Raw genomic sequence first — 115,343 nt, 5'->3', positions numbered from 1 at the left:
GCTGGCGCGCGTGATTTCGCCGGGGCCGGAATAATCCTTGAGGGCAATCTCTGAGGCAAGCTGTTCGTCGACGGTTACAGTTTCGCCAGTTACAGCATCGGTGAGCACCGAGCCCTCGGCTGTAACGGTGTCGAAAATCACGCGCCCGTTCAAGCTTCTCAGGCGGATCCGGCGAACTTCATCTGCATTGAGAGTTTCAGGCGCGCCGAGCGTGCCATTTGCCACTTCTCTCAGCGGTTGTTTATTAATGACGTCTGCCCGTCTGTGTTCGCCAACCACTCTGTCATGCGGAAGGATTGCCATTCCAAGACCGCTTAACATCCAGAGGGCGAGCTGAATGCCGAGGATGAGCGCGATCCATTTGTGTGCCTGTCGGACGAATGTCATCATGGCGCGCTCCTCCGGCGGCGTTTGAAGCTGAAGAAGAGCAACCACATCCCCAAAAATGAGAGCATCAGACCCAGTCCTGCGGAAACCCGGAGGAGATTATTGTTCACGTCGGCGCGCTCTTCATAATCCATGATGTGCAGCATCCAGGCGAAATCGAAGATGCGCCAATAGGTGTGCCGCCTCGTGACCAGAGACCCGTCATCGGGCGAGACATAGAAGGCGGTTGATCCGGGATCATCGAAATCAATGCGCCACAAGGGGAGGGGGCGGGACTGGATTTCACTTGGCGCATCTGCCTTGTCGACCAGGAGCGTGGCGGCTGTGATGTCCGCCGTCCGCGTATAGTGATAGCGAGCAACGGCAATCGCATCCTCCTCCGATAGCGGGGAGATTTCCCCGCCGGTCTCAGCATTTACGAGGTGCGAGCCGCCGGGGGATTGCACCCGGTAAACGGGTTGTCCGATCCAGCTCGCCAGGACAATTTCGCTCGCGTCCGGGTAGTCGGCCAGCATATCCGCGAAGGTGACGCCCGGCTCATATTCTCCGGCCACCGTCTCCGTCATGTTCTGGACCAGATGGTCGCCGTGAATGAAATCGAGATTGATGACGACCATATAGACGCCGGTTGCCAGCCAAAGCATCACCTGCGCGCCGATAATCAGCGACAGCCACTTGTGCCATTGGCGCACTCTGAATGCGATCTTCCTGCTCATGAATCACCTGGTAGGTCGGGTTGCCGCTGAGGCGCTGGCACGGGGTTGTGCGGGAGGGATAAGGTGTCGCTCAGCTCGTGGGAATCGCGGGCAGGTTCAGCCCTTTCTCACGGGCGCATTCGAGGGCCTCTTCATAGCCGGCATCGGCATGACGCATGACCCCGGAGGCCGGATCGTTCCAGAGAACACGTTCAATGCGCCGGGCTGCATCCTCGGTACCGTCCGCGACGATGACCATGCCGGCATGCTGGGAGTATCCCATGCCGACTCCACCGCCATGATGAAGGCTAACCCACGTCGCTCCAGAGGCTGTGTTAAGCAGCGCGTTGAGAAGCGGCCAGTCGGAGACCGCGCTCGATCCATCCTTCATGGCTTCCGTCTCACGGTTGGGGCTGGCGACAGACCCGCTGTCGAGATGGTCGCGTCCGATCACGACAGGAGCGCTCAGCTCGCCATTGGCAACCATCTCGTTGAAGGCGAGCCCGAGGCGGTGGCGGTCTCCGAGGCCGACCCAGCAGATGCGGGCAGGAAGCCCCTGGAAGGAGATTCGCTCGCGTGCCATGTCGAGCCATCTGTGGAGAAGCTCATCATCGGGCAGCAGCTCCTTTACCTTCTGATCGGTCTTGTAGATGTCCTCAGGATCGCCGGAGAGCGCAACCCAGCGGAAAGGACCGACACCCTTGCAGAACAGTGGACGGATATAGGCGGGCACGAAGCCGGGGAAGTCAAAGGCGTTCTCAAGGCCTTCGTCGAACGCAACCTGCCGGATATTATTGCCGTAATCGAGGGTCGGGATTCCCGAATGCCAGAAGTCGAGCATGGCCTCGACCTGCACCTTCATGGATTTGCAGGCTGCCGCTTCCACGGCCTTGGGGTCTGAAGCCCGCTTTTCCTTCCACTCGGCAATCGTCCAGCCGGCAGGGAGGTAGCCATTAATCGGATCGTGTGCAGAGGTCTGGTCAGTGACCAGATCAGGCCGGATCCCCCGGCGGACCAGTTCCGGAAAGACCTCGGCAGCGTTGCCACAGAGGCCGACCGACTTGGCCTCGCCCGCTTTCGTCCAGCGTTCGATTAGCGCGAGTGCTTCATCCACGCTGTCGGTTTTTTCGTCGAGATACCTGGTGCGAAGCCGGAAATCGATGCGTTCGGGGTCACATTCCACTGCGAGGCAACATGCCCCTGCCATGACGGCGGCGAGAGGCTGAGCCCCTCCCATGCCGCCCAGACCGCCCGTCAGGATCCAGCGGCCCTTGAGGTCGCCATCATAGTGCTGGCGCCCGGCCTCGACGAATGTCTCGAATGTGCCCTGAACGATACCCTGCGTGCCGATATAGATCCAGGAGCCGGCCGTCATCTGGCCGTACATCATGAGCCCCTTCTTATCGAGCTCATTGAAATGGTCCCAGGTCGCCCAGTGCGGCACGATATTGGAGTTGGCAATCAGGACGCGGGGCGCGTCCCGGTGCGTGCGGAAAACGCCGACAGGTTTGCCGGACTGGACAAGCAGGGTCTCGTCTTCTGTGAGGGTTTTCAGTGAAGCGAGGATCTGGTCGAAGTCGCTCCAGGTCCGTGCGGCGCGGCCAATGCCACCATAGACGACCAGCTCATCCGGATTTTCAGCGACTTCCCTGTCGAGGTTGTTCTGGATCATCCGGAAGGGAGCCTCGGTGGTCCACGATAGACAATTGAGGTCAGAACCCGTTGGGCTTTTGATATCGCGTTTGTTCTTGAGCATCGTATCCAATCTCAGGTCTCCGTCATGAGGCGTGATTTTGCCGTATCGTTGACGGCAGTCAGGATGTCTTTGAGCAGGCTCCGGAGTTCCCCGGCGCGATTGACATCGTAATCAAAGGGCGGCGTTTCAGACGCGAGATAGCCGCGCTGGGCGAGTTCCATCTGGATGGCATGAACGCCAGTTTCGGGCCGGCCATAATGGCGGGTCGTCCACCCACCTTTAAAACGGCCATTGACGACATGAGAGTAGCGGGGTGTCTTTGCGCAAACCGCTGCCGCGGCAGCCGTAATCTCGGGTGCGCAGGTCGTGCCCCGATTGTCACCGATATTCAGGTCCGGCAGCCGGTTGTCGAACAGGTGCGGGATTTCAGACCGGATCGAATGGCAGTCATACAGTACCGCTACGCCGTGTATCTGCTTCACCCGGTCTATCTCGCTTTCCAGAGCGTGATGGTAGACTTGGTGAAAGCTTTCCAGCCGCTCCGCGATGTCGGATTCCGTTGGTTCTACGTGCCAGATAGGCTCTCCATCGAATGTGCTGGTTGGCACAAGTCCGGTCGTGTTTTGTCCGGGATACAGGCTTGTGCCGTCAGGCGCACGGTTCGCGTCAATGACATATCGGCTGAAATTTGCCCGTACGATCGTAGCGTCAGCGAGCAGCCCGTCATAAAGCTGCGGCACGTGCCAGTCCGTGTCGAGCAACTGGCGGCCCCTGTCGTTCAGCCGCTCAAGCATGGGAGCGGGGATGTACGTTCCGGAGTGGGGTTGGCCCAGAATAATCGGGCTTGAGCCCCTGATGACGGTCACTGGCTCCATTACGTCAGCCCGATCGGAGACACATCGCCGTCGAACTCGGTGAGCACTCCCGTTTCATGGACGAGGCTGGCCATGGTTTCGATATCCATGCTGACCATGCGGTCCTCATCAATGGCGGGGCTATGATCACGAATGGACCGGATGATGGCCGTGAGGTTGTCGCTGGTCTTTAGAGGCGCGCGCAATTCGATGCCCTGGGCGCCAGACATGGCCTCGATACCCAGTATGCCGGCAAGGTTCCGGTTCATCTCCAGCAGTCGACGAGCAGCATGGCACGCCATGGAGACATGGTCTTCCTGATTGGCCGAGGTAGGCGTCGAATCGACTGATCGCGGATTTGCCAGCGACTTGTTTTCGCTCATCAGGGCCGCCGACGTGACCTCGGCAATCATCAGCCCCGATCTTAGGCCGGGCTCTGGGGCCAGAAAAGCCGGCAGGCCAAAGCTGAGTGCCGGGTCCACCAGCATCGCGATGCGCCGCTGGGCAATACTTCCTATCTCGGAGATTGCCAGAGCTGTCTGATCGGCCGCGAGAGCCACCGGCTCGGCATGGAAGTTACCGCCGGACACGATCTCGCCATTCGAGAGGACAAGCGGATTGTCGGTGGCCGCATTGGCTTCAATCTGCAGCGTTGCTGCGACCTGTCGAAGCTGGTCCAGGCAGGCGCCCACAACCTGGGGCGCGCATCTCAGGCAGTAGGGGTCCTGGACGCGCTCGTCACCGGTAAGGTGGCTTTCCCGAATTTCCGAGCCTGCAAGAAGGTCCCGCAGCCGGCGGGCGCTGTCGATCTGGCCGCGATGGCCTCGCAACTGGTGAATCTCGTCACTGAAAGGCGCGCTTGAACCCATGGCCGCATCGATTGAGAGGGCAGCAGTGGTCAGCGAGGTGAGGGCCAGGCGCCAGGCGCTGAACAGGCCTGCCAGCGCGAGAGCCGTGGAGACCTGCGTCCCGTTGAGCAGGGCCAGGCCTTCCTTCGCCTGAAGCTCGATGGGATCAATACCTTCTGCCTGGAGCGCCTTCGCTGAGGACATCCGCTCGCCACCATAAAAGGCCTCGCCTTCGCCGATCAGGGTGGCGGCCATATGGGCAAGTGGTGCAAGATCTCCAGACGCGCCGACCGACCCCTGGGAGGGGATGACAGGCACAATGTCGGCCGCCGCAATCGCCTGGATTTTTTTGACGAGTTCCGGGCGTACGCCAGAGGCGCCTCGTCCCAGTGAAATGCATTTCAAGGCCATTATCAACCGAACGACCGGAGGCGACAGCGGGGCGCCAAAACCGGCCGAGTGCGACCGGACAAGATTCCTCTGAAGAATAGCAAGCTTGTCACCGTCGATGCGTACGGAGGCGAGTTTCCCGAAACCGGTGTTCACGCCATAGATCGTGTCGCCATCAGCAATTCTCTGCGAAAGCGATGCGGCCGATGCCGCAATCCTTTCATAAGCATGCTGATTTAGGGCGAAGTCCCTGCCATCCGCATAGATCAATGCCAAATCGTCGAGCGTTACCCTGCCTGGTTCGAGAATAACCGTCATTTGAGTGCCCCGGTGGCCAGACGTTGGTAAAGGGGTGTGCCACCCATCCAGTATGAGAGTTCGGCTGGATGCCCGACATCCCACACGGCAAGTTCTGCCCGGGCGCCAGCGACGATCTCACCGTACTGGCCGGAGAGCCCCAAAGCCTTGGCGGCGCAGCGGGTCGTACCGGACAGCGCTTCTTCCGGAGTAAGGCCAAACTCGATGCAGGACATCGTCATCGCGGTGAGGATTGACGAAAGTGGAGAGCTTCCCGGGTTGCAGTCGGTTGCGATGGCGATATCCACGCCATGCTGGCGCAGGGCTTCCATGGGCGGCAGCTTTGTTTCCTTCAACATGTAGAAGGCACCGGGCAACAGCACGGCAACCGTGCCGGCAGCTGCAAATTCGGGAACGTCTTCTTCGGCCAGGAATTCGAGATGGTCAGCGGACAGGGCTGAATACCGGGCCGCCAGAAGGCTGCCCTTCAGATCCGACAATTGCTCGGCATGAAGCTTGACCGGCAGGCTCAGGGACTGTGCGGCCTTGAACACGCGTTCGATCTGGGCGGGAGAAAAGCCGATGCTTTCGCAGAAGCCATCGACAGCGTCCACAAGTCCTTCTTCCGCAGCGCGGGAAAGGCCGGGAATAACAATCTCGTCGATATACGCGTCGGCGCGGTCTGCAAAATCAGGAGGCAGGGAATGCGCGGCCAGCCAGGTCGTCACAACCTTGACGGGGCGAAGCGTATCCAGATGGCGCGCGACACGGAGCATTCTCAGTTCGTCTTCAATTGTCAGTCCGTAGCCGGATTTAATCTCGACGACTGCCACACCGTCGCGGATCAGCGCGTCGAGGCGGGGAAGAGATTCTTCGACGAGCTGTTCAAAACTTGCTGAGCGCGTTGCGGTAACAGTACTGCTTATTCCGCCGCCGCTGCGCGCGATCTCCTCATAGCTTGCGCCTTTCAGCCGCTGTTCGAATTCGCGCGCCCGGTTGCCGGAAAAAACAAGATGAGTGTGACAATCGATCAGGGCGGGTGTTACGAGTCGGCCATCCAGCCGCTCTTCCGGCCAGTCTTTATACTCTGGAGGCCTGTCAGCTGAAGCGCCGACCCAGTCTATCCGTCCGTCTTTGGCAACGATCGTTGCGTCGGGTATCAGGCCATAATTCGCCTCACCATGTTGCATGGTGGCCACGGCACAGTTGGTGTAAATCGTCTGGGTCATGAAACTTGTATAAATGCCAACAACATTCTTATATGTACGCACATAATAAGAGGTGTGCAACACAGATGTCAGTCAAAATTTCTGCCAGGCAGGTCCTCACAGCAGCAGGCTGGCGGCACAATGCCAAAGTCACAATAGATGACTCCGGAACCATATCAGAAATTTCGGATGATGACGCTCAATCTGACCAGAGTGTGGGGGTGTTGCTGCCTGCGATGTCAAATGTGCACAGTCACAGCTTTCAAAGAGCGATGGCTGGTCTTGCGGAACGCCGCGGGCCTAACGCAATTGATGATTTCTGGACGTGGCGGAAAGTCATGTATCGTTTCCTGGATGTCCTCTCGCCTGATGATATTGAAGTGATTGCAGCCCAGGTCCAGATGGAAATGCTGGAAGCTGGTTATGCTGCTCAGGCCGAGTTTCACTATCTGCACCATGGGCCCGGCGGCGTATCCTATGACCAGATCGACGAGACGTCTCTCAGGCATTTCGAGGCAGCCCAGCTCACGGGTATCGGGTATACGCATCTTCCCGTCCTTTACATGAGGGGTGGAATGGACGGGCGCGCGCTCGAAGGCGGCCAGTTGCGCTTCGGGTGCGGTCTCGATTCGTATGAAGCATTACATTCCAGCCTTGGTGCTCGTCTCGAGCGCCTTCCTTCCGATTTCAGGCTCGGTGTTGCCCCGCACTCCTTGAGAGCGGTGCCGATCGAGGGGATGCATGTGGCCGTCAGGCTGGGTGAAGGTGGGCCCATCCACATCCATGCGGCGGAACAGGTCAAAGAAGTGCAGGAGGTCAAGAATGCGCTGGGCAGCCGGCCGGTCGCCTGGCTTCTCGAGAACATGGACGTAGATGAGCGCTGGTGCTTCATCCACGCCACACAGATGCAGCCGGAGGAAACCCTTGATCTGGCGCGGTCCGGTGCGGTCGCGGGTCTCTGCCCGATTACCGAGGCCAATCTCGGCGATGGAATATTTGATGGCGAGAGATATCTGGGGGCAGGTGGGCGATTTGGTATAGGATCTGATTCCAATGTCCGGATAGGATTGGCAGAGGAATTGCGGATGCTGGAAGTTTCGCAGAGGCTGCATGGCAAGCGGCGGGTCGTTTTGACGGACGAGGAAACTCCGTCAAACGGCCGCAAACTTTATGAAGGTGCAGCCCGCGGCTCCACTCAAGCGCTCGGGCGCAATGCTGGAGAGATTAAAGTCGGCGCGCTTGCTGACCTGGTTGCGCTCGACGACGACGCAATTGCGATTGCCGGGTTGTCGGAGGATGCAGTGCTCGACGCATGGATCTTTGCGGGCGGAGACGATATCGTCAGTGACGTCTGGTCTGCGGGTCGTCACATGGTCAGCGGCGGCAGGCATGTTCATCGCGACAGGATAGTACCGGCATTTTCAGAAACGATCGTGCGGCTTAGGGGAGCGGTATGAGTTCAGTTACCCATCAGACGATACGACAATCCATTCTCGAGCGAATTCAAAAGGGGGAATGGGCGCTTGGCGAACTGATACCCGGCGAGGCCGTTCTGGCCGATGAATATGGGTGCGCGCGTACAACAATCAATCGCGCCCTGCAGGGGTTGGCGAGTGAGGGCCTCATTGTCAGAAAGCGCAAGGGTGGCACCCGTGTCTCTGAAATGCCGGTTCGTCAGGCGAAATTCGATATCCCTATCGTTCGCGAGCAGGTCGAAGCGTTCGGGGCGCAGTACAGGCACCAGGTGCTTCGGAAGGCGGAAAAAGTTCCTCCGCTGGGTATTCGGACACGGCTCGGCCTGGAAAAGGGTGCCAAGGCGCTGCAGCTTGATACGATCCATCTGGCTGACGGTCGCCCGTTCGCGTTCGAGGCGCGTTGGGTAAATCTTCAAGTCGTGCCTGAAATGCGAAATGCGCCCCTTGATGAGATCAGTGCCAATGAGTGGCTTGTCCAGACGGTCCCGTTTTCGAGCGGTGACGTTGTGTTCACCGCTGTCAGCGCCAGCAAGGAAGTTGCAAGCGCGCTTGAGGCAAAAGAGGGGGCGGCAATCTTCGTGATTGACCGGACGACCTCTCTGGCAGGCGACTTCGTCACGACCATGAAGTTGTTCTATCGCGAGGGCTACCAGCTCTACTCGCAGCTCTAGTCATGTGATCAGGACCTGAGCCGGTGCTCATCTGTAGGATAGGGTGGCTTTGTTGAATCTGGCGCGGATTCTTCGGCGGCCGCTCCTAAGCCGGCTTGATGGAATGAGGATTCGCCGCAGTGTCGCATTCAGCCATCCCCTTTCCGACTTCAGCATCGTTATCCTGATCAAAGCGCGCTGGGCTGGCGCGTCGTAAGGCCATGACCGTATGGGCCTTTTCCTGGCCGCGGATGGCAATATTCTCGACATCGTCGCTTGTTGTGGTGATGGCTTGTGCATAGCAGATCAGAAAATGATCAGATTTTTTATGTGCATGCATAATACGAAGATTTTAATCAAAACGGTTGACGGTCTTTTTTTTGCCAATAACAATACAGACAGGTTGGTCGGATGAGAAAAGCCGACTTTGGCTGCGAGTGGCGCGGGCCGGCATCGTTCTGGATTACTCCCTGGGCGGATGAAATGGCGCATGCGGCGAGCGGATTGAAACAAGGGGTACCAAGTAGAGTACGGGGCTTTCATCCAAGAACGGCGACGCCGCATAGTGATGAGCAGAGCAGACAAAACATCCATGAGCCGCCTAAAATTTAGGCAAAAAACCGATCAACAGTCGGTTTTGTGTGCGGAGCTGTATACCTCTGCTGCGTGGCGCGAAAAAGGACGCTCTAAAGCACTGACTTTATTCTAACTTTCGCTCAATCCCAATTTTCCGGGAAGTGATGGGCGCAACCAGAGGAGTGGTTCAAATGAGTACACATATTGCGAGGAATAGGGGTGGGCTGACGTCCAGGTTGCTGGTGTCGACGGCCATCTCGCTGGGCGCGTCCCTGGCTCTGGCCGGCGGCGCATGGGCGCAGGATGAGGCGGTCACGCTTGATGGCGAGGCGGAGCAGGTGGATGAAGAAGTTTCCACTCAGGAAAAGGTTGTGGTGACCGGCAGCCGCATTCAGCGGACGGATCTCGCAAGTGTCGGCCCTCTTTCTGTCATTGATGACCAGGAAATATACGCGACCGGCATCACAAACGTCGAAGAGCTGCTGCAGACGCAATCGTTTTCTGCTGGTTTTGCGGGTAATTCCAACGCCGCGTACTGGGTTTCTGGTGGCTGGGGCACAGCGCAAGTCAATCTGCGCGGACTTGGCCCGAACCGCACGCTGGTCCTGCTGAATGGCCGGCGGGTGGTTGCTGGCGGTTCCGGGGCGAACAGCTCGGTCGACCTCAACATGATCCCTGTCTCTCTGCTTGAGCGGGTCGAGGTGCTTAAAGACGGGGCGTCTGCCGTATACGGCGCGGACGCTGTCTCGGGCGTGGTCAACCTCATTACCCTTGATGAGTTCGATGGGTTCAAGCTGGATACGAAGTACGGCATTTCCGGCGAAGGCGACGCGGAAGAGTATCTTGTCGATCTGACCTGGGGTGCCGTGGGCGACCGGGGCAGCATGATGTTCAATGCCAGCTACCAGAACAATCTTGAGGCGCCGCTGGACGTCCGGGCGCCTTGCGCGCTCGCCGATACGGATGGCGACGGTGATCTCGAGTGCACCGCCGGTAGTTCGAGCACGGCGGGCGGCCGGGCTGTGTTCCCGAATGGCGACCAGATCAATTTCATTGGCGGTGACGCATACGAACCCTTCAATATTGCCGATCACGGCTTCAATTCGAATCCGTTCTTCAATGCGTCCAATCCTGTTGAGCGGGTCAGCTTTGCGGCCCTTGGGAACTACGAGTTGAGCGACTCGGTCCGGTTCTTCAGTGAGGCGTTGTTCAACTGGCGGACGTCTAACCAGCCGGGCTCTCCGGCCACCCTGAGCAATATTGAGTTTGACGCTTCCCACCCGACAAATCCAACCGGCCAGGACATCGTTCTCCTGCGTCGTCGCACGGCTGAGTTCGGGGCGCGTGAATTCGAGCAGGATGTCTCTACCTGGCGCCTGGTTGCGGGTATCGAGGGCGATCTGTGGGACAGCTGGAATTATGATCTCTCCCTGAACTGGGGCCGGAACACCGCTGTCGATGCGCTCAAGAACAACATCAATACCCGGCGTCTGGGCGAAGCACTCGACCCATCAATTTGTGGAACAGACGGCATTCCGTGTGCGGACATACTTGGTGAGGGAGACCTGACGGCTGAAGTTGGTGACTACATCCTCACCAATCAGCGAGACACAGGCGGAAACGAGCAGATCAGCTTTACGGGCAATATTGCCGGTTCGTTGTTCGAATTGCCGGCCGGCCCGCTCGGCTTTGCGGCCGGGTTTGAGTATCGGGAAGACGAAGGCTGGCTGGAGCCGGATTCTCTCCTTGTAGCGGGTGATGCGCTCGGCAATGCGCAGGATCCTGTCAGAGGATCGATCGAAGCCCAGGAAGTGTATGCTGAGGTTAATGTCCCGCTCCTGCGGGAAGTGCCCCTCGCTCAGGTGCTCGATCTCGATCTGGCTCTGAGATATTCGGACTATGATCTGTTCGGGTCGGATACGAACTACAAGGTTGGCCTGAACTGGCAGGTCTATTCTGACCTCAAGCTCCGCGGCACCTACTCGACCGCTTTCCGGGTCCCCAGTGTCACGGAACTGTTCTCAGGGGTGAGCGAAGGCCAGATTCCAACCACTGACCCGTGCTCCAACTGGTCGTCTCTGGATCCCTCAAGCGTGGTCTATCAGAACTGTCAGGCTGCCGGTGTTCCGGTGGACTATGTCCAGTTCAATTCGGCCATTCTTACTGATCAGGGCGGTAACCCCAACCTGGAGCCGGAAAACGCAACGACTTTCACAATTGGCGCCGTGTATCAGCCAAGCTATGTGCCGGGGCTCTCGTTCACGGTCGACTACTTCGATATCGATATCGAGGATGCCATCCGGCAGACCTCCGGCTCCACCAAGCTGGCGTCCTGCTACACATCTGTTGGACTGTCGCACCCATTCTGTGGACCGTCTCACCATACCCGCAACCCGCTGACGGGTGACATCGACTTCCTGTCCGCTCAAAGCGCGAATACGGGCGACGAGATCATGCAGGGTGTCGATATTGCGGCCAATTACGACTTTGCGGCGGGTGGTATCGATCATTCCATCAAGCTCCAGGCCACCAATTTGATCAAGTATGAGGTCACCGCCTTCGATGGGGATACACCTTTCGTCTACGACGGTGGCGTGGGTTGCTGCGACGGCGGCTATCCTGAATGGCGAGGCAATGCGTTCTGGTCGGCGAGCACTGACCGCTGGACAGGCGTCTATAACGCTCAGCTCATTGGTGCCGCGACCGACTATTTCGGCACCCCGGGTGAGGTGGGCACCGATATCGACGCAGTCGTCTACCACAACATCCAGGGAAGCTATCAGTTTACTGATCAGTTGAAGTTGAGCGTTGGTGTCGACAACGTTCTCGATGAGGAAGCCCCTTATGTGAGCTCCTGGTCGGACGGCAACACTGACACCATGACCTATTCGCTTCTGGGCCGGTATTTCTACGCCCGCGCGACCTGGGTGCTGGGCTGATCCAGGAACAATGGCCATCGCGGGAACGACAATGGTCAATCCCGCGGTGGCCGCTCTTTCTTCAACCGGAAGCCATCGAACACCAGAGCTCAGTCTGCTGAGCGCATCAAATCCACACCAGACGACCCAGGAGGTCACCATGAATACGAAGATAATCGCTCCCGCGCTTTTTGCCTTTGCGCTCGCGGCCTGTTCCGCCCCTGCAGGGCAGGCGCAGTCCAGCGATGACGACCACGGACACTCTCACGCGCCGGACGGCTCGCACACCACACACGATGATGTGAAACCAGCCGAGGTCGTCGAGGCAACACCGACGTCGCCTGAATACATCCAGCTCGCCAACAATGTGGAGATCATCGAGAATGTCCAGGAAGCGATGGATGGAGACAGCGCCACGTTCACCCATGAGGGCTATTTCGGTCCGCTCCTGTTCGGGGAAGACCTGCGCAGCTACACGCTGAGGCTCGAGCCTGGCATGTTCCTGTCGGAGCACCCCCACCCCACTGAAAGCATCATCTACACGATGAGTGGCCGCTGGGTCCTCTGCAGCGAAGGCAAGCGGCAGGTCATGGAGGCCGGTTCCATTTTCCACTTCGGTTCCAACATGCCGACTGGCTGGGAAGCCCCCTTCGCCGAAGGAGCCGACATCCTGATCTTCAAGAAGAAGCGGGAAGGCGACAATTACGATTCCTTCGTCAAGGGCATTGGCGAAATGGCGGAGACGCTGGATGACCAGATGGAAGAGGGCGAGCCCTTCTACTATTACCAGCTCAGCTCTGATCACCCGGCCATCGAGTTCGCGAAGTCCAAGAATCCGAACTTCGACGAGGTCCTGGAAGCGTCCAAACCAGCGGAGGAATAAGTCCGGGACGCGCCCCGCGGGGCGCGTCCAATCCGCACCAGAATGACGAGGAGATCTCTATGAAGAGGACATTGTTTGCTGCATCGCTGCTGGCTCTGACGATTTGGGGAGGTGTGGCCACATCGGCCGCACAGCCTTCAGACCAGGCATCCGTGCCGGGTGTCGAATGGGCCTCGGTTCAATCGGTTGATGTCCAGGCGATCAACGCCGACCTTGAACCGGGCAAGCCGACAGTGGATGTCGGCTTGTACTATCCTTCCAACCTTCACGAAGGGGCAAAGGAAAAGCTGCCGCTGAGCGGCCTCATCGAGGAGTTCAGGAATGCCAAGAAGGTCTTTGAGCCGACCGGTGTTCAACTGAATCTCCTCTTTGTGAAGACGGGCGAAGTTGATCCGAAACACCTGGCAATCTTCGCGTCGAAATGGGAAACGGACATGCCTTCAGGTGGCTATGGCAACATGTATGTTCAGGGTGCGGTCCATCCCACGGAAATGTCGGAGGGAGCGATAGAGACCTTCCAGGCCATTGTCGAACCTTCGTCGGATAATGCCCGGACGGTTTATCTCGTCGCGCTTCAGAATGTTTATATGCCCTATTATGAGGATCTTGATGGTGGGCGGAACTGGGCTCCAAAGATCGTAAACACGTCCGGGCTCTCGTTTCCTTCCTACTCGTATGCAGATACGATCCCGGAGCGAATTCGCGGTGTCATTTCGCTTACGAAGCACGACGCAACGAACAAGCTCACAATCGCTCATGAGCTTGGTCACAAGCTGATGAATGTGAGCCATGAATACATGGAGGTTAGTCCCCAGCATGAGATCCGGTCGGATGACGGGCTCATGCTCTATGGTTCGGGCACACAGATTCCCTCCGGCGAAGATGGTCGCTGGCATCAGGAACGCCTCCTCTTGTCTCCCTATCTCTACCGTACCGACGAGGCCGGGGAGAAAGTATGGAACGAGAATTATCAAGAGGGCGGCATATATTACGATCCGATCTATGGAGAGTACGCAGTCCAGTTTGATTAGTTCTGGATTCTGAACTCCCGTTGGAGCAGCCGGGGGCAAGAGCGCGGGACCCTCATACCTCCGCCCGCAATTGGGCCTCCGGCTGTATCGACGGAACTTTTCCTGGCACGACGTTTGTCGTTCCGGATGTCATGAAGCGAATTGAATAAGATTATGCCACACGATCCGTTCCTTCCTGTTGAAAAACCGATTGCTGGTCGGCTTTTTGTAATCTATGATTGTGTGAATGACGAGCTGGAGGAATGCGTGGCCGGTCAACTGAAACTTGGAGACCTGGAAGTCGCGACCCTTGAGGCCATCTGGTCCTGGGGCAAGACTGATGCGCGTGACCTCTATAAGCATTTCAGCCGGTCTCGCGGTATTTCTCTTTCTACCGTCCAATCGACGCTTGAGCGCCTGCATCGCAAAAGGTTGCTTTTCCGCGACAAGGTTTCCCACGCTTACGTTTATTCTCCAGCGGAGAGCCGCGAGGCGGTAATGGCGCGCCTTGTCGATGAAGCACTCGGCCGGTTTCGGGCGAAAAGCGATGATGGCCTGCTGGCGGCCTTTGCGGGCATCACGGCGAGTGCCACTCCCGAGACCCTGGACGCCCTCGAAAAACTGGTCCGCGAGGCCCGGCTGGCAAAGGATGAGCCGGAGTGATCGCGCTTGCCGATATCTGGATTGCCGTACTGTGCGGCATCGCTGTCGCTATCGTCGCAAGCCTCGCGCTTGCGGTTGCCGCGCCGCTCATGCTGCGACCGCTGCGCCGGGTCGCGCCAGGGCTCCGGGTGGCCATTCTCATAGGCATGCTCAGTGCGCCGCTGCTATCGGGCGCCGTTGTCGCCATTCTCGTAGCATTCTCCACGCATGCGTGGCCGCTCGACCTTGTTACCCATCATTGCCATATCGATAGCGCCGCTTGTGCCTCACATGCGCGGGCTGATGATACGCTGCTCCTGACCGCGCTAGGAGCAGGCAGCCTCTGCGCCATTCTCCTCTGGTTCGGTCTCTCATTTTTCGGCCTCATCAGCCGGTCCAATCAAAGCCAGCGCCTGTTGCGGCTCGCTTCAGTTTCGCGGTTGGCTGATGCACATGTCGTTCAGACACCCAAGCCGGTGGCCCTGTCGGCGGGTCTGCTGCGGTCTGAGACCTTTGTGAGCGATGGCCTCGTACGGGCACTCGACTCGAAACAGCTTGCCGTGGTCATGGCCCATGAAGAAGCGCATGCGAGGCGCCGTGATGGTCTGTTTCGCCTGATGGGTCATTTGCTGAGCATCGGCCATCTGCCGTGGACACAGCGTTTGCTCATGCATGAGCTGGAGCTGGCGCAGGAACAAGCCTGCGATGCGTTGGCCGCGATAGCGCATGGCGCGATCCGCACGGCAGAAACACTTCTTGCTGTCGAGCGGCTGAAGCAGGCCTTTGGATACAAGGTGCCAGATGCCTGCATGGCATTCGGGGACGCTGACATCGAACTGCGCGCGCATGCCCTGCTCGCCCCGCGCTTCTTCGCAACGGGGTGGAGCGCTGCCGGTTTCGTCCTGACGATGCTTGCTTCGGCGCTTTCATTATTCATCGTTTCCGAGCCTATCCATCACGAGCTCGAATCCATTTTCCTCTCAAATCATCACTGACACCTCATGATTCATTCGTCATCCACAATGCCGATCAAAAAACCGATCTCAAATCGGTTTTTAATCGTTCCTGTTCTTCTTTTGCTGGCGATGCCTGCTGCCGCCCAGACACTGTCTGCCGATGACGCCGCCCGTCTCGCAACGGATCACCCGGAAGCGGTTCAGTTGCTTGAGGCGCCGATCGAGCGGGCGCAAGGCAATCTTCAGACAGCGCGCATGCTGCCAAATCCCGTAGCCAGCTTTGAGCGTGAAGGGGCTGAGGGATTTGGTGGTGACGGGTCTGAAACAATCCTCACCGTTGAACAGACTCTCGACTTCTCGGGCCGACGTTCCTTCAACCGGCGCGGGGCTGAAGCCGACATCAAGGCGGCACGCTTCAAGGCGCTGACAGAGGCGGCGACGCTCGGCGTCGAGGCGCGTCGTCGCTATTTCGATCTGGTGGCAGCACGGGAAGAACTTGCTGTCGCCAAGCGGTATGGGGAGGAGGTCAATGAGCTGCTCGCCCAAACGACACGACGTGAACAGGGTGGCGATGCGGCGCGCTATGATGTCGAGCGTGTTCGGCAAGAAGCGCTGGCCGCCAGTATAGCTCTGACTGAAGCCGAGACGAATGTGTATTCGGCCGAACGATCGCTTGCCGCTTTGATCGGGACCGATCCGCTTTCGGAGAATGTCGTTCTGACGGATGATCTTCTGCCAGCTGATCTGCCACCGGCGAGCACCACCAGATTGCCCGCGATCAGCACGCTGGAAGCGCAGGTTGAGGGCGCGAGATGGCGTCGGCAGTCAGCGTCCAAGTACATGCCGGATTTAACAATCGGGGCAGGCGTTCGCCAGACGGAAGGACTTTCAGAGTCGACCGGCTTGCTGTTCAGCCTGAGCGTGCCGCTGCCGCTGTTTGACAGGAACCAGGGCGAATACCGCGCTCGCTCCGCGGACGTGAATGAAGCGGAGGCACGTCTGCGTCTCACCGAAATGCGCCTGACCTCGGAAATTGCCTCGCTCCGCCATCGTCTGGAAACACTGATGGCAGCAGCTGAGCGCTATGAGGCCGGTGCGCTGTCTTCAGCAACTGAGCTGCGCCAGATCGCGCTGGCGTCCTTCAATGGCGGAGAAATTGCCGTCTTCGAAGTTATCGATGCCCTTCAGTCGACCCGTGAAGCCGATCTGCGAACCATTACCCTGAAGCATAATGCTCGCAAGGCCGCTCTGGCCCTTGCCGAACTTCTCCCGGAGACCGACCAATGAGCCGTTTGACCTATCTTGCTGCGGCACTGTTTGCGCTTGGCCTGACAGCCTGCGGTGGCACCGGCGACCATGGGCACGATCCTGCGGACGGCGGTCATGCACATGATGAGGATGGAGGTCATGTCGACGAAGGCGATGGTCATGGCCACGGCCATGATGGCGGTGTTGTCGTGACCGATTTCACCGACATGGCGGAGTTGTTCGTCGAATTTCCCCCCTTCGCTGTCGGCCGTGAATCGCCATTCGCCGCGCATTTTACGCGCCTCGATACACTTGAGCCTGTGAGCAGCGGAGAAGCAATTATTCGTCTCTCGGGCGGTGGTGCCGCAGAGGAGATCTTCCGCGCCGGGCCGTCGCCGACAGTTGGTATCTTCAGGCCAGTTGCCGTGCCGAGACATGCCACCCTGCGCCGCGTAACGGTCGAGCTGCGAAGCGGCGACCTGACGTCAGTCCATGACCTTGGTGAGTACCAGGTCTATCGCACCGCTAGCGAAGCCGACGCAACGCTTCCGCATGCGGAAGAGGGCGAGACGCTGGTTGCATTTCTGAAAGAGCAGCAGTGGAAGGTGGATTTCGCGACAGCGCCTGTCCTTGAACGCACGCTGGCGCGTTCGGTCATGGCGCCCGGTAGCCTGACTATTTCGCCGAACGCGGAAGCTCGTGTGGCAGCGCCCGCTGATGGCCTTGTGAGCGCCCCTCAGGGTGGGTTTCCTGAACTTGGGGAGATCATTTCCGAAGGTGACCTGCTTGTGCGTATCAAGCCCCGACTTGGCGGCGACCTGGATCGCGCTTCGCTCTATGCAGAACTTGAAAGTGCAGAAGCTGCGCTTGAGGCCGCTCGATCTGAAGCCCGTCGTGTCGAGGGCCTGCTCGAGGATGGCGCGGTTCCGCAGCGCCGTGTCGATGAAGCCCGTACAGCGGAACGCCAGGCCGAGGCTCGCCATAATGCAGCCCGCAGCCGCGCAAATGCAGCCGGCGGATCAGGCGGTGTTTCCGTGCTTGCGCCGATTGGTGGGCGGGTTATAGAGGTCAATGTCACGCCCGGTGCTTATGCCACATCCGGCCAGGCGCTGTTCCACATTGTTGAGGATGAGACGCTCCGCCTCGTGGCGCGGGTGGCGGAAGCCGACATGGCCTCCCTTGGCACCCCGCAAGGGGCCTGGTTCCGCATCGCGGGCTCTGATGCGGTTCGTGATCTGGAAGACCTTAACGGCCGCCTGGTATCGGCCCGCGCCAGCATTGACCCGGTCACACGTACCGCTCCCATTACCTTTGAATTCGACAATCCGGGCGGCGCCCTAAGAGCTGGTGCTTCGGTCACGGCTGGTGTTCGCACGAGCGACATCTTTGTTGGTCCGGTCATTCCGGCATCGGCGATCATCGACGATGCCGGCCAGGATGTCGTCTATGTCATGGCCGATGGTGAAAACTGGGAGCGGCGGGTGATCAGGATTGCCCTGCGAGATGGCGATCAGGTCGGGATTGCATCCGGTCTGGATGTCGGTGAACGCGTCGTGTCGCGCGGTGCCTATCTCGTTCATCTCGCCGCCTCGGGACCTGCCGAAGCCGGCCACGGCCACGCCCACTAGGACGAGATAATGATCACGCAAACCGTCAAGGCCTCACTCACCCATCGCCTGTTCGTCCTCATCGCCGCCGTCGGCCTGCTTGTATGGGGCGTGTACGAGGCAACACGCATGCCGGTCGACGTCTTCCCCGACCTGACGGCCCCCACGGTCGCTGTCGTCGCAGAGGCGCATGGCATGGCGCCGGAAGAGGTCGAAACACTGATCACTTTCCCGGTCGAGACAGCGCTCAACGGCGCGTCAGGCGTGCGCCGCGTGCGCTCATCGACCTCCGTTGGAAGCGCCATCATATGGGTGGACTTCGAATGGGGCACCGACATCTATCGTGCGCGCCAGATTGTCTCTGAAAAGCTGCAGCTGGTGCAGGACAGCCTGCCTCCGGATGTGCCGCCGCCCGTCCTCGCGCCCGTGTCCTCGATCATGGGCGAGATCATGTTCATCGCGCTGAAATCCGACCGGCATGATGCGATGGAGCTGAAGACAGCCGCCGACTGGACATTGCGCCGCCGCCTCCTGGCGGTGCCCGGTGTGGCGCAGGTCATCCCGATTGGCGGCGATACCAAGCAGTATCAGGTGACCGTCGATCCGGCGCGTCTGTCAGCCTATGGCCTGACGCTTGAGGAGGTCACGGAGGCGGTCAGTACCACGAACCAGAACTCGTCTGCCGGCTTTGTCGATCAGGGTGGCCAGGAGTACCTGATCACCGGGCTCGGGCGCGCGGAGCAGGTCGAGGATATCGCAGCGACGTCTGTCGCCGTGCGCGGCGGTGTGTCCGTCCTCGTCAGAGACGTTGCTACGGTTGAGATTGGACCCGCTCTGAAGCGTGGCACCGGCTCGCATAACGGCGAAGATGCCGTCGTGCTGGGTATCCAGAAACAGCCTGATACCAACACGCTGACACTGACCGGGGAAATCGACCGGGTCATCGCGGAAACCGAGGCGAGCCTGCCCGAAGGTATGCGGATCGAGACCAACACCTTCCGTCAGTCGAACTTCATCTCTGTCGCGGTCGAGAATGTTGCCCATGCGCTGCGGGACGGGGCGATCCTCGTCATCGTGATCGTCTTCGCCTTCCTGATGAGCTGGCGCGCAACGCTGATCTCGTTACTCGCTATCCCGCTTTCGCTCGTGGTGACGGTTCTCATTCTCCAGGCCATGGGGGCGAGCATCAATACGATGACGCTCGGCGGCATGGCAATCGCGCTTGGCGCGCTGGTTGATGACGCCATCATCGTGGTCGAGAACGTCACGAGGCGGCTGCGCGAAAACAGGGCGAAGGGCGAGCCGCGTGGCGTGTTGCCAGTCGTTGCAGACGCCACGCGGGAGATCCAGGGCTCCATCGTTTTCGCGACGTTGATCATCATGCTGGTCTTCCTGCCGCTCTTCTTCCTGTCGGGCGTTGAGGGGCGCCTTCTACAGCCGTTGGGGCTCGCCTATGTGATTGCGCTCGCTGCCTCACTGCTCGTCGCTGTCACCGTGACGCCAGCGCTGGCTGCGATCCTTATGCCAAAGGATGGCGGGGTGAAAGCTGCACACGACCCGTGGCTATCGCGCGCTGTGAAACAGGTCTACGCGCCTGTTCTGGATGGCACGGTGAAACGCTGGAAATTACTGAGTGCGCTTTCCATTGGCGGCCTTATCGCAGCGACGGCCTTCCTCGCTATGGCAGGCCGGTCCTTCCTGCCTGACTTCAACGAAGGCAGTCTGACAGTTAGTGCCGTAACGCTGCCTGGCACGTCGCTGCAGCAATCCGATGAGCTCGGCAAGCTGGTCGAACAGATCGTCCTTGAACAGCCGGAAGTCGTCTCGACGGTACGCCGCACCGGCCGGGCTGAACTGGATGAACACGCCCAGGCTGTCAGTGCCTCCGAGATCGAAGTGGCGCTACAGATGGGCGAGCGCTCGAAGGAGGCCTTCCTTGAGGATTTGCGGGCCTCGTTCACAAGCGTTCCCGGCATGAACATCACGATCGGTCAGCCCATCTCGCACCGGATCGATCATATGCTGTCGGGGACCCGCGCAAACATTGCGGTGAAGCTCTTTGGCGAAGACCTCTACGAATTGCGCCGTCAGGCGGAGGACATACGGGCTTCCATGGAAGGCATTACCGGTGTGGTCGATCTCTCTGTCGAACAGCAGGCGGACGTGCCGACGCTGACGGTTGATTTCCAGCGTCAGGTGATTGGTCAGTATGGCCTGACGACTGGCGAAGTCGCCGAAATGATCGAGGCAGCCTTTGCCGGGGCCGAGGTAAGCCGAGTGCTGGAAGGAAGCGCGGCTTTTGATCTCGTCGTACGTTATGACCAGAACGCCAAGGCGAGCCTTGATGCTGTGCGTGAAACTCGCTTCGTCACGCCGACAGGAGCGGAAGTCCCGCTCAAGGCGCTTGCCGAGATCCGTCGGGACCGCGGACCGAACACGATCAGCCGGGAGAATGGGGCGCGCAAGATCGTCATCATGGCCAATGTAGCCGGCCGCGACTTGTTAAGTACGGTCAATGATATCCGCGACAATATCGAGACCGGCGTCGACCTGCCGTCCGGCTATTATGTCGAATATGGCGGCCAGTTCGAAAGCGCCAACGCCGCGACCAACCGGCTGACCATACTTTCGATTGCCGTCGTGATCGGTGTGTTTGTCCTGCTCTATATGGCGTTCAACTCCGCCCGCGACGCGACACTCGTCATGGTGAACCTGCCACTCGCCCTGATCGGGGGCGTAGGCGGGGTCTACCTGTCAGGGGGTGTCCTGTCAGTCGCCTCGATCATTGGCTTCATAACGCTTTTCGGTATCGCGACCCGCAATGGCGTGATGATGGTTGCGCATATCCGCCATCTGGTCGATTCTGGTGAAACACCAGACTTCTTGTCCGCGGTGCGGCAGGGGGCAATGGAACGGCTTGTCCCGATCCTCATGACAGCGCTTGCCACGGCGCTTGCGCTCGTGCCGCTGGCACTGCGCGCCGGCGAGCCGGGCAGTGAAATCCAGTCGCCCATGGCGATGGTGATCCTGTGCGGTCTGACGACGTCCACCATCCTCAACATGATAGTTCTGCCAGCGCTCTATGCCCGTTTCGGCGAACGCCACGCGCGGCATGGGCCGGTTGACGAAGATGCCGCCGTTCCACAGCCCGCCGAGTAAAAAATGCAACCGCTCATAGCACACGTCTGGAGATACTCATGAAACGCACAATCCCTTCCCGCCATGCCCTTCTGGCCTCATTCGGCCTGTTCGCGCTTGTTGCGGCCGGTTGTTCGCAAGGTTCGGCGTCTGATGACGATCACGGCCATGCGCATGAGGGCGAGGATGCGCATGAGCATGGCGGCGAGGATCATGCCGATGACCATCCGCATGAAGGAGAGAGTGAGCACGCGCATGAGGGTGACGATCATGGTCATGAACACGGTGCCGGTGAGGGGGACCATCAGCATGCCGCTGGCACGGGAGAGCCGACCCTCGGTTTCTCGCTGACCGAGATGCCCACGGCTGGTGAACCTGTAACCGTGTCGTTGATCCTCAACGGCCCGGACGGAGAGGCTGTGACTGCTGACGATATCGCCTCCACACATGGCGAAAAATTGCATGTGATGGTTGTTGATGAAGGGCTTGAGGATTTCATCCGCCTGCATCCTGACGCTGGACCTGACGGATTTTTCGAGGTCACCTTCACGCCTAATTATCCACGCACCTACCGGGTCTGGACCCATTATGCGCTTGCTGGAGGGGAGGCTGCGCACAGCCATGAAGAGGATGAAGATCACCATCATGACGAGGCAACCGCTTCCGAAAGCGAGGTCATGCTGTCGGACGCTTTGATCGTGGGGGAAGAGAGTGCGCCACCTCTGCCTGCGGGTAACGTCCTCACAGCCAGCGTCGATGGTCTGCGGTACGAATTGGCTCTGGCGAAAGAGGTTACAGTTGGCGAGCCCGTGAACCTCACCGTCACGGTGTCTGGTGCCGACCGCGCGCCTTTCGAGGGGCTTGAGCCGCTGATGGGCGCTTATGGTCATCTGGTCGGCTTTAGCCAGGGTGCCACATCCATGGTGCAGGCTTACTCGACAGGTGATCACCCGCACGGGGACACATCCAGGGGCGGCCCCGAGCTTCGATTTGAAACGACATTCGAAGAAGCTGGCCCACACCGCCTGTTCCTGCAGACAAAGGCAGATGGAGAAGAGCGGAGCGCGGGCTTTGAAATCGACGTGGTTCAATGACGCTGGGCGACTGCGCATAGGGGCATTGTCATGTGGGGACGGCCCCGGTTCTGCAAGCGTCAAGTTTGCGTGATGCTAATCTGACGGGTTCCTATACGAGATATGCCGTCAGAGACGTGCACTTTCTTCGGCTGGAACTGGTGCGCTCTCAGTGACTTGCCGACTATCAGCGTGTGAAGCGCTAGCGGGGTTCGAACGTCAATTGAACGCTCCGCTATGTGGAAGCAACGGCCTCATTGTCTGGTGCACATCGCGGTTGACGCGTGTCGCTCTCTCAGCGTGAAGTCCAGAACCATGTCACGCCAGCCAAGCCTCGCAACGATGGACGCCGAAACGCTTGCCCCGCTTTGCAAGCTCGACAAGCATAATGAGCTCTCCCTTCAGGACCAGATCAGACGGGCGGTCATCGGAGCCATTAATTCCGGTATCCTGCCGGCGGGAACCAGGCTTCCGTCCTCGAGAAAGCTCGCCGATACGCTGGGCGTCTCGCGCAATACAACCCTGATCGCCTACCAGAAACTGATTGCGGATGGACACCTGGAGTCGCGTGAGCGCAGCGGCTTGTTCGTCGCGCAGGCAGGGCACCCGGTCGGTGACCTTGGCATGCAGGTCATTGCCCCCCGGCGCAGCAAGACAGCGGCCAGTGCCATCCAGCGGATCGATCCAGCGGCGCAGAGGGGGCGAAGCTTCAGTTTTCCGCCTGACTGGCAGTCCTTCCGGTACCCGTTTCTGGAGGGGTGCTACGATCGCTCGCTTTTTCCCGTCGTCGAGTGGCGTGAGGCGAGCCGGCTGGCGCTCGCGGCGCAAGAGGTAGCGACCTGGTCCATCGGGTCAGGTGAAGCCGATGATCCTTACCTGGTGGACGAAATCAGGAGCAAACTTCTGCCAAGGCGCGGCATCGCTGCGCGGCCCGATGAAATCCTGATCACGGCGGGCGAGCAGCAGGCGCTGCACCTTGCCATGGCGGTCCTTGCTTCGAGCGGGACGGTGGTTGGCATGGAAGAGCCGGGCCTGCCGGAAATGCGTACGCTAATCGATCAGCGAGGCAGCCAGAGGGTCAGCCTGCCTGTCGACGATGAGGGGTTGATCGTCGATGAAAATCTGTCCGGGTGCGATGTCGTTCACGTTTCTCCGAGCCGGCAGCGGCCCACGGCCGTTACACTGTCGCGCGCACGCCGGGAGGATTTGCTTGCACGGGCAGAGCGTGACGACTTCGTGATCATTGAGGACGATTTCGAATGCGAGTTGAATTACCTCGTCGATCCCCTGCCAGCCCTGAAGGGAATGGACGAGACAGACCGGGTTGTTTATGTCGCAAGCCTGTCCAAGGTGCTTGAGCCGGGGGTGGGGCTGGGCTTCATGGTGGCGCCACCTGAGTTCATCGCAGCGGCACGGCAGCTGCGAAGTATCGCCTCCGGTCGTCCGTCTCCGAATAATCAGCGTGCGGCGGCATTCTTTCTGTCACTCGGGCACTATGATGCTATGCTGCGCCGTCTGAGCACCGTTTTCGAAGAGCGGCTGATTGCCCTGCGCGACGCGCTGAACCATTACCGTCCTCTCTCGATCGCTGTTGCCCCGGTGCGAGGGGGCACGACCCTCTGGATCCGAGCTGATTCGGACCTTTCGACACGCCAGCTTCTAAGGCAAGCGCAGTCCCGGGGTGTGCTGATCGAGCCAGTGGAAGATTATTACACGTCGGGCACGGCGCCGACGAACGTGTTTCGGCTTGGTGTGACCAGCCTCCCTGCGAAACGCATCCGCGACGGTATCGCTGCCCTATCCGACGCGATGCTGGCAACAACTGGAGCAGAGGCCGAGCAGGAGCAGCGGTTGCAGATCCTGTCCGAGGCTGAAGTACAAGACCGGATTGGCGGACTGACGCTTTACTATCGAACGGTCTATGGAGAGCCTTGCACGATCCAGCTCAACGCGGATGGCACCATGCACGGCCGGGCTGGTTCGGCCGGTGAAGATGTCGATCAGGGTCATTGGTGGACCGAGGACGGAAAGTGGTTCCGCCATTGGGAGCGATGGGCTTTCGGCGAGACGCTGAGCTTCCATGTTGCCATTCAGGACCACCAGATTTTCTGGCTCGATGACGACCATATCATTCGCGATACTGCCGTCATCATTGAGCCATCTGACGAAAAGACTGATTCACAGCCAGACGCGTCCTGAACGGAATCTGGCTACAAGGATTGGCCTCATCTGGCTCTAAAGCATCTGTCATCATGCCGTCATGGTTTGTTCGACGCCGGGATATTGCCCCGGCCAGGAACCAGGTGAGGCTTCAAGAGACATGAGACGGCTAGGACTTGCAGCCCTGCAGATTGACGCTGAAGCTAGCGGGAATTTCGACCTTGTCGAAAAAGAAATTCGCTCCGTGGTCAAACGGTTTCCATGGCTGCGGCTCGTAGCGCTTGGCGAACTCATCGTGCATGGCCCTTCGACTGAAAAGGCAGAGCCGGCCGGCGGGCCGACAGAGAAGCGGTTTCAGGCCCTGGCGCGCGACCTCGATATCTGGCTCGTTCCGGGGTCCATGTACGAAGCGCGCGGCGGGCAGGTTTACAACATGGCCCCCGTCATCGCGCCAGACGGGATGATTGTCAGCCGTTACGACAAGATGTTTCCGTTCCGCCCATATGAGGCCTCGGTCGCCAGCGGTTCGGGATACTGCGTATTTGACATACCCGGTATCGGTCGGATCGGGCTCGTCATCTGCTATGACATCTGGTTTCCCGAAGTCATCCGGACACTAAGTGCCATGGGCGCCGAAGTGATCCTTGCTCCGACGCTTACCAACACAATCGATCGCGATGTCGAAATTACCATCGCCAGGGCCAACGCGGCCACTTCGCAAGTCTACATGGTGGCCGTGAACGGAACCGGGAAACTGGGCAATGGCCGTTCTGTCGTGTTCGGTCCCGGGGGCGAGTTGATCTACGAAGCCGGAACGGGCCGTGATGTCATCGCGCTGGAGCTGGACCTCGACCAGGTCGCCCATGTCCGCGAGCGGGGCTGGCACGGGCTGGGCCAGGTCATGAAGAGCTTCAGGGACAGCAGTGTGTCTTTCCCGCTCCATGCGTCCACCGCCCAGCGTCAGGAAGCGCTGTCCGGCCTTGGCGAGCTGGCCGTACCCGAGCGCGAGTCGCCAGCGTCTCAGTCGATTCCGCATTCATCAAAGCCCACAGACGATCGCCCGCAGGCCAATGGCCGCAGCGGCCGAGATTAAACACAAGACCACCATCAGTTCACGAAAGAGGGGATAAAGACATGAGCAGAATTTCCAGATATTCCAGCCGGGTTCACATCTTCTCGGCATTGCTGGCAGGCACGGCGCTGGCGACACCCGCCTTTTTTGTGGCTGCCGCGCAGGACACCGAGGATGAAGCGGCCGTTGAAGCTGTCAGCCGGCAGAAAACTGTCACGGTGACAGCGACGCGGCGAAGCGAGTCTCTGACAGATGTTCCCTATAACATCTCTGCGGTTTCAGGCGACGAGCTTGAAGCGTCAAACATCCTGGACGAGGCCGAACTCTTGCGCTCGGTTCCCGGTGTCGCGGTCGTGGACCGGGGCGCACGCAATGCTGGCACACTGAACGCCGCCCGGATTCGCGGGCTGGCCGTCGACGGCAATGCCCTCGGCGATTATGCAGTTTCGTCGGTCGCCTCTGTATCCACCTATGTCAACGATACGCCGATCTTTGCGGGTTTCATGCTGAAGGATATCGAGCGCGTCGAAGTGCTGCGAGGCCCGCAGGGCACACTTTACGGGTCCGGTTCGCTTGGCGGTACGGTGAAGTACATCACCCGCGACCCGGTGCTTGGCGAGTTTGGCGGCAATGTCAGCGCCTCGCTCTCGTCTGTCGATGGCAGTGAGGACATCGGATATGCCTATGACGGTGTCCTGAACATTCCGCTTGGCGACACGATGGCGGTTCGCCTTGTTGGCAGCGTGACCGACTATCCAGGTCTCGTCGACTATGTGAACGTCTATGAGCTCGACGCGAATGGAATTCCAGTCGCGCCGAATGGCGTGCTCGACCCGGCTGCTTCTTACCGCTCGGTGGAGGATGCCGATACGGTCGAGCAGTGGATGGGGCGGGGCACGCTGCTCTGGGAGCCGTCTTCTGCCGCGAGGATCAAGCTCGTCCACACGCGCCAGTCCGATGACGTTGGCGGTCGCCGTCAGGTCACAATCGGCCAGGATGGCTTTGGCGACACATATGGCGAATACGAGAATGGTTCCATTCAGCTTGAGCCGTCGTCGCGGGATGTCAATTCAACCTCGCTTGAAGCTGAATTCGATGTCGGGTTTGCAACGCTGACCTCATCGACATCGCATTACGATCACACCGGGGACAGCGTGTCGGAGAATACCGGCTTCTATGCCCAGGCCGGCTTTCTGAGCTTCTATTATAATTATCCGCGTCCAATGGCGTCGGCCGTGCGGACCTACGCCGATGAAGCGTTTGTCCAGGAAGTGCGTCTCGTCACGGACGGTAATGACACGTTCGACTATGTCGTCGGCGGTTTCTATCGCAAGCAGCAGCTTCAATCGACGCAGGAAAGCTATCTCCGCGGCTTCAAGAACTGGTGGGATGCTTTCCTGCCCGGAGCGGCAGCAGCCGTGACGGGCGACCAGGATTTCGCCTATCGCCGGACAGAGAATTTCGAAGAACTGGCAGCCTTCGGTGAACTGACCTGGCATGCCACCCCGGACTTCGATCTTACGGTTGGCGCGCGCTACTTCGACAATGAGTCCAAGAACGACACTTTCATTGATTTACCTCTATATGCATCAGTGGCGGAGCCGACCAACGCAAACTTTGAGTCTTCGGAAGACGACATCCTTTTCAAGGTGAACGCCTCCTGGGACTTCAATGAATCTGACATGCTCTACGCCACCATCTCCGAGGGCTACCGGCGAGGCGGCTCCAACGCCGTGCCATTGACCGGGACCTTCGCGGAAGATCCTCGCTGGCAGATCTACAATTCCGACTCCGTGACCAACTATGAGCTCGGCGTCAAAGGCCAGCGTGGTGATATCCGCTACGATGTGAGCGCTTTCCTGGTCGACTGGCAGGAGCCGCAGCTCAATACCTCGACCACGAACTGGGGCTTCTTTGTCGTCCAGAACGGGCAGGAGGCGCAGACCTATGGGCTTGAAGCGTCCCTCGACGGTTATCTCGATGACAACTGGCACTATTCGCTAGGTTACGCCTATGTGAATGCCGAGCTCACGAGCGACTTCTATGCACCGGACCGTCCGCCGCCAGCCGCGCCCATCGCACTGGATGGCGCCATGCTCCCGGGCACGCCAGAGCATGCTCTCAACTGGGCGCTCGACTATACGACAACCGTTGGTTCCGACTGGACCTGGTTCTCGCGGGTCGATGGGTATTATCAGTCCGAGACGCGCAACGCCGTGACGACGTCGCCGAGCTTCAATGTCCCACTTGACGGTTTCGCCATCTGGAATGCGACGACCACGCTGTCGAACGATACCTTCGACCTCTCGCTCTGGGTCAAGAACATCGCCAATGAAGAAGGCGTCACCGGCGTGTTCACCGAAGCTTACATGGGGACCGCCCCCGCGGTCGGATATTTCGGTAATGCCAACAAGCAGCTGATCGCACTTCCGCGCACATTCGGTGCTACGGTGCGCTACAAATTCTGATCCGGGCCGGCGCAGTGGGCTTTGTTCACTGCGCCGGAAATCTTCATGTCTTCACCCATTCTTACGGAACCAGCCAGGCGGACACTCGCCGCAATCGATAAGGCCCTCAAACACCGGGACCTTGCCCGTGCTGGCGATATGATCGATGGGCTGCTGGCGACATCGCCTGATCTGGCGGATGGCTGGATCGTGGCGGCGCGGCTGGCCCAGATGCGCGCAGACTTCGATGCGATGCTTCCACGGCTTGAGAAGGGCGCCCGCCTTGCCCCCGGTTCGCCGCTTGTCAGCCTGATGAAGGCCGAGGCGCTTATTCATCTCGGGCGAATTCGCGAGGCGAAAGCGGCCCTGGCGCAGATGGAAAAGGCGGCGCAGCAGGATGCCGCCTGGCTCGGCCGGCTGGGTGAGGCTTACTCCCAGTGCGGAGACTTTGCTGCTGCGGAACGGTGCGCGCGCCGTGCCGTTGACCTTCAACCGGATGCGACGGGCTTTCGGTTTGCCCTGTCCTCCGCTCTGACCGCCCTCGGCAGGCTCGAAGAAGCCGCACATGAACTCGACGCCATCATCGAACGTGATCCCAATGACTTCGATGCCTGGTACAACCGCGCAACGCTACGGAAGCCGACCGAGGATAATAATCAGGTTGAGGCATTGCAGGCATTCCTGCGTTCCGGCCGCGTGTCCGGGCTCGGCCGCGCCCAGCTCAACTATGCCCTGGCGCACGAGCTCGAAGACCTCGGCCGATACGAGGAAAGTTTTGCGGCCCTTAAGGCCGGTGCAGCAGAACGCCGTGCTGGCATGGCTTACGCGGTCGAGCGCGATGTCAAGCGGATGCAGGAGATCGAGAAGACTTTCGATCGCACCTTCCTGGAGGCGGAGCCCGCCGGAGACAGCTCGGAGGGGCCGGTCTTCATTCTGGGCCTGCCCCGCAGCGGCTCCACGCTGGTGGATCGCATCCTGAGCGCGCATGGCGAGGTGGAGAGCCTGGGAGAGCTGAATGACTTTCCCATGGCGCTGACAACACTCTGCCGTAGGGCCTTTCCGGGAGAAGAGCTTGTTTCGGCCTCAAAAAAGCTGGACCCGATAGCGCTAGGGCAGGACTATCTGAGGCGGCTGAGAGAGCGCGCCTCAGGGCGCCGGTACATGATCGACAAGGCGCCGCTCAATTATCTCTATATCGGCCTGATCGCGAAAGCGCTCCCGAACGCAAAGATCATCCATATGCGGCGCGATCCCATGGATAACGCTTTCGCGATGTACAAGACGCTGTTCCGGATGGGGTACCCCTTCTCGTATGATTTCCGGGATCTAGCGGCGTATATGAAAGCCAAGGACCGGCTTATGCGGCACTGGGAGTCAATGTTGCCTGGCCATATCCTGCACGTTGACTATGAAGCGGTCGTTTCCAGCCAGCGCGCCGAGACAGAACGGCTTCTTGCCTTCCTTGATCTCGACTGGGACCCGGCATGCCTCGCCTTTCATAAGAACCCTTCACCATCGGCCACCGCAAGTGCAGCGCAAGTGCGCCAGCCCCTTTACGCGTCTTCGGTGGGCAAATGGCGGCGCTACGAGAGCGAGCTTACGACCCTGCACGAGCTTCTTGAGGACACGAGCTGATGCGCCGCATCTTTTCCCGTCTCACCTTCGCCCTCGCTGTCGTTGCGTGTGTGCAGCCCGCATCGGCACAGACCCTTCTGGACGAAACATTCCAGTCGGGAGATATCGGGTCATGGCGTGGAGATCCAGGCAGGGGAGATATTCAGCTTACGGAATATGCAGGCAACTGGTCTCTTCGCCTGCGACGGGACGCCTGGGCTGGCCGGACGATACCGGGAGAGATCGCGGCTGGTGAGACACTTTTAATCGAGGCTGACTTAGCAGCCGACGGGCTGGAGAAATCGGATGCCTGCATTCTCGAAGTCTCGGCAGGGGGGCAGCCCTGGGAGGAAGTTGGCCGCATCGGTTACGGTCAGGATGATGGTGTCACACTGACGACTGTTTCTGGGGAGATCGCGGGCCCGCTTGCACAGTTGGCGATCCGCGTCCGGAGCGACGGGAATGCCGGCAACGATACCTGCTGGGCCGATAATATCCGGGCGGTCAGGATAGCGCCTTTGCCGACGGAACCGGATGATCGGGCTGCGCTTGAAAAGATTCTCGCTGGTGATGGGACGCCCTCCGGCCTGTTGCCGATGAACATATTTGCGTTATCCCCCGGGGCAGACGCGCCCGTCGAAGCGCTGCAAGGGCAGCTGACACTTATCCCCGATCCCCGTTCAATACAGGCGAGGGTCGTGACCGATCGCTTTGGTTATGCAAATGGATCGGCGCCTCATCGTGAGCTGCCTGAAATGACGATCGACCTCGTGTCGTCCGGCAGCCATGTCGTTCCGGACAAGCGCCGCCTTGTGATCTCAGAAAACCCGCACTGGGATACGATCGTCACCGCTGGCCGTGTTTGGAGCCTGCCTGGCGATCAGGCGAGTTGGCGCACCGTCTTGCCATTTGCGCTGGTCGAGAAGAATGCGAACTGCGTCCACAATGGCTTGGTCGTCTTCGACACACTGGCAGATGGATCGACTTCGCCTGCCTATTGGCAGATCGCATCCGAGACGTGTGCCTATTTCCAGTTTGACGCCTGGGGCCTGATGCGGGTCGACCTAGATGCAGGGCCGGTGCCTGACGCAGCGGCGCTGGCCGAAGGCTACAGACAGGAGGCTGGTGATCGGCTTCCCGTCTATCCTGTCGAGCGCATGGCCGTTGATTTCCCGGGGATCGAGACGGATGCATTCGGCGCCGCAAGCGATGTCGCTCCCAATGACATGACGCTTTACGGACTGACGGTCGATGGCCGCCACTATGCAAGTGAATGCGGCACGCGGGCCGGGCCTATGCCACTTTGCGAGGAGCTGGTCATTCCATCCTACTCATTCGCAAAATCCATGTTTGCGGGTCTTGGCATGATGCGGCTGGAGCAACTCTATCCGGGGGCCATGCAAGCGCTCATCGCCGACTATGTGCCAGCCTGCGCATCGGAAGGGTCCTGGGACGATGTTTCATTCGGCGATGCGCTGAACATGGCGACCGGGCACTACAAGTCGGCCACACCAGATGCCGATGAAGATGCCTCGGTCGATCAGGAATTCTTCGTCACGACCTCGCATGAGCGCAAGCTGGCGCTGGCCTGCCGACAATTTCCGCGGCGTACCGAGCCGGGAAAGACCTTCGTCTATCACACCTCTGATACCTATCTCCTTGGCACCGCCATGCAGGCCTTCCTGCAGGAAAAGCAAGGGCCGGGGGCCGATATCTATCGTGATCTTCTGGTCGAGCCGCTCTGGCAACCGCTCGGCCTCTCGCAGGTGCTCGATGAGACACGGCGCTCCGAGCCGTCGGGCGTTTCCCAGCCTTTCACCGGCTGGGGCCTGTTCATGCAGCGCGGCGATCTGGCGAAACTTCTCGAGTTTCTCGGCAGCGCCGATGGGCAGATCGATGGTGAACAAGTGCTCGCGAAAGGGCCGCTCAGACAGGCGCTTCAGGAGGAGGGGGATAACGAAAGTCTGCCCGCCGCAGAGGCGCCACTCTTCTACAGGAATGGTTTCTGGGCTTTCGACATCCAGTCCTATGGTGACTGTGAGGCCCCCACGCGCATCCCATTCATGTCGGGCTTCGGCGGCTTGGTCGCCGCCATCATCCCGAACGGTGTGAGCTACTATTATATCAGTGATGGCGGGGCCTATCGCTGGGCTGGTGCTGCGCTTGAAACCAGCAAGATTTCAGACTTCTGCAAGGAAGGCCGCCCATGAGCGACACCTCGATACCCCGTGCGCGGGCTTCGCTCCGCGTCCATCCGGATGGCTGGACTGCGGCTGTCATTCTTGCCTTCCTCGCGACAGCCGGCCTCTTCTACGTCAACATCATGGCGGCCATCGTCGATGGGCTGGTGGCGGGCCTCGGACTGTCAGAAGGCCAGGCCGGGCAGATCGGGTCCATCAACATTTACGGCGCAGCGGCCGGCGCGCTGATCGCTACGGTGACCGTGCGGCGGGTGCCGTGGCGCGCCCTCTGTGTCGGGTGCCTGCTGGCGCTCATCGCCATTGATCTCGGGTCGATCGCCATCGACAGCTTCCCGACGCTGTTTGCCGCCCGTGCCTTTCACGGCCTGATCGGGGGGCTACTGACCGGAACGGCATTTGCCCTTATCGCGCGTACGGCAAAGTCGGACCGGACATTTGGTATGTTGCTCTTCGTCCAGTTCGGATTGGGCGGACTTGGCGTGATGCTTCTGCCTCCATTGGCACCGCTATACGGGACAAGCGCGCTTTTCCTGTCGCTCGCCGCGTTCAGCCTTGCGACGCTCCTGATGCTGCCATTCTTGACGGCGCACCCGGCTCCGGAGAAGAATCCGGAACGCGACGAGGACGAACCGCCCATGCAGTGGCGGCCGCTGGTCATGACGCTGGTTGCCATATTCGTCTTCCAGGCTGCGAATATGGGGCTGCTCGCTTACATCATCCGTCTTGGTATCGGTTACGGGCTTGAGCGCGAATATGTGTCAACGGCGCTTGGGTTAGCGACATGGGTCGCGCTGCTGGGTCCTGCGCTGGTCATGATCTGCGGCCTGAAATTCGGCCGGTTCTGGCTGCTGTTTGCTTCAATGTGTCTTACACTCGTCGGGACGGCTGTGTTCCACTGGAGCGCAAATCCTGTGGCCTACATGGTCGCCAATTGTGGCACGGGAATCACCTGGGGCTTCGTGGTCGCTTATCTGCTGGGCATGACAGCAGAATTCGACAAAGCCGGACGCGCGTCGGCTTTTGGTGGGTTCATTTCGAAAATGGGGCTTGCCTCCGGGCCGCTGCTGGCCGGATGGATCCTTGGGGCCGACCTTGGCCTGTCGACCCTGATCAATGCCGCGCTGTCTGGGTTGGCTCTCAGCATGTTGATCATGTTGTTTCCCGCCCGGCATCTCGACGCCAGGCGTGACCCGGTTCTGGCGCAATAGACACTGTTCAACTGGTACTATTGGCATTGGGCCGACCGGCTAGTCTGGCCTCATCGGAATATGAGGGTCTACAGAATGGCTGGCATCGAACTCGACTGTCCAACACAAGCGTTCATCGCTGGCGAGTGGCGCGCTGCCGACAAAAAACAGGTTTTTGACGTAAGCGATCCGGCGACGGGCGAGGTGATCGCCAGCGTCGCCGATTGTACAGCGTCGGACGCGCAAGCGGCTGTGGATGCAGCCGACGGTGCCCAGCCGGCATGGGCGGCCATGCCTGCTGCGGCACGCTCAGCTGTGTTGCGACGGTGGCGCGATCTGATGGTCGAAGAGGCCGACCGGCTGGCAGACATCCTGACCCGTGAGAATGGCAAACCCCTGGCTGAGGCGCGCGGTGAGATTCTCTATGGCGCATCTTACTTTGAGTGGTTCGCTGAAGAGGCCAAGCGCATTTACGGTGAGACCATCCCGTCTCCGGCTTCGGACAAGCGGATTCTCGTGATCCGCCAGCCGGTTGGTGTGTGTGCAGCGATCACGCCCTGGAACTTCCCGAATGCGATGCTTGCGAGAAAAGTGGCCGCTGCGCTTGCGGCCGGCTGCACAATGGTCGCCAAACCGGCTGAGGATACGCCGCTCTCTGCCTTGGCGATGGCCGAGCTTGCTGAAAGGGCCGGGCTTCCGGCTGGTGTCTTCAATGTCCTGCCGACGACTGCGCCAGCCGAGGTCGGCGAGGTCCTGACGACAAGCGACAAGGTCCGGAAGGTGACGTTCACGGGCTCCACCAACACAGGCCGCATCCTGATGCGCCAGGCGACAGGCACGATCAAGAAGGTCTCGATGGAACTCGGCGGCAACGCACCGTTTATCGTCTTCGAGGATGCAGACCTCGAAAAGGCTGCCGAGGGCCTGATGGCGTCCAAGTTCCGCAATGCCGGCCAGACTTGTGTCTGCGCCAACCGTGTATTCGTTCAAGCAGACGTCATGGACCGGTTTGCCGAGATCGTCCGAAAAAAGGTCGCCGCTCTAAAGGTGGCGCCGGGCCTCGAAGGCGGGTCACAGATCGGACCGCTCATCAATGCACAGGCAGTTAGCAAGGTTGAAACATTGGTGCGGTCAGCGGCAGAAGCCGGAGCCTGCATTGTGGAGGGTGGGACCCGCCATGCGGCAGGCGAGCTTTTTTACCAGCCAACGGTCCTCTCCAATGTGAGCCACGAGATGGAGATCGCCCGCGAGGAAATTTTCGGGCCGGTCGTTCCCCTCATCGCCTTCGACACGGAAGAGGACGCGATCCTGCGCGCGAACGATACCGACTACGGCCTTGCGGCCTACGCCTTCACCAAAGATCTCGGCAGGGCCTTTCGCGTTTCCGAAGCGCTCGAATACGGCATGGTTGCCATCAATGATGGCGCGCTGTCGAACGCGGCGGCCCCGTTTGGCGGCGTCAAACAATCCGGCCTTGGCCGCGAAGGCTCAAGCCACGGTCTCGATGATTATCTTGAACTCAAATACATACTGCTAGGAGGGCTGGGCGCCTGAGCCCGTCGATATGCCATGAACAATGAAACACTCCTGAAATCGCGCGAAGCCGCAGTCCCACGCGGCATTGGAAGCATGCACCCCGTTTTTGCCAAAAAGGCGCTGAACGCGGAAATCTGGGATGAGGAAGGCAATCGCTACATCGATTTCGCGTCCGGGATTGCCGTCAACAATACAGGCCACAACCATCCCAAGGTGCAGGCTGCAGCGGCAGCGCAGCTTGATAACTTCTCCCATGTCTGCTTCCAGGTTACGCCTTATGCGCCATACATTGAACTGGCTGAGAAGCTCTCGGCGATGGCACCAGGATCAACGCCGAAGAAGACGATCTTCCTGACGACCGGTGCGGAAGCCGTTGAAAATGCCGTGAAGATTGCGCGGGCTGCAACAGGCCGGCCCGGTGTCATCGCCTTCGGTGGCGGCTTTCACGGCCGCACCATGATGACGATGGCGCTGACAGGCAAAGTCGCGCCGTACAAGATCGGGTTCGGTCCGTTTCCTGCCGACGTCTGGCATGTGCCGTTCCCGGTGCCTTATCATGGAGTATCCGAGGAAGATTCGCTCAGGGCGCTGGAGAATTTGTTCAAGGCGGATGTCGAACCTGGGCGTATCGCGGCTATGATTATCGAGCCGGTGCAGGGTGAGGGCGGCTTCTATGCCGCCAGTCCCGCCTTCATGCAGAAACTCCGCGCGATATGCGACGAGCACGGCATCCTGCTCATCTGCGATGAGATCCAGACCGGCTTCGCTCGCACGGGCCGCGTTTTCGCGACAGAATATGCTGATATCGAGCCTGACCTGATGACAGTTGCGAAAGCCATGGCAGGCGGATTCCCGATTTCGGGAGTGATCGGCAAGAAAGACATCATGGATGCACCGGCGCCAGGTGGGCTTGGTGGAACCTATGGCGGATCACCCCTCGGATGCGCTGCAGGTCTCGCCGTTCTGGATGTCATCAAAGAAGAAAATCTCTGCGAACGCGCGATTGAAATCGGCGAGCGCGTGACGCCCCACTGCAATGGCATGCGTCAGTCTGACCGGGGGATCGGCGACGTCCGCACGCTCGGCGCAATGGCGGCAATGGAAATGACCCACGATGGCGATGCGTCACGCCCCGACCCGGACAGGACAAAGCAGATCGTCGGCGCAGCCCGCGATCGCGGACTGCTTCTGTTGTCGTGCGGCGTTCGGGCGAATGTCATCCGCTTCCTGATGCCGCTCACGATACCGTTCGAGGTTCTTGACGAGGGACTGGATATCCTCAGCGACGCAGTTAAATCGACGGCCTGATGTACGGACAGCGACGCGACTGATGAGTTTCAGGAAAGAGGAATCGACGCCTGCCACTTTGTGAGGAGGGCCTAGCCATGTTCATTCAAGCTGCCCGCGGTCTTTGGCCCTGACTTCGCCCTCGAACTGCCCCGTCAGTGTGACACTCTTTGCTCCGTTCACCGCAATGAACTTGCCGCTGTCGCGTTCGTGGCGGTTCAGTTCAAGCGTTAGGGCGAAGGAGACTTTGTCGTTGATATTCTGGGGTCAGACATGCGCAGTCTCCGGTGCTGAGGGAGGTAACTGCGAGAAGCAATCTCATGACGGAAGCGCCCGTTCGCTTCGGACGAACTATCCAGGCTGGAATCCGACCGGCCATTGATCTTGATAAAAGCGGTGCAGGGTGGTGCGTTGATCTCAAGGTACGCGAAGCCCGGAAGGTCAATCAGCCATGCCTGAAATCACCTTGTCGAGCGTCGCGGGATAGTCGCGGAAGCGAATGCCGGTTGCGTTATACATCGCGTTGGTAATTGCGGCAGCAGCACCACAGATGCTGAGCTCACCAATGCCTTTTGACTGGATGGGCGAGGCCCAGGGATCGCGCTCTTTCAAGAGGTGAACCTCGATGTCCGGAACGTCGAGATTGACGGGCACATGGTATTCGGCGAGGTCGCGATTGGCGATGTGGCCGTCGCGATTGTCAAACATGAGTTCTTCTGTGAGGGCGATGCCGATGCCCCAGACCATGCCGCCATAACACTGGGATGTCGCGGTCTTCTCGTTGAGGATGCGGCCAGCGTCGAAGGTCCCCTGCATGCGCCTCACTCGCGTTTCGCCGGTCGTTGAGTTGACGGCGACTTCCACGAAAAAGGCGCCATAAGTGCCTTGGCTCACAGCCTCACCTGTCTTGCCGGGTACGACATGACCTTCGCCCGTCATCGGCTTGCCGTTCAGGAGGTCGGAGAGCTTGTGGGTCTGGTCTCCGGCATTTACCTCGCCATTCTCTAAATCGAGATCGGCCTCGTCGGCCTGGAGTTTCTCGGCGATCTGCTTGCGAATGTCCTCGCAGGCGAGGAATACAGCCGAGCCGCTCGAACTCGCCCCGAAAGAGCCGCCGGACCCTGAAGCAGGCGGGAAGTCGGTGTCGCCGAGCCTGGTCTCAACATTTTCCGGAGGCAGCCCCAGCATGTCGCCGGAAATCTGGGTGAGGATGGCATAGGTGCCGGTGCCGATATCGGTCATGTCGGTTTCAACAACCGCCTTGCCCTCCGCGGTCAGGGTCACACGAGCCTGAGATTCCTGAAGCATGTTGACGCGGGCGGCCGTCGCCATGCCTGTGCCGATGAGCCATTCGCCCTCGCGCACCTTGGCCGGCTCGGCGGAGCGCTTTTCCCATCCGAAACGTTTAGCCCCCTCGTCGAGCGCCTCGTGGAGTTTTCGAGTGGAATAGGGGATACCTTTTTCGGGGTGTTCTTCGGGAATGTTGCGCTTGCGGAATTCGACTGGATCAATACCCGCTCTCTCGGCCAGTTCATCCATCGCGTTTTCAAGCGCCTGCATGCCGACGGCTTCGCCGGGTCCGCGCACGGAGCCAGCACACATTCTGTTCACACGGGCAACGTCGATGCCCAGCCTGCGGGTTGCTCCGCCATAGAGAAAGTGTGTGGCCTGAACGACGGGTTCGGAAAACGTTTCGCCGGGCAGGTTCGAGACGAGCGCTTCGTGACCAATAGCCGTCAGCTTACCGGACTGATCGCAGGCAAGGCGCACTCGCTGGCGCGTTTCAGACCGCCGCATCACCATGTCGAATACCTGTTGGCGTGCCAGCGTTACGCAAACCGGGCGACCAAGATCCTTCGCTGCAATGGCGGCCGACACCGCCTCGGGCGCGATGCCGAGCTTCGAGCCGAACCCGCCACCGATATAGGGTGACAGGATACGCACGTTGGCGGGGTCGATCCCGAGCGAGTCCGCCAGCTCATTGCGGTTGAACTTCAGCATCTGGTAGCTGCCGCGAAGGGTAAGCTGGTCGCCATCCCACTCGGCGATGGAGCAGTGCGGCTCCATCGCCGCGCTGTTATGGCCGGGGGTGCGATAGGTTTCGTCCAGCGAAAACTCCGCCTGGGCCATGGCGGTTTCGATGTCGCCCTGGTCGAGCGCTTTTCGGCCACGGTCATCATCGGCGATATTGGCGGTTTCCGGGTCGAAGACACCATCGTCGAGCGTTGTGTAGCTGACTTCAAGCGCTTCGGCGCCGTGGCGGGCCTGCTCGAACGTTTCCGCGACGACGAGTGCAATGGGCTGACCAAGATAGAAAACTTCTTCTGTGCCCTGAACCGGAGCTTCGTCTGCCATGCCCTGCGCCGGGTTCCTGAGCAGGCGCTTGTCATCATAGACTCCCAAAATGCCTGGCATCTGCATGACGGCATCCCGGTTTATTCCGGTTACTCTCGCGCGGGGATGGCGCGAACGGACCAGAAAGCCGTAGACGCGGCCGGGTACGTCCCATTCATGCGCATAAGTGGCTTGTCCGCTGACCTTCATTTTGCCGTCTGGCCGATCCATAGGGGAGCCGACAAGGCCTTGCTTCATACGGTCGAGCTTCAGGTCGGCGACCGGATCGTTCATCTCGAACTTGTTCGTCATGCGCTGGCTCCTGAAGCTGTTGCCTGCCGCAACACAGCTGAGAGCGTGCGTCGGGCTAGGGGGATCTTGAAGTCGTTGCTGCCCTGACCGATCGCATCCTTCAGCAGGATCTCGCCCGCCTTATCGAAGAGCGCCTCGGACGGGGACTCGCCTGTAAGGACATCTTCCACCGCGGGATCATGCCACGGCTTATGGGCGATGCCTCCAAAGGCGAGGCGGATACCGGAAATCTTTCCGTTTTCCATTTTCGCGACCGCGGCCACCGAGACTAGCGCAAAGGCATAGGATGAACGGTCGCGCACCTTCCGGTAGACGTGCGTCCCGCCGGGGGGAGGGGGCAAGGTAACGGCGGTGATCAGGTCTCCGGTCTCAAGCACATTATCCTTTTCGGGTGTGTCGCCCGGCAAGCGATGGAAGTCCGTCACCGGGACGGACCGCATATTTCCGTTAGCGCTGCGGATCTCGACCGATGCATCGAGTGCGGAAAGGGCAACGGCCATGTCTCCGGGGTAGGTTGCGATACACGCATCGCTGGCACCGAGAATGGCGTGAAGCCGATTTACGCCGCCTATGGCGCCGCAGCCGCTGCCGGGCTCGCGCTTGTTGCAGGGCATGGCCGTGTCGTAGAAATAATAACATCGGGTGCGTTGGCAGAGATTGCCGCCCGTTGTCGCCTTGTTGCGCAGCTGTCCGCTGGCGCCGGCAAGGATGGCCTTGGAGAGAACAGGGTAGTCGTGGCGCACACGTTGGTCAGCGGCGCAGTCGCTATTGGTCACCAGGGCGCCGATGCGCAGGCCGCCGTCATCGGTCGTGGAAATGGATTTGAGGTCGAGAGGATTGATATCGACCAGTGCATCTGGCGTCATCACTTCGAGCTTCATCAAGTCGAGCAGATTGGTGCCACCGGCAATGAAGGTCGCGCCATCGGACCCTGCGTCGGCGGCTTCTTTCTCTGTCTCTGCTCGGGAATAATTGAAGGGTCTCATTGGTCTGCCTCTGCAGCTTCCAGAATGGCCTTCACAATGTTCGGATAGGCCGAGCAGCGACAGATATTGCCGCTCATCCTCTCGGCTATTTCCTCGCGCGACAGAGGCGGCGCAACCTCGACATCCTCGGTGACATTGCTGGGCCAGCCCTCGGCGACTTCCTGCAGCATGGCCGTGGCTGAACAGATCTGGCCCGGAGTGCAGTAGCCACATTGATAGCCGTCATGGCGCACGAAAGCGGCTTGGAGCGGTGAGAGATCGTCAGGAGTGCCAAGGCCTTCAATTGTGGTGATCTCGTCGCCGTCGTGCATGCAGGCCAGCGTCAGGCAGCTATTGATCCGGCGTCCGTTTCCAAGGACCGTGCAAGCCCCGCATTGGCCGTGATCGCAACCTTTCTTCGTGCCAGTGAGGTCAAGATGATGGCGTAGGGCATCCAGAAGTGTGGTTCGCGGGTCAGCCTCTATCGAGCGCTTCTTCCGGTTGATGGTGAGTTCCGTCTTTTGCACATCGGTCTCCGGCGATATTATCGGGGTCCAGCTTCTGCTGCGCAAAAGCGAGTATGGTGAGATTTTAATGATCGGGGAGCGGGTCTGTTCCCGCCCACCCGCGTTCTGGATCGAACAAGATGGGGGGCGGGCTTGTTCCCTGTTGAAACTTGGCGCGGCTTTGAAAGTGGCGCAGGTTTAATCTGTGTTAACCCTCGGTCAAAAAAACCGTCTTCAGCTGCGCTGTCCGCTTACAGCAACGTTAAGACGCGCGCTGACGGTTGCGCTTCAATTGAACTCTAAGTTCGAGAACCCGTTGTTGCTGCAAGCAGACAGTGAGGCAATGATGGCTGATCAGAAACGACAGACCTCGGGCGCTCCGACGACCGACATGCTCCGCAAGAGTATCGATTCCGCTGAAACCGGAGACAAGATAGATTATCCAGATCCGGCCGCTGCTCCACTGGGAACCGACGAAGAAGTGGCCGGCGTGGATAGCGGAGCTACGCAGCGTGCGACGGCCTATCGAAATGAGGTCTCACGACCCTCTGCGTCGGAGCCTAGACAATGGTGGATAATTCTCGGCGTTCCGACCGTGCTGGTGGCGCTCTTGGTGGCTCTGGTTGTCTTTGTCATGGCTTAGCGATCCTGGACATGCTCGCGCAGCGCGTGTTCATGCTACTGGGCTTGTGACGAGCACAGGGGGATACGTCTGGCAATGTTGGAGACTGGTTCGCATTAGACTGCCAGCACCTTGCATAGCATTTGCGCGGCCTGCTAGCCTTAAGATGTGAACTGAACAAGGGGCAGCGGGGGCGAAGATGAGTAATGCTGCCGGAGCGGTGTCCTCAGTACCTCTCGTCAGTGCCGCGGCGACAGGCGATATTGCCGCTTTTATTCGCAAGTGCGGACTGGATGCCGAGCCAGTCTTCCTTGAAGCGGGCCTCGATGTGAGGATCTCGACTGACCCCTATCAGATGATCGAACTCTCCAAGTTCACCCATCTGCTGAAGGCTGCTCAGGACGCAACCCACTGTGCGACGATCGGGCTGAATGTTGGCGGAAGGCAGGATCCTGCGCGCTGGGGCGCTTTTGGCTATCTTGTGCTCAATTCTCCAACACTGGGAGACGCGCTGAGAAACGTCGTGGCGCATGCAACTATCTGGCAGACTGGAACCCACTTTGCCTTCCGTCAGACAAAGGAAGAGATAGGGGTCGAATACGCGATCACTCATCCGTCTGTTGCCAACAGGGAGCAGGATGCCGAATTCTCAATCGCCTACGTGAAGAACATCGTCGACCGTCTGATCGAGCGATCGGCGACGCCGACCGATGTTTTCTTCGAGCACAGCGCCATCGCCGATATTGACGCCTATGAGAAGGTTTTTGGCGTGCGTCCGCTGTTCAATCAGCCGACAAACGCGATCTATTTCCCGCGCCTCTACGAGAACCGCCGCGTTGCTTTCGCCGACCTGCATCTTTTCCCCGTCATCAAGCGCCATCTCATGGACATGGCTGCATCCGTACCTGGCAGTGACAGCCTGGAGGGGAATATCGTGTATCATATCCGGCAGTTCCTGCCGCGGGGAATGGCCACTCTGGAGAATGTCGCCGCCGCCATGGGCCTTCAGTCACGCACCATGCAGCGCAGGCTTCGCCAGACAGGAATGAGCTTTACCGGCCTGCTGGATCGGGTCCGCTACGAGACCGCCACTCACCATCTGACAGAAACGACCATGTCGATAAGCGAGATCGCTTACCTGCTCGGCTACTGCGATACCAGCGCCTTCATAAAGTCGTTCAAGAAGCAGGCCGGGAAAACACCTTCCAGGTTTCGCGAGTGGCAACGCCTGGAGTCTGGCGGCAGGGCTGACGGCAGCGGTTAGTAGCGCACACCGAACTCCAGGCCGATCTGGCTTGGCGACCCCAGCATCAGCTGGTTTGCGCCGATGGTATCGGCCAGGTTGAACCCGTGCGAGTAATACTCTTCGCTGCCAAGGTTCCTGGCGAACACGGCTGCATGCCATCTGCCCGACTGACTTTCGACACCGACCTGCGCGTTCCAGAGCCAGTACGCATCCTGAGAGAGCGGCTCGCTATTGTCCGACGTGAAGTAGACCTTGTCCTGATAGCTAAAGTCGATCTGTACGGAGGATAGAAGATTGGCGGACACCGGGCGCTCGTATCGCAGCATGCCGTTGGCGCTCCATTCAGGTGCCTGAACAAGCGAGTTCCCTGAGAGATCCAGGCCGCTGTCAGAGCGGTAATCCTTCAGCTCGGTATCGAGATAGGCGAGGCCGAGTGAGACGTTGAGCCCGCGCGCCGGTAGAGCTGTCAGTTCCACTTCTGCCCCTTGAGTGACAGCGTTGGCAGCGTTGTCCAGAACTTGGAATGCGACCGGGCCGCCGCCAGACACGACCGTAAAGATCTGCATGTCGCTATAGTCATTATAGAAGACTGCTGCGTTCAGGCGCGCGATACCATCGGCAAGGTCAGTTTTCAGGCCCAGCTCATACGCTGTCACCGTCTCGGGGTCGTAAGGTTTCTGTTCGCTCGCATCGAAGAGAAAGCCGCCATTGTAACCCCCGCCTTTGAACCCGTTGGCGACGCTTGCGTAAATCAGGCCGTTTTCATAGGGCAGGTAATCGAGGCCAAGCTTCCAGGAAATCTCCTCATCGGTCTGCTGATCGGCGAACTCGAACAGGGGAAAGACCCCCAGCCCGGCTTCTACAAGGCTTGCTTCCTGCGTGAAATCCCTGTCTTCGGTCGTGTGGCGCAGACCGAGCGTGCCGCGCCACTTTTCGGCGAACTGATAGTCCAGCTGGCCAAATGCTGCGTAGATCGTCGTGTCCTGCTTGTTGACCGTGCGATAGTCGAGTGCAGGCACACCAATCGCTGCACCGTCCGGGTCGAAGCCACCCGGGTAGGCCTGCGGGTCAACCGATTCGATCAGCGGCCGGAACTCCTTGTAGAGGTCGAGACGCTGATCCTGGTCGAGGCTGGAGCTTGAGTAGAAGCCGCCCAATATCCAGTTCAGCCTGTCGCTGCCGCCAGCGATCTGTATTTCCTGGCTAATGTCCTCAGACTCGACGCCGTATTGGACGGTGAGGATGTTGGCAGGTGAGGAATCGCTATCTTCCAGAAAGGTCTTGTCCAGGCTCTGATAGCCCGTGATGGAGGTGATGCTGACCTCGCCGATGTTCCATATCAGCTTCGCCTGGGCAGCGAAGTTATCTGCCTCGAGGCTTGCCGGAGTGTTCTGGTCGACGGTGTAGAAGCCATCGGGATTGCGGAACCCGACGGCGTTCACGCACTCGTTCGCGAGGATAGCTTCCGTGCCGCAAGGCGTTGTTGCGTCTAACGGGCTCAGCACGCCCTGGCTGCGATAGCGCGGGCCGGGTTGATCGACCACCGATCCATAGAGGCCGAATTCGCCGGAGAAATCTGAGGCGAAGTCTACATCGGCCAATGCTCTGAACGACAGATTATCGGTGCCTGCAGCATCCGAGCCGTCAAAGGCATTGGTGATATACCCATCGGAATCGTTCTTCTGAAAGGCCACCCGCCCCCGGATAGCCTTGGAGAGCGGGCCGGACAAATAGCCTTCCAGCTTCGTTGTGCCAAACTCGGCGAACTGTGCTGTCAGGCCTGTTTCAAGTGTCTCCGTGGGGCGAGAGGTAATGAACTTTATCGCGCCGCCAGTCGTGTTCCGCCCATAAAGCGTTCCCTGGGGCCCCTTGAGCACTTCAACGCGCTCAAGGTCGAAGACCTGCATCACCTGGGCGCCCGGTGAGGAAATGAAGAGGTCATCGACATAGACCCCGATGGGGCCCAGATTGTTGGTAGCGAAGTCGTTCAGGCCGATGCCGCGCAGGAAGATCGCCGGCTGGTTGCCCGCCCCCGTCGGCAGGCCGATATTGAGACCCGGCACTAGCCGGGCGAGATCGTTGGAGTCCGACAGGTTGGCATCATCCAGCTGCTCGCCCGAATAGGCTGTGACCGAGATCCCGACATCCTGGAGCGATTGCTCACGCTTCTGTGCGGTGATGACCACGGTGCCCAGCCGGGCCGTATCCTCCTGTTGTTCGGCAGTATCTGCCGCCGGATCTTGCGCCATCGCGGCAGGTGCAAGCGCCAGGACCGCGGCACCAAGCAGAAAAACAGACCTGTTCATGTCAAATACCCCTCGTTGTGTTGCCGCGCCCCAGCCAACCCCAAAGGCGCCAAGACATGACGCTACGGGCTGTCGGAGCAGGGGATTAGGACAGACGCGACAACAAATAGGTGAATTGCGACACGCCCGAGCCTTCTGAAGATTCCCAGCAGATCTGTGGGCTTCACAGGGCCCGATTGGCGCGGAGGACCCTTGCTTCCGTCTGTGTGCTGAAGAAACTCGATGATGAGAGGTCTTGCGCCTCCGCCTCCTCGACGCTCTGTCTGACAAGCCCCATCAGCTCCTCGGCTTCGTCGAGCGTCATGATCAGGGGCGGCATAAACTGTGCGCACACCCGGTCATTATTCGAGAACACGCAAAATACGCCGTTTGTATTCAGACGCGCGACGGCTGAGATACAGGTCGCCACATCCACGAACTCGATGGCCTGAAACATTCCGACCTGCCGCAATCCGCTAACCTTGTTGGATCGTTCGGCCAGATCCTTGATGGCGGTTCTGAAATAGTCCGAGAGCGCGTTTACGTGCGCCAGGAAGTCCGGGTCGGTCGCATGCTCGATTACGACATCAGCGGCGGCACAGCCAATTTCGCTGCCGCCGAAGGTCGAGAAGTGAATCATCGGATTCTCCTCATAGACCCGCTCCATCTCATCACGATAAACGGTCGCGGCGATGGGATAGATGCCGCCCGAAAAGCCTTTTCCGGTCGCGAAAATATCTGGCATGATATCGTAGTGCTGGAATGCCCAGGTTCGGCCGGACCGTCCGCAACCTGTCTGTATTTCGTCCAGGATCAACAGGATGCCGTGCTCGCGTGTCACCTTCCGGATGTGCTGCATCGTGCTGCGGGGGATGACGTTCATTCCCAGTGTGGCAGGGATCGTTTCCAGCGAAACGGCGGCTGTATCCTCGTCAAAGAATTTCTCGATCTGGTCGAGATCTTCCAGAGAGACCTTGGCGAAGCCCTCCGGCTTGTAGTTCCAGGCTTCTGTGTACTTCTCATCGCCCGCTCCCATGGAGAGGCCCGTGTGGCCGTGATAGCCACCCTCAAGACACAGGATCTTCGACTTTCCAGTATAGCCTTTGGCCATCTTGAACGCGAAATCCATGGCTTCCCCGCCGCCAGAGGAGAAAACGACCCGCCCCATGCGTTCGCCGGAGGAGGTCTCGCCGGCGGACTCTACCAGTTTCCTTGCGAGGGCTGAGCGTTCGGTCGAGACCAGGTGGTGGTTGCCAAGGTCCAGATGACCAAGCGCATCGCTGACCGCCTTTATGACTTTGGGGTTCCGGTGCCCCAGATTGTAAACGCCGCCGCAGACATGGCAGTCGAAATAGCGTTTGCCGTCGAGGTCCCAGAAGAAGACGCCCTCCCGCCTCCCTTCAACGACCTCCCAGCCGAACTGCCGGAAAAGCGGAAGCTTGTGCTTGGAGAGATAGGTTTCGTGCAGCTGAATGGTCTCATCGCGGGATGTCATTGTGCAAGGTCCTTGGGTTCAATCTTGAAGGGGAGGGGAATCAAAGCCCTGCAGGCTGTCCTGCAGATACAGGCATGGCACTGCCTGTGACGAAGGAGGCTGCGTCGGAGGCCAGAAAGGCCACGACACTGGCAACTTCTTCGGGTTGCGCGCCGCGCTTGAGTGCATTCTGCTGCGCCAGGCTGTCCCTCGCCTCCTCAAAGGAACATCCTTCAAGGCTGGCGATGAGTTCGTATTCCTTGTCGCCCATCTCCGTCAGCACCATGCCCGGGCAGACGGCATTGACCCGGATGCCGGCTTCTCCAAGCTCAAGCGCCATTGTCTTCGTCAATCCGACGATGGCGTGTTTGCTCATGACATAGGCGGAGACGAAGGGAGCTGCACCGAGACCGTAGATCGATGCGTTGTTGATGATGCTGCCACCGCCCCTCTCGATCATTGATGGAATGACGGCCTGGCTGGCATGGATCATCCCGAGGACGTTGGTGTTGAACGCGTCCTGAAATGCCTCGCCTGTGGTCTCGGTGAAGGCGCCTGCGAAGGCTGTCCCGGCATTGTTGAAGAGAATGTCTATGCCCCCGAACTGGTCTGATGCCCTGGCGACGGCAGCCTTGATCTGTGCGGGGTCGGCAACATCCACTGGCAAGGCCAGGCAGCGGACATCACAGGCGAGAACCTGTGGCACCAGATCGAGAAAGTCCGTGAAACGCTTGTCTCCGTCCACCTCGAGGGTCTCGCTGATGTCTCCGGTGGTGCGCGCCGTCATAATGATGTCAGCGCCGGCCTCAGCCAGTTTCAGCGCTGTGGAAAAACCCATACCTCGAGCAGATCGTGCGCCAGTGATCAGAGCCACTTTGCCTTCTAAAGGCCGGCTTGCGGTTCTGACCCTCGCAGACGCCGTGGAAATATCAGCGGGCGAAGGCCCGGAAGCGGCCGGGGCGTTGGCGAGGTAGTCCTCGGCCAAAGCACAGACGCCGTCGACGAGAGCCGGTCCGAGTTCCTTGGCGGCTTCTGTCTCCGCCCGGCTTTGCGCCCAGGCCATGTAGCTGAAGCCCCGGGCGAGGATCATGCCGGGCAATAAGCTCAGATGTGCATCAGGCAGGGCACGTTCGGACCGATAGCCTTCCACCATGCCTTCGAGAGCTGTATCGAAACCCGGTTCGCCGGCGAGGAAGAACAGCGACGTTGCAATGTCCATAAGGTGCCAGCCAAAGCCGCAGTCGTCGAAATCGATGATCCGGATCGTGTCTTTTTCCCTGAGCAGGTTCTCCGGCAAAAAGTCCCCTTGTGTGAGACCATAGCGATCAGGGCTCTTGCCGAAGGCGGCGAGTTTGCTTCGCAGTTTCTCGCGCGCCTTCAGAAGAAGCGCTCGCTGACCCTCGTCCAGCAGTTCCTGCTTCCAGAAGCAGCCGAAATGCCCATTGTCGCCGAACAGGCCTTCTTCGTCCCAGTGCCGGCGGGTGAATCCCGCAGGGGGTGTCCAGCTTTCGGTAAAGTTATGGATCTTTGCGGCCAGTCTTCCAGCCATGACGCGGCTTTCACGCAGGGTATTTCCGGACGATCCTGCATCCGTCTCGATCGCGCCGATCGGTTCTCCGTCGACCCAGCCGAGCAGGTCGATCTGGCGCGGCTCAGGCACGCCGGATTGCTGGCGCGTAACATGGAGGTGCCCGGTCGTGGTCGGTACCGGAGGCGGTGTCTCGATACCGTTCTCGCGCAGGGCGTCCATCAGGATCAGTTCGGAGGAGAGCTCCTCATCGGTATGGTAATTGGCTCTGTGGATACGCATCGCGTAGCGGTCACCTGCTGGCGTTTCGATGCGGAAGACGGCGTTTTCGCGATACTTCAGAAGTGACACATCGGCCCCGCCGAGACCCCAGTCGCCGAGCGCGATCTGGCAGAGCTTCTCAAGACGGCGTACCTGTTCTTCGGGTTTCAGTGCGTAGAAGGTACTAAGGTCTTCCCACACCTCGTCCGTCTCGTGCCTGTTTCTGTTTTTCATCCAGCCCAACACGTAGCCCTCCCTTGAACAATACCGGCTGCCGACGGGTTTCGTAGCCATCGGCTTGTGTGCGGAGAGGGTAGGAGGGTTGTGCTTCTGGTGATTGTGAATTGGCGACAATGATTGCGCCAAAGATGACACTTCTTACTTCCGGCGCTTGCTCAAACATCAGGCTACGCAAAGCGTCAACGGAGGAGCTTCTCTAAGAGCAACGCTTTCAGATTTATGGGAGGAGGCGTCAGCGCGCGAAGGGATTTGGATACAGCTGAACCCGTCACTTCGTACCAGGATGAGAGAACCCGCTCGGTATCCTTCCGCCGCATCAGCCGGCCCCCATGCAGTGGTGGATGCCGTGGCCGAAGGATTAGGAGAATCCGCAAGCCCGCTTTGGCATGGAGGTGAAGGTGACCTCTGTTACCTCTAGCGGCGATGGCCGCGCGCAACGCGACAGCCGAGATTAGTTCTCAACGAGGACGCCGTATATCCTTGAAAGCCATAACCGGACAGGCCTCTGTTCGATTGAAGCCTGCGCCCAACTCCCCATTCAGCCAATAACCCTCAACGAGGTTTCTCGACCCGGTACAATGCTCACTATCGTGAGTGTTTTCACATGACATGAATGGTAATGAGGCTTCGACGAGGCGTTCCTAAAAATCAAAGGCCTGGCGCATCACCATTCGTCTTGGACTTTCTGCAAAGTTCGTGAAATCCGCTCGCCATGAAAGATGCCATGCGCTCTTTTACTGCTTCAAAGTCGTCGGACTTGCACAGCCCGTTCGAAAGGCGGTCGATACGTCCAGTGCGGCCCAGCGTCAGCATCAGGGCGCCGGTTACGAAATGGTACCCCCAGAAGAGGTCTTCACGTGAACAATCGGGAAGGGCTTTTTCGAGCAGGCTGATGAGACGCAGGACCACCGGATCGAAGTGAAAGTCGAAGAGCTGCGCCCCATAGGGCGTATTTGATGACTGGGCGCCCAGGATGCCATAATTCTTCCAGCCTTCGCCGCCCTGACTGTAGAGGTCGAGGTCGGTATCGAGGAAAGCGCGAAGCGCACCCTCGACGGTGGGCTTGCCCCCGCTTGCCTGCTCGTAATCGTCGAGGGCCTTCATGCGCAGCGAACTCGTCACGCCGGCGCGCCGGGCAATCACCGCGTCGAAGACGCTCTTCTTGTCGTCGTAGTAGTAGTTAAGCAGCGTATGGTGCACGCCCACGCGCTTGGCGATATCCTTGAGTGTAACGCCATTGAAGCCGAATTGGGCGAACAGGTGCTCGGCCTCATCGAGGATCTGTTCCGTCGTTTCGGCGCGTTGCTCCGCCTTTGTCATGCGGCGGCGCTTGGGTTCGGTTTTTGTCATTCGTTCAGTCAGCCATTCTTTTTGATCTGTTCCGGTGAATGGTCAATCGCGCCCCATGTCAACGGCTCGCAAGGTCGCAGTTAGCCTCTCAGCACAGCGTTGGAGCAGCGATTCGCCATGGTCTCAGCCGTCGCATTTACCGCCATTCACCCCACCCAAATACAATCTTGAGGTATCCAGCCATCGCTAACAAGACACAAGCGCAATAATGTTCATTATCGCAAGAGTGAATTTTATTGACATGGCGTTTTTTCTGTTCTCCTATCGTCGCCACAAGCGGGAACACCCGTGATTCCAAGGGAGGAAAACATGACTTCACGGTATATGGCGTCCGTTTCACTGGCGTCGCTCATCGCACTGGCGGCGCCAGCCATCGCCCAGGAGGCCGAACCAGCCGAAGCCGGCGAAAACGCAAATGAGGAAGCGGCGAACGAAGATGTCGCGATGCAGGAACGCATCATGGTCACGGCGACCCGCCGCGAGCAGAACCTGCAGGATGTTCCGCTTGCCGTAACGGCCTGGCAGCAGGACACGCTGAGCGAGAAGGGGATTGTCAGCTATGACGGGCTGGCTCGCGAAACGCCGGGCATCGTGCTCAACCAGCCGACGGCGAACTTCAACACGATCACCACGCGCGGTATCGCCACCAATGGCTATGGCGCGAACCTGCAGGCCGCGACGGCGATCTACATCAACGAGCTGCCAATCTCGAGCAATGGTAACTCCACAATTCTTGACCCAACGCTCTATGACGTCGAACGCGTCGAGGTGCTGCGCGGGCCGCAGGGCACATTGTTCGGCGCGAACTCCCTCTCGGGTGCTGTGCGTATCCTTACCAAGGCGCCGAACCCGAACGAGTTCGAGGCCTCGGCGCTCGTCGATTTTGGCCTTGTTGACGGTGATGCGCTTCGGCAGCGCTACAATGGCATGATCAATATTCCGCTGATCGAAGACCAGCTAGCGCTTCGTGTGGTCGGATTCTATCGCGACGAGGAAGGCTGGGTCGACAACCTCGGCACTGGTATTGAGGGCGCAAACTCCCTCGAAGCGACCGGTGGCCGCGCGCACCTGCTATGGGAGCCCACGAATAACTTCGATATCGGCCTTCTTGTGGTTCACGAGGACAACAATCCTGCAGACTCTGCTCTCACCAATCCGGACCGCGGCGAGTATGTCCGTTTCACGGAGAGGCCAGACCTCTTCCAGTCCGATTTCACCAGCTACAACCTGACGGCGAACTACGAGATGGACTGGGCGACGCTAACCAGCTCATCGACCTATTCCAACATCGATGGTCTCTTCATTGTCGATCTCGCCGGCACGTTCAATCAGGCCATTCCCTTCGCGCTCGACGCCGTAGGCTCTGACGAGAATTTCGTTCAGGAAGTCCGGCTGGTGTCTGCCGATGGCGGTGACTGGGACTGGACCGTTGGCGGCTTCTATTTCAACAAGCGCCGCGATATTGATTACGAATACCGCTCTTCTATCGAATTCTTGCAGGCGCGAAACCTGACGGGCTTGCCGGATGAGTATTATCAGGTCCGCGCTGGCTACTTTGATGCGATCGAATCGGCTGCCTTCGGTGAGCTGACCTACCGGTTCTCCGACCAGTTCTGGGTCACCGGCGGCCTGCGCTATACCGAAACCGAGATACAGAACTTTACGCTGCCGGGCGGCTATAACTCTAACTACCTTGCCGTCGCTTTGGGCGGGTTCACGGACGTCGCACTCAACGTCTTTCCCATCGTGGGTGAGGAGGGGCAAAAAGTCGAAGCTGACAATATCTCCTACAAGGTCAGCGCGTCGTGGAAGCCGGTGGAAAACCTGACTACCTACGCCACTGTCTCAACAGGCTTCCGCTCGCCGGTCGCGAATGCGCGGGCAGGGGCGGTCAGCCTCGTCGACCCGAACGATCTCGTCATCCCGGATGGCGCCGACTCAGATGAGTTGACCAATTACGAAGTCGGCCTCAAGGGGAGGTTCTTCAATGGCAAGGTGACGTCTAACCTGTCAGCCTATTACATCCTTTGGGAAGACATCCAGGTGCAGGCCAACCGCCTGTCGGATCAGGTCCAGTTCGCCACGAATATCGGCGAGGCGGTGAGCCAGGGGATCGAGTTTGAGCTCGGCTACTATCCCGGCAACGGATTCAGCCTGTTTCTCAACGGTTCGCTCAACGATACCGAAATTACCGAACTCACGGCTGAGGAAGCCGCGATCTCCGGGGCCGAGCAGGGACTGCAGCTCGCTATGCCGAACTTCCAGGGCGCTGCGACCGCACGGTATGATTTCGGCATCGGCGACATGGATGCGTTCATAGCCGGTACGGCTTCCTATGTCGGCGACTTCCCGGGATTGCTTCCGAACGTGCCTGGCCAGCCGAACGTGCCGGCGCCAACCTTCGATTACACGGATGCCTATACGGTGGTGAACCTGCAGGCCGGCGTCTCCCGGGACAACTGGAAAGTGACCGGGTATGTCGAGAACCTGTTTGATGACAATTCGATCACCTACGTCCACCCGGAATCTTTCGTCGATGCCCGCTATGCGCGCCAGCGTCCGCTGACGGTTGGCGTCCGACTGGGCCTCGAATACTGATCGGGGGCAGGGACGTGATTGACTTTGGCGGAAGGCCGGTGGGACGCAGAATGCCCCCCGGCTTCGGCGGCCCTCTTGCCGCTTCGCTGCTTGCAGCCGTCCTGCTCTGGCAGGCCGGGTGCGCGGCAAACGATGCGGCGCAGGCGCCGGATACAGACGCACAGCTCGTGGCGGTGACGAATGCACCCGTCGGGGCGATGCAGGGCGAGATGGAAGAGGGCGTCACGGTTTACAGGGGCGTCCCTTTCGCGCTTGCCCCGGTCGGCGAGCGACGTTGGGCTCCACCGGAGCCAGTTCCCGACTGGGACGGTGTGCGGCAGGCCACGGCCTTTGGTCCGGCCTGTCCGCAGCCGCCCTCGCGGCCGGGCAGCATCTACCACTGGGAATTGCCCTCGGTGAACGAGGACTGTCTGAGCCTCAATGTCTGGGTGCCGGACGGCGCTGAAGATGCCCCTGTCTTCGTCTGGGTTCATGGCGGCTCGCTAGTGACAGGCACTGGCAGCCAGGAGATGTATGACGGCGCGAAGCTTGCCCGAGAAACCGGCCTCATCGTCGTCACGATCAATTACCGCCTCGGTGTTCTGGGGTATCTGGCTCACCCTGAGCTCAGTGACGAGTCCCCTCAGGGTATTTCCGGAAATTATGGGCTGAAGGATCAGGTGGCCGCGCTGAAATGGGTTGAGCGCAATATCGAAGCTTTCGGCGGCAATCCGGACAATGTCACGGTAGCCGGGGAGTCGGCCGGCGCACTCAGCGTTGTCTTGTTGATGGTCTCGCCTGAAGCGCGCGGTCTGTTCGATAAAGCAATCGCTCAGAGCGCCTACATGGTCTCAATGGCGCCCCTGAGGGGCACCGCGAACGGCCATCCTTCGGCGGAGCAGGCAGGCGTGGCGTTTCAGGAAAAGGCGAAGGCCGCATCCTTCGCCGAGCTTCGCGAGATGGACGCCGATGACCTTGTTTCCATCGCCGGGCGCAATGGCTTTGTTCCTTTCGGGGTGATCGACGATGTCTGGCTGACCGACCAGATGCCGGCCACGTTCGACAAGGGGGAACAGGCGAAAGTGCCTGTCCTCGCAGGCTTCAATGAGGGGGAAATCCGCTCCCTGCGCTTCCTCTTGCCACCCGTGCCGGGAAGCGAGACCTATGAGAAGGCCATCCGCTCCAGTCATGGCGAGCTGTCGGACCGGTTCCTGGAGATCTATCCGTCCGACAATCCGGAAGCGAGCATGCTCGCGACGACGCGCGATGCCATGTATGGCTGGACGGCGGAGCGTCTGGCTGCCTCGCAGACGGCCGCGGGACTGCCATCCTATTTCTACTTCTTCGACCATACCTATCCCGCCGCCGAAAAGCTCGGCCTTCGCGCCTTCCACGCGATGGAAATCCCCTATGTCTTCGGCACGCTGTTCGACATTTCCGACCCCTGGCCGCAAGCGCCCCGTAGCAAGGGTGAAAGGGCCCTCATGGACGCGATCATGCACTACTGGGCGAGCTTTGCCCGAGACGGCATGCCATCGGCCGAAGGGGCCCCCGACTGGCCAACCTATGGCGAGGACGCGACCGGCATGGTGTTCGCTGCAGAACCAAAAGCCTGGCCGTGGCTCTCGCGTGAGCGTTTCGCCATGCATGAGTCCATCATCTGCCGACGTCGGGCCGCCGGGGATGTCCAGTGGAACTGGAATGTCGGCATCATATCGCCGCCGCTGCCGCCGGAGACCGCCTCATGCGAATGACCGATGGCGCGACACAGGACTATGCCCTGACGCTGGACCGGGTGCTCGATCATGCTGCGAAGTGGCATCCTGAAAAGGATGTCGCCACACGCCAGATCGACGGCAGCCTTACGCGCATCGGCTATGCCGACCTTCGCGAACGCGCACGGAAGGTAAGTGCGGTGCTCGCCGGGCTCGGTGTTCTCAAGGGGCACCGGGTCGCTACGCTTGCCTGGAATACGCAGGCGCACATGGAATGCTGGTACGGCATTATGGGCATGGGCGCAGTGTGCCACACGCTTAACCCGCGCCTGACTGCCGAGCAGCTGGCCTGGATGATTGGTCAGTCCGAAGCTCGAATTCTGATCGTGAGCGAAGACCTGCAACCGCTGGCTGCCGACATCGCCATGAAGGCCGGAACGCTTGATCATGTCCTGATCATCGACCCTGAAGGGCCGGCCTGTGGCGCGCACCCGGACCTCCTGAAGGCAAAGTATTTCGAAGCGCTGCTTTCGCAGGTTAATCCAGACGGCTTAGTATGGGGTGATTTCCCTGAGACCACACCCTGCGGGCTTTGTTTCACCTCAGGCACCACGGGCCTTCCCAAGGGCGTGACCTATACCCATCGCGGAAGCTATCTCCACACGCTGCGGCAGCTCCAGGCTGATGTCAGCGGACTGAATTCCCACGATGTTGTCCTGCCTGTGGTGCCCATGTTCCATGCCAATGCCTGGGGGCTACCCTATTCGGCACCTGCGACTGGGGCGCGGCTGGTTTTTTGTGGGCGACAGTCCGACGGTGAAACACTGGCCGAGCTTATTATCGGCGAGGGTGTGACCATAGCCGTCGGAGTCCCGACAATCTGGCTCGCTCTTTTCGACCATCTTGATGCGAAGGGCCTGGAAGTGCCGAGCCTCAAACGGATCATGGTTGGCGGCGCGCCTATGAATGCCGCGCTGATGCGACGGATAGAGTCGCGCGGGATTGCCGTCCAGACGACCTGGGGGATGACCGAGTTGTCACCGCTAGGGACGGCCGCGCCGCCAGGTGATGCCCGTTCACCGGACACGGCAGGGCGGCCAGCACTCGGAATAGACCTCATGCTGACGGATCACGAAGGCACGCCGCTGTCCACGCAGCGCGGGCATGAGGGGCATCTCTGGGTTCGCGGACCATCGGTTGTGGAGCGCTATTACGGGCAGGCTGAGGCCGCCACGAGAAATGGCTGGTTCCCGACAGGCGACCTCGCGCAAATCAGCGAGGATGGTCAGCTCTTTATCACGGGGCGGGCGAAGGATTTGATCAAGTCGGGTGGTGAATGGATCAACCCGACCGAGATCGAGGCGCTGGTTTCGGGCCTGCCAGAAGTGGCTTTTTCTGCCGTTGTTGGCCGTGCTCACGAGAAGTGGGGCGAGCGTCCCGTACTGCTCGTCCAGTTCCGCGATGGCGAGAGCCTGGAGGATGACGACCTTCTGGAGGCGCTGAAGGATCGTGTGCCGTCATGGTGGTTGCCGGATGCCGTAATCAGCGTGCCAAGTATGCCACTCGCCGGGACAGGTAAGATCGACAAAGTTCGCCTGCGCAGCCTTTATGGCGCAGCTTAACAGGGTGAGGAGCCGACATGAAAAGATTGAACTCCACATTGCTCGCGGCCGGTCTGGCGACGTTCGCCCTGACAGCCTGTTCCAACGAGACCACGACAGCAGCGTCTGCAGTGCCATCGTCGGATGCGAGATCGGACGAACCGGTAACCAGCATCGATCAGGGGGCTCTGAAAGGTGTCAGAGAAGGTGAGGTCAATGTTTATCGCGGTATTCCGTTTGCCGCACCACCGGCGGGTGAGCTGCGCTGGAAGCCGCCCATGAAACCCGCCGACTGGGACGGTGTTCGCGATGCCAGCGCGTTCGGGCCAAGCTGCATGCAGCCGCCGGTGCCGCCGACAAGCGTCTATTACGATCCGCCAGAAGACTCTTCGGAAGACTGCCTTTCGCTGAACATCTGGGCACCGGCTGATGTGGAGGATGCCCCCGTGGTCGTCTGGATCCATGGCGGTTCGCTGCGCATCGGCGGGGCGGCGCAACCTGTCTATGATGGCACCGCCTATGCCGAGCGTGGCGTGGTCTTCGTCTCGATCAATTACCGGCTCGGCGTGCTTGGCTGGCTTGCCCATCCAGACCTGATGGCAGAGAGCCCGGACGGGCTGTCCGGTAATTACGGCTTGATGGACCAGATTGCGGCACTGGAATGGGTTGAGGACAATATCGACGCCTTTGGCGGCGATCCGTCGAATGTTACCGTCATGGGTGAATCTGCCGGCGCGCTCAGCGTGACCTACCTCCTGACAAGTCCGCCCGCTGAAGGCCTGTTCGACAAGGCGATCATCCAGTCGACAAACACGCGCAATTTCGCCGAGCTTGGGCAGGCAAGCTATGATCTGCCTGCAGCCGAGACGATCGGTGCGGAACTACTCGACACGCTGAATCTCGATACGCTCGAAGCTGCCCGCGCGGCTGATGCGCAGAATCTCACGACGCGCGCCACGCTAGCCGGATACGCACCATCGGGTACGGTGGACGGCAAATACGTTCCGCGCCAGCTCAACGAAGCGTTCGACGATGGCGACTTTGCCAAGGTGCCCGTACTCGCGGGCTTCAACAGCGGCGAGGCGCGGACCTACCGCATGCTGCTGCCGAAGAAGCCTGAGACAGCAGAAGCCTATGAAGCCGCGATACGTGCGCGCTATGGCGAACGAGCCGACGATTTCCTCGCGCTCTATCCTGCCGAGGACATGGTCGAATCCATGCTGGCAGTGAACCGGGACAATGTCTTCGGGTGGTCGACGGAACGCATCGTGCGCAGGGTCAGCGAAAGCGGCTTGTCAGCCTATCTTTATCTCTTCGATTATTGCTATCCAGAGATGGCGGAACGGAACCTGTGTGCCTTTCACGCCAGCGAAGTACCGTTCGTGTTCAGCACGGCCGAAAAATTAGAAACCTATCCTCCGGAATGGCCAAAGCCGCCTGTCGAGGAGGCTGACGTGCTGGCTGATGTGTTGGTGGACTACTGGGCCTCGTTTGCGGCAACCGGACAGCCGGTGAGCGAGAATGGCCCGGAATGGCGCCCCTACAGCGATGGCGAAGCCTATCTGCATATTGATGAGAGCCCGGAGCTTCGCCAAGACGTTTATCCCGGCATGTTTGAGTTTCACGAACAACTGTTTCAGGAGCACCGCGCGGCGGATGAGGGGTGGTTTCTGGGCGTCGGGCTCGGTGCGGAGCCGCTCGAATAGGCGCACTCAGTCGCTGGCCTTGTTGGGTGCCGTGAAGGTCATGGTGCTCTCATAATTGTCGCGCCAGTTTTCCGGCGGCAGGGGCAAGGCGCGGCTCTCGCTGGCCCGGGCGGGCGTGAAGGCTGGGAGTGGCTGCGCGGAGCGCACCTGTTCCAGCCAGATCACGCCATCATACTCCCCGCTGTTGCCCCGCGTGGTGACAAGGTCCATGTCCCCATCGCGATCCATATCGATTGGAATGAAGGCGTCATACATGCCGCGGACGCGCCGCGAGATGTCGTGCCGTGTCCATGTGGCCGTCGGATCTCCATGATTTTCGAACCAGGCGATCCGTCCAACGGTGGAGGATGCTGTTACGCCCGGCTCGTCGAAATCCCGCGATGCGCCGGAATAGCCGCCCTTCAGGACGTTCAGGCCCGAATAGCCCCCGGTGACGGCATCGAGATCACCATCGCCGTCGATATCCGCAACCGCAATACCGATGACTACGTCCGGAAGAACGTTGCCAATGCGATGGAATGTCCAGGGCGCGTCCAGGCTCTCGGGCTGTTTCAACCAGCCAAGCGAGCCCATAAGCGGCGAGCCCTCAAGAGCGGCTGGCGTCTCATAAACCGCGACGGCCATGTCCTTGCGCCCGTCTCCGTCAATGTCGGCGAAGTCTGTTTGGAAGCCACTTGATGAGCCTTGCCAGTCTTTCGGCGCTTCGAAGCCCGGTACGATGGCGATAGGATGGGGCGTTACCTCGATGCCGCCGTCGCGTGAGCCGGTGTTTTCCAGCACAGTCATAGTCTGGTGCAGGCGCGCGGCGGCGAGCACATCAAGATCGCCGTCACCATCAATGTCCACCGGCATGGCCGTGTTCGGGACGACCTCTCGTGAAAGTACCTGCTCGCGCCAGCTGGAAGCCTCCAGCGGGTCGCCATCAATCAGGAAGAGGGAGGTCGGTCTCGCGGCAGACGGCAGCGAAGGGTCGATGATATCAGCAGCGCCCTTGTTGGCGCCCAGCACGTCCAGGCGACCGTCGGCGTCAAGATCGGCTATGAACACGCGCAGCCAGGAGCCGCGCCCTTGCGTGATGGGAGGAATGAGACTCGACCAGGTAGCGGTTCGGGCCGCTTTGCCGGGGTTCTGGAAGTAGATGAGATGAGCCTCTTCGCAGGCTGCGACCAGATCGGGCCAGCCATCGCCATTGAGGTCGCCGACCGCAACATCCTCGATCGCTGCTACCTCGGCGCCTTCGCCGATCGTGATATTGATCCAGATGTCCGGATCATCCGTGCCGAAGGCGATGCGCAGATGATTTGAGTCCTCATGCACCGAGACGATATCGAGGAAGCCGTCCCGGTCGAGGTCGGCCATCTGCAGGCCATCAGCCCCGCGGATAGGCACGCTGTTGTTGATGCCTTCATCATCGATCCGGTGTTCTCGCCAGGAGATGAACTGCCCTGCCGGCGTCTGCGCCTGTGTAGGCGTATCGGCTACGCTCAGCTCAGTGGGCGCGTGCAGACAGCTGGCAATGGCCAGCGCTGCCGCAGATACACCTGCGCGCCGCATCAGGCTTGCCGCCGTGCGATGTCATCGCGGACCTTGTTCGCGGCCAGGATATAGTGAAGGACCGACCAGACCGCCGCGATAGTACCACAGATCATCATCGCCGTGCCGAGCGGAGCGTCGAGGCCGTTCCGGGTAAACGTATCGCTCATGAAGCCTACGATGACAGGACCGAGCCCGAGGCCAATCAGGTTCAGAACGAAGAACAGCACCGCAGAGGTCAGCGCGCGCATCCGCCCGCTGACGAGATTGTGCGAGACCGCGAGAACGGCGCCGAGATAGGCCGCCGACAGGAAGTGGAAGGGCGCCGTCAGGATCAGGGCGAAATAGACATCACCAGCAAGCAAGATCGCCAGCTGGACCGGAACAAGGAGAGCCGTCAGGATGGCCGGCACCCAGAGATACCAGCGCACATCCTTTGCGCCGAACTTGTCGGCCATCCAGCCGCCGCAGAAAGAGCCCAGCCCCCCGCCGAGCCCGGTGGTCAGAGCCATCCATGCGCCGATTGTGCCGAGGTCCAGCTCATAGGTGCGTAGAAAGTATGAGGGAAGCCAGTTGCCTATACCGTAGATTATGAAGGCCTGCAGGCTGGCAGCAAGGGCAATGTGGCGGAAGGAAATGCGTGTCCAGAGCAGGCGTGCAACGTCCTTGATCGGAGGGGCAGGTTCGGACGCCTTCTTGTCGCCTTCGGACCAGCCGCGAATTGGTTCGCGTACTGTGAACGTCAACAGCAAAGCCAAAGCGATACCGGGGACGCCAACAACAAAAAAAGCGAGGCGCCAGCTGAAGGCGTCGGCAAGAAAGCCCCCTAAAGCGAACCCGATCAAGATCCCGATATAGATCCCAATGGAATAGACGGATAGCGCCACCGCCCGGTTCTTCGGTTTGAAGATGTCGGAAATCATGGAGTGCGCCGGCGGGCTGCCTCCGGCTTCGCCGACGCCAACACCGATGCGCGCGAGAAGAAGATGAGCGTAGTTTCCCGCAAGCCCGCACATCGCGGTCATCACACTCCAAACTGTCAAGGAGATCGCGATTATGCTGCGCCGGTTTCCTCTGTCCGCCCACCGAGCGATCGGAATGCCGCAAATCACGTAGAACAGTGCGAAAGCGAAACCGGTCAGGAGTCCAAGCTGGGTGTCTGACAGGTCAAGCTCAGCCTTAATCGGCTCCTGCAGGATGACCAGGAGCTGGCGATCCACAAAGTTGAATACATAGACGACGGTCAGGACCATCAGGACGTAATAGCGATAGAGCGGTTTGGAATAGGGGGTACTGGCAGCGCCGCTTCCCTCTTCGGACGACGTCTTTCTGGCGGCGGGGACGCCGCCGGTCATGTCGGTGCTCATTTTTCCTCCCGTGGGCTTCAATGTCCCATTGGTTGCGTCACTTCGAAGAAGGGGCCGCGACCCGCTTCACTCCCGTGGCACGATATTCACTCAATGGAGAGTGAAGTCAACATATGCCGAGTGAACAGGGAGGTATTGTGAGTGCAACTGCGCCCTGGCCGACCTTTGGGCGGACAGTCACTGCCAAACGGTGGTGGCGCACGTAATCATGTACGGAGACCTCATCCAGCAGGTGCCTCAGGGAAGGCGCCCGGCGCCGCTTTCGTTCTCAAAAGCAGGATGACAGAGTCCCGTTAAAGACCGCACTGCTCCGAGGGAACTCCGGTACGGTTCCATTGCAGCCCTTTGGTCGGGAGGGTCCACGGCGTGTACGCCACAGTCATTCGCTCACCCTGCCGAATAATATTCAGCTTGATGCTGCTACCTGGGCGGTCATCTTCGGCGGCCTCCAGCGTTTCCGGGTTCTCTATGATGTCATATCGTTGCAGGTCAGCCTGGGCGGCCGGTGAGCCGGGGGTGACGGGACCGATACGGGTGCGACCCTCCTCGTCCGGATATGGTCTGAAGCCACGGGCAAAATTGCGCAGCTCTCTCTCTTCGCCCGAGAAGCAGGGGCCAAAGAGATCCATCGGCAGATCCAGCGGCTTGCCGGACATGATGGCGTCGAACTCTTCGCCACCGCTTTCGCCCAATGCGTCACTGACGATCTCCCGCCAGAAAGCGACTGCGTCATCGGCCGCATCACGTTCTTCAATGAAGCGGAAAATCAGGTCGTCGACACGTTTGGCGCCATTCGTGGCCTGCCGCATGCGATAGTCGAGCAGCGCGAAGTAGAGCGGGCCGCGATTATAGGGCACGAGTTGCGCGTTGGAGTCAGAGAAGAAGAGGCGGGTGACCTCCTCATTAGACAGGCCGCTCTGTGGGTTCGTGTAATAATTCAGGGCGTGCGCGTTGAAGTCCTCGATAAAGCTCTCAAGGGTCGTGAGACTCGCCCGATAGGGCAGCACGATGGTGTAGTAGGACGTCGCGCCTTCTGAATACCATTGCTGGCCACCGGCGCCGCCGCCTTCGCCATACCCGCCGACGAAGTGGTGGATGGCTTCATGCGCGAGCAGTGAGCGGACTTCTTTCGGATCGCGGTCTTCGCCTTCCACGGTTCCGAAGATGAAGGAGTTGTAGCCGCCGCCACCACCGCCCTGAAACCGCTCGGTCGTGCGCATGAAAACGCGGAATGCATCGACGTCCTGCCCGAAGAAGTCGACGAAATAGTCATAGGCCTCCTGGGTCCACTCGGCAGCCCCCTGAAGGTCGAACGCGGCGGGGGTCATCCAGTAGACGACGAACGCGCCTTCGCCATCCTCCGGCTGGCTCTTCAGCGGGCCAGCCATGAAGAAGGTGTTGTTGAGGTCCTGCTGGTCCACACGCGCGCGGGCCGGGCCGGGCCCAAGGCTCGATGCAGCGCGGGCGTTTTCCGGCATTTCGGAGAGGTCCCACTCAAGCTGAACATCGCGCGGCCAGTCATTCACGGGCAGGGCAAGCATCGTATTGCCGGACCCATAGACGCCCCACAGTTCCGTGCGCGTATCGATGAGAGGCCCGGGACGCGTACTCGCCGTGATCACGCGAGGCTCAATGGTGTAGTGAATTTCGACATCCCCCGCAGTGTCACGCTGAACGATCCAGCGCCGGTCCTGACGGAAGTTCGAGGGGTCTTCCGGGTCTTCCTCGATGGTCAGCGCAATGGGGCCGAGATCATCGCTCGCCGTCAGCGTCTGAGGGTCGGTGAGGGCGCTTGGCGCCATGACGCGGACAATCGCCATGGAGAGAAACGTATCGCCTGCTTTCAGCGCGGGGGCGGGCACCTCTATTCTCATGTCGAGTGATGACACCCGGTCGCTGTTTTCCAGCCTCGGCGCGATCTCGATACGCATCACTTCGCCTGCACTATCGATATGCTTTGCCTTCTCCGGTGCTGCGCAGGCGGTGAAAAAGAGCACTGCTGCCAAGGCGATGACGCCAATTGATGACCACTGGCCTGAGGGGAGCGGGTTATTCATTCTGTGCCTCGTGTTTCTTCATCTCAGGCTAAGCAGCGCTGGAGGATTATCTAGGCGCTTTGACTGTCTGTGCCGTCATTGCGGAAAGATCTATGCGCGCCTTCATCCTGTCAGGAATGGACCTTCCGGTAGCCCGAAGCCTTGGAAGGCTTATGCCGAAGCGCGCTATCTGGAAGGCAATCCATGCGCGCGGATAAAGAAACGGCTGGAGCTTCGAATAGCTCTTTCAGGTTCATAATGAGAGAAACTTCACAGCCGAAACCGGGGAGCGTTCACATGAGACGAGGGAAAGGTCAGAAAGTGGAAGCGAGGGGCTCAAACCTGCACATTCTCTTCAAGGTGGCAGTGCTGGCCTTACCCGGCCTACTCTACGTTTCCTGTCAGATGGCACCCACACCTGCATCGGAAACAACAACCCTGGCTCTTGTTGAAGCATCGACAGACCACCCCGAAGACTTTGGTTACACTGTGACCCTGAAACCGACCCTCGATGATGAGGGCGTCGTTGATGCGATCGAGGTGGGCTCGACGCTGACAGGCGGGCTGGCGGAAGGCGAAGACCGGCTGAAGCTGATGGCGCCGGTCGTCTATGTGAACGTCATGGGCATTGCCGACCGCATCACCGACCTGACGGTGAACGATGCGGAAGGCGCGATCCCCTTCACGACCGCCGAGGACGATCCCGTGCCAGGCGGCTATCCATACTTCCGACACTGGACCGCCACCCGTGATGTCCAGTTCCCTGTGGAGATCAGCTATCGCGCCCTGACCCAGCCGGAAGGCGGGCCGCGCGGCCCGGCCTTTGGCATCCGGCCATCCGCGGGCGGCATCAGTGGCGCTGGAGCGGGCTTCATGCTCGTGCCGTCCAATGCGGCGTCTGAGGCTTCTGTGATCGAGTGGGACCTTGCTGCCTTCGAAGGGCCATCGGTTGGCGTGACGACCTTTGGCGATGGTCGCGTGGTGGTCGATGGTGCACCGCCTGCCATCATGCAGGGCTGGTACCTGGCCGGGCCGGCCGAGCATTTCCCCGAAGACCTGTCAGAGGGTGCTTTCCATGCCTACTGGCTTGGCGATTTCCCCTTCGACGAGCGCGAGGGCATGGCCTTCACCGCCGAGATGTATGACTATTTCGAGGACTATTTCGACCATCTGGATCCGGCGCCCGAGTACCGGGTCTTCATGCGCCTGCTCGATACGCCTCCCTTCGGCGGCGGAACGGCGCTGGCGAATTCCTTCATGTTGTCACGCGGGCCGCAAACGCCCGAGGAAGATAACGATTATGCCGATATCCGCATGGTCTTCGTCCATGAGCTGTTGCACCAGTGGGTCGGTTCGGTCGAGGGCGGGTCGATTGACGAGAACTGGTTCTCAGAAGGCCTGACGACTTACTACCAGTATACGCTGCCGTTCAAAGCCGGAGAGATCTCTTTCGAACGCTATGTCGATGGCCTGAACCGGCTCAGCCGCAATTTCTATACGAATCCGGGCCGCGACTGGTCGATCAGCGAGATCAAGCAGGTCGGCTTCAATGACAACGATATCCGCCACGTTCCCTATCAGCGCGGAGCGCTCTATTTTGCCGATCTCGATGCGCGTATCCGTGAGGCGAGCGATGGCGAGCGGGACTTCCACGATTTCATGAGCGAGGTGTTCGTTGCCCGCGAAGCTGGCGAGATCGTGCTCACGCCGGACACGTGGCGGGATCTTGTAAGCGAAGAGACCGGCACGGACGAAACGGCGTTTCACAAGGCCCTTCATGTCGATGGCGACGTCTTCTTCCCGGCGTCAGACAGCTTCGGGCGTTGTGTGGAAGGTGTGCGCACAGAGATCGAGGAAGACGGCGAAATCTATCCGGCGATGCGTTGGGTCCCGGTCGAAAGCGTCGACCCGGACGCTTGCTTCACGACAGGAGCCAACGAGTAGGGCGATGCGGGGAAAGGGCTTCCGGCGCGCGCGCCGATTCAGAACATCTATGCGCGCAGGCAGGGTCGGCTTGAGGCCTTTGCATAAAAAATCTCGCAGCGGGACCTATTGTCCTCCTCGGCGAGATGTCCGGCGCGAGCCGGGCGTGTAGAAATGGGGTCAGGTCAAGTGGATGCACCGAGTTTCAAAACGGATGGGGAAAGCTGGATCAGCTATGCCCACTGGGTACGCGACGCGCTCGGCCTGATACGAAGTGGTACGCCCGGCAAGATCGGTCTGTTCGAAAGTTCGGTACCCGAGCCGACAGCCATGCTGGCGGAAACCGTCTCGCAAGCTTTTCGCAACGGCGTGCCGTCGAGCTATCAGAGCGTCTTCATGCGCAGCAATAGCGATCTCGTTTCGCGGCTTTCCGAGCGCTACAGCGTGCCGGTCCGCCATATCCATTGCACGACCGGCGCAACATCTGCGATTCAGCTGATCTATCCAGCCTTGCTCGAACGGGGAGATGATGTCCTCGTAGAGCGGCCGGGCTTCGACATATTCGCCAACTATGCAGGCGATGCCGGCATGAATGTCGGCTTCTTCGAACGCAAGGCGCCAGACTTCGGGCTGACGATGGAAGCCGTGCTGCAGCAGCTTGGCCCGGGCACGCGCATGGTTGTTATCTCCAACCTGCACAATCCGAGCGGAGCGCAGGTCAGCGAGGTAGAACTTGCCCGCCTCGCTGAAGCATTGAATGCGCGGGACATCTATCTGCTGGTGGATGAAGTCTATCGCGATTACCAGGAGGATGCGCCTGCGGGGCTCGATCTCGACCGCCATCCTAATGTCATCCGTATCGGCAGTCTGACAAAAATTTTCGGCATGAGCACGCTGCGCTGTGGCTGGATCTTTGCGGCGGGCGACACGATGAGCCGGCTCAAGGCGCATTGCGATCGGGTGGATTTTTCTGTCTCCAAGTTTTCCCATGCGGTGGCCGCCGAAGTACTGGCAAGGTCGGCGGACTATGACACCTGGCGGCAAGGCTACATGACCGCGGCGCGCCCGGTCGCGGAAGCGGCTCTCAGGGACATGGCCAGCCGCGACCTGATTGACATCTCCCTGCCCCTGGAAGGATGTATCTGCTTTCCGAAGATACGAGGGGTCGAGGATACGGTGGCTTTGTCACGCTGGTTGATTGCACGTCACGGCGTGGTCGTTGTGCCGGGTGAATGTTTCGGCATGGCCGGCCACGTCCGCATTGGCTATTCGCTGGAAGAAGCCGAACTCCGCAAGGCGTTCGAGCGGCTCGCTACCGGGCTTGGCGAGTATCAGGAAAAGCTCTCGGACAAACAGCGGATCGCCTGATGGCCAGGCAGCCTGAGACCGCGAGCGAGCTGAAACGCAGCGTCGGCGTCATGGGCGTCGTGTCGCTCGGTCTCGGAACCGCGATCGGTGTCTCGGTCTTTTCCATCCTCGCGCCAGCCACGGCCCTGGCCGGACCGGCGATGCTGGTTTCCATGCTGGTTGCGATGGTGCCGATGATCGTGTTCGGTTTTGTCTATGCCTTCATGGGCTCTGCGGCGCCGGTGACGGGGGCGTCGTTCGAATGGCCGCGCCGCTTCGTGCATCCCTTTCTCGGCTTCTTCATCAGCTGGCTCAGGATTGCGGGCAGCACCGCTGCGGTGATCGTGCTCACAATGGTCCTTGTGTCCTATCTCGGAACCGCCATAGACGTGCCGCTCAAGCCCACCATGCTGGGCATTCTCTTCTTCGTCCTGATTGTGAACCTGATCGGCGTTTCCGCGGCCACGGTCAGCCAGACGGTGATGCTGTTCATCCTGCTGGCAACCTGCGCGATCTTCACCTTTGGCAGCGTGCCAGCGATCTCCACGGAGAGCTTTACGCCTTTCGTTAGCCACGGCGTCATCGGAATCCTCGCGGCCGTGCCGCTGATGATCTCGCTCTTCCTCGGAATAGAGAGTGCGACCGAGGTGGGCGGAGAGGTAACGCGCCCCTCCCGGACGATCCCGCTCGGCATAAGTATTTCCGTGCTGCTGACCGCCGCAGTGTACTTCGGGGTGGCCTATGCGGCGATCGGCGTGCTCGGCGCCGACGGTCTTGCCGCCTCCGATGCGCCACTCCTTGATGCTGCGATTGTGTCGCTTGGCGAACCCGGACGGTGGCTTATCCTGATCTCCGCGACGGTTGCCATCGGCAGTTCGATCAATGCGACCTTCATCATCATGTCGCGCTTTCTCTATGCCATGGCGCGTGCTGGGATGCTGCCCGGATCGCTCGCGCATGTACATGAGAATAGCGGCGTGCCACGCCGGGCCGTGCTGGTTGCCTTCGTGCTCTGTTGTTTCGGCCTTTTCATGCCGAACAATCTGGTTTTCCTGTTTCTGGCCGTGAACATTCCCACCATTCTCAAATACGCCGCGACCTGCCTGTCATCGATCATGCTGTTGCGGCGGGAGCCTGAGCTCTACGAGACATCCGCTTTCAGGCCTTCCCGAAGCGTACTCATGGGTTTTGCCGGAGCGGGTATCGTGCTTGGCGCGGCGATCATTGTTCTTGGATGGTCGGCGGACTGGCGTCCCTATGCGCTGCTGGCAGGCTGGGCCCTCGTCGGCTGCATTTACTATGCGGTCCTCACTAGGTCTGGCGGCGCGCGTCCGACCCTGCACGGGGCGGCTGGCTCCGGGACCGGGCGTACGGAATAAATATTCCCGAAGCAGGGCGTGGGGAATAGTTGTTGCCGAAGCCACCGGACTGTTCCCGCAAATAGTATAAAAAATCCGTTATGCGCTTCCTAGCGTTCTGATGGTCAGGGAAGATCGCGGGTCCTTCAAGAAAAGAATCCGCCACGTCAAATCTTGGAAGGGGTATGAAATGAAGGGTGAGGCAATTCTTAAGGGCTTGCTTGGCGGATGTGCCATGACTGCGCTCGTGCCGAACATCGTGGGTCTGGCGGCAACCGCCCAGGGACAGGGTGAGGAACCGGTCACACTCAACGAGGACAATGGTGAAGACGAGACAGCAACGATGGAATCAGTCGTTGTTACCGGCTCGCGTATCCGCCGCGAGGTCGCCTCGACCCCGGCGCCCGTGACCACCTATGGCGCGCAGAACTTCGAGGACCGTGGTCTCATCAGTGCCGCGGATGCGCTGAATGATATCACCTCCCTGCGCCCGCAGTTCAATCAGGCGGCAGGCGATGGCACTTCCAGTGGCTCGGGCCAGCAATTCCCGGAGCTCTTCGGTCTTGGTACCGGTCGTACGCTGACGCTGGTCAATGGCCGGCGTTTCGTAACGACGTCAAGCGGTCTCGGCGATGCCCAGGTGGACGCCAACATCATTCCGACCGGCCTGATCGAGCGGATTGAAGTTGTTCAGGCAGGCGGCGCGGCCGTATACGGTTCCGACGCGATTGCCGGTGTTGTCAACTATGTCCTGAAGGATGACTTCGAGGGACTGGAACTCGATGCACAGGTTGGCAATGCAGAGAACGGGAATTACCCGACCCATGCGCTTCGTCTGACGGCAGGCAAGAATTTTGACAATGATCGCGGCAATGTTTCGGTGAACCTGGAAACGTCCAGTACACCGCTGGCGCGCTTCTCAGAGTTCGAGACGTCCAACCGGTCGCGCATTACCCAAAGCAACCCGGCTGATACAGGTCCCGACGATGGTATCCCGTCAGTCCAGGAAGTGATGCCAGCCTATTTCTGGAACTTTAACGGCAATGGGGTGGTTTTCAGCGCGCCGGCTCCGCCGCCGCCTTTCCTCACAGGGCTTCAGTTCGCGCCGGACGGCTCAGTTGTGCCTTACAATCCCGGAAACATCCTCGGCATTCCGTTCGCAGAGGGTGGCCAAGGGACGCGTTACAGCGATCTGGCGGGGCTGCGCACAGGCGTGGACCGCTACACCGGCAATGTGCTGGCGCACTATGACATAAGCCCAAATCTGCGCCTCAACGCCGAATTGCTCTATGCCAAGACGGAAGCGGAAAGTGTCCCGCAGGGGACTGCCCGCACCGTTCTGAACCAGACCGACCCAGCGCTTGGCGCGATCATGTTCACGGCCAACAACCCTTATCTGAGCCAGGATGCGATCGACGCGTTGAGCGCGGCCAATCCTGGCTTCGCCTTTGGGGCGCCGCTCTGGCTGTCACGTCATTTCTATGATGATCTCTTCCCCAGCAACGTGCAGACCAACGATACCAAGACGATGCGGGCGATGCTCGGCCTTGAAGGGGATTTCAATGCCAGCGGACGCAACTTCTACTGGACGGTCTCTGGTAGCTACGGCCAGGTCGATGGCGAAGAAAGACGCTGGGGCGCGAACACGACACTTTTCAATCAGGCGCTGAACGCCGTTCGGGACGGTGACGGTAACATCGTTTGTGCCATCAATGCCGACGCCGATCCGTCGAATGACGACCCATCCTGCGCGCCGCTTAATCCCTTCGGGGCGGGCAATATCAGTCAGGCAGCGACCGACTACGTTTCGGTTCCCATTGGCAGCAGCTATGAGAACGAGCAGATCGATTTTCTGGCGACGATCGGGACCGAACTTTTCGAGCTTCCGGCAGGTGCGGTGGACGCGGTCTTTGCCTATGAGCATCGCCGCGAGGAAGCGAGCTTCACACCGCTTCGGGCAAACCAGCTTGGCCTGACCGGCACGGGTACGCAGGAAGTGGCGACGTCGGGCGATTACAACACGAACGAACTCTCGGTCGAACTTCTCGTGCCTGTGGTCGGCGGCGACTTCACTCTCCCGCTGGTGCAGAAGCTCGAGTTCGATGGCACCTATCGTTATGTCGACAACTCCATCGCGGGTGAAGAGTCGGTCTGGAGCCTCGGCACGCGCTGGGAGCCCATGGACGGGGTAACGGTTCGCGCCACCCGCAGCCGCAACTTCCGCGCACCGACGCTGACCCAGCTCTTCGCACCGACCACGGTCGTTGTGACAAATGCCGGTCTCGATCCGTGCGATGCCGACCGTATCAATGCAGGGCCTAACCCGGATGTCCGGCGCAGCAATTGTGAAGCTGAATGGGCGGCCAATCCACAATATGGCGATCTCGCAACTTTCCAGGATCCGGCGGAAAACTTCTCCATCACCGAGGTCACGACCGGCGGTAATCCGGAGCTCGAAAACGAGATCTCGAACACAACGACCTATGGCATCGTGGTCGACCGTCTCTTCGTCCCGGGTCTGACCTTCTCGGCAGACCGGATCGAGATTGACCTGGAAGATGGCCTGTCCGCCTTCACCAACGGCGACTTCATGGCCGCCTGCTATGACAGCTCGCCCCAGTCAGCCGATGTGTGTTCGGCTTTCACCCGCCTTCAGGCTGCCGACGGCTCCAATCCGCCCGGCACGGTGGTGACCGGACGCCAGACGACGTTCAATGCCGGTGAGATCATCTACCGGGGTGAGGTCTACTATCTGAACTATGCGTTCGACACGTCGGTCGGCGACATCTCCCTTGGACTGGAAGCCACGCACACGTCGGAACTCTCGACCTCTGTGACCGGCACCACCTTCAACCGGACCGACAACACGGTTGACCAGCCTGACTGGGCTGGCCGGTTCGATGCGGTCTACTCGACGGGGCCGCTGCGCCTGACCTATCAGCTGGATTACCTCGACAGCGTGAAAGCTGAGGAGGGCGCGACGATCGAGAACACGCCGCTTCCGGTCATCGACTCCAACATCACCCACTCGATTTCAGCGCTCTATTCCTTTGAGAATGGCGTAACCCTTCGGGCAGGTGTCACCAACCTGACTGATGAAGAGCCCTCCTATCCGACGCTCGCCCATGGCGATATTCTGGGGCGGCGTTACTTTGCCGGCATGAACATCCGCTTCTGATGCGGACAAGGCTGGTATTGAAGTTGAGAAATGGGCCCAGTCGGGCCGGGCTGCGGAGGACCAATATGGCGACCAGAACGATTGCCTGTCTGGCCACCGCAGCCATTCTCTCATCTTGCGCAAGTCTGGACGCGACCCCGGAGCCTTCGTCTCCGGAGGTGGCTATGGAGGAAGCGCTGGAGCGCTCTGTCCAGCGCGAGGGCATCTTTGGCGGTGAGCCCATCTCTTACACGGCGGCTGTGGAGGAGCTCGACCTGCCGGCCCGGGATGAACGCCCTGCGGCGAACCTGGTGTCGTTTTCCTATGTCGCGGACAGCCCGACAGCGGGGGCTGAGCGGCCGGTTCTCTTCGTCTTCAATGGTGGGCCGATTTCCGCATCGCTCTGGCTGCACATCGGCGCGGTCGGCCCGAAGCGGGTATCGGCGCCTTATGATCTTTCGGCACCGGTTGATGAATTCGAACTCGTCGATAATCCGCACGCGCCTCTCGATGTTGCAGACCTTGTCTTCTTCGACCCGGCCTCGACGGGGTTCAGCACGGTGGCTGAGGGAGGCGACCCGACGGCCTTCTTTTCGATAGAAGCGGATGCGGCGCAGTTCGTCGATTTCATCGAGGCTTGGCTTGAACGTCATGATCGCGAGGGCGCGCCCATCTACATCCTCGGCGAAAGCTACGGGACGATGCGGGCGGCGGAAGCAGCTGGACAGCTTGCCGAGCCGGGTGGCCCGCCGCCAGCCGATGGGGTCTTCCTCATGGGGCAGGCCGTCAACATCATCGAATACGCCCAGCGGCGACAGAACATCATCAGCTATGTCGTCTCCCTGCCGACGCTTGCCGCAATGGGGTGGGAGCAGGACCGGGTCGTGCGCAAAGGCCGGAGCTTCGAGACGTTCATCGCCGATGCCACCGCATTCGGGGAGACGGATTATCTGACAGCGCTCTTCCAGGGTAACCGGCTGGAGGGTGATGAGCTTCGGCGCATCGCGGACAAGCTGGAAGAATATACCGGTATTCCTGCTGCGTATTACGTCGAGAACCGCCTGCGCATCAGCAAGGAACAGTATCGCCGCGAATTGCTGAAGGCGGAGAGCAAGGTGCTCGGCCGCAGCGACGGCCGCTATGTCGGCGGTGATCCGCAGAGCGACGCTTCGGGCGTCGTGACGCAGGCCTACCTCACCTCCTTCACGCGCTATGTTTCCGAGGTTTTCGATCTGGAAATCGATGAGAGCTACCGGACGCTTGCGGAGGTCGGCGGGCTGAATGCCTGGGGATGGGGCGAGGCCTCGCCTTTCGGCCATTTCGATTACAGCGTCCGGCTCGAGAAAGCGTTCGAGGCCAACCCGGATTTCCGCCTGCTGGTCGGCAACGGGTATCACGACACGATGACGACGGTGGGGGCTGCGGACTATCTCGTCGCGCAGGCCGACTGGCCGATGGATCGCGTCCGCCTGTCCTACTATCAGGGTGGCCATATGGCCTATTCGAGCGACGAGTCGGCGGAAGCGTTCGGACAGGACATCCGTGACTGGATCGCCGGCGGTGAAGACTGGGCCAACGGGGGCGAGTAGCGAGACCCGGGATGATCTTCATCGACGCCGCCCGTGTTCACGAGTTGCTCTCCTATGGTGAGTGCATCCCGGTCATGCGGGACGCCATGGCAAGGCTCTCGGCTGGAGAGACCGAACAGATGCTTCGCCAGATCCTGCCGCTGGATCAGGGCCGCATGTTTGGCGTCATGGCCGGTACGATGGGGCCGGGCGGGGCATGGGGATCAAAGCTCGTCAGTGTCACGCCCGAACGCAGCGATCCCTCCATTCCGTCCCATCAGGGCGTCGTCATCCTCTTCGACCCGGAGACGGGCGCACCGGCCTGTCAGGTCGAGGCCGGGGCCGTGACAGCGATCCGCACCGCAAGCGCGAGCGCCATGGCAACCGATGTACTGGCCCGCGGAGATGCCCGCGAACTCGCGATCCTCGGGACGGGCGAGCAGGCCCACCACCATGCGCTTGCCATGCTCGAGGTGCGGACGATCAGCGAGATCCGCATCTGGGGGCGCACGGCGGCAAAAGTCGAAGCGCTCTGCCAGGCCCTCTCGCAGGAGACCGGCACTCCGGTGAACGCCTGCTCATCGGTCGAAGACGCCGTGTCTGGAGCCGATATCATCTGTACGGTCACCGCCGCGAGGGACCCGATCCTCCCGGTGTCATGCGTGAAGCCGGGCGCCCACATCAATCTTGTCGGATCAAGCTTTGACGGCCCACGCGAGATCAATGACGATCTCGTTGAGGCCAGCCGCTTCTTCGCCGATTCCAGCGCTTCAGTCAGGGCGCAAGGAGCAGAGTTCCGCCACGCGCTGAAAGCTGGCGCTGTCGATGAGACCCATCTTATCGGGGAAATTGGCGAGGTCATTCTCGGCAAGATTGCCGGCCGTCTCCGCGCAGACGACGTTACCATCTACAATTCGCTCGGGCATATCATCCAGGATATCGCCGCTGCGGCATTCATATTCGAAAAGGCGAGGGCAGGGACATGAGGACATTGAAGCGGCTGCAAAGTGGCGGCGCGTTTGCGCTGGGCCTGGCGTTGTTAACGGGGTGTGCCAGTGCGCAGGAATATGACCTCGCGACTTCCTCGCCGCTCGAGCAGACGTCTGAGGCCAGCGCCGATACGATGATGCCCGCGCCAGATGTTGACCCGGCCTACAGGGCGGTCACGCGCCATGAGATGGTCGCGAATGGCGAGCGCATCACCTATGATGCGATTGCCGGTGAGACGCTGCTCACCGACCTCAATGGCGATCCGACCGCGCGGATATTCTCCTTCACCTACAAGCGGACCGACGTGGACGATCCGAACCGGCCTGTCCTCTTCATTTTCAATGGTGGCCCCGGCTCTGCATCGCTCTGGATTCACATGGGCGCGATCGGGCCCCGGCGCGTCGTTCTCGATGCGGAAGTGAACCCTTCCAACGTTCCGCCCTTCGGGCTCGAGTCCAATCCCGACAGCGTTCTCGACGTCGCCGATCTCGTCTTTATCGACCCGGTCGGAACCGGATTTAGCCGCCCGGCGGATGGTGTCGATCCAAAGCGTTTCTGGGGCGTCGATGAGGATGCAGAGTCGGTGGCACAGTTCATTGAGCTTTGGCTCAGCGAGCATGGGCGGTGGAACTCGCCGAAATACGTGCTCGGTGAAAGCTACGGCACGATGCGCGCTGCCGTCCTGCCGCGCGCCCTCATGGGCAGCCCGATCTATAACGGTGTCATGCGCGGCATTACGCTGGACGGCATTATCCTGCTTGGAACGACGCTTGGGGGCCGCGGCGGTGAAGGCGAGCCTTCTGCAGAAGAGACAGCGGCCCAGCAGGCACGCACGCTTCCCGGGCTTGCGGTGACAGCGGCCTTTCACGGCAAAGCCTCCACGGCATCGACGGCCCCGGACACCATTTATGGCGAGGCGGAAGCCTATGCGCGCGGCCCTTACAAGGCGGCCTTGTTCAAACTCCAGAACGGGACGCTGGGCGAGGCCGAGCGTCAGGCGGTGATGGCTGAGCTGACGCGTTTTACAGGGCTTGATGCCAGCGAGATCGGCGAGGACCTCCACATCGGTGAGCGGGAGTTCGCCAAACTCGTATTGAAGGATCAGGGCCTTGAAGCAGGCATGTATGACAGCCGCTATACCCTGCCGCTGGCCAATACTGGTAATGACCCTGTGGCCGATGACCCGGCCATGGGGCGCTATGTGCCAGGTTTTGTCACCGCCTTTAACCAGATGCTGCGCGACGACCTCGACGTGGAAATTGCCCGGCCTTATCGCGCGATCTACTGGAAGGATCTGCTGCAGAACTGGAACTGGCAGCGCCGCGGTGTGGCGCCGGGCCAGAGCTTTGCGGTCGATCTCGCCTGGTCGATGCGGCGCAACCCGGACCTCCGGCTCTTCGTGGCGTCCGGTCTCTATGACCTGGTGACAACCCCGGCGGAAGCCTATGCACAGATTGCGGACTCGGGCGTCCCGCAGGATCGGGTGCGCTTCGAGGATTATCCATCCGGCCACATGCTCTATCTTGGCGGAACGGCCGAAGCGTTTGCCGATGATCTGCGGGAGTTCCTGACCGCTGGTTAGGCAGTACCGACGGCTTCGAGGAAGGCGTCGATATCGTCGGTCGTGTTGAACACGGAAACGGTCGGGCGGAAGCGATTGCGCGAGAGAGTTGTGACGATGCCGCGTTCCTTCATGGCGGGCGCGAGCCGTTTGTAGGCGTCTTCATAGAGCGCGGTGACGATCGGCGTGCGGGCATCCTCCGGCGTCATCAAGGTGAAGCCCTGAGAGCGAAGCCCCTGCTTCAAACGCGCCGTCAGCGTTTGCGCATGCGCCTGTATGGTCTCGACCCCGAGGTCAAGAATGTAGTCGAGCGAGGCATTGAGCTGGGCGATGACGGTGTGCGAATGCGTGCCCAGCGCGAACCAGCCTGATGCAGTGTCGGCAAATTCGTACTCCACCAGGTCCTCGCCCGGGGCATCGAAGGGATACATGTGCGTCGAGAACTGGCTGATGCCGTAATAGCCGTAATTGGTGCGGGTGAGATGCTCCATCGCGCCCTTGCGGACATAAAGGAAGCCGAGCCCGAAATCCCCCATCAGCCATTTGTAGCTGGCGCAGGCAGCGAAATCGACGCCGCTGGCGTGAAGGTCGACAGGAACGCAGCCGGCTGCGTGAATGATGTCGGCATAGACGAGGGCGCCGCGTGAGTGGGCAAGGTCGCAGACCGCTTTCAGATCGTGTTCGAAACCGTTGATCGTCGAGACGAGAGACAGCGAGACGAGCTTCGTGCCTGGCGTTATCGCGCGGTCCATGTCCTCCACTGAGATACGGCCATCGCGCGCCTCGACCCAGGCGACCTCGCAGCCCTGACGCTCAAGCTCTCCATAAAGCGGGAAGGATCCGAAAAAGTGCAACGTGTCGGTCACGACCTTTGCGCCTCTTTCGGGCAGGCCGAGGGAGCGCACGATCATCTGTTCGCCAGCGGTGGTGCTCTGGACCCAGGTGATTTCTTCCGGGTCGGCGTTGACGAGCCGCGCGAACTTTTCGATCGCAGCATCGCTGTTCAGCTCATATCCGTCATCCGGGGCATGCGTTTCGCGGTGGCGCAAATACGCATCCACTGATGCGCGCGCCTGCTTGCTGAAAGGGTGCTGTGATCCGGCATTCAGGTAGACCGTTTCGCCGAGCGAAAAGCTTGCCCGGTCGGGCAGGGCCGCCGGGACAGCTGCCGGCTGGCTCTCGACGGTCTGGGCAACGGCCTCACCCGTTGACCGACAGGCAGCCGGGCCCGCAAAGGCGGCGGCAGTCAGCGTGAGGGCTTCGCGGCGGGTCAGCGTCATGGTCGGCTCCTGAAGATCAGCGTCCATTCAACCCTAGTGACCTGCGGCGGCCAATCGTTTTCGAAGTTTGCCAATTCACCCGGCGCGGCGAATGAATAATTCTGCCTGCCGCAAGGAATCGCATGAATTTGCCCGCTCCTTTGCGCGGGTCTGCACAATCGGCATAGGAATCCGTCAGGGATCATCAGACACTGCCTGCTATGAGAGAACCTTCCCTGTCCGCGTTGGCACGGCTGTTTGCCGCCGGAGCCATGAGCGTCACCATCGCCGGGTGCATGACAGCACCGTCCGCCGCCGAGACTGAAGCGTCCACCGCCTTGCAGCATGTCACCAATGGCGAGGTGTTTTCAGTCGACGATGCGTTCAATGAAGGGCCGGTGCGCTATACCGCTCACTGGGACAGGCTGGTGCTCGATACCGACGACACAGGGGCCGAGACGACCATTTCCGGAACGGCCTATCTGCGCGACTGCGACTGCCCGGGTTCAGAGCGTCCGGTCATGTTCCTCTTCAATGGCGGGCCCGGCGCTTCGTCTTCTCCCCTTCACTTTGCGCTCGGTCCGAAAGGCCGGGACCGCGAGGAGGGGGAGACCGCATTCCCTGACAATCCTGTTACCGTCCTGCGCGATACCGACCTTGTCTTCATCGATCCGGTGGAGACGGGCTTCAGCCGGTCTGCCTCACCGGATGGCGAGAGCCGTTATCTTGGCATCGATGGCGATGTCGAAGCTGTAGGCGCTTTCATCCATTCGTGGCTGGAAGCGCATGAGCGTAGCGAGGCACCGATCTTCGTGACCGGCCAGAGCTATGGCGGCTTTCGCCTGGCGAACCTCGCAGCAGATCTTGATGACTTGAATGTCGAGGGCCTCGTCATGGTCTCGCCAGCGCTCGACATGGGGGGAGGGTCCAGCGATCTCGGCCACGTCTTTGCCTTACCGACAATGGCGGCAACGGCATGGCGGTTCGGGAAGTCGTCGATTGATGCGGCAGGCGAGGAGGAGGCTTGGGAGCAGGCGCGCCAGTTTGCCGAAACCGACTATCTCGTCGCGCTGCAGCGCGGTGACCTGCTTGGCGACGATGAGCGCGAAAGGATCGCCACTCGCGTCGCATCGATGACGGGGCTGTCCAGCGCGCTCATCATGGACGCTGACCTGCGGGTCGGAAAACAGGTCTTTCTCGAGAATGTGCTGGCGGACGAGAACAAGCTGGTCAGCCGTCTCAACACGGCGGTTACGCAGGAAAAGAAGCCGCCGGCCAATCCAGACCGCCCTGCGGGCGCGAACGACCCGTCGCTTGGCCTTGGCCGGTCCAACAAGATCATCGCGGAAGACATTGCGGATTACCTGAAGGCGCTGACGGGACTGGATCGGGAAGACGGCTACCGGTCGCTCAATCTCGATGCGAATTTCGCCTGGGACTGGCGACGTGCCGGTAAGTCTCCGGTCTTCAGTTTCAATGCAACGCCGCTGGTGGCCCGGTTCCTCGACAAGAATGAAGACGCCGGGCTGCTTGTCTTTGGCGGCTATCGCGATCTCGCTGTGACGGCGCTGCAGACGCAATACGCGCTTACCCATGCCGGGCTGCCACAGGAACGCGTGGAATACGTGGTGATGGCCTCGGGGCACTCACCGTTCGATGAAGAGGAACTGCGGGAACCGTTCGCCGGCCACATCCGGGCTTTCATAGCGGATGCGCTGGCCGACCAGGGGAAAGCAGGGGAGACACCGGAATGAAACTCACAGCACGCCTTTTGGGGCTGGGCCTCGTGCTCGCCGGCATCGGACCGGGCTTTGCGTCTGCGCAGCAATACAATTACGTGCTGATGCAGAACGACGAGAATGTCGGTTACCTGAAGGTCGACAAGGACGGCGCGACGGAGACGGTCGACTATTTTGTCGACAGCAATGGACGCGGTCCGAAGCACACCGAGGTCATCGAACTGAACGCTGACAATGTGCCTGTCGGCTGGACCGTTGAGGGCACCTCCCTGATGGGCGCGGACGTGAGTGAGACGTTCGCGCTCGATGAAGGCGCCGCGACGTGGCACAGCCAGGCCGACAGTGGCCGGGAGAGCGTATCCGGGCCGGCCCTCTACGCGATAAATGATGGCAGCCCTTGGGCCGACTTTGTCTATGCGCGGGCCCTTCTTGAGGATGACGACCGGTCGATGCCGGTCCTCCCGTCCGGCACGCTTTCGCTTGAAAAAGTCGATAAGGTCACGCTCGATCATGAGGGGGAGGCGCTGGAACTCATGATTTACCGCCTGTCCGGGATTGATCTCAGCCCGTCGCTCATCGCGCTCGATGATGAAGGCATGTTCTTCACCAATTTCTCGATGATCCGCGAAGGCTATGGCGACCTGTTGCCCGCCCTGCACGACATCTCGCGCGAGCAAGGCGACGAGCGGTTGACGCAATTGGCGAAGGACCTTCGCCACACGTCAGAAGTGCCTTACGCCATTGCGAATGTGCGCATTCTCGATCCGGTCAATGGGTCACTCGGTGAGCCATCGACGGTTTATGTGGACGCCAGCCGCATACAGCGGATAGCGCCGTGGAGCGGGCCGCAAGCGCTGGACCCGGGCATGACGGTTTATGACGGGGCTGGCGGAACGCTGATGCCCGGCCTCTGGGACATGCACTCACACGCCTCGTCCAGTTCCGGCCTCTACTATATCGCGGCCGGTGTCACTTCGACCCGCGACATGGGCAATGACAACGATTTCCTGACGCGGTTGATGGAGAAACAGGAGCAGGGCGCCCTGATCGGTCCGCGCATTACCCCGGCCGGCTTTATCGAAGGGCGCAGCCCTTATTCGGCCCGCCACGGTATCATTGCGGCCAGCGAGCAGGAAGCTGTCGATGCGGTCGACTGGTATGCCGAGCGCGGGTACCCCTTCATCAAGATCTACAATTCGACGAAGCCCGACTGGGTGCCCGCCATGGCGGCGCGCGCCGAGGCACACGGCATGGGCGTCATTGGCCATGTGCCGGCCTTCACCAACGCCGATACCATGATCAAGGCAGGCTATGACGAAATCACCCACATCAACCAGCTCATGCTGGGCTGGCTGCTTGAGCCTGGCGAGGATACCCGCACGCCGCTGCGGCTGACGGGGATGGCCCGCGGGGCAGGGCTCGACCTCGGGGCCGACAAGGTCAGGGCGACGATCGCCCTTATGCAGGAGAACGATGTCGGTGTGGACCCGACGGCCGTCATTCTCGAGCGCCTGATGCTGAGCCGTGCCGGCACCATCCAGGAAGGCGATGCGGCCTATCTCGACCATATGCCGGTTGGCTATCAGCGCTATCGTAAGCGGACTTTCGTGACGCTTGAAAATGATGCCGCAGACGCCGCTTATGTCGAGGGCTTCAACCGAGTTCTGGAGACCCTGAAGCTGTTGCATGATTCCGGGATCCGCCTCCTGCCGGGAACCGATGACAGGACCGGCTTCACGGTCCACCGCGAACTGGAGCTTTATGAAAAGGCTGGCATTCCGACAGTAGATGTCCTGCGCCTCGGTCTCTGGGGCCCGGCCGAGTATCTGGGTTATGGCGACGACCTTGGTACCATCGAGGAAGGCAAGCTCGCCGATTTCGTTCTGGTCGCAGGCAATCCACTTCGGGACCTATCTGCGATTCGCGCGCCACGAATGGTCGTAAAGGATGGCGACGTCTATTTCCCCGCCGAGATCTATCAGGCGCTCAGCATTGAGCCCTTTTCAGCACCACCTGATCTGATGGACGTGTCAGCCGGCAACGTCACCAAAGCCGAGCCGGCGCGCTATGAAGGCGATGACGCGTTCGTCGAGCACTTCCCGATGCAGGCGGACGGATTGCCAGTCGATCCTGCGACGCTGCCCTTCTCGGCGGCCGTGCGTGTTGGCGATATCATCTACCTGTCAGGCCAGATCGGGCGTGGCGGCGAAACCTTCGAGGAGGATGCCAGACAGGTGATGGATACGATCAAGGCGCTTGCCGAGCGTACGGGCACTGACATGTCAAACATCTTCAAGTGCACGGTGATGATCGACGACATGGACAAGTGGCCGTCGTTCAATGAGGTCTACAAGACCTATTTCGAGCCGGGCAAGATGCCGGCGCGCAGTGCCTTTGGCGCAGACGGCCTGGCGCTTGGCGCGCCGATCGAGGTCGAGTGCTTGGCGCATGTTCCGGGCGCGGGTGCCGTTCCTGTGGTCGCCGGCAAGGACGGGCCCGACTGGCTGGTGTGGACCCTGGGCGGGCTTTGCATCCTGTTGGCAGGCGGGCTTGGCTTTTCTCTCGGACGCCGCCGCGCCTAGAGCGCCATGCTGCCGCGTACAGGGATAGCCGTGGTCGACTTGATTTCGCCGAGCGTGGCAGTCGAGTTGACGTTCTCCACGCCGGGCAGGTTCAGCAGGAAGTCCATCAGGAATTCCTGATACCATTTCATCGACTTCGCCTGGATCTTCATCAGAAGGTCCATCTCACCGAAGATGGAATAGCATTCGATGATCTCCGGCGTGTTCTGGATTTTTCGGCTGAACGTCTCGCGTTCTTTCTCCGAGAGCTTGGCCACCTTCACATAGGCAAAGATATGCAGGCCATAGCCAAGCTTTTCGCGGTCCAGAATGGCGACCTGGGACTTGATGTAGCCCTCGTCTTTCAGCCGTTGCAGGCGGCGCCAGCAGGGCGACTGTGACAGGCCGACGATCTCGGCGAGTTCGACGGTGGAGACAGAGCAGTCTTTCTGAAGCTGCTCCAGAATCTTGATATCAAATATCGACAGTTCTTCACTCATTTGCCTAGAATATTCAAAAAACAAAAAATATGAAACTAGTTTTTTGGCCTTTGTCGCCAAAGGGATGAAAAACTATCCTCGTGGGGCGTGCCGTTGCCAGGCCACCCTCACATACTTTTTTGAGATTTCCCGATTTTTACGAACGTCGCCCGTCCGCCCGTTTTCTATGCAACAAATGAAGGCATGTTGGCGGCTGATCGACTGGTGTGCAACCAAGTGACGCCCTGATCATTCCTTCTTTCAAGCCCATGTTGCGGCGCACAACTCTGCGCCTAAGCTCGGGTGGCAGGTGTCGAGGTGATCTATGGCGCGCATACGATTTTCCCGAAAGGGATTACCAGTCATCCTTGCCGTGACCCTTCATATTACGAGTTGCGGGTCTGAGAATAAGGCGCCGCAAGCATCAGACCAGGAAAGTCAGTCATTGGCCGTGGCGGCGACGCGGCCGATGTGACACCACCATCCGCCTATCTGAAAGCCCAGTCTCTTCATGCGTCCTTCCGCGCTCTGAAGCCGGACCGGTTGGCCTCTCTTCTCCTTGATCGAGACCGCCTCAGGAATCGTGATGCATTGGTGGACCCATACTGGCCGCTGGCGCGGAGTGAGGTTCATTTGCCCTTGGCGACAGCTCGCGCCCGGGCGGAGCGTGCTTCCTCAGTCTACGAACTTGTGTCCATGCTCAGCGCCTCCGAGGCAATGGCGCTGTTGAACTCGCCCCGAGATCTGCAGGCCATCAGTTTCAAGTTTTCCTCAGTCCGGAACCCGAAACCGAGACCGGGCAGCCAGGCAACCACTCAACCGGTATCTTCTGGCACCAAGTGGATGTCTCGAAAGTAGGCTCAGTCCTCTTTGCCTGATGAACCTGTCAGGGCAGAGATCACAGTCCGTGCTGCGATCTCGCCGACCTTGACGATCTCTACTTGAGGGGCATCGTCGGCAAGTTCCACTGTCAGCGCCGCGACATCGAGCGTTTGCAGGGCCCAGTTTTTTGATGTGCCCGAGTCGGCGTTATGCCCGGAAATCCATTCGGGGTCGGGATCGATCCCTGCATCGAATGCCTGCTTCAGCGCACGCGGGAAGTTCATATCGGCAAGATCTTCCTCAAGAGGCGGCGTATAGACAAGGGTCTCCTGGGTCGAATGAAAGTCCATGAAGGCGACGGTTGTCCGGCCTTCTGCCTCGTTTCTGATGAAAGCTGTCGCTGCCTTGATGGCGGGCTGGCTCTGATCGAGCCAATCACGGTTGGTGTCCACACCGCCATTATTGTGGCGCCAGTTGCCACGGGCGAGGCCGTCCGGATTGACAAGCGGCAGCAGGACGATCCGTGTATTTGCGCGCGTATCCTCCGGCAGCGTCCGCATCAGCGTTTCGGCAAAGACCTTGAAGGTCTCCACACCGGACTGTTCCGGCGGGTGCTGGCCCGTAATCGCGAAAACAATGTGGCGCGCCGTTTCCGGGCCTGCCGTAAGGGCCTCCAGCGGCCGACCATCAAGGCTTTCTCCGTAGTTGATGAGGTCCAGCTTGTACTCACTGGCAAGGGTGCGGCTCCATTCTGCCATGTCTTTCGGGGTCATAACCGGCTGCGCGGCCACAAGAAGGTGTCCTGGCCCAGCGGGCAGGGTCAGAGTCGCGATATGGTCGTCTTCGCCGACCGACACGGCCTCACTCGGAAGCTGCTGCCACCTCTCGCCACCGTCGCGGCTGACCCAGGGATGGTAGCGATGCCAGTAGCCCGCATAGTCGAGCTGGAGCCTGATCTGTTTGCTCGAGCGGATGTCAGCCTCGAAGGCATACCATGGACTCGGATTGATCGGACCGGCAATCGAGGCCTCCGGCCATACTGTGAGCACTGGCCCAAGGGTAGAGATCGCACAGCCATGATGCCCCGCGCCCACAAAACCTGTGGTGATCCTGACCTCTTCTGTTTCGCAGAGAGTCGTCGTCTTCGGAGCAGGGGCTACCAGGTGGGCGCACCCTGTCAGCGTTAGTGCGGAAACAGCGAGGCCGAAGCCCCGCTGTCTCGCTGATGGCATCCGTGGCATTAGAAGCTCTTTCTTGCGCTCACATAGACGAAGCGGCCACGAGAGGAATGCAGCCCGCCCATATAGCCGAAGGACTCATCGGCCAGCGGCGGCTCCTCGTCGAACAGGTTACGAGCCCCGACACGCAGCTGGAGCGGCTTCTCCGTGGCATACCCGAACGTGTACTGCACATACGCATTGTGGCGAATGGCGGAGTCCACGACCCAGAAATCACCGGTATCGTCATTGGTAGCGCTGGTATCGAGTACATCGTCTATATAGCTCGTGTACCAGCCCGCGCCCCAGGCATCCATGCGCCATGTGGCTGACGCGCTCCACCGCCATTCGGGACGCCCATCCTGTCGGATCAGGTCACCCGCGCCTTCGAGAGCCGCGACTTCGCTGATTTCGCCAGCCTCCTGTGCGGCGAGGATTTCAGCCTCGCGCGGAGCAATATCCTGGTAGAACTTGCGCAGCTGGGCGACGTTCACCCGAAGGCCAAAATCCCCAAACGCCGTGTCATCGAGATCGTAATAGACCCCGATATCGAGACCTTCGACGTCGCGTGGCAGGAGGTTGAGGTAATTATCCTCGACATAGAGAACCTCGCCGGCCGGATCGAGCCCCGTGCCCGCATAGGCAGCGATGTCTTCGGCTGTCGGGTCTGCACGGACAACCGCCGGGTTGGAGCTACCGCGGGTCCGCAGGAGGTAATCGAGGATGAGGTGGTTCTCGTCACCGAAAATGCCGACAACGTCTTCCTGTTCGATTGACCAGTAGTCCAGCGTGACCTGAAGTGCGCCTGCTTCTTCAGGCAGGAAGGTCGCGTCATAGACGAGGCCGGCCGAAAAGCTCTCGGATTCTTCAGGGCCGAGATCGGTAGAGCCTTCGCGCTGACTGACAATGGCAGCCGCTTGCTCGCAATCGGAGAAGCTCGCAATACGGCCGGCTCGAAGGTCCGCCTCACACTGCACATAATCGGTCCGGGTGTTTACCCGTTCCAGGCTACGGTCGAATTGCTGCTGCAGGTTTGGGGCCTTGAACCCTTGCGACCAGGCTGACCGGAAGAGCAGGAAGTCAGCCGGCCGCCATGCCAGCGCCACTTTCGGTTTCGTGACGCTGCCGAACAGATCATAGTCCTCGTATCGAACGGCCAGCTGCATATTCACCGACTGGGCCAGCGGTATGTTCATCTCCGGCGACACGAGTGGAACTTGCATTTCAGCAAACGCCGAGAAAACGTCCCGCTCACCTTCGGAGTCGAGCGTCGGGCTGGACCCCATGACGTCGCTTGTCGCCTCGCCTGTGATCGGAGAGACAAACTCGATCGTGCCATCGAGGCGCGGGTCACGGTCATCCTCATAAGTCTCGTGACGGGCTTCGACACCGAAGGCAGCCCCGACAGGGCCAGCCCAGAGTTCAAACAGATCCGGACGTGAAAGCTTGAAATCCCACATGGTCAGGCTTGTCGACGACTTGCGGTAGACCGGGACGATGAAGCTGTCGATCGTGCCCGCATCGCTCGGCGTTGCGTCTCCGCTGTCGGAGATGGGGAAACCACCGCCATTAAACGGATTGTAGGCGTCCGGTGTATCGAGGCTCAGCGCTTCCAGGAAAAGCGTGTTCGAGGTCCGGGATGTCGTATCATTGGTCTCGGCCTCGGAATAGGTCAGGGCGCTTTCCCAGTCGAAGCCGGCCCATTCGCCTTCAAGACCGCCCAGGACACGCCAATTGGTGTTTTCAACTTCGATCTCACGAGCGCCGGCATCGACAAGACGGTAGCGGCGTAGCTCGACAGCGAGACCTTCGTCGGGCGTCCCGATTCCCTCGACGCGATTAGGAGATCCGACCGGGCCGAACGGGTTGTAGTAATTCTCCGCTGGAATCAGCATGCGGGCTGCACTCAGCTGGGCTGAACCAGCCCGCTGCGCCTTTGATGTGGCCTGATAAAGGCCAGCCTCACCGAAGAAGCGCAGGCTGTTGCTGAAGTCATGGTGCAGCGTGCCGAAAAGGTTCAGCCGCTCGACACCATTATTGATCGTGCGATCAGCATTCGTATTGTAGCGCTGAGCGACATTTCCGGACGAGTTGCCGTCATCGAGGCACAGACCGTCACCGAGCGGTGCAACACATCCATCAAACGTATCCGGCTGGACGTGAACACCACCGCCGCTGGTGGAAATACCGTCCAGGGAATACGTATCGCCGGTCGCCGGGTCGCGCAAAGTGAATGCGCCCCAAGGGGTATTGTTGGAATTGTTACGGAAGTTGAGGTCACCAGCCCAGCCGTCCGGTAGCCGGTCACGCAGGTCAGCATTTGCGGCGAAGTCACGCTCTGAGGCAAAGACAGGGTCCCGGTCCGTATAGGCTGCGAACAGCGCCATATTGGTGCGGCTATTGTTGAAGTTCTTGCCGGCTTCGAGTGTAAAGTTGTACTCGTCTGCTTCGACATCCGGTTCGGTGCCGTAGCGGGCGGAGACAGTCAGTCCCTCAAAGTCGTCCTTGAGCACGGTATTGACCACACCGGCCACTGCATCGGAGCCGTAGAGAGCTGAGGCTCCGTCCAGAAGGACTTCGACGCGGCTGATACCCGTTACCGGAATGGCATTCGCGTTGACGGTCGTCACCGGAACGAGGTTTTCGGACTGCGTGCCTGGGTGGTTCACCATCCGCCGCCCGTTAAGCAGAACCAGCGTATTGCCAGTGCCAAGCGCGCGAAGATTGATCGAGGCCACATCCCCGCGTGCGGAATTTACGCCGCCGGAAACGTTCTCAGTGCTGTTGAAACCGACATCACCGAATTGCGGGATCGAGCGAAAGAGATCATCACCGTCCGTTGCGCCGATCGCAGCGAGCTGTTCGTCACCGACGACTGTAACAGGAAGCTCGCCATCGACCCGGGCGCCGCGGATCTGGCTGCCGACCACAATAATGCTCTCGAGGCGGGCTTCCTCATCTGTGTCGGGGCGGGAAACAGGCGCCGCCGGCGGCGCGGGCTGCTCGACCTGCTGTGGCGCAGGGGCGCGTGGGGCGGGGGCCTGTTCGGCCTGAGCATAAACAAGTATTGCGCCAGACTCGTCGGTGCGCATCTGCAGGCTCGATCCATCAAGTAGGCGGTCAAGCGCCTCGCGATCGGATAGCCGTCCCTCGACGCCGGAAACTGATATGTTGCGGACCTGATCGGTGCGATAGATGAGATCGCGGCCGGACTGCGCAATGAAGGCATCGAGCGCCTCGCTGAGCGGCCCGCTTGGCAGGTCGAACGATTGAGCCGAAGGGCTCTGCACTTGCGCGAGCGTCGGCGATGCCGAGAGCGCAACGAAGGCTGCGCTGGTGAAAAGTCCTGCAGACCATTTTGCCATGATTGTCTCCCCAAACATGTGGGCCGGTGGCGGAATCCACCCCCCTTCAAAGGGCTAGGACGAGCCGGAAGAGAAAATCCCTCAAACTTTTTGACGCAATTCTGCAGGAAATGCGTCAGATGGTGCGCAGGCGGCCTGCGATTTACTTGCTGGACAGCTCAATCTGGCGCGAGCTGTAACGTACCTCGAGCCCAAGACCGTCTTCGGCAAGACGGGCAAACGCTTCGACATTATCGACTGGAAAAGTTCCGCCGATCTCAATTGCCCCTGTGGCTTCATCGGCAATGACAAGCCGGGTGGAATTGTAGCGATTAAACTCAGCGGCTGCTTCGGTAAGAGGTGTATTATCGAAACGCAGCCGCCCATCCCGCCAGAGCAGGCGGCTGGTAACCGTCTCCAGACCGGAGCTTTCAACAATCAGGCCGTCCGGGCTGGCATAGCCAATCATGCCGGGCTTCAGAACGCTGGCGGACTGCTTGGCTGCGCCAGTATTGCTGAGCCACACTGTGCCTACGCTGACAGCTACCTCAACGCCGGCCTCCCTTCGCTCGACGCCAAACGATGTTCCCAGCACTTCGACCTGACCATCACCGGCATCGATCCGGAACGGCCGGTCCGAATCAGGCGCGACATCGAAGAAGACTTCGCCCTTGAAGAGATCGACCTGGCGCTCCTGTTCACTGAACGCGACCGTGATGCTCGTATCGGTGTTGAGTGTCAGGACCGACCCGTCCTTGAGATTGATCGTCCGGATATCGCCATGCGCGGTCTGGTAGCGAAGCGGTGCGGGAGCCTCTGGCCTGCTTCCAAAAACCTCGAGTGAGGTGAACCCGACCACTGCCATCGCCACGCAGGCAGCTGCTGCAAGCGCCTGCACAACAGGCCGGCGAATAAAGGTTCGGCGCGGTGTGGTTTCGCCTCCTCGCAGCACTGTTAGTCGCTCTGCGCGCCTCCATGTGGAGAACATCCTGAGGAATGCTACGCGGTGTGCGGTATTCTTGTTGAGCCAGTTCGCAAATTCGCGATCCTCCTCGGCAAGCCGGTCGAGATCGCTGTCGGCGGCCAACAAGCCGTGCCGGTCCAGTTGGGCAAGCCAGTTGGCTGCTGCCTGTTCAACGGGCTCGGCGGAAGCAAGGCGGCTCTCAGCGTTCATGGCTGCGCCCCTTCCTCTTCGATTTGAGACGCTGCTGGCCGCGATCAACCCCAAGTCTGCCCAGCGCATCGGCAAGCAGACGTACCCCCTGGCTCACATGACGTTCCACCGTCGGCTCGGATACACCGAGCGCGCGCGCTGTCTCGCGTTGGGAAAGCCCCTGTATGCGGCGCATATGAACGATGTCGCGAGTGCGCCGGGGCAAGGTTTCAAGGGCTGTTCGAAGCATGGTCAGTTCCTGGCGGGCCGACACCGTATCGAACGGGCCGGCCTCGTCTGAGGAGACGTCCCAGCTTTCAAAATCCATCACGGTTTCAATTGAAACGACGCGCTTGCGCCTTATCAGGTCGATAATGAGATGGCGGGCGGTCGAATACATCAGCGCGCGCGTATTGCGTGGTAGCCCGTTGCTTGCCGCCTTGTAGAGGCGGCTGAACACTTCCTGCCGCAGGTCGCGGACTTCAAACCCGTCGGACCAGTGCCGTTGGAGAAAGCGCTCAAGCTCTCCCTCCAGTGGCAGCACTTCCTGCATGAACCAGTCATCGACGGCGTTCGACATCAGCCTGCGTTAGAATGCTTCCGGAGGATTGGAAAGCCACGGCGGCAGGTTTGTGAGCGATTGTGTCGGATGCCGCAGCCACATCCTTCAGTGCGTTTCGAAACCTTTTCGGGTCATTACACCCCACTCGGTGGACCTGGTCAGAAACTGAAAGACTCCCCGAAGCCGCCAGATATTGGGCCTGAAAACTGCCCCTATACGGAGGCCGTGATTGGACCATTTGCATCCAACGATCTTGCCCACTCTTTCAGTCTATCTGACCGTATCTGCGAATTCTGAAATTGCGCCGGTGAGTGTTGCGAGATCCTTTTGCTCGATCACATAGGCGGGCGTGAGATAGACAACGCGGCCGAGCGGGCGAATGAATGTCCCGCGCTCGATAAACCAGCTTCGGGCTGCACTCACGTCGAATTCATCTGCAAATTCAACGGCTGCCACGGCTCCGCAGACACGAACATCAGCGACTTGGGGAAGCTTTGAAAGCGGCATAAGCCTTTCGGTTAATTGAGCTTCTATCGTATTCACCTGCTCGAGGCGCGGCTTCGTTTCGAACAGGTCGAGCCCGGCATTGGCAACCGCGCAGCCGATGGCATGACCTGTGAAGGTTGGGCCATGCATCAGGGCATGATCAACGGAATCTGTGTGGAAGGCCTCATAGACCTTGCGACTGGCAATGGTTGCCGCCAGAGGCGTGATGCCGCCGGTTAGCGCCTTGCCGAGGCACATGATGTCTGGGATCACCCCGGCACGGTCGGCTGCAAACATCGCTCCGGTCCGGCCGAAACCGGTGAAGATCTCGTCGAAGATCAGCAGCACGCCGTGCCGGTCACAGGCCTCCCGCAGGGCTTTCAGGGTCTCAGGCGAATGCATGCGCATTCCACCGGCGCCCTGGATCAGGGGCTCGACGAGAACGGCGGCAATATCGTTATGGCTGGATAGCAGTTTTTCGATGACTGCCGTGCGATCGTCTGTATCCGGAAGGTCCACGACATATTGGTCCGGTACGACGCCGCTGAAGAGACTGTGCATGCCTTCCTCAGGGTCGCAAACCGACATCGTGGCGAAGGTGTCGCCATGGTAACCGCCCTTGAATGAGACAAACCGGGTGCGCCGTTCCCCGGCCAGGTTCATGGCGTACTGTACAGCGACCTTCATCGCGACCTCGACGGCGACAGAGCCGGACTCCGTGAAGAAGGTCTTGTAGAGATCCCCCGGCGCAATCTCCGCAAGGCGTGCAGCGAGCCGATAGGCCTGCTCGTGCGCAAGGCCGCCGAGCATGACATGCGGCATCGTCTCCAGCTGCTCATGCGCGGCCTTGAGCAGGGTGGGGTGATTATAACCATGCACGCTCGTCCACCAGCTGCCGACGCCGTCGATCAGCGTGCTGCCGTCTGCCATTTCAAGGCGTGCGCCGGACGTCGACACGATGGGCGCGGGGCCCGGTTGGGTCTTCATCTGGGCATAGGGCAGCCAGATATGCTCCAGCCCGGTCCTGAACCAGTCATTACAGTCGGCCATGTTTAGTGCTCCTGATGAGGCGGGTGACTTGCGGGGCGTAAGCAGGTCAGTAGGACATGCGCGAGACGAATTCGAGGATACGCCACTTCATGAGTTCTTTAGGGCGACTGACACGCCATGCCGAGGCGCGGCTGGAGCGGCTTCGGGCCGCAGGGCAGCACCGGGTCTTGAGGCCGACGCATCGCGCGACCGACGCTCGTGCAAGCCGGGCGGGCCGTGACCTCATTTCCTTTTGCGACAATGATTATCTCTCACTGTCCTGCGATCCACGGCTCATTCATGCGGCCTGCGAGGCGGCCCGGCATTACGGTGTCGGGGCAGGGGCTTCACGGTTGATCACCGGGGACTGTCCGCTCAATAGCGTCCTGGAACAGCGCCTGGCTGCGATGAAGGGCATGGAGGCCTGCCTTGTCTTCGGGTCTGGCTATCTCGCCAATATCGGTACGATTCCGGCGCTGGTCGGCAGGAACGATACCATCCTGCTGGATGAGTTTTCGCATTCCTGCATGCATGCTGGCGCACGCCTGTCAGGGGCGGAAATCCGTGTTTTCCGGCACAATGATGTGAGCCATGCTGCCGAACTTATGCAGGAAGCCACCGGCCAAATTCTCTTGCTCACCGAGACCGTCTTCTCGATGGACGGTGATCTCGCCCCTCTCGAAGAGCTGGCCGCACTTTGCGAGCGTCATGATGCCTGGCTGATGAGCGATGACGCACATGGTCTCGGAATAATGGAAAAGCCCAATCCGGCGCTGATCCAGATGGGAACCTTGTCGAAAGCTGCGGGGGCTTATGGCGGTTACGTCTGTGCGCCAGCGCCGGTCATTGATATGCTGGTCAGCCGAGCTAGAAGTCTCGTCTATACGACAGGGCTGCCAGCGCCGATCCTCGCTGCCGCCATAACTGCGCTCGACATCATGCATGCCGAGCCCCAACGCGCCGCACAGGCCAAGGCGAATGCCGCGCTGTTCTGCCAGTTGCTGGATCTGCCACCTCCGGATAGCGTCATTGTGCCCGTTATCGTTGGCGAGGAAGCGCGCGCGATGACAATTTCAGCCGCGCTGGAAGCGGAGGGCTATCTCGTTACAGCTATCCGACCGCCTACCGTGCCAGAAGGCACATCACGTTTGCGGGTCACCTTCGCATCAGGCCATTCCGAAGAAGATGTCCGCAGGCTGAGCAAAGCCTTGAGCGCGGTGATGGCGGCATGAAAGCCTACTTTGTTACAGCCATCGGCACCGAGATCGGCAAGACCTATGTAAGCGGCACCCTCCTGCGAGGATGGCGTCAGGCGGGCCACGCCGTTCATGCCTTGAAGCCCGTGATGAGCGGTTTTGGGGAAAAAGAGCTCAAGGTGTCTGATGCCGGCCAGTTACTTGCCGCCTGCGGAACAGCAGTGGACCCCGAAACGGTTTCCCGTATTTGCCTGCACCGCTTCGAAGCGCCGCTGGCACCAAATGTCGCCATGCGGCAGGCGGGCGTGAAGCAGGACTACCAAGCCATCCTCCGCTTCACGCGTGAGCGTCTTGCCAGCGCAACTACGGATTACTGCCTTGTAGAGGGCGCGGGCGGGGTGATGTCACCTCTTACCGATTCAGCGCTACAGATTGATTTCATGGCAGATCTTGGTCTGCCGGTCATTCTGGTTGCCGCGCCCTATCTGGGGGCTGTCTCCCACACCCTTACGGCCATAGATGCATTATCGGCGCGAGGGCTGACGCTTGACCGGCTCATTATTTCGCAGCCTGATCCGGCTAGCCCGGCCCCTTCCTCACTTGGCGAAGAAGTGGCCCTGTTCCGCCAGGTTCGCTACTCTGTGGTGGAGCATGGCGCCGATGATCTTTCCCTCCAGACGCCATATTAGTGGCGCTTGGAAATTTCCGGTCCTTCAAGGAATGTCACAGTGCCAGCAGGTCTCATACGGGCCCATGCCGATCGGGCCGCCGGGCGGAAGCGGCTTTGCTTCTGCGGCCGGTACGTCAAAGGCTTGCGGATCGTCCAGAAACGCATCGATCCGACCGCTGAGCCAGGTCGAATGGTCTCTGCCAAGCCCCATCAATGCTGACGAATAGGCTTTCAGTGCGGCTTGCGTCGCGGACTTGACGCCTGTCGTCGTATCGGCCTTGGCGAGGCCCATGAGTGAGAAAGCATAACGGGCGCGAACGGCTTCGGCGAGCACGCGGCCGCGTGATGAGTCCGGATTGCTCAGGACATGGGTCTGGATGTTTGAGAACATGGCCTGCGCACCCGGATTGCGGGCATCACGACGGTTGAACTCGATTAGCCGCGCGACACGTTCCGGCGCGAGCAGGATGCCAAATGTCATCGCCGCAGCTGTATCGGCCGCAGACGTCACATCGAAAGCTGGAGAGGCGGTGCCCGCAAACAGTTCCCGGTCATTGTCGGCGAGCGTGTAGTTCGCCACGGACGGCGTCAGCAGGTCGAGTACTTCATCGCTGAGATCCAGTGCTGCCGGATCGATTGTCTGCAGAACTGCGTCGAGGGCCGCGCGCTGGCGGGCTGGCCGGACGATCTCGGCGCCCGGCTGGCCGTCACCTCGTAGGCTGTAATTGAAGCTCATCCCGCCGATCAGCTTCGCGGCGGCGGCCGTCTGATAGCGGTGATAGAGATAGATCGGCACGATCACCTTGTTGAGGTCGGCAACCGGCTCGCCTTCGCGCACGCGGTCGCGTCCAAAATTGTCGAGGCCGATACGGCGAACCCGCATCGTTTCGTTCAGCGCCGCGACAGGATCGGGCCCATTATCCCAGATATTCCCTAAAGGATGGCCGGTGGCCGGGCTGCGCGCGTCCTCGTCGGCGACATAGATCAGGCCGTCAGAACGGGCATCCAGCACAAGCTGGTCACGTTCCGCCCTGGTCAGGTCGCCATAGAGCCAGGTGGCGGTAAACTTGTCCCACTCACCAATACCGACACCATAGACCTGACTGAAGTCGAGATCGCCATTGGACACGCGCACATCGGGGGCGGGGTAATCCATCACCGAGCCTTTGCCGTATGTGCTGGCCGCGAAATTGTGCGCGAAGCCGAGAGCATGGCCGATCTCGTGAGCTGATAGCTGGCGGATACGTGCGAGTGCCAGTTCAACAGGGTCTTCCGGCTGCCCCGTCCCCGTTTTCGATGTCCCGGCCAGGCCCTCGAAAATCATTCGGTCCTGACGTACGCGCAGCGAGCCCAGGATAACGTGACCTTTGAGCATTTCGCCTGTGCGCGGATCGGAGATGCCGCCGCCATAGGACCAGCCGCGCGTCTGGCGGTGCACCCACTGGACGACATTGTAACGGATATCCAGCGGATGCGCGTCCTCTGGCAGAATCTCTACGCGATAGCCATCAGGGTATCCGGCGGTCGCGAAGGCATCCCCCCACCAGCGGGCTCCGTCGAGCAGGGCATCCTGGATCGGCTTGGGCGCGCCCGGATCAATGTAGAAAACGATCGGATCAACTGTCTCGCCAGCCGCATTTTTCTCCAGCCGGTAACGACGGGCAAGGCGTGTCTCGACAGGCTCGGACAGGCTGGCGCTGTAATCATAATGAACCTCATCGATCACCCCGGCGCGTGGGTCAGAAGGGAGCGGCGTATAGCCCTCCTCAGGAAGACGCACGAAAGAGTGGTGCTGAACGAGTGTGGCATCACGGCCATTTGCTGCCGTTGTGGAGACTTCGCGCCCAGGATCGTCGCTGCTCAGGGTCAGGAAAACATCAATCTCGACATTGTCCGGGAAGGCGAACACCTTTGACGTATCGACCAGTGTGCGTTCCTCTGCGATCGAGAATTCACCCTGCTCGCTGTCCTTCAGGTGCTGCACAAGGTTGAGGCTGTCACTGGTGAGATAGTCGGTAAGGTCGAAGGTAATGCCGTCGTCTTCGGAGGTGATCTCAGCGCTGCCGACGAAGGAATTGGCGAAACTCTCGCTGACCGCTCGGGCTTCGAGCGGGTTTTGCGGATCGGCACGGTAGGTCTGGTTCTCGACTTCGAGGATGACCCGGTCACCCATCTTGCGGAAGATCATGATCTCCCCGCTGCTGCCCCAGCCTCGATCAAGGCCGACCGGGTTGGAGCCAAGACCGGCGCTCAGCCGGACGCTATGGATCATGCGCAGGAGGATGCCGTCCTCATTCGGCGCAGGCAATGTAGCGAGAATCTTGTTCTCGGATGTGTTGACCTTGAGGTCGATGAAGCCATCAAGACTGGTGATTTCCGGAGCCGGCGTGTCGGAGGACGTGGCCTGTGCCGCAGCGGGAGGGGCGTCGCTCGTGACCTGACAGGCTGCGAGCAGGACCACAGCAAGACTAAAACCAGCAAAACGCATCCACATCTCCATCAGCAATTTCTGACAGCTTAAAGGGGGGCGGTTCCTGTTGTCGACACGGGGTGCGTTGAAAGGTTTCAATTATTGCAAAAGGTGCAACCAGAACAGTTTGCGCCTGGCTGCACCCAGAATGAAAAGGGGATCTTATTCCCCGTCGCGAACCTTGAGCGCGGTTGCGGGATAGTCGGTCCAGACGCCATCCACGCCAGCGCCGAAAAGCGCCTTCAGTTCCGCATCGGCGCTGTCAAAGCCCGGTGCCGGTGCGTCGTCGCGCACGGTGTAGACATGAACCAGAAGGCCCTGCTCGTGGGCTCGGTCCACATAGTCCGTCACTGATCCGTCCTCGGACAGAATTAGCGTCTTGTTTGCGCCAACGCCGGTTGTGTGAATGTCCTCGAGCTTGAGATCCATGCCCAGTAGGGCCGCATAGGGCGGGCCGACGAGATTCTGGATCAGCGGCAGGTCACTCTTCTCTGCCATCTGCTCAAGGAATTGAGGTTCAAAACACTGGATATAGACCGGGATACCGGCCCCCCTGATGCCCTTGCGGTCGAGGGCCTCAAGGATAGGATCGACCATGTCGAGACCAACCGAGGAGAAATAGCTCGGCCACTTTGCTTCGATGTGGAGACCAACAGTCCGGCCAACGGCATCTTGCGCGATGACTAGGTCCAGCACTTCGTTGAAGGTCAGAATGTCGTACAGGTCATTGTATTCCTGGCTGCGGCCGGCGACGCGCTGGCGTGCCTTCAGGGTCTTGATCTCGGCCAGGGTAAAATCATCCGTCCACCAGTCCTCACGCTCGCCGAGCGGTGTCTTGCGTGTGACCTTCCGGTCAGCGAATTCCGGATGGTCAGCCACGTTGGTCGTGTCCGAGAGGTAGGCATCATGGCTTGCGATCAGGATGCCATCCTTGGTCATGGCGAGATCGGGCTCGATGAAATCGGCGCCCTGTTCCATTGCCGCCAGATACGCCTTGGCGGTGTGTTCAGGATAGAGACCACTGGCGCCGCGATGCGCAATGATAATGGGCGGTTCGCCCGTTAGCGTGCTGAAGCCCATCGTTTTGGTTTCGGTAGAGGATGGCCCAGCGATCTGGGAGTCGGTGGGTGTCGGGGCTGCGCACGCCATCATGGCGAGAGAGGCGATCACAATCAGTTTTTTCATGAAAGTCATCCGTGTGGAGATGAATTGAAAGCCCCCGGGGCGGCGAACCCGCCCCGGGGGTGTTGCCCGGGCTAGAACCTTACATAGGCGCCGGCTTTGAACATTTGCGGCTTGCCGCGAATGATAGTGTGAAGGCCGAAGGCGCCGCCGGTATTGCCGACGTCGATCAGGTATTCCTCATCAAAGAGGTTCTCTCCAACTGCGTAGACGCCCCAGCGCCCGTCCGCGGCATCGAAACCACCGCGCAGATTGGCGATCCCATAGGCCTCCTGATACTCTTGGACAACGGTGCCATCAGGATACATTTCGGGCACACGGTCGAATCCGCCATTGCCGTCGGCGACATAGTCGTATCCATTGTCGTCTTCGAAGAAGTGATCATCCTTCCAGACGTAGATGGGCACAATGGAGACATCGCCGTACTGGCCGACAGGGATGGTGATTTCCGAAGCGAGCGAGAAGCTGTGCTCCGGGCTCAGGCGGAAGCTATTGCCGGCGAACTGGAGCGGATTGCCGTCGTCGTCCTCGTCGTCATACTCTGAGTGTGTGAAGGCGTAGGTGGCCAGCAGGCGGACATTGTCACTGAGCAGGGCCTGCCCATCGAACTCGAAGCCATACTGGGTGGCATTGCCCGAATTCTCCGTGATGAAAATGCCCTGGATCGGGTCAAATCGCGTCGTTTGGAAATCCTTGTACTGACCATAGTAGATCGAGCTGGTCAGCTGTAGGCGCTCATCGAAGAAGCGGCCGAAAAGACCCGCCTCGATATTGTCCAGCGTTTCCGCATCGATCACAGCATAGTTTGCCCCTGAGGCAGAAAGCACTTCCGGGCGCCGGCCCCGGCCATAGGCAAGCCAGGTATTGATATTGTCCGACAGGCGGTACGAGGCATTGAGACGCCAGGTGAAGGCGCCATCGGTCTCTTCCGAAGCCGAAACGCGTGTGTTGAGTGTATCGCCGCTGAGCAGGAGGCTTGGCGAAAGGGTCACGCCGTTTAGACCGCCGAGGAAGGGGTTTGATTTCAGAACAGTGCCGCCCGTACTGGCTGCAAGGTCTTCCTTCGTGTAGCGCAGGCCCGCTGTCAGCTCGAGCCGGTCGGTGACGGCATAGGTGACGTCTCCGAAGAGGTCATACGTGTCGCGGTCATCCGTCGATATCTGCTGTTCCAGATGCTCACCATAGAGCGGTACGAGCTGGTTCAGGACAAGCGCGGCAAGCGCTGAGTATTGCAGCGGATTGTCGAAGCTTCCGAAGTTCTCGCCACCCGGTACGCCGGCCTGGGCAAGCAGGAAGGCCGCCTGTTCGACGGTCAAACCAGCGCCTGCAGCAAGGTCAGGTGCAAACAGTGACTGGGCATAGGCCTCATCGGTCGAGAAGAGCAGCCGGTCCCTGCCGCTGATGGTGAAGTAATTGCCGCCGAAGAAGGCCGAAAGCTTCCCGCCGGCATCATAGTTCAGGCGGAGTTCCTGGCTGAACGTGTTGGCCTTACGCGCCTGGTAGAATTGCAGCAGATTGAAGGCAGCCCCGTCGGAGTCCCATGCTTCCTTGGAGATGAGATTGCGATAGTCGGTCAGCGAGGTGAGCGACCACGCGTCGTTCAGGTCGTACTCGACATTGGCCGTGACGTAGAAGAGATCGCGGTCATTGCCGAGCTTCTCGCGTGGCTGGTCGGCATTGATATTCATCGCCGTCGGCCCAAACGGGTCGACGCGGCCATTCACAGGGAAGAAGCCAGAGGTGAACTGCGTACCGGTTGAGTCGTCTTCCTGGACATTCACCCACAGGTCAGCGGTGAGCCTGGAGGTCGGTGCCCAGCGCATGGCTGCGCGGGCGGCCGTTGTATCCTGCCCCATCAGGTCAGGAGAGTTAGCTGTGTTGGGCACATACCCATCCATCCGTTTGACCTGTGCGGCAAGGCGGAAGGCGAGCGTGTCATTGACGGCATAATTGTAGTGACCCTCGCCACGGAAGAAGCTGTAGTCACCGCCTTCAAGCGTCAGTTCACCCTCATTGCCAGCAAGCGAGGCATGGTTCTGGATGAAGTTGATACCACCCACGAGAGCGCCCTGGCCGAACAGTGTGGCTTGCGGGCCCTTGACCACTTCGACGCGTTCCATGTCGTAAATGGCGAGATTGCTGCCGTAACCCGGATTGCCGATGGCGACGCCGTTCTGGAAGAGGGCGACGCGCGGCGTGCCGCTGTCGGAAACAACGCCCCGCAGCGAATAGCTCGGTGCGTTCAAACTTTGCGCCTGGACGTTAAGGCCTGGAACAAAGTTGCTCAGATCCTCAATGTCATCGGCGCCGAGTTTGTCGATAAGCGCCTGATCGGCGACCGAGACGTTGATCGGAACATCAATCAGCGTTTGTTGCTGCTTCTGGGTGGTGACGAGCACCTGTTCAAGCTTGTATTCCTTTTCAATTTTGTTCGTAGGCTGATCTTGTGCCAGTGCTAGGAGGTTGCTGGACATGCCAATTGCTGCGACCGCAGTCGCATAGACATATTTATTTTTCATAGGTTTCCCCTCTAGTGGAACTCCTTTGTCAGGGAGCGGAGGAGGGGTTACTGCTGCGGGGCTACAGCCTCAAATCAATGTTTTATAACACTCGGCATGCGGAGTGAGGACCGGGTTTGACCTCAACTGAGTGGCGCGAGGGCGGGCAGGAATGCTTGGACATTAACCAGTTTAGTAGCCGATCCTGGGGGGCTTCGCGGAGAAGCCGGGTGCGGCCCCTGATTGATCCTTATTCGCCAGTCGTGCAGCGCACGGCACCCAAGCGTATGAGAGGCAGTCACTTCGTCGTGCGGCAGCAAGTCATTGGACGCGCATGACCAACGGGTGCTATTCCGTCCTGACAGTTGTTGATGAAACCATCCCGCCGGCAGTGATCTGTCCCGCCGGCGCTGCATCCAGACCGGGAGATTCGATCCATGAAGTCCACTCTATTCATTGGCGCCTCTGCGCTTGCCCTGACGGCGGTTGCCGCATGCACCACGACGCAGGACAGCCTCGATTCAGGAGAGGCGCAGATCGCTGCAGGGCAGTCTGCAGCTGATACGTCTGATGATAACGAGATGGCTGAGATGAAGGCCGACGCCGACTGGAAGATCCTGCTGGCTGACTGGGATGGGCCTTATGGTGGTGTGCCACCATTCGACAAGGTTGAGGTCTCAATGTTCCAGCCTGCGCTCGAAGCTGCCATTGAGACCGCGCAGGAAGGCATCGACGAGACAGTCTCACAGACCGCTGAACCGACCTTCGAGAACACGATCCTTCCACTGGAGGAGGGCGCCGGAGAAATCATGCGCGTGTCCACTGTTTATGGCATCTGGGCGTCGAATCTGAGTGGTCCGGAGGTTCAGGCCGTCCAGCGTGAAGTTGCTCCGAAGCTCGCCGCCTTCCAGGATTCCCTCTACCAGAACGCTGACCTCTTCGCCCGCATCGATGCGATCTACAATGGCGAGGATTTCGACGCGTTGACGCCTGAACAGCAGCGTCTTGTCTGGGATTACTATACCGACTTCACCCGTGCCGGAGCTGGCCTGGACGAAGCCGACAAGTCCCGCGTGGCGGAGATCAATCAGGAGCTCGCCTCACTCTACACGACCTTCTCCAACAATCTCCTCCATGACGAGGAGGCTTATGTTACCTGGCTAACGGAGGAGGAGCTTTCCGGTCTGCCGCAATCGGTCATCAGTGCTGCAAAGTCGGCCGCGGGGTCGCGGGACAATGAGGGCGGCGACTATGCCATCCTCAATACCCGGTCCTCCATGGACCCGTTCCTGACCTACTCCGACAACCGTGCGCTGCGCGAGGAGGTCTGGCGGACCTATTACAATCGCGGCGACAATGGCGACGCGTATGACAATAATCAGGTCATCGCGGACATCATGAAGCTGCGCGCCGAGCGTTCGGCGCTGCTGGGCTACGACAACTATGCGGCCTGGTCGATCGAGAAAGCCGTCGCCAAAACGCCGGACGCCGCGATGGACCTGATGATGAAGGTCTGGCCGGCTGCCAAGGCCAAGGTCGATTCCGAAGTCGCCGCGATGCAGGAGATCGCAGATGCTGAAGGCGCCGACATCACCATCGCGCCGTGGGACTATCGCTACTATGCCGAGAAGGTCCGCCAGGCGGAATACGATTTCGATTCCGAAGAGGTGAAGCAATACCTCCAGCTTGAGAACCTTCGGGAAGGCATGTTCTGGATGGCCGGTGAACTCTACGGCTTCGAGTTCCAGCCGGTGGACAATGTACCGGTTTTCCATGAGGACGTTCGTGTCTGGGAAGTGCTTCGCGACGGCGAGCATGTCGGCCTGTGGTACTTCGACCCCTATGCCCGTTCGGGCAAGCGGTCCGGCGCGTGGATGAATGCGTATCGCACGCAGGACAATATCAATGGCTACACCACGCCGATCGTGTCCAACAATTCGAATTTCGTGGAAGGCGCCGAAGGCGAACCGATCCTGATTTCCTGGGATGACGCCAGCACGCTTTTCCACGAATTTGGCCACGCCCTGCATGGCCTGAACTCGAACGTCACCTATCCATCCCTGTCGGGGACGGCGGTGCCGCGCGACTATGTCGAGTTCCCGAGCCAGGTGCACGAAAACTGGCTGCCTACACCGGAAGTGCTCCAGCGCTATGCCTTGCATGTGGAAACCGGCGAGCCGATCCCGCAGGAGCTGGTCGACAAGATCGAACGCGCCGCCAATGCGCGCCAGGGCTTCGACACGACGGAGTATCTCGCCAGCGCCCTGGTGGACATGAAACTGCATACGATGACTGATTTCACCGGCTTCGATGCAGATACGTTTGAACGCGAGACGCTCGACAGCCTTGGCATGCCGGAAGAGCTTCCGATGCGCCACCGCATGCCCCAATTCGCACACGTCTTCTCCGGTGAAGGCTATGCGGCCGGCTATTATGCCTATCTCTGGGCCGATACGTTCAGCGCCGATGCCTGGGAAGCTTTTGAGGAAGCGGGCGGCCCTTATGACAAGGAAACCGCGGCGAAATTCCAGAAGTGGATCCTGTCAGTCGGCAATACGATCGATCCGTCAGAGGCCTACAAGGAATTCCGCGGCCACGCGCCGGACACCAACGCGCTGATGCGTGATCGTGGTTTCGGTGTGCCGGGCGAAGCGTCCGGAGCGACGGATATGGATGTCGGTGCCGGCGCGGAGACGCCCGGAGAATAAATCGGGGCATCAGCGAAATCATGAGCGGAGCCGGTCTCACCGGCTCCGCTTTTTTTGTGGGCTTCAAGAGTTGGCCCGGCTGGGCTGCACTCGCTGGGTGCTTGGCCGAAGTCCAAGGGACGCGGCGATGAAGCCGACGGCCGTCAGGCCCAGACCAAGGGTCACCAGCAGGACGTAAAGATTGTCATAGCTGCCACTGAAGCGGGCGATGTGCACAATGATACCCGCAGCAAGGCTCACGACCAGCAGGAGGCGGGACAGGCGCCCTGTCCGCTGCGCATCCGCAATGAAGAGACCGCCGATGCAAAGCGCCAGCGTACCGAGCCAGAAGACCGCCGTCAGCCCTATGCCGCCAAGGCCAAGCAGGCTCACTGTCAGCGTCAGGCCGAGGAGGGCAGGACTCCCCCAGACAAGCGCCGACCAAGCCGATGCCAGGCGCGGCATTGGCCGTCCGCTTTCGGCGCGCTTGAGGAAATAGATGTTCAGACCGGCAGCGATGATGATGCACAGCGCCACGCCGAACACCCAGTAGGCGAGCTTCATCGCTAGCCCGCCAAAATCGCCGAAGTGGAGCCGGTAGGTGGACATGGCGATTTGCTGGCCAGCCGTGCCATCGGTATTCCCGCCCGTTCCGGTGAAGGTGCCGGCCCCGTCGAATTCATAGGTCTCGCCATAGCTCAGGCGGTCATGATGCTCGCCATAGATAGTGATGTGCTGACCGGCTGTGCCCGGGTCATGAATGATGGCGAGGAATGGGTCGGCTTCCGGGGCGATTTCCGGCATGGCGGCAAGTGCTGTGGCGATATTGGCCAACTCCGCCGGCGTGGCGTCCGGCGCAGGCTCCGTTCCGAAGACGGCCTCTGCCAGAACGCGCGTATCGCCATCGAAACTCGTTTGGGCCAGGACCAGTGCGACGACTGAGAAAAGCCCGATCATCGCGCCGGTTGCGGCCACTATGATGGTGAACGGGGCGGTCCAGACGCTGAGACGATTGTGAAGGTCCGCCTGGACAAGCCGTGGCTGTCCCTTGCGGCGAAAGCGGAACGCGTCGCGAAAAATGCGCGGATGGGCGAGGAAGCCCGAAATAACCATTGCCACCAGCATCACACCAAGGATCGCGACGATGATCATGCCAAAACTGGTCGGCAGGTTGAGATAGTAGTGCAGGTGGATGAGGAAGTCGTTCCACGGCGTCTCGTACTCGCCGGTGAGATCGCCGGAAGCGTTTGCGGTCTGAAGTCCGTCATCGCCGCCAGCAACATAACGCGGCCAGTTCGAGCGTGGGAGATAGAGATAGAGATGCGTCGTTTCCGGCTGGGCGGCGATGACACTTTCGGCTGTGGCCTGAGCGGTTTCAGGAGAGACGGTCTGGATCGGCTCGGAAACCGGGTTTTCCCACCAGCCGATCTCGTCCTCGAAGACGGCGACTGCGCCGCTCAGGCAGACAATGAAGAGCACGGCGCTGATCACCAGCCCCATGACGGAGTGGGCCGACAGCGACCGGTCGACCCGCGCTTTGCTCGATTTTGGCCAGATGGAAGACGCCATGTCCTCTCCCTCAGATAAAGGCGATGGCCGCGGTGACAGCCAGGGCCAGGCCAGCATAGGCAGAGCGCCGGCCAGTACGTGGTTCGATGAGCAGCAGGACCGAGACCATCGCCCAGATCAAGACGGCAGCGATGATGGCAATCACACCTGCCGTTGCCGGATTGCCATCGGTCGGGCGGATCAGCTTGAACAGGGCGGCGGACGCCAGGAGGGCGATGACGCCAGCAAGTGGCCCGGTCACAAGAAAGGTCCAGACGCAGGAAAGTCCCTTCCTGATCGGATGGCCTTCCTTTGGTGTCCCGGTATGTTGACGCGTACGCCTTGTCGCCACAGGCGGTGCGATCCCCCGCAGGAGTGGAATACAGAAGACAGCGGTCGCGCCGGCCATGAGAATCACGCTTGCCTGCGCGATGCCCCGGTCTCCATTGGCGAAGAAGGCCAGCAGGACCGATACTGTCAGCAGGCCCCACCCGCCTGCCAGCAAGGTTGGCTGACCTGGGCGCTTCCAGCACGAATAGAGCAGGGCGAGGCCCACCAGACCACTCAGTCCGGCGACCGTCATCATGACCCAGTCGATGGCTGTCATCTGCCTCGCCCCTCGCCGATCAGAACTTGTAGCGGAGATTTGCCACGACCGTGCGGCGTAGCCCCGGGAAACAATCGCCACGCGTCAGACAACCGGTGAGGTATTCCTCATCGGTCACGTTGCGGGCATTGACTGCAAGGTCCCACTGATCCCACTCATAGCCGACCATCAGGTCACCCAGCGTGTAGTCCGGCGTGACATAGCGTACGGTGCCGTTCTCCGAGACCGTTTCACCGACATAGCGGATACCGGCCCCGGCCTTGAAGCCTTCCAGCACACCGCTTGGCCGCCAGGTGGTCCAGAATGAAGCCTGGGTCTCCGGGACGGCCGCAAGTTTGAAGCCATTCGGATCTTCTGCATCGATTGTAGACGCCGCAGCCTGGACAAAGAAGTCGTCAAGCTGAAGCCGTCCTTCGACCTCGAAGCCCTTCAGTTTAGACACGCCTTGCTGCTGTGCGGCATCGCCTGGCAAGCTGCTCGGGTTCGGAAGGTTCGATATCTCGATATCATAATAGGCCGCTGTGATCAGGCCCGGAATACCGCGCGGCTCATACTTGAAACCGGCTTCGTACTGGCGGGCTTCTTCCGGCTCAAGCTGATTTCCAGCGAGGTCCGTTCCGACCACGGTCTCGAAGGATTCCGAATAGCTGGCATAGGGCGCGAAGCCATTGTCGAAGCGGTAGAGAACCCCGAAGCTTGTGGAGATGGCATCATCATCCTGTGTGGCGCCACCGGATTCGTTTTCCACATTGTCGCTACGAATGCCTGCGGTGAAGCGCCAGTCGCCCAGCGAAATCTGGTCGGAGACATAGACACCGAGATCCTTCACGGTCTGCGTCGGTGCATCGTTGTAAATCGCGTCAAACACGCTCTGGTCCGGGGCACCGGTATAGACCGGGTTCTTCAGGTCGAGCACGTAGCGGAAATCGCCTGCTGTCGCGCCGCCCCCGGCATAGTAGGCAGTGTTGCTGTCAGTCTCGACATCCTGGTACTGCACGCCAGCGAGCAGTTCATGCGTCAGGATTCCCGTCTCGAAGTCAGCGCGCAGGCGCACATCGCCAGCCAGCTGGTCAAACGTATTGTCACCTTGGTAGAAGGTGCGCGGTACCGTGGTGTCGGAGAAGGTCAGGCCTTGTGCGTCTGCGGCCGCCTGCAAGGCAGGATTGAGTGCCAGCAAGTCATTGAGATAGCGCGACACGCCAGCGCCGGTGAACAGCGGCCAAGCCTGATGATAGTCGGCTTCGCCCGACCGCCATAGTGCCGTGCCCTCGATCATCAGCGAATCATTGATGCGATGCTCACCGAGCAAGGTCACCTGCTGGGATTCGGTGTCATAGCGATTGAAGCCCGGCTCGCCGGCATAGACTTCCCAGTCGAGATAGGAGCCATCATCGAGCGGGAAGAGGGTGCCTTCGACCGGGATGAACTGCGCGGCGGTATCGCTTTCGGTGTCCTGGGCAAGGCCAATCAGGGTGAACTTGGTATCCACTGTCGGCAGCCATGAGATGGATGGCATGAAGACAGTGGTCTTCTCGTCTACCTCATCGATCTGCGTGCCGGTGTCGCGATAGAGACCAACCAGTCTGAACTGCAGTTTTCCGTCGGTGCCCGCCACCGGGCCTGTAACATCGCCGGCAACTTCGTAGCGGTCAAAATTGCCGACTTCCGCCTGAAGCTCACCGCCGAACGTGTCCTTGGGTGTCTTGGAGACATAGTTGACGATGCCGCCCGGGGAGCCTTGGCCGTAGAGTACTGAGGCCGGGCCTTTCAGAACCTCGACCTGCTCGATCGTATAGGTGTCGGCGCGGGTGGAATTGTAGCTGCCGAACAGTTCCTGGATGGAGTCGCGGTAGCGCGGCAGTTCAAGCCCCCGCGATTGCGGGAAGTCTCCACGCGTGGAGAAGCCATAGGGCTCTGCCGTCACGCCAGCCACATAGGTCAGCACTTGCGAAAGGCTGAGCGCGCCCTTGTCGATGAACATCTCGTCGGTCTCGACCGAGAGAGAGCGGGCCGTCTCGACGATCGGCGTCTGTGACTTGGTGGCACCAAAAGTAGTCGTTCCGGTGACGATCACCGTTTCCTGGCGGTTTTCCGTGTCTTGGTCGCTATCGGCTTCCTGCGCCGTGGCGAGTGCGCCTGCACTGACGGAGAATGTGAGCGCCGCTGCCAGTCCTGCAAATTTCATATGCCCCTCACTGAAGAGAAATTTTTGAGAATGATTGTTAGTTTCAGTCGCGACTAAGCGTCTCGCTTTTGCGAGTCAATCGCATTCTCAAAAAAAGGGCAGGGGCACGGGCTAGTGTGGTGCGGATATTCGCATCTTGGAAACTTTCTTGTGGAAAATAGGGAGGCTGACAGCCAATCCAGACCGGACCATGGTTAATAGGAATGGCTGCCACTAAGCTGCACAGCGAAGGAGCCCGCGTTGAAAAAGACCCTCATTCTACTGGCCGCGTCTTCTGTCTTCGTCACGCCTGTAATGGCCGAGCCGCAAATAGTTTCGATTTCGGTTCACATTCCCGACTTCCAGTCGTTGCAGCTTGCGCAGCAGGACAGTGCTGCGAGCACCTTCGCCTACACAGGCAGGGAACCGAGCGTAATGTTGAGCGTGCCGGAGACCTCTGGGGAAGACGGGCAACCGCTCGTGATGTATGCGCACAACAGTTCGTCTTTGCGGGTCAGTGTCGGTTTCCCCGGCGACGGCGGATCATCCTTCCTTACGGCAAGTGATGAGACCGCCATGCAGAATTATGTCCGGCAAAGCTTCGCCCTCAGCCCCCTTCTGAAGGGGAAGAGTGTAACTGATAGATCGCAAGGCTACACGCATATTGTGGTATCCGCGCAATAGGCGCTCCATAACCCTGCAGTTTCAAGAAAGATGGCCCTTGACGGGCTGTTTAACGTTGCTTTAACCCTGTGAAAAACGAGCCCCCGTGGGACGTCGGGGCAGGGTGGGACCTTGGTTGCGATTTTCAAATCAGTGATCCTTTTTCTGTTTGCCAGTGCCATTGCGGCCGGGGCATCGGCGCAACTTGCGATTGATAAGCTCTGGATTGATTTCGACGAGCAACGCGACACGCGAGGCGACCTGCTACTCGCGAACGAGAGCGATGAGCGCTATTATATCAGCGTTGATCCTGTTGAGATCGTTAATCCGGGCACAGACGAAGAGGAGCGCGTCTCCTATTCGGACCCTGAGGAACTGGGTCTTCTCGTTACGCCGAACCGTCTGATCCTGGACCCGGGGCAGTCGCGCTCGCTACGTGTCATCAGGATTAGTGGAGACATGTCGCGCGACCGTGTCTATCGGGTGCGGATTGAGCCGAAAGTAGGAGAGATTCGCGCCGAGGGGTTCGAGGCCGAGCGGGCAATGGTCTTGAAAATCCTCACCGCCTACGAAGTGCTGGTGACGTCAAGGCCGCTCAATCCCTCGTATGAGTTGGATTCAAGCCGGACAGAGGACGCGATTACCCTGTCAAATGCCGGAAATTCTAATGCCCTTGTCTACGATGCCTACCTTTGTCCGGCTGGTAAGGAGCCCGGGGCGGATGATGCGGCATGCAACAAGGTCAGTACCCGGCGACTGCACCCGGGCAACCAGTGGAAGATCCCAATCGAGGAGAAATCATTGCAGCTACACGCCAAGGTCAAACTTCGTGCGAACGACGAAGAAAAGTCTGTCGTTTTTTAGTTTTTAGTGCATGAAAATGCTTTCCCCTGTCAGGGGAAAAGTGTGAGCCCTGCTCGCGCCACAAGCTAATAATTTCTTGAAAATAAAGGAAAAAATCCTTTGTTCAGTTTGGTTTTTAGGTTGTGTTGACCTTAACAGAAGGTTAACATGAAGTGGGGCTAAGTTAGTTTTTCTTACGCTCCGTTTTGCAAAACCAACAAGGGTGTTTTCCTATGAAGAAACTGACAATGCTTGCCGCAGCTTCCGCGCTGTTGGCTGGAAGCGCTGTCGCTCAGGTGAGCGGTTCGCTTGGCACGGACTCGACTGCTGATGTGACGATCAACGCGACTGTCGATCCAATGGTCCGCATTTCCGGCCTGGACGGTGTGATGGATTTCACGCTCGATGCCGCGACGCTGAACAGTAACTTCGGCAATACGCGTCAAACGCAGCGTTTCTGCGTGTATTCGAACGTCAACACGACGGGCGACTACAACGTCGCTATCACGGGTACTCCGAGCGGTGACACCGCCAATCCGTTCCGTCTGCTGGGTTCGGGCAGCAATGTGCTCGACTTCACGGTCGCCTTCACCGACGACTTCGCATCGCCGTTCAAGTTCATCCACTACGGCACCTCCTATCCGCGCGCTACCACGACCGGTGGTCTGCCGCGTCCGACGGATACCGACTGCGGTAACGTCACGGGTGGTGAGAACACGCAACTCGCCGTCACCTTCCGTAACAGCGAAGTGCTGTCCACGGTCGCCGACACCTATACCGGTGCTCTGACGATTACGGTCTCCGCACCGTAAGCTGGCAACGGCCAAACCCGCGGGTGGCATTTTCCATGCAGGGAAGTGCCGCCCGCCATTTTGTTTTTGCCGCCGGAGAAGCCGATGCGCTGGAATGCAACGAGTTTCTGTATCGCGCTTGGTGCTGTTGCCGCATTTACAGCACAGGCCGAACCCAAGACCACTGCTTCGCAAGGGCTGGAGGCCGAGTTGCAGATGCTCGGCAGCGAGCAGATGCGTGTAGAATGGAGGGGCCAGCGAGCCGTACGTGTATCAAAGCGTATGTGCGTGGCCTCATCGACCGGGCGATTTCAGCTTGTCATGCGCAGGCGAGGTTCCTTCGGACCGGACCATCACGACCTCACCTATGAGGTCCGGTTCCGTGGACCGGATGGGCGCGAAAGAACATTAGAGATTGGCGGCGCCGGCGAGATCGTCTTTCGGGGTACTGTCGAACCGGAGTTCCGCTGCTCAAGCGGCGCTAACGCCAAGCTCGACATCACTCTGACCCAGGCAGCTGCGCTGCAGGGGCTGGCGGGTGAGTATTCCAGCAATTTCGAGTTCGAGTTGATCGCGCTCTGAGGGGGAGCTGGTCGAGTATGCAGCGTGATATTCGGGTCAGCTACTATGCCCTGGCAGTCGCCATGGGCGCGGCCGGCACGCACGGAACCGCCCCCGCTGCAGCCCGCGAACCCACAATCACGACAAGCGCACCCCCCGGTTTCGAGGGGCTGGATGAAGTCTATTCGACCATCTATGACGTCTACTATCTCGACAAGTATATCGGGTCCTATTTCGGGACACTGAGCGGCACGGTCTTTTCGTTTGAAAATCCCGATGCCGTGGTTTCCGGCTTCGACGAGACCGTCAAGAAAGATAAGCTCAAGGAGCTCTTCTCCGAAATTCTGTCGGCAAACGGGCGCCTTGTCTGCCGGCCTGGAGAGGCCAGCAACTGTGGGGCGCTCCCCGCCGGGCAAAGCGGAATCGTTGTCGATGCCAACCGCTTCCGTGTCGATGTCAGCCTGTCGCGCGAATATATCGACACAACCGCCGAACCGATCCGCTATCTGGGTGATCCCGTATCGGAGCCATCCTTCATCCAGAACATCGCCTTTGCCGGCTCTCTAGCGCAGAATGGCGAGACGAGCGACCGCCTGTCAGCCAGCCTGAACTCGATCGCCAGCGTGGGCCGCACATCCCTTCAGGTCCAGACACGTCTCGACAACACAATCGGCACGCGGGTCGACGAGTTGCGGGTCCAGCGCATCGAGGACACATGGAAGGCCAGCGCCGGCCTCCTGCGCGCCCAGGGCTCGGGTGTTGTCCGCAACTATGACTTCTACGGCGTTGAAGTCACGAATGACTCCGGGACGCGCCTTGGCAGGGATGGGGGCGAGGAACGCCTGCCTGTGGACATCGTCCTGCCGCGCCCGGCGACCGTGGAAATCTACAAGGACGGATCACTTGTCAGTGCGCAGAATTACGATGCCGGCCTGCAATATCTCGACACGTCAGCCCTGCCACCCGGGTCCTATCCGATCCAGGTCGTTGCCCGTGCCGGCGGCCAGGTCATACTCCGGGAAACGAAGACGTTTTCCCGGACAAACAATCTGCCGGGCCGTGATGAAACCCTCTGGGCCATCAGGGTCGGCAAGCGCGCCGAAGAAGAGCTCGGCTTTCTCGTCGAGGAAGATGACAAGGTCGATGTGCTCCCGGAGGCGGCGGAGTCGTACACTGCTGAAGTGAGAGTGACGCGCCGGCTGAGTGAATCCTTCAGCCTCAGCGGCGCTGTGACCTATGTCGACGAGAACCTGATCCCGGAAGTCGGCGCCGACTGGTATGCGGGCCTTAACCAACTGTCGATCCTGGGGGCGGTTGGTGCCAATGGCGGCCACTCCGTCATCGGGACGTATAGTCGTCCGGTCGGGGAAGGCGGCTTTTCTGTAAGCTTCCTGTCAGCTCGCCGGGCCGATGATGAAACCCCTGAGACGACAGGTGACGAAACGCCGAACTTTGATCCCTTCTTCAGGAATGAAGACCAGATCAATGCCAGCGTCTATGCACCGCTTATGGGCGGGTCGCTCAGCCTGCTGGGCAGCTATTCGACCAGTCCCGACGATGTGGATGACCGCTACCGGTTTGGTGTGCGCTATTCCCGCCCGCTCGAGCTGTTCGACAACGTCGATACGAACCTGAACGTTGAGGGGACGGCCAGCGACCAGGAAGACCGTGTCGGGGTCCGTCTGACCTTCTCCCGCAAGACGTCGAGGGCATCGCGGCTGAGCGGATCCATCGGTGTTGAGCATAGGCGCACAGCGACCCGTTCGTGGGAGACCGCACCAACAGCCGATCTCGACTATACCCGCTATGGCCGGCTCGGCTCTTCGATCGATTATTCGGGTGCCGCTGGCCTTAGCACGAATTCGTTTGAAAACCGGGCCTATCTGGGTGGGAGTGTTGTCAGTGATCTCGGTGCGATCGATGCAACCTACGTCCTCGCCCAGCAGGACCAGTCTGACGAGGTTTCCAACCAGCTCTCCTTCAACGGCCACACCGGGTTCGCCTTCAGCAGCGAAACTTTTAACTTCGGCATGCGTGAGCCTGGCGATGCCATGATCATTGCGCGTGTTGAAGAACCTGACACTGTGCGGAGCACGCCGGGTCCTCAAAAGGAACCGGATCTGGAGGAACTGCTCGGCAGCCGGGACCAGACCAGACACGAACCGGAGGGCGGGGGTTACCGGCTTATCGTGGACAATCAGGAATACGGTTACGTGGATGGCACAGGCTCCAGCGCCGTCGGTGTTACATCCCTGCGTCAGTACTCGGTTACGCTCGATCCGGTTGATGCGCCCCAATTCGACATTGATCTGACGCCCCGAACAGTTCCCCTCTATCCCGGAAATGTCGCGGTTATCGAATGGGAAGCTACCGAAGTCGCCACACTGTTCGGTCGCGTGCTAACGCCTGATCGCACAGCGCTCGCCTTTGCACGCCTGCAGTCGGGTAGCGACATGACCGTTACCGATGATCGGGGGTATTTCACCCTGACCTCCAGCCGGGACGAAGAAATCGAAGTCTACACGGCCAATGGAGAGACCTGCCATGTGCCGGAAGCCGGCCTGCTCGTAGACTTTAGCCAGTCAGAAATATTCCACCGTGTCGGGGATATTGTCTGCAAGTGATCGATTAAGGTCAAAGCAAGTAGATGTCGGGCGCAGACTGCTGCAATTCTTGCACTGTGCCCTTTTTTCGGTCACTGTCTCTGAGAGGGACGGGAATTATGAAAACTGCGGATGTCGACTGCAAGGCGCTGCTCCAAGCTTGGCGCGACGGGGATCTCAAGGCCCGCGACCACTTGTTCGAGTGCCTGTACTCGGAGCTGACGCAGGTTTCTGCGGCTCTGCTGCGGGCTGAGCGGAACAGCTCTCTTTCGACCACTGATCTCGTCAATGAAGCCGCCATCAGGCTTATCCAGCTGGATCAGATCGACTGGTCCGACAAGAGCCATTTCCTCGCCTTGTCGGCAAGGGCCATGCGGCGCATTCTCATTGATCATGCCCGCCGCAAGAAGTCAGACAAACGCCATCACCAGCGTGTGACCCTCGTCACCCGCCTGGAAGGCCAGCCGGACCGGCTCGACTTTGATGTTCTTGAAAAGTCGCTGATCCGGCTCAACGCAATCGATAGCGAGAAGGCCGACATTGTCGAGCTGCGCTATTTCGGCGGGTTGACCCTGCCGGAAATCGCGGAGGTGACCGGTACATCAGAGTCGACGGTAAAGCGTCAGTGGCGGGTGGCCCGGGCCTGGCTCGTCGATGCGATTGCCTCTGATACCAGATGAAGGACCCTGACACGATCGAGCGCCAGGCCATGGCACTGATGGCCGAGGTGCTGGAGGTGCCAGAAGCCGAGCAAGACGCCTGGCTGCGGGCGCGGTGCGGGAGCGATAGGCTGCTCTTCGACCGGGTCAAGGCCTTACTCGATGCCGATAGCGGACAGACAATGCTCCGAACGGGCGGGGCTGGAGAGGATAGTCGTGAAACCGCCGCGCCCGAGCGTGCCGGGGCATACCGGATCGTTGATCAGATCGGGCAGGGCGGGATGGGGGCCGTCTATCTCGGCGAGCGGGACCAGGATGATTTCGACCACCGCGTTGCAATCAAGGTGATCCGTCCCGGGGCGTTGAGGGATTCTCTTGTTGAGCGCTTCTCGCGTGAGCGGCAGATCCTGGCGAGCCTGAACCATCCCAATATCGCGCGGCTCTTTGACGGTGGATATCTGGATGACGGTTCGCCTTTTATCGTCATGGAGCATGTCGATGGCGAGCCCGTGCTCGACTATGCCGACGCCCGCGACCTGGATGAGGATGGCCGGATAGCTCTCTTCGCCGACATTTGTGCGGCAATCAGCTATGCTCACCAGAACCTCGTCGTGCACCGCGACATCACGCCGACCAATGTGCTCGTCACCCGCGATGGGGTAGTCAAGGTGATCGATTTTGGCATCGCCAAGCCGCACGAGATATCGCCTGCAAGGCCGGGCGAAAATGACGAGGCCCGGCGCATAGCCTCAATGTCGTATACGCCAGGCTTTGCTGCACCCGAGCGGCTTGAAGGTGCGCCTGCCAACACGCTTTCGGATGTCTATTCTCTTGGCAAGCTGCTGGCCGATCTATTGCCGGATTATAGCTCGAATGCCGACCTCGCCGCCATTGTCTCAAAAGCAACGGCGCGTGAGCCGGAGGCGCGTTATTCAAGCGTCGATGCGCTGGCCGATGATCTCGACAGTTACCGCAAGGGACTGCCGGTCGAGGCAAGACAGGGCGGCGCCGGATATCGTTTCGGCCGCTTCTTCGCACGCCACCGTCTCGCCGTGTCGCTCGGCAGTCTGGCTGTGCTCGCACTGGCTGGCACCCTCGTCCTCACCCTGATCCAGTACAACCGCGCGGAGACGGCCCTGACCAGTGCCAATGCCCGGTTCAATGAGGCGCGTGAACTCAGCCGGGCGCTGATCTTTGAGGTCTATGATTCCTTTGATGATGTTGCCGGGACGCTGGAACCGCGTCAGGAACTCGCCGCCTTGGTGCGCGACTATGTGAACGATCTGGCGCTGGACGAGACCGCGCCTGAAGACCTGCTCTTCGAGGTCGGTACGATGCAGCTTCGCCTGTCTGATCTCTATGGCGGGATAGGCATGGCGAATTTCGGTGAACTGGAAACCTCTGCCGCCCTATTGGAGGATGCCGAGGCCTCGTTGGAACTCGCGCTCGAGAAAGACCCTGACAATGCTGCGGTGCTGGCCGAGCTTATCATGGTCAAGCGCGTACAGACCATGCAGGCATTGAACTACGCGTCTGATCCCAACCTTGCCCAGGCGCGCAATACCGAGACGATCGCCCTGGCAAAACGCGGGCTTGCTCTTGACGCGGCTGAGGAGCGTCCCTTCCTGCGTCACCTCTGGAGTGCGCGGACCGACCTCCTGCAGATTCTGCTCCGGGAGAATCGTCTCGAAGAGGCCGAGGCTCATCTTGCGGATTGGCGTGCGCAGCTCACCCCGGAAATGTATGATCGTCTTGGCGGGGGCGAGGAGATGGGCGCCTATATGGCTTTTCAGCAGGGGCAGACGCTCAACGAGCTTGGTCGGCATGACGAGGCTGCAGATGTGCTCGCCGAGGCAATTGCCTATCGTGACGTCCAGCTGGAGGCTGCCCCGCAGAACTACTATCAGCTGACCCAGCTGATGGTGGCGGTGGCAGAACTTTCGGCGGCCTATCGTGATGGCGGCGATGGAGAAGCGAGCCTTGAGGCGGCCGATCGCGCCGTTGATCTTGCGCGCCGGATACGAGATGCGGATCCTGAGGATGCCGGAGGTCCGGAAGGCTTGTCGCGCATGTTGCTTGGCAAGGCACGGGCAGAAGTCCTCACCGGCAGGACCGAAGCTGCCCTTGTCTCAACGGCTGAGAGCCTCGATCTGGTTCGCGGTCTGGTGGATGAATTTCCAGATGACGTTTTCTATCAGAAAATCCTGCTGGAAGCTCTCCTGCTCGACGCAGATTTACGGCTGGCTGGCGAGGCCAGTGCTTCCGGCTGCGAGCGCCTGGAAGAGGCGCGTATGCTGTTCGAGCGCCTGGATCCGGACGCCGGGCATGATGCGGACATGGCGGAACTCGAGGCTGACCATGAGACCCTTTCGTCACTCGAGGTCTGCGCCACCTGACTGGCAGTGCAACTACCCAGATGGTTCAGGTCTGCAGGAAACGGCGGACGGCCTCAACGAAGGTGCCGGAGGCCGGCTCGCGACCGAGGAGGAGATGATTGTGGCTGTCGAGACCAACGAATTCGGCATTCGGGATCTGGGCCGCAAGGGTCCGGCCTGAACTCATTGGCACGCGCATGTCTTCACGGCAGTGGAGCACCAATGTTGGCGCCTGCACATCGGCGAGGCGGTCGCGTACATCGATATTGGCAAAAGCGTCGAGGAAGCGCACCGCATTGGCCGGCGATGTGGTCCGCCGCTGGAAATCATTGAACCAGGAGAGTTCATCCGGCGTGGCGTCCGGCATGAAGGTCTGAGAGAAGATGTGACGGTAGGAGGGATTGGACCGGCCCCAGCCTGTCTCGGTGAGGACCATGATGGCCTCACGCTCTTTCACTTCTTCGGGTGTTGCGGTGTGGCGCCAGCCGGCAGCATAACTCCCGAACAGGATGAGGTGAGAGACGCGTTCTGGGTGACGCGCGGCATATTCGATCGAGACAGCCGCTCCCTGGCTGATGCCGAGCAGCGGAAAGCGCTCCAGGCCAGCAGCATCGACAACGAGTTCGAGGTCGGAAACAAAGCTGTCGAGGCTGATATCGCCAACCTCCCAGTCTGATAGTCCGCAGCCGCGCTCGTCGTATCGGATAAAATGGTGCGTCTTGGCCAGTTCGCGGAAGAGCGGGCTCCAGATCGGGGCCTCCCAGTCCAGTTCCAGGTGGGAGAGCCAGTTGGCAGCCTTCACCAGTGGTGGATTATCCTGAGAGCCGACACTGGCCCAGGCGAGCGATGTCTTATCGACTGCCTGCGCGAACCGGACAGACTGACGGGGAAGCACTTGCGGCTCGATTTCCCTGATCGGAAGCGTGACCGCGACCTCATCATGATCCCCTTTGATCGTCGACCAGTCCGGGGTTTCCAGCCCGGCTTCCTTGAAGCGCTGCCCAAGTTCTTCCTCGAGCGCCTTTGCTTCACGTTCGCGCCCCATCCGGCGGCGTGCAGCGACGGCGTGATTGGCAGCATCAAGGTCATAAGGTGCGTCCATCAGCCAGCGTTCGGCCCAGCGCTCGCGTGCTTCCGGGGGAAGTGGCGGGTAGACGGCCAGCCGCCTTGCCAGACGCATGCGGAAGCGCACCTGTTCATTGCGCTGCTGTTCGAGCCAGGTTGCGAATTCCGGCTGGTTGGGCAGTTCGCAGTCTTCCATGACAAGTGGCCCGGCTTCCTCCCACGCTTCTTCGAGGACTTCCGGCGTTGCCTCGTTCCCGTTCGCAATCCGGCGTACATCGCAAAAATCGACGGCGACATCATCGATCTCGAGCTGAACGCGCTCGCGGTCGGCGACAAGCCGCATTTGGTCACCGGCATTGGTGACGGGGCGCAATTTACTGAGCGACCAGCGAAGGGCCGCGCGCGGATCGTCCGGAACCTCCCAGAACATTTCGCATAGCCGGTCGCGCCGCTGCGGGGTTGCCGTAATGGCAAGATAGCCCAGCAGGGCGCGTGTCTTGCGCGATGCGGGAAGCGGAAGCGCTTCCCCATCGACGAAGGCGCCGAGGGGGCCGAAGGTACGGATGGACAGCATGGTGTAAGATCCCGTCTGGTCCAATATCTACCTGAACTATGACGTCGTGACATCCTCTTCGGTTTGAGAAGTGAGACGGATGTTTCGATTGACCTGCCTTGCAGGCAGGTTTGCCCAAAAAGAAAGCCCCGCGCCGGAGCGCGGGGCCTCTCGGGCGTCGCGCGCAGGGTCAGCGCGCGGCGGGGGTCGCGTCCGCGCTGGCTTCGCCGGTCACATGAGCGTGATAGGCGATCAGCTCAGCAAGGCCGGTTTCCCGAACGGCCTTTTCGGTGAGCTCCACCTGGCAATCACGTTGCGCGTTCAGATAGGGGCGCATCAATATCTCGCGTTGCACGGAGAAACAGGCCTTGCGGGCCGTCCTCTTGAAGTCGGTATGCGTTTGCTCGACTGGCGCGGTTCTCGAATACTTGAATGCGACCTCGAAATTTTCGCTGGGCCTTACTGCATGAGCGGCTGAGGCCAGAGACATGGCGATGGATCCGGCGCACAGCACACGGGCGAGGGTCTGGGTCAGGGTCTTTGTCATCAACATTTTCCTTCTGTCTTGTCGATGACGGGTGTGTGCAGGCAGCCGGTTTGAACCGGCGTGGTAGCGCCAGTGGCAAGCTCATGAGGAGATCGTTGTAATTCCAGTTAAACGGAATTTCGGGCCATGGTGCCCGCTCTGTCCAGCGGACACCATGGCTGGAATCAGTCCAGTTCGGCCTGCAGTTTTTCGCGCAGGTCGCGTTTCAGGAACTTGCCGCTGGCATTGCGGGGCAGGGGTTGGTCCAGCATCCAGATATGCCGCGGCACCTTGTGCTTCGCCATCAGCGAGAGACAATGCTCGCGCAGCGTGTCTTCGCTCAGGGCTTCCCCGGGCTTCACGACAATGGCTGCGGCCACCTCCTCGCCAAGGCGCTCATCCGGAACCCCGAAGACAGAGCATTCCGCAATCGCCGGGTGGCGGTAAAGGACGGATTCGACTTCCGCGCAGTAGATGTTCTCGCCACCTCGCAGCACCATGTCCTTCTTGCGGTCGACGATATAGATGAAGCCATCCTCATCTATCTTTGCGATGTCACCGGTGTGCAGCCAGCCATCGGTGATGCTCTCGGCTGTCGCTTCAGGGCGGTTGATATAGCCCTTGATGACGGAAGAACCGCGCACCCATAGCTCGCCGGTCTCGCCGGGCGGGAGGTCCTCCTCGTCCGCGCCAACGCACTTGGCCTCGAAGTTCGGCATGGCCGGGCCTACGCTGTCCGGACGGTCGACATAGAAGTCGGCGGCGACCGACGTGATGATGCCGCAGGTCTCTGTCATGCCATAGCCGGTATTCGGCCGCGCCGTAGAGACCTTGTCTTCGATTTTCTGGACAAGGTCCGGTGGCACTTGCGCGCCGCCGCCGCCGAGTACGAGCAAGCTGGACGTGTCGGTCCTGTCGAAGTCGGGATGGTTGATCAGCTCGCGCGCCATGACGGGGACGCCGCTCATGCCGGTGACCTTGTGCTTCTCGATCAGGCGAAGCGCTTCGCCCGCCTCCCACTTGTACATCATCACCATCGCGCCACCGACAGCGGTTGCGGCATAGGCGCCGCAATTGTTGGCCGTGACGTGGAAGAGCGGGGTCGTGATCAGCGTGACAGGAACGGGCGGCGGATCCGGAGGGGCCTCCCCGGTCGCCCATTGCACGGCGAGTGCGGAGGAGGCCCGCGCATACATCATGTTCATCAGATTGGCGACGCAACCTCGATGGGTCAGCTGGGCGCCCTTGGGAAAACCGGTCGTGCCGGAGGTGTAGAAGATGCAGGCATCACTGTCGGGATCGACTGTGACGTCCGGCAGGTCGCCGCCGGCAGCAATGACATCGTCCCATGGCGTCACGCCCTCAGCTGGCTCTGGCAGGCGCACGCCGACCAGCTTGATGCCCTTAGCGATTT

At 60.1% G+C, this 115,343-nt stretch carries 77 protein-coding genes (2 of these 77 cut by a window edge); 44 read left to right on the top strand and 33 right to left on the bottom strand.

Going from position 1 to position 115,343, the window contains the following annotated elements; genetic code table 11:
• From nqrF to hutI, 6 genes are all read right to left on the bottom strand, one after another.
• Nucleotides 1-390, bottom strand: partial view of an NADH:ubiquinone reductase (Na(+)-transporting) subunit F gene (nqrF, locus tag Q1K29_RS15050; protein WP_300395902.1) — the 5' end (the start) only. The gene continues 1,455 nt to the left of window position 1, outside the view; the window shows 390 of its 1,845 coding nt (coding positions 1-390); the start codon lies at nt 388-390; its stop codon lies off the left edge, out of view.
• Nucleotides 387-1,103, bottom strand: coding sequence for a hypothetical protein (locus Q1K29_RS15045; RefSeq protein ID WP_300395901.1), 717 nt, complete (start codon nt 1,101-1,103; stop codon nt 387-389). The genes nqrF and Q1K29_RS15045 overlap by 4 nt, the downstream gene beginning before the upstream one ends.
• Before the next feature lie 70 nt (nt 1,104-1,173).
• Nucleotides 1,174-2,838, bottom strand: coding sequence for a urocanate hydratase (gene hutU, locus Q1K29_RS15040; RefSeq protein WP_300395910.1), 1,665 nt, complete (start codon nt 2,836-2,838; stop codon nt 1,174-1,176).
• A gap of 11 nt (nt 2,839-2,849) precedes the next feature.
• The gene (gene hutG, locus Q1K29_RS15035; RefSeq protein ID WP_300395900.1) at nt 2,850-3,653 is read right to left on the bottom strand and encodes an N-formylglutamate deformylase; all 804 of its coding nucleotides are present in this window, start codon (nt 3,651-3,653) and stop codon (nt 2,850-2,852) included.
• The gene (gene hutH, locus Q1K29_RS15030) at nt 3,653-5,188 is read right to left on the bottom strand and encodes a histidine ammonia-lyase (RefSeq protein ID WP_300395899.1); all 1,536 of its coding nucleotides are present in this window, start codon (nt 5,186-5,188) and stop codon (nt 3,653-3,655) included. The genes hutG and hutH overlap by 1 nt, the downstream gene beginning before the upstream one ends.
• Nucleotides 5,185-6,396 (bottom strand): imidazolonepropionase, encoded by a 1,212-nt coding sequence (hutI, locus tag Q1K29_RS15025; RefSeq protein ID WP_300395898.1) that lies wholly within the window; start codon nt 6,394-6,396, stop codon nt 5,185-5,187. The genes hutH and hutI overlap by 4 nt, the downstream gene beginning before the upstream one ends.
• A 32-nt stretch (nt 6,397-6,428) precedes the next feature.
• On the opposite strand from hutI, the gene Q1K29_RS15020 reads away from it, so the two are divergent.
• Both Q1K29_RS15020 and Q1K29_RS15015 read left to right on the top strand, forming a co-directional pair.
• On the top strand, nt 6,429-7,832 hold the full coding sequence (locus Q1K29_RS15020; RefSeq protein ID WP_300395897.1) for a formimidoylglutamate deiminase: 1,404 nt from the start codon (nt 6,429-6,431) through the stop codon (nt 7,830-7,832).
• The gene (locus Q1K29_RS15015; protein ID WP_300395896.1) at nt 7,829-8,521 is read left to right on the top strand and encodes a UTRA domain-containing protein; all 693 of its coding nucleotides are present in this window, start codon (nt 7,829-7,831) and stop codon (nt 8,519-8,521) included. The genes Q1K29_RS15020 and Q1K29_RS15015 overlap by 4 nt, the downstream gene beginning before the upstream one ends.
• Nucleotides 8,522-8,606: 85 nt before the next feature.
• Here Q1K29_RS15015 and Q1K29_RS15010 read toward each other — a convergent pair whose 3' ends face one another.
• Nucleotides 8,607-8,840, bottom strand: coding sequence for a hypothetical protein (locus Q1K29_RS15010; protein WP_300395895.1), 234 nt, complete (start codon nt 8,838-8,840; stop codon nt 8,607-8,609).
• 427 nt (nt 8,841-9,267) lie between these two features.
• Here Q1K29_RS15010 and Q1K29_RS15005 point away from each other — a divergent pair, with 427 nt between their 5' ends.
• The 17 genes from Q1K29_RS15005 to gabT all read left to right on the top strand — a co-directional run bounded on the left by Q1K29_RS15005 (nt 9,268) and on the right by gabT (nt 36,076).
• Entirely contained in the window at nt 9,268-12,015 is a 2,748-nt protein-coding gene (locus Q1K29_RS15005) for a TonB-dependent receptor (RefSeq protein WP_300395894.1), read from the top strand.
• A 139-nt stretch (nt 12,016-12,154) separates the two neighbouring features.
• A complete protein-coding gene (locus Q1K29_RS15000) occupies nt 12,155-12,877 on the top strand; it encodes a cupin domain-containing protein (RefSeq protein WP_300395893.1) in 723 nt (240 codons plus the stop codon).
• A gap of 59 nt (nt 12,878-12,936) precedes the next feature.
• Nucleotides 12,937-13,908, top strand: coding sequence for a hypothetical protein (locus Q1K29_RS14995; protein ID WP_300395892.1), 972 nt, complete (start codon nt 12,937-12,939; stop codon nt 13,906-13,908).
• A 246-nt stretch (nt 13,909-14,154) separates the two neighbouring features.
• A complete protein-coding gene (locus Q1K29_RS14990; protein ID WP_300395891.1) occupies nt 14,155-14,550 on the top strand; it encodes a BlaI/MecI/CopY family transcriptional regulator in 396 nt (131 codons plus the stop codon).
• Nucleotides 14,547-15,524, top strand: a complete 978-nt coding sequence (locus Q1K29_RS14985) for a M56 family metallopeptidase (protein WP_300395890.1) — start codon at nt 14,547-14,549, stop codon at nt 15,522-15,524. The genes Q1K29_RS14990 and Q1K29_RS14985 overlap by 4 nt, the downstream gene beginning before the upstream one ends.
• A 90-nt stretch (nt 15,525-15,614) precedes the next feature.
• Nucleotides 15,615-16,772 (top strand): TolC family protein, encoded by a 1,158-nt coding sequence (locus Q1K29_RS14980; protein WP_300395889.1) that lies wholly within the window; start codon nt 15,615-15,617, stop codon nt 16,770-16,772.
• A complete protein-coding gene (locus Q1K29_RS14975; protein ID WP_300395888.1) occupies nt 16,769-18,361 on the top strand; it encodes an efflux RND transporter periplasmic adaptor subunit in 1,593 nt (530 codons plus the stop codon). The genes Q1K29_RS14980 and Q1K29_RS14975 overlap by 4 nt, the downstream gene beginning before the upstream one ends.
• A gap of 9 nt (nt 18,362-18,370) precedes the next feature.
• On the top strand, nt 18,371-21,499 hold the full coding sequence (locus tag Q1K29_RS14970) for an efflux RND transporter permease subunit (protein ID WP_300395887.1): 3,129 nt from the start codon (nt 18,371-18,373) through the stop codon (nt 21,497-21,499).
• Nucleotides 21,500-21,537: 38 nt separating this feature from the next.
• The gene (locus Q1K29_RS14965) at nt 21,538-22,572 is read left to right on the top strand and encodes a hypothetical protein (RefSeq protein WP_300395886.1); all 1,035 of its coding nucleotides are present in this window, start codon (nt 21,538-21,540) and stop codon (nt 22,570-22,572) included.
• A 294-nt stretch (nt 22,573-22,866) separates the two neighbouring features.
• A complete protein-coding gene (locus Q1K29_RS14960) occupies nt 22,867-24,750 on the top strand; it encodes a PLP-dependent aminotransferase family protein (protein WP_300395885.1) in 1,884 nt (627 codons plus the stop codon).
• Nucleotides 24,751-24,871: 121 nt separating this feature from the next.
• Nucleotides 24,872-25,804: a carbon-nitrogen hydrolase family protein gene (locus Q1K29_RS14955; RefSeq protein ID WP_300395884.1), complete on the top strand. Its 933-nt coding sequence runs from the start codon at nt 24,872-24,874 to the stop codon at nt 25,802-25,804.
• A gap of 41 nt (nt 25,805-25,845) precedes the next feature.
• A complete protein-coding gene (locus Q1K29_RS14950) occupies nt 25,846-28,251 on the top strand; it encodes a TonB-dependent receptor (RefSeq protein ID WP_300395883.1) in 2,406 nt (801 codons plus the stop codon).
• Between the two features lie 45 nt (nt 28,252-28,296).
• Nucleotides 28,297-29,865 (top strand): tetratricopeptide repeat-containing sulfotransferase family protein, encoded by a 1,569-nt coding sequence (locus Q1K29_RS14945; protein ID WP_300395882.1) that lies wholly within the window; start codon nt 28,297-28,299, stop codon nt 29,863-29,865.
• Complete coding sequence (locus Q1K29_RS14940) at nt 29,865-32,054, top strand: serine hydrolase (RefSeq protein WP_300395881.1); 2,190 nt, start codon at nt 29,865-29,867, stop codon at nt 32,052-32,054. Before Q1K29_RS14945 ends, Q1K29_RS14940 begins: the two co-directional genes overlap by 1 nt.
• A complete protein-coding gene (locus tag Q1K29_RS14935; protein ID WP_300395880.1) occupies nt 32,051-33,253 on the top strand; it encodes an MFS transporter in 1,203 nt (400 codons plus the stop codon). The genes Q1K29_RS14940 and Q1K29_RS14935 overlap by 4 nt, the downstream gene beginning before the upstream one ends.
• Nucleotides 33,254-33,328: 75 nt before the next feature.
• Nucleotides 33,329-34,786 carry an NAD-dependent succinate-semialdehyde dehydrogenase gene (locus Q1K29_RS14930; protein ID WP_300395879.1) on the top strand — a complete coding sequence of 486 codons (1,458 nt, stop codon included), beginning with the start codon at nt 33,329-33,331 and terminating at the stop codon, nt 34,784-34,786.
• Between the two features lie 15 nt (nt 34,787-34,801).
• Complete coding sequence (gene gabT / locus Q1K29_RS14925; RefSeq protein WP_300395878.1) at nt 34,802-36,076, top strand: 4-aminobutyrate--2-oxoglutarate transaminase; 1,275 nt, start codon at nt 34,802-34,804, stop codon at nt 36,074-36,076.
• A 420-nt stretch (nt 36,077-36,496) separates the two neighbouring features.
• On the opposite strand, the gene Q1K29_RS14920 is transcribed toward gabT, so the two are convergent.
• From Q1K29_RS14920 to Q1K29_RS14910, 3 genes are read right to left on the bottom strand one after another with little or no spacing between them, the layout of a single operon-like run.
• On the bottom strand, nt 36,497-38,701 hold the full coding sequence (locus Q1K29_RS14920) for a xanthine dehydrogenase family protein molybdopterin-binding subunit (protein ID WP_300395877.1): 2,205 nt from the start codon (nt 38,699-38,701) through the stop codon (nt 36,497-36,499).
• A complete protein-coding gene (locus tag Q1K29_RS14915; protein ID WP_300395876.1) occupies nt 38,698-39,687 on the bottom strand; it encodes a xanthine dehydrogenase family protein subunit M in 990 nt (329 codons plus the stop codon). The genes Q1K29_RS14920 and Q1K29_RS14915 overlap by 4 nt, the downstream gene beginning before the upstream one ends.
• Nucleotides 39,684-40,193: a 2Fe-2S iron-sulfur cluster-binding protein gene (locus tag Q1K29_RS14910; protein WP_300395875.1), complete on the bottom strand. Its 510-nt coding sequence runs from the start codon at nt 40,191-40,193 to the stop codon at nt 39,684-39,686. Before Q1K29_RS14910 ends, Q1K29_RS14915 begins: the two co-directional genes overlap by 4 nt.
• A gap of 325 nt (nt 40,194-40,518) precedes the next feature.
• On the opposite strand from Q1K29_RS14910, the gene Q1K29_RS14905 reads away from it, so the two are divergent.
• Both Q1K29_RS14905 and Q1K29_RS14900 read left to right on the top strand, forming a co-directional pair.
• Entirely contained in the window at nt 40,519-40,815 is a 297-nt protein-coding gene (locus Q1K29_RS14905) for a hypothetical protein (RefSeq protein ID WP_300395874.1), read from the top strand.
• Between the two features lie 178 nt (nt 40,816-40,993).
• Nucleotides 40,994-42,058 carry an AraC family transcriptional regulator gene (locus Q1K29_RS14900; protein ID WP_300395873.1) on the top strand — a complete coding sequence of 355 codons (1,065 nt, stop codon included), beginning with the start codon at nt 40,994-40,996 and terminating at the stop codon, nt 42,056-42,058.
• Here the strand turns inward: Q1K29_RS14900 and Q1K29_RS14895 are convergent.
• The 4 genes from Q1K29_RS14895 to Q1K29_RS14880 all read right to left on the bottom strand — a co-directional run bounded on the left by Q1K29_RS14895 (nt 42,055) and on the right by Q1K29_RS14880 (nt 49,178).
• Nucleotides 42,055-44,346 (bottom strand): TonB-dependent receptor, encoded by a 2,292-nt coding sequence (locus tag Q1K29_RS14895; RefSeq protein ID WP_300395872.1) that lies wholly within the window; start codon nt 44,344-44,346, stop codon nt 42,055-42,057. The two genes, Q1K29_RS14900 and Q1K29_RS14895, sit on opposite strands and share 4 nt — an antisense overlap.
• A 163-nt stretch (nt 44,347-44,509) precedes the next feature.
• Nucleotides 44,510-45,820 carry an aminotransferase class III-fold pyridoxal phosphate-dependent enzyme gene (locus Q1K29_RS14890; RefSeq protein WP_300395871.1) on the bottom strand — a complete coding sequence of 437 codons (1,311 nt, stop codon included), beginning with the start codon at nt 45,818-45,820 and terminating at the stop codon, nt 44,510-44,512.
• A 40-nt stretch (nt 45,821-45,860) separates the two neighbouring features.
• Nucleotides 45,861-47,822 (bottom strand): SDR family oxidoreductase, encoded by a 1,962-nt coding sequence (locus Q1K29_RS14885; RefSeq protein ID WP_300395870.1) that lies wholly within the window; start codon nt 47,820-47,822, stop codon nt 45,861-45,863.
• A gap of 654 nt (nt 47,823-48,476) precedes the next feature.
• A complete protein-coding gene (locus Q1K29_RS14880) occupies nt 48,477-49,178 on the bottom strand; it encodes a TetR family transcriptional regulator (protein ID WP_300395869.1) in 702 nt (233 codons plus the stop codon).
• A gap of 309 nt (nt 49,179-49,487) precedes the next feature.
• Between Q1K29_RS14880 and Q1K29_RS14875 the strand changes: the two genes are divergently transcribed.
• The 4 genes from Q1K29_RS14875 to Q1K29_RS14860 are packed head-to-tail and all read left to right on the top strand — an operon-like array spanning nt 49,488 to nt 56,777.
• On the top strand, nt 49,488-51,776 hold the full coding sequence (locus Q1K29_RS14875; RefSeq protein ID WP_300395868.1) for a TonB-dependent receptor: 2,289 nt from the start codon (nt 49,488-49,490) through the stop codon (nt 51,774-51,776).
• A 50-nt stretch (nt 51,777-51,826) separates the two neighbouring features.
• The gene (locus tag Q1K29_RS14870) at nt 51,827-53,509 is read left to right on the top strand and encodes a carboxylesterase family protein (protein ID WP_300395867.1); all 1,683 of its coding nucleotides are present in this window, start codon (nt 51,827-51,829) and stop codon (nt 53,507-53,509) included.
• Nucleotides 53,506-55,092: an AMP-binding protein gene (locus Q1K29_RS14865; RefSeq protein WP_366524223.1), complete on the top strand. Its 1,587-nt coding sequence runs from the start codon at nt 53,506-53,508 to the stop codon at nt 55,090-55,092. The genes Q1K29_RS14870 and Q1K29_RS14865 overlap by 4 nt, the downstream gene beginning before the upstream one ends.
• A gap of 17 nt (nt 55,093-55,109) precedes the next feature.
• Entirely contained in the window at nt 55,110-56,777 is a 1,668-nt protein-coding gene (locus Q1K29_RS14860) for a carboxylesterase family protein (RefSeq protein ID WP_300395865.1), read from the top strand.
• Nucleotides 56,778-56,783: 6 nt separating this feature from the next.
• Here the strand turns inward: Q1K29_RS14860 and Q1K29_RS14855 are convergent, their stop codons facing one another.
• The 3 genes from Q1K29_RS14855 to Q1K29_RS14845 form a co-directional block, all read right to left on the bottom strand.
• Entirely contained in the window at nt 56,784-58,331 is a 1,548-nt protein-coding gene (locus tag Q1K29_RS14855; RefSeq protein WP_300395864.1) for a VCBS repeat-containing protein, read from the bottom strand.
• Nucleotides 58,331-59,677: an MFS transporter gene (locus Q1K29_RS14850; RefSeq protein WP_300395863.1), complete on the bottom strand. Its 1,347-nt coding sequence runs from the start codon at nt 59,675-59,677 to the stop codon at nt 58,331-58,333. The genes Q1K29_RS14855 and Q1K29_RS14850 overlap by 1 nt, the downstream gene beginning before the upstream one ends.
• Before the next feature lie 293 nt (nt 59,678-59,970).
• Nucleotides 59,971-61,734, bottom strand: coding sequence for a hypothetical protein (locus Q1K29_RS14845; RefSeq protein ID WP_300395862.1), 1,764 nt, complete (start codon nt 61,732-61,734; stop codon nt 59,971-59,973).
• A 276-nt stretch (nt 61,735-62,010) separates the two neighbouring features.
• On the opposite strand from Q1K29_RS14845, the gene Q1K29_RS14840 reads away from it, so the two are divergent.
• From Q1K29_RS14840 to Q1K29_RS14810, 7 genes are all read left to right on the top strand, one after another.
• A complete protein-coding gene (locus tag Q1K29_RS14840; protein ID WP_300395861.1) occupies nt 62,011-63,657 on the top strand; it encodes a hypothetical protein in 1,647 nt (548 codons plus the stop codon).
• A gap of 153 nt (nt 63,658-63,810) precedes the next feature.
• A complete protein-coding gene (locus Q1K29_RS14835; protein WP_300395860.1) occupies nt 63,811-65,004 on the top strand; it encodes a pyridoxal phosphate-dependent aminotransferase in 1,194 nt (397 codons plus the stop codon).
• The gene (locus Q1K29_RS14830; RefSeq protein WP_300395859.1) at nt 65,004-66,362 is read left to right on the top strand and encodes an APC family permease; all 1,359 of its coding nucleotides are present in this window, start codon (nt 65,004-65,006) and stop codon (nt 66,360-66,362) included. The genes Q1K29_RS14835 and Q1K29_RS14830 overlap by 1 nt, the downstream gene beginning before the upstream one ends.
• 214 nt (nt 66,363-66,576) lie before the next feature.
• Entirely contained in the window at nt 66,577-69,519 is a 2,943-nt protein-coding gene (locus Q1K29_RS14825) for a TonB-dependent receptor (protein WP_300395858.1), read from the top strand.
• Between the two features lie 65 nt (nt 69,520-69,584).
• Nucleotides 69,585-71,087 (top strand): peptidase S10, encoded by a 1,503-nt coding sequence (locus Q1K29_RS14820; protein WP_300395857.1) that lies wholly within the window; start codon nt 69,585-69,587, stop codon nt 71,085-71,087.
• Nucleotides 71,088-71,098: 11 nt separating this feature from the next.
• Complete coding sequence (locus Q1K29_RS14815) at nt 71,099-72,052, top strand: ornithine cyclodeaminase family protein (RefSeq protein ID WP_300395856.1); 954 nt, start codon at nt 71,099-71,101, stop codon at nt 72,050-72,052.
• Nucleotides 72,049-73,638: a septum formation initiator gene (locus Q1K29_RS14810; RefSeq protein WP_300395855.1), complete on the top strand. Its 1,590-nt coding sequence runs from the start codon at nt 72,049-72,051 to the stop codon at nt 73,636-73,638. Before Q1K29_RS14815 ends, Q1K29_RS14810 begins: the two co-directional genes overlap by 4 nt.
• Here Q1K29_RS14810 and Q1K29_RS14805 read toward each other — a convergent pair.
• Entirely contained in the window at nt 73,635-74,897 is a 1,263-nt protein-coding gene (locus Q1K29_RS14805; protein ID WP_300395854.1) for an aminotransferase class V-fold PLP-dependent enzyme, read from the bottom strand. The genes Q1K29_RS14810 and Q1K29_RS14805 overlap by 4 nt on opposite strands.
• A 251-nt stretch (nt 74,898-75,148) precedes the next feature.
• Between Q1K29_RS14805 and Q1K29_RS14800 the strand changes: the two genes are divergently transcribed.
• Both Q1K29_RS14800 and Q1K29_RS14795 read left to right on the top strand, forming a co-directional pair.
• Nucleotides 75,149-76,630: a hypothetical protein gene (locus tag Q1K29_RS14800; protein ID WP_300395853.1), complete on the top strand. Its 1,482-nt coding sequence runs from the start codon at nt 75,149-75,151 to the stop codon at nt 76,628-76,630.
• Nucleotides 76,627-79,197, top strand: a complete 2,571-nt coding sequence (locus Q1K29_RS14795) for a Rid family hydrolase (RefSeq protein ID WP_300395852.1) — start codon at nt 76,627-76,629, stop codon at nt 79,195-79,197. The genes Q1K29_RS14800 and Q1K29_RS14795 overlap by 4 nt, the downstream gene beginning before the upstream one ends.
• Here the strand turns inward: Q1K29_RS14795 and Q1K29_RS14790 are convergent.
• From Q1K29_RS14790 to Q1K29_RS14765, 6 genes are all read right to left on the bottom strand, one after another.
• Complete coding sequence (locus tag Q1K29_RS14790; RefSeq protein ID WP_300395851.1) at nt 79,194-79,676, bottom strand: Lrp/AsnC family transcriptional regulator; 483 nt, start codon at nt 79,674-79,676, stop codon at nt 79,194-79,196. The genes Q1K29_RS14795 and Q1K29_RS14790 overlap by 4 nt on opposite strands.
• A gap of 839 nt (nt 79,677-80,515) precedes the next feature.
• Nucleotides 80,516-81,718: a M14 family zinc carboxypeptidase gene (locus Q1K29_RS14785; protein WP_300395850.1), complete on the bottom strand. Its 1,203-nt coding sequence runs from the start codon at nt 81,716-81,718 to the stop codon at nt 80,516-80,518.
• On the bottom strand, nt 81,718-85,059 hold the full coding sequence (locus Q1K29_RS14780) for a TonB-dependent receptor (protein WP_300395849.1): 3,342 nt from the start codon (nt 85,057-85,059) through the stop codon (nt 81,718-81,720). The genes Q1K29_RS14785 and Q1K29_RS14780 overlap by 1 nt, the downstream gene beginning before the upstream one ends.
• 142 nt (nt 85,060-85,201) lie before the next feature.
• Nucleotides 85,202-86,212: a FecR domain-containing protein gene (locus tag Q1K29_RS14775; RefSeq protein ID WP_300395848.1), complete on the bottom strand. Its 1,011-nt coding sequence runs from the start codon at nt 86,210-86,212 to the stop codon at nt 85,202-85,204.
• Nucleotides 86,202-86,771, bottom strand: a complete 570-nt coding sequence (locus Q1K29_RS14770; RefSeq protein ID WP_300395847.1) for an RNA polymerase sigma factor — start codon at nt 86,769-86,771, stop codon at nt 86,202-86,204. Before Q1K29_RS14770 ends, Q1K29_RS14775 begins: the two co-directional genes overlap by 11 nt.
• Before the next feature lie 252 nt (nt 86,772-87,023).
• Entirely contained in the window at nt 87,024-88,289 is a 1,266-nt protein-coding gene (locus Q1K29_RS14765; protein ID WP_300395846.1) for an adenosylmethionine--8-amino-7-oxononanoate transaminase, read from the bottom strand.
• Between the two features lie 89 nt (nt 88,290-88,378).
• Here Q1K29_RS14765 and Q1K29_RS14760 point away from each other — a divergent pair, with 89 nt between their 5' ends.
• Nucleotides 88,379-89,500, top strand: a complete 1,122-nt coding sequence (locus Q1K29_RS14760; protein WP_300395845.1) for an 8-amino-7-oxononanoate synthase — start codon at nt 88,379-88,381, stop codon at nt 89,498-89,500.
• Nucleotides 89,497-90,153: a dethiobiotin synthase gene (gene bioD, locus Q1K29_RS14755; protein WP_300395844.1), complete on the top strand. Its 657-nt coding sequence runs from the start codon at nt 89,497-89,499 to the stop codon at nt 90,151-90,153. The genes Q1K29_RS14760 and bioD overlap by 4 nt, the downstream gene beginning before the upstream one ends.
• 24 nt (nt 90,154-90,177) lie before the next feature.
• Here the strand turns inward: bioD and Q1K29_RS14750 are convergent, their stop codons facing one another.
• The 3 genes from Q1K29_RS14750 to Q1K29_RS14740 form a co-directional block, all read right to left on the bottom strand.
• Nucleotides 90,178-92,622 carry a zinc-dependent metalloprotease gene (locus Q1K29_RS14750; RefSeq protein WP_300395843.1) on the bottom strand — a complete coding sequence of 815 codons (2,445 nt, stop codon included), beginning with the start codon at nt 92,620-92,622 and terminating at the stop codon, nt 90,178-90,180.
• A 144-nt stretch (nt 92,623-92,766) separates the two neighbouring features.
• The gene (locus Q1K29_RS14745) at nt 92,767-93,789 is read right to left on the bottom strand and encodes a glycerophosphodiester phosphodiesterase family protein (protein WP_300395842.1); all 1,023 of its coding nucleotides are present in this window, start codon (nt 93,787-93,789) and stop codon (nt 92,767-92,769) included.
• Between the two features lie 71 nt (nt 93,790-93,860).
• On the bottom strand, nt 93,861-96,305 hold the full coding sequence (locus tag Q1K29_RS14740) for a TonB-dependent receptor (RefSeq protein ID WP_300395841.1): 2,445 nt from the start codon (nt 96,303-96,305) through the stop codon (nt 93,861-93,863).
• Nucleotides 96,306-96,721: 416 nt separating this feature from the next.
• On the opposite strand from Q1K29_RS14740, the gene Q1K29_RS14735 reads away from it, so the two are divergent.
• Nucleotides 96,722-98,992, top strand: a complete 2,271-nt coding sequence (locus Q1K29_RS14735) for a M3 family metallopeptidase (protein ID WP_300395840.1) — start codon at nt 96,722-96,724, stop codon at nt 98,990-98,992.
• Between the two features lie 63 nt (nt 98,993-99,055).
• On the opposite strand, the gene Q1K29_RS14730 is transcribed toward Q1K29_RS14735, so the two are convergent.
• The 3 genes from Q1K29_RS14730 to Q1K29_RS14720 are packed head-to-tail and all read right to left on the bottom strand — an operon-like array spanning nt 99,056 to nt 103,311.
• Nucleotides 99,056-100,540, bottom strand: a complete 1,485-nt coding sequence (locus Q1K29_RS14730) for a PepSY-associated TM helix domain-containing protein (protein WP_300395839.1) — start codon at nt 100,538-100,540, stop codon at nt 99,056-99,058.
• 10 nt (nt 100,541-100,550) lie between these two features.
• Nucleotides 100,551-101,126 (bottom strand): hypothetical protein, encoded by a 576-nt coding sequence (locus Q1K29_RS14725; protein WP_300395838.1) that lies wholly within the window; start codon nt 101,124-101,126, stop codon nt 100,551-100,553.
• 19 nt (nt 101,127-101,145) lie between these two features.
• Complete coding sequence (locus Q1K29_RS14720) at nt 101,146-103,311, bottom strand: TonB-dependent siderophore receptor (RefSeq protein ID WP_300395837.1); 2,166 nt, start codon at nt 103,309-103,311, stop codon at nt 101,146-101,148.
• 240 nt (nt 103,312-103,551) lie between these two features.
• On the opposite strand from Q1K29_RS14720, the gene Q1K29_RS14715 reads away from it, so the two are divergent.
• From Q1K29_RS14715 to Q1K29_RS14685, 7 genes are all read left to right on the top strand, one after another.
• Entirely contained in the window at nt 103,552-103,974 is a 423-nt protein-coding gene (locus tag Q1K29_RS14715) for a hypothetical protein (protein ID WP_300395836.1), read from the top strand.
• Between the two features lie 111 nt (nt 103,975-104,085).
• Entirely contained in the window at nt 104,086-104,817 is a 732-nt protein-coding gene (locus Q1K29_RS14710) for a hypothetical protein (RefSeq protein ID WP_300395835.1), read from the top strand.
• Between the two features lie 212 nt (nt 104,818-105,029).
• Nucleotides 105,030-105,608, top strand: a complete 579-nt coding sequence (locus tag Q1K29_RS14705; RefSeq protein WP_300395834.1) for a hypothetical protein — start codon at nt 105,030-105,032, stop codon at nt 105,606-105,608.
• Nucleotides 105,609-105,692: 84 nt separating this feature from the next.
• Nucleotides 105,693-106,169 carry a hypothetical protein gene (locus tag Q1K29_RS14700; RefSeq protein ID WP_300395833.1) on the top strand — a complete coding sequence of 159 codons (477 nt, stop codon included), beginning with the start codon at nt 105,693-105,695 and terminating at the stop codon, nt 106,167-106,169.
• 17 nt (nt 106,170-106,186) lie between these two features.
• Complete coding sequence (locus Q1K29_RS14695; protein ID WP_300395832.1) at nt 106,187-108,772, top strand: TcfC E-set like domain-containing protein; 2,586 nt, start codon at nt 106,187-106,189, stop codon at nt 108,770-108,772.
• A gap of 98 nt (nt 108,773-108,870) precedes the next feature.
• The gene (locus Q1K29_RS14690; protein ID WP_300395831.1) at nt 108,871-109,431 is read left to right on the top strand and encodes an ECF-type sigma factor; all 561 of its coding nucleotides are present in this window, start codon (nt 108,871-108,873) and stop codon (nt 109,429-109,431) included.
• Entirely contained in the window at nt 109,428-111,806 is a 2,379-nt protein-coding gene (locus tag Q1K29_RS14685) for a serine/threonine-protein kinase (RefSeq protein WP_300395830.1), read from the top strand. The genes Q1K29_RS14690 and Q1K29_RS14685 overlap by 4 nt, the downstream gene beginning before the upstream one ends.
• A gap of 25 nt (nt 111,807-111,831) precedes the next feature.
• On the opposite strand, the gene Q1K29_RS14680 is transcribed toward Q1K29_RS14685, so the two are convergent.
• The 3 genes from Q1K29_RS14680 to Q1K29_RS14670 all read right to left on the bottom strand — a co-directional run.
• Nucleotides 111,832-113,424, bottom strand: a complete 1,593-nt coding sequence (locus Q1K29_RS14680) for an alpha/beta hydrolase (RefSeq protein WP_300395829.1) — start codon at nt 113,422-113,424, stop codon at nt 111,832-111,834.
• Nucleotides 113,425-113,593: 169 nt separating this feature from the next.
• Nucleotides 113,594-113,950: a hypothetical protein gene (locus tag Q1K29_RS14675; RefSeq protein WP_300395828.1), complete on the bottom strand. Its 357-nt coding sequence runs from the start codon at nt 113,948-113,950 to the stop codon at nt 113,594-113,596.
• 164 nt (nt 113,951-114,114) lie between these two features.
• On the bottom strand, nt 114,115-115,343 hold the 3' portion of the coding sequence (locus Q1K29_RS14670) for a class I adenylate-forming enzyme family protein (protein ID WP_300395827.1). The gene runs 463 nt beyond the window's last position; 1,229 of the gene's 1,692 nt are visible here — the last part of the coding sequence; its start codon lies beyond the right edge, outside the window; the stop codon is at nt 114,115-114,117.

It is taken from the genome of Henriciella sp., from assembly GCF_029937755.1.
Taxonomy (GTDB): Bacteria; Pseudomonadota; Alphaproteobacteria; order Caulobacterales; family Hyphomonadaceae; genus Henriciella.
The sequence above is the reverse complement of the archived record's forward strand: the minus strand, read 5'-3'. Positions and strand labels throughout refer to the sequence as shown.

Coding starts and splice junctions, on each gene's coding strand:
- Q1K29_RS15045 (WP_300395901.1), bottom strand. CDS start 1,103: ATGAGCAGGAAGATCGCATTCAGAGTGCGCCAATGGCACAAGTGGCTG.
- hutU (WP_300395910.1), bottom strand. CDS start 2,838: ATGCTCAAGAACAAACGCGATATCAAAAGCCCAACGGGTTCTGACCTC.
- hutG (WP_300395900.1), bottom strand. CDS start 3,653: ATGGAGCCAGTGACCGTCATCAGGGGCTCAAGCCCGATTATTCTGGGC.
- hutH (WP_300395899.1), bottom strand. CDS start 5,188: ATGACGGTTATTCTCGAACCAGGCAGGGTAACGCTCGACGATTTGGCA.
- hutI (WP_300395898.1), bottom strand. CDS start 6,396: ATGACCCAGACGATTTACACCAACTGTGCCGTGGCCACCATGCAACAT.
- Q1K29_RS15020 (WP_300395897.1), top strand. CDS start 6,429: ATGTACGCACATAATAAGAGGTGTGCAACACAGATGTCAGTCAAAATT.
- Q1K29_RS15015 (WP_300395896.1), top strand. CDS start 7,829: ATGAGTTCAGTTACCCATCAGACGATACGACAATCCATTCTCGAGCGA.
- Q1K29_RS15010 (WP_300395895.1), bottom strand. CDS start 8,840: ATGCATGCACATAAAAAATCTGATCATTTTCTGATCTGCTATGCACAA.
- Q1K29_RS15005 (WP_300395894.1), top strand. CDS start 9,268: ATGAGTACACATATTGCGAGGAATAGGGGTGGGCTGACGTCCAGGTTG.
- Q1K29_RS15000 (WP_300395893.1), top strand. CDS start 12,155: ATGAATACGAAGATAATCGCTCCCGCGCTTTTTGCCTTTGCGCTCGCG.
- Q1K29_RS14995 (WP_300395892.1), top strand. CDS start 12,937: ATGAAGAGGACATTGTTTGCTGCATCGCTGCTGGCTCTGACGATTTGG.
- Q1K29_RS14980 (WP_300395889.1), top strand. CDS start 15,615: ATGCCTGCTGCCGCCCAGACACTGTCTGCCGATGACGCCGCCCGTCTC.
- Q1K29_RS14975 (WP_300395888.1), top strand. CDS start 16,769: ATGAGCCGTTTGACCTATCTTGCTGCGGCACTGTTTGCGCTTGGCCTG.
- Q1K29_RS14970 (WP_300395887.1), top strand. CDS start 18,371: ATGATCACGCAAACCGTCAAGGCCTCACTCACCCATCGCCTGTTCGTC.
- Q1K29_RS14965 (WP_300395886.1), top strand. CDS start 21,538: ATGAAACGCACAATCCCTTCCCGCCATGCCCTTCTGGCCTCATTCGGC.
- Q1K29_RS14960 (WP_300395885.1), top strand. CDS start 22,867: ATGTCACGCCAGCCAAGCCTCGCAACGATGGACGCCGAAACGCTTGCC.
- Q1K29_RS14955 (WP_300395884.1), top strand. CDS start 24,872: ATGAGACGGCTAGGACTTGCAGCCCTGCAGATTGACGCTGAAGCTAGC.
- Q1K29_RS14950 (WP_300395883.1), top strand. CDS start 25,846: ATGAGCAGAATTTCCAGATATTCCAGCCGGGTTCACATCTTCTCGGCA.
- Q1K29_RS14945 (WP_300395882.1), top strand. CDS start 28,297: ATGTCTTCACCCATTCTTACGGAACCAGCCAGGCGGACACTCGCCGCA.
- Q1K29_RS14940 (WP_300395881.1), top strand. CDS start 29,865: ATGCGCCGCATCTTTTCCCGTCTCACCTTCGCCCTCGCTGTCGTTGCG.
- Q1K29_RS14935 (WP_300395880.1), top strand. CDS start 32,051: ATGAGCGACACCTCGATACCCCGTGCGCGGGCTTCGCTCCGCGTCCAT.
- Q1K29_RS14930 (WP_300395879.1), top strand. CDS start 33,329: ATGGCTGGCATCGAACTCGACTGTCCAACACAAGCGTTCATCGCTGGC.
- gabT (WP_300395878.1), top strand. CDS start 34,802: ATGAACAATGAAACACTCCTGAAATCGCGCGAAGCCGCAGTCCCACGC.
- Q1K29_RS14920 (WP_300395877.1), bottom strand. CDS start 38,701: ATGACGAACAAGTTCGAGATGAACGATCCGGTCGCCGACCTGAAGCTC.
- Q1K29_RS14915 (WP_300395876.1), bottom strand. CDS start 39,687: ATGAGACCCTTCAATTATTCCCGAGCAGAGACAGAGAAAGAAGCCGCC.
- Q1K29_RS14905 (WP_300395874.1), top strand. CDS start 40,519: ATGGCTGATCAGAAACGACAGACCTCGGGCGCTCCGACGACCGACATG.
- Q1K29_RS14900 (WP_300395873.1), top strand. CDS start 40,994: ATGAGTAATGCTGCCGGAGCGGTGTCCTCAGTACCTCTCGTCAGTGCC.
- Q1K29_RS14895 (WP_300395872.1), bottom strand. CDS start 44,346: ATGAACAGGTCTGTTTTTCTGCTTGGTGCCGCGGTCCTGGCGCTTGCA.
- Q1K29_RS14890 (WP_300395871.1), bottom strand. CDS start 45,820: ATGACATCCCGCGATGAGACCATTCAGCTGCACGAAACCTATCTCTCC.
- Q1K29_RS14885 (WP_300395870.1), bottom strand. CDS start 47,822: ATGAAAAACAGAAACAGGCACGAGACGGACGAGGTGTGGGAAGACCTT.
- Q1K29_RS14880 (WP_300395869.1), bottom strand. CDS start 49,178: ATGACAAAAACCGAACCCAAGCGCCGCCGCATGACAAAGGCGGAGCAA.
- Q1K29_RS14875 (WP_300395868.1), top strand. CDS start 49,488: ATGACTTCACGGTATATGGCGTCCGTTTCACTGGCGTCGCTCATCGCA.
- Q1K29_RS14870 (WP_300395867.1), top strand. CDS start 51,827: ATGCCCCCCGGCTTCGGCGGCCCTCTTGCCGCTTCGCTGCTTGCAGCC.
- Q1K29_RS14865 (WP_366524223.1), top strand. CDS start 53,506: ATGACCGATGGCGCGACACAGGACTATGCCCTGACGCTGGACCGGGTG.
- Q1K29_RS14860 (WP_300395865.1), top strand. CDS start 55,110: ATGAAAAGATTGAACTCCACATTGCTCGCGGCCGGTCTGGCGACGTTC.
- Q1K29_RS14855 (WP_300395864.1), bottom strand. CDS start 58,331: ATGCGGCGCGCAGGTGTATCTGCGGCAGCGCTGGCCATTGCCAGCTGT.
- Q1K29_RS14850 (WP_300395863.1), bottom strand. CDS start 59,677: ATGAGCACCGACATGACCGGCGGCGTCCCCGCCGCCAGAAAGACGTCG.
- Q1K29_RS14845 (WP_300395862.1), bottom strand. CDS start 61,734: ATGAATAACCCGCTCCCCTCAGGCCAGTGGTCATCAATTGGCGTCATC.
- Q1K29_RS14840 (WP_300395861.1), top strand. CDS start 62,011: ATGAGACGAGGGAAAGGTCAGAAAGTGGAAGCGAGGGGCTCAAACCTG.
- Q1K29_RS14835 (WP_300395860.1), top strand. CDS start 63,811: ATGGGGTCAGGTCAAGTGGATGCACCGAGTTTCAAAACGGATGGGGAA.
- Q1K29_RS14830 (WP_300395859.1), top strand. CDS start 65,004: ATGGCCAGGCAGCCTGAGACCGCGAGCGAGCTGAAACGCAGCGTCGGC.
- Q1K29_RS14825 (WP_300395858.1), top strand. CDS start 66,577: ATGACTGCGCTCGTGCCGAACATCGTGGGTCTGGCGGCAACCGCCCAG.
- Q1K29_RS14820 (WP_300395857.1), top strand. CDS start 69,585: ATGGCGACCAGAACGATTGCCTGTCTGGCCACCGCAGCCATTCTCTCA.
- Q1K29_RS14815 (WP_300395856.1), top strand. CDS start 71,099: ATGATCTTCATCGACGCCGCCCGTGTTCACGAGTTGCTCTCCTATGGT.
- Q1K29_RS14810 (WP_300395855.1), top strand. CDS start 72,049: ATGAGGACATTGAAGCGGCTGCAAAGTGGCGGCGCGTTTGCGCTGGGC.
- Q1K29_RS14805 (WP_300395854.1), bottom strand. CDS start 74,897: ATGACGCTGACCCGCCGCGAAGCCCTCACGCTGACTGCCGCCGCCTTT.
- Q1K29_RS14800 (WP_300395853.1), top strand. CDS start 75,149: ATGAGCGTCACCATCGCCGGGTGCATGACAGCACCGTCCGCCGCCGAG.
- Q1K29_RS14795 (WP_300395852.1), top strand. CDS start 76,627: ATGAAACTCACAGCACGCCTTTTGGGGCTGGGCCTCGTGCTCGCCGGC.
- Q1K29_RS14790 (WP_300395851.1), bottom strand. CDS start 79,676: ATGAGTGAAGAACTGTCGATATTTGATATCAAGATTCTGGAGCAGCTT.
- Q1K29_RS14785 (WP_300395850.1), bottom strand. CDS start 81,718: ATGCCACGGATGCCATCAGCGAGACAGCGGGGCTTCGGCCTCGCTGTT.
- Q1K29_RS14780 (WP_300395849.1), bottom strand. CDS start 85,059: ATGGCAAAATGGTCTGCAGGACTTTTCACCAGCGCAGCCTTCGTTGCG.
- Q1K29_RS14775 (WP_300395848.1), bottom strand. CDS start 86,212: ATGAACGCTGAGAGCCGCCTTGCTTCCGCCGAGCCCGTTGAACAGGCA.
- Q1K29_RS14770 (WP_300395847.1), bottom strand. CDS start 86,771: ATGTCGAACGCCGTCGATGACTGGTTCATGCAGGAAGTGCTGCCACTG.
- Q1K29_RS14765 (WP_300395846.1), bottom strand. CDS start 88,289: ATGGCCGACTGTAATGACTGGTTCAGGACCGGGCTGGAGCATATCTGG.
- Q1K29_RS14760 (WP_300395845.1), top strand. CDS start 88,379: ATGAGTTCTTTAGGGCGACTGACACGCCATGCCGAGGCGCGGCTGGAG.
- bioD (WP_300395844.1), top strand. CDS start 89,497: ATGAAAGCCTACTTTGTTACAGCCATCGGCACCGAGATCGGCAAGACC.
- Q1K29_RS14750 (WP_300395843.1), bottom strand. CDS start 92,622: ATGCGTTTTGCTGGTTTTAGTCTTGCTGTGGTCCTGCTCGCAGCCTGT.
- Q1K29_RS14745 (WP_300395842.1), bottom strand. CDS start 93,789: ATGAAAAAACTGATTGTGATCGCCTCTCTCGCCATGATGGCGTGCGCA.
- Q1K29_RS14740 (WP_300395841.1), bottom strand. CDS start 96,305: ATGAAAAATAAATATGTCTATGCGACTGCGGTCGCAGCAATTGGCATG.
- Q1K29_RS14735 (WP_300395840.1), top strand. CDS start 96,722: ATGAAGTCCACTCTATTCATTGGCGCCTCTGCGCTTGCCCTGACGGCG.
- Q1K29_RS14730 (WP_300395839.1), bottom strand. CDS start 100,540: ATGGCGTCTTCCATCTGGCCAAAATCGAGCAAAGCGCGGGTCGACCGG.
- Q1K29_RS14725 (WP_300395838.1), bottom strand. CDS start 101,126: ATGACAGCCATCGACTGGGTCATGATGACGGTCGCCGGACTGAGTGGT.
- Q1K29_RS14720 (WP_300395837.1), bottom strand. CDS start 103,311: ATGAAATTTGCAGGACTGGCAGCGGCGCTCACATTCTCCGTCAGTGCA.
- Q1K29_RS14705 (WP_300395834.1), top strand. CDS start 105,030: ATGAAGAAACTGACAATGCTTGCCGCAGCTTCCGCGCTGTTGGCTGGA.
- Q1K29_RS14700 (WP_300395833.1), top strand. CDS start 105,693: ATGCGCTGGAATGCAACGAGTTTCTGTATCGCGCTTGGTGCTGTTGCC.
- Q1K29_RS14695 (WP_300395832.1), top strand. CDS start 106,187: ATGCAGCGTGATATTCGGGTCAGCTACTATGCCCTGGCAGTCGCCATG.
- Q1K29_RS14690 (WP_300395831.1), top strand. CDS start 108,871: ATGAAAACTGCGGATGTCGACTGCAAGGCGCTGCTCCAAGCTTGGCGC.
- Q1K29_RS14685 (WP_300395830.1), top strand. CDS start 109,428: ATGAAGGACCCTGACACGATCGAGCGCCAGGCCATGGCACTGATGGCC.
- Q1K29_RS14680 (WP_300395829.1), bottom strand. CDS start 113,424: ATGCTGTCCATCCGTACCTTCGGCCCCCTCGGCGCCTTCGTCGATGGG.
- Q1K29_RS14675 (WP_300395828.1), bottom strand. CDS start 113,950: ATGACAAAGACCCTGACCCAGACCCTCGCCCGTGTGCTGTGCGCCGGA.